Genomic DNA, 115,343 nt, shown 5'->3' on the forward strand with positions numbered 1-115,343 from the left:
TGGCGGTGGCATGACGGTGGAAGAGTCCGCAACCGCCGACGATGGACGCCTGGATTTCTATAGCCTTGAGGTCAGGCATTGGTGGGAACTGATCGCATTGCTGCCCAGCCTGCGCAAGGGCACCCATGGCAAGGCAGATAAGGTCAGGGCGTTTCAGACAACCGCTATCCGGCTGAATACCCACAAACCCATGCCCATCAATACTGATGGTGAGCTGACCACCTACACGCCCGCTCTTTTTTCTATCAAACCCAAAGCGCTCAGGATTTATCGTCCATAGAGCGCACCTATCGAACCATGGGTGAAAGAATCGGAAACACTCGCACCTGCCTTATTCAGCTTCAGTTAAGCCCAACCCCCGTAGGCTATACGCCCAGAATTTTGAACCTGACCTAACATGCAGAACGCTCTCTCCTCCAAAACGATGGCAACGGCCTTGGCCTGCTTGCTAGTGGCAGCCGCGATAACCGCAGGTGCCCACCAGCGCCTGTTTGAGCAGGTCTGGTTCCGTCTGGAACAGCGCTTCAGCTCCAAGGAGGCCCAAGGGCAAGCCCTGTGGTTGCCTGACTACCATGTCACAATCGATGCCAAGCCGCTGGGTAATGACGAAGACATGTCAGCGCTGACCTTCGACGCCAGCCGCCAGACGCTTTTTACAGTAACCAACAAAGACTCGCACCTTATCGAGCTTTCGCTCTCCGGTGATGTGCTGCGTCGTATTCCGCTGCGGGGTTTCGGTGATCCGGAAGCGATCGAATACATTCGTCCCGGCGTCCTCCTGATTACAGAGGAACGTAACCATCGTCTGATCGAAGTGCATGTCAATGATCAGACCCAGGTGATCGATATTGCCGACCCAGCTAATGCCAAACAGTTTTCGCTCAGCGCAGCGGATAACAGCAACAAAGGCTTCGAGGGCCTGGCCTACGACCCCAAGGAGCAGCGCCTTTTTGTTGCCAAGGAAAAGGACCCGGTCCGCATCTTCGAGATCAACGGCTTTTTGACCGCCTCGCCCGACCAGCCGATCGACATCGACGTGCATGTCAACGCACAGCGCGACCGGGATTTGTTTGTGACCGACCTGTCCAGCCTTCACTATGATACGAGTACAGGCCATCTGCTGGCCTTGTCTGATGAATCCAAGATGATCGTGGAAATGAACGCCAACGGTAAGCCGGTCAGCTCCTTCAGCTTGAGGGGTGGTAATCAGGGGCTTGCCAAGGATGTTCCCCAGGCTGAGGGCATGACAATGGATGATCAGGGCAACCTGTATGTGATCAGTGAGCCTAACCTGTTCTACGCCTTCAAGAAGAAGTCATAGACCTTGTCGAGCTCTTTATCCGCAAGGCTCTGGTGAGCCTTGCGCTGCCGGGTTACGCTGTATGGCGTTTCCATCCTGCCCGTGCCCTGAATGAAAGTTACCCTCGTTACGTATCTGGTTCGCTACCCGTCTGCAAGCCTGTTACTTATCCAGTTACTGGGCATCGTGCTCTATCCCTTCATGGAGAACATGCCGGGTGGGCGAGCCGTCTTTGGCGCGTTTGGCGTCATCGTGCTGGTCGCTGCCCTGCGTATGGTTCGCCGCAGTCCAATGCTCCACTCGATTGCCTTCATTCTGGCCGCGCTCATCCTGTGCTTGGCTATCGTCAGCGAGATCTGGCCCAACCAGGCCGTCACGGTTGCCTCAGCCCTGCTGGAGGGTGCCTTTTACTTTTACGCAGCCGCCAGCCTGATTGCCTACATGATGGAAGATCAGCGCGCATCGACCGATGAACTGTTTGCCGTAGGCGCAACCTTTACTCTGCTGGCGTGGGCGTTTGCCTATACCTTTACCGTCTGCCAGCTGCTCCTGCCGGGCAGCTTTACCGCCATGCAGAACCCTGAGGCACCACGGACCTGGATGGAACTGCTGTTCCTGAGCTTTACCACGCTTTCCGGCGTAGGGCTGGGTGATGTTCTGCCTATTTCACCGCTTGCCCGCGGGCTGGTAATGCTCGAGGAGTTTGCAGGCGTCATGTACATCACATTGGTAGTGGCTCGCCTGATCAGCCTGACAGTCATCAAACGCTAGAACTAACCGGTCGGTCCTTGTAAACGACAGTCCGGCTTTTAGCACCTGACACACCGATAGCCCATCGATATCATCCCGCCTACATACCTGTTACCCAGACAGGCCGACGGTTGGGCAGCCGGCGTGATAGACAGTCTCTCAAGTGCTGGATAGACTGGGTCATTCACCAATCCCCTTCCTTTCCAACGTCATCCATTCGTGACCTGATCGTGAGCGAAGCTGTGCCTGTGTGCTGCTACTCATGCAAGGCATTGGCCCCTACCGCCAGGTACCTGGCGTACCGCACCCTTCTTTTTATACCGGCATGACTACCATCGAAAACGAACATCTGCGTCTGCGTATCGCCGAACTCGAAGCCGAAAATACGGCGCTCAAGGCCGTTGCCGAAACGACTCACCAACAGAACCAGCGCCATCAGGATATTCTGAACAGTGCTGTCGATTTTGCGATCATCACAACCGACCAGTGCGGTCGCATTACTCACTGGAACTCTGGTGCAGAGCAGGTCTTTGGCTGGACAGCCGAAAGTATACTAGGGACCTCTATCAATCGCCTCTTCACCGTAGAGGACCAACTCCAGCAGCGCGCCGAATGCGAGATGCAACGCGCCCTGGAAAAAGGTCGCGCCAGTGATGAGCGTTGGCACCAGAAAAAGGACGGCGCCCTGTTCTGGGCTAATGGCGAGATGATGCCGCTCCGGACAGCTGATGGAACCCACCTGGGTTTTCTGAAGATCCTGCGCGATCAGACCCGGCAGCAAAAAGTGATTGAAGCTCAGCAGGCCGACGCCGAGTTCCTGCGCAGCGTGTTGGCCTCCTCTGACGACTGCATCAAGGTGCTCGACCTTGACGGCAAACTGCTTTACATGAGCCCAAACGGCCAGGACGCTATGGAAGTCAGCGACTTCAATGCCATTGCGGGTTGCCCCTGGCCGACCTTCTGGCAAGACAAGGGGAGCCAGGAAGCCAAAGAGGCCATGACGCTGGCCCGCGCGGGTCAGGTTGGCCGGTTTATCGGGCAGGCCAATACCCTGGCAGGAACCCCTAAGTGGTGGGATGTACAGGTCACGCCTATCCTCGGCTCTCATGGGAGGCCTGAAAAGCTGCTCTCCATTTCGCGGGACATTACTGCGAATCACTCTATCGAGAATGCGCTACGCATCTCTCGCCAGATGAACAGCCTGATTCTCAACTCGAGTCAGGATTGCATCGTGATCATGGATCTCGAAGGACATACTCAGTTTGTGAGCCCCGGCGGTATAGAGTCCATGGAGATTACGGACCTCTCTTCCGTACTGGGCAAGCCGTGGCTCCGGGTATGGAAAGGCGCGGATCTGGAGGCGGCACGCAACGCCATCGCAAGTGCTCGTGCCGGAGGGACAGGACGTTTCCAGGGCTACTGCCCTACCCACACAGGCAAACCCAAGTGGTGGGATATTGCCATTTCCTGCATACCAGGCGCAGACGGCACGCCTGAAAAACTGCTCTCCATTGGCCGCGACATCACCGAACGCACCCGTGCTGAGCTGGCGTTGAAGGAAAGCGAAACCCGCCTGGCTTCCATTTTCGACGAAGCCTCGGTAGGCCTGTCCGAGATCAGCCTCGACGGCCGCTTTCTACGGGTCAATGACGAGCTCTGCCGCCTGTTGGGTCGCTCTCGCACAGAGATACTAAGCACAACCGCAAAGACCGTTACCCTGGCTGAAGACCAGCCCAGGACGCTCGAGGCGCTTCAACATGTCCTGGCCACCCGACAGCCGACTCGCCTCGACAAGCGCTACCTCCGACCCGATGGCACTATCGTCTGGGCCAATAGCAATCTGACCTGTCTGAACGATGATGAAGGCAATCCCCGCTCTATTATTGCCGTAACCATTGATTTCTCGGCTCGCAAGGCAGCTGAAGACCGGCTCAAGGCCAGCAAGAGCCAGTTGAGGGAGCTGAACGAGACCCTTGAGCAACGTGTCGAGGAACGTACCCGCGAGCGCGATCAAATCTGGCGCACCACGCCAGATCTGGTCTGCACCGCCAGTCCGGAAGGCTACTTTCTCAACCTCAACCCTGCCTGGAGCGAAACCCTGGGCTGGTCGGAGCAAGAGCTGAAAGCACGCCCCTACAAGGATTTTCTCCACCCAGACGACCTGGAACATACCGTGCAAACCAAGCGGCTACTCGCCAACGGCCAGGTCTTGTCAAACTTCGAGAACCGCTACCGGCACAAGGATGGCAGCTATCGCTGGTTATCCTGGAACTCCCAGCGTCGTGATGGACTGTTCCACAGCATTGCACGCGATATCACTACGATAAAGGCGCAGGCCGAAGTCCTGCATCAGACGGAAGAACGGTTGCGCCATAGCCAGAAAATGGAAGCTGTGGGCCAGCTCACCGGCGGTCTGGCCCATGACTTCAACAACCTGCTCACCGGAATTTCCGGTAGCCTGGACCTGCTCAAGACGCGCCTGACCCAGGGGCGCCTGAGCGATGTAAACAAATACATCACCGCCGCTCAGGACTCTGCCAATCGAGCCGCGGCCCTGACCCACCGATTGCTGGCCTTTTCCCGTCGCCAAACGCTCGACCCCAAACCGACCCAGGCCAACCAGCTGATCGAAGGCATGCGTGAGTTGATCACACGTACCGTAGGACCAGCCGTGTGTATCACGACCGATCTCAGTGAAACACTCTGGCCCACGCTCTGTGACCCCCATCAGCTTGAAAACGCCCTGCTGAATCTGTGCATTAATGCGAGAGATGCCATGCCGGATGGTGGCCGATTGCTCATTCGAACCGAAAATCGCTACCTGGATGAGACCAGCGCCCATGAGCGCGACATGAATCCGGGTCAGTACATCGTGACGGAAGTATCCGACACGGGCACAGGCATGTCGCCGGAAATCATAGAGCGTATCTTCGACCCGTTCTTTACAACCAAGCCTATCGGCAGGGGTACCGGGCTGGGTCTTTCCATGATTTACGGATTTGCCAAGCAGTCCGGCGGTCAGGTACGTGTCCTCTCGGAGCCGGGCAAGGGCACCACCATGAAAATCTACCTGCCCCGCTATGCAGGCTCGGTCGAGGCCGGTGCGGAGCAGGTTAGATCAGGGGAGGCACCGCGCACGGAAAAGGGTGAAACCGTACTTATCGTTGATGATGAGCCCACCGTACGCATGCTGATCAAAGAGGTACTCGAGGAGCTGGGCTATAGGGCAATCGAAGCGGCTGACGGCGCGTCAGGGCTTGACATACTCTCCTCTTCCACCCATATCGATCTGCTGATTTCGGACGTAGGACTGCCAGGGAGCATGAACGGCCGCCAGATGGCCGATGCCGCCCGCCATCAACGCCCGGATCTGAAGGTTCTGTTTATTACCGGCTATGCGGAAAATGCGGTAGTAGGCAATGGCAACCTGGAGGACGGGATGTATCTCATGACCAAGCCTTTTTCCATGGAGTTGCTGGCAACCCGTCTGGACACTATCCTCAAGAAGCGGTGAAAGGTTGCGTCCAAAGGAACAATGCTGAGCGCGACCCCAAGAAAATGAGGCGCCAATCGCTATATGCCAATGCCCGACCATTTTGCAGTTGGATAGGGCGTTCTGTCACTTGTCAGGATTACGCTACGGCCTCAACCTGAACGAGTCGGGACCTTATCGCAATCGGTGTGTCCAACACGAGTGACTACGGATCATTTACGAGCGTGCCCTTACACGTCGTAACCTCCGTTCTATATCCTTAGCGTGGCAAGCCCAAGTCATAGACTTGAGCTTGAACAGGTACCGGAACCTTGCAGCAAAAGAAAGAAACGCTCTTTGATCGCCTGCAACAGTGGGTATTACGCCATGAATGGCCTACCCCCCTGCGCTATGCTGTTGCCGGGGCGGCTGTCATTGTCAGTGCAGGCGTTCGTCTGGCCCTGCCTGTCCTGGGCCTGCCATACCTGCTATTCATTCCGCTTCTAATGATTATCGGCTTCACGCTGGGCCTGGGGCCTGGTCTGTTCGCCACCGTTGTTGCTGCCCTTGCAGCGGCCTACCTGTTTGTCTCTACCCCCTTCACGTTCGATCTTGATCTGCTCCAGTGGGCAGCCAACGCCCTGTTCATCCTCGTCAACTTCGGCATCGTGGCAGTGTGCGCTGCACTCAGAAAGAACCTGATTCGCCTGAACGACCTGATGGACACACTGGAGCGTCGCGTAGAGGAACGTACCCGTGAGCGCGACCAGATCTGGCAAACAACCCCTGACCTGGTGTGTACAACTAACGCTGCAGGCTATTTTGTAAGCCTTAACCCGGCCTGGACCAAAACGCTTGGCTGGTCGGATCAGGAGATGCATTCCAAGCCCTTCAGTGAATTTGTCCACCCGGACGATGTAGAGCGCACCGCCCAGGCACTGCACATGCTGCAACGGGGCGACACGGTCTTTCGCTTTGAGAACCGCTACCGGCACAAGAATGGCACCTATCACTGGTTGTCCTGGAATGCCGTGGCTCGAGGGGATCAGATTTATGCCACCGTGCGCGATATTTCATCCGAAAAAGAGCAAAGCGAAGCACTCAACCGCGCCGAAGAATTATTGCGACACAGCCAGAAAATGGAGGCGGTGGGCCAGCTTACTGGCGGTATCGCTCATGACTTCAATAACTTGCTGACAGGCATCTCCGGCAGCCTCGAGATGATCCAGATGCGTGTGGCCCAGGGTCGCGCTACGGATATCGATCGGTATATTACCGCCGCCCAGACGGCCGCCAACCGCGCGGCCTCCCTGACCCACCGGCTGCTGGCCTTCTCCCGTCGCCAGACGCTCGATCCCAAACCGACCCAGGCCAACACACTGATCGAAAGCATGCAGGACCTGATCGACAGGACGGTAGGCCCGGAGATTACGGTAACCACTAGCCTTTCCTCTGATCTCTGGTCAACGCTGTGCGATCCGAACCAACTGGAAAGTGCCCTGCTCAATCTATGTATCAATGCACGGGATGCCATGCCGGACGGCGGCCAGCTGACAATCCGTACCGCCAATATCTGGGTCGATGAGCGTGATGCCCATGAACAGGACATGCTCTCTGGGCAATACGTTGCCATAGCAGTCATGGACACTGGCATTGGCATGACCCCAGAAATCGTAGCGCGGGCATTCGACCCGTTCTTTACGACCAAGCCCATCGGCATGGGGACCGGCTTGGGCCTGTCCATGATTTACGGATTTGCCAAGCAGTCAGGCGGGCAAGCACGCATCTATTCCGAAGCTGGTAAAGGCACCACGGTCTGGATCTATCTGCCGCGCCATCTGGAAGAGAGCAAACCAGAGCCTCAGCAGACTGAACTGATGCGCGCCCCACGTGCCAGCACCGGCGAGACCGTTCTGGTTGTTGACGACGAACCGATGGTGCGCCTGCTCATCACTGAAGTGCTCGAAGAGTTGGGCTATGCCGCCATCGAAGCGGCCGATGGTGCTTCGGGGCTGAAGATACTGCTCTCCGATACGCACCTGGACCTGCTGATTTCGGACGTGGGCCTGCCCGGCGGCATGAACGGGCGGCAGATGGCCGATGCGGCCCGCCAGGCACGCCCTGATCTCAAGATACTGTTCATCACCGGCTATGCGGAAAATGCAGCCGTGGGAAATGGCAACCTTGAGGCAGGCATGCACGTCATGACCAAACCATTCCCAATGGAATTGCTGGCCAGCCGGATCAAGGAAATTATTCTGGAAGACTGATTGTGGCTTGCGCACTGCCAGCGGAGGCGCTAATGTTTCTTAATCATTTGCCAGCTGTTGGCTGACGCTACCATGAATCATCTGCATACAGGCCAGTTCTCCTCCTCGTCCGCACCGGACGTGGCATGCCTGCATGCGCGTTTCTCCCTCGCACCACCTGTCGTATCCCCTCCGGTTGTCGTGGCAGTAGTCGCTGCCTGATGACGCTCGGCTGATTACAGCCGTTTTCTTTCTCCAGTCTTGATCGGAACTGCCTACCACAGGCCGTTGGCTGGAGCCTGCTTTTCGTACTGACAGGTGAAATGACAATGTTAGGTTCATTAAGAACCCTGCTTGTGGCCAATAGCGCCACAGGGTTGTTCGTGCTGCTCTGGAGCAGCGGCGCGTTATTCGCTCACGTGGGCGTTACCCACGCTCCTGCATTCGCGTTCCTGCTGTTACGCTTCCTCATTGCGTTTACAGTGCTCTTGCTAATGGGGCTCTGGCGGCGACGCTGGTTGCCATCGCCGGGCTCTCGCAGCCGGGTAGCCCTCACCGGAGCACTGCTTATCGGCGGCTATAGCATTTGTTATCTGTTGGCTCTGGATAAAGGCGTTACGCCGGGAGTCCTGGCTACCCTTCTGGGTGTACAACCCATTCTTACCCTGGTGTTGGTTGAAAGACGATTATCACCCCGTCGGCTGGCGGGCCTGCTGTTGGCCCTGGGTGGACTGTCTCTGCTCGTCTACCGCAGCCTGGCGATGGCGCATCTGTCCTTGAGTGGAATTCTGTATGCGCTGGCAGCGCTCTTGTGCATGTCGATTGGTGCCATTCTGCAGAAAGGCCTGAGTCAGCCCCCAGCGGACGTCTTGCCGTTGCAGGTCGGTATCAGCCTGGTACTCTGCCTGCTTTTCGTCCCCTTCCAGCCCATCAGGTTTGAGTTGTCCTCGGAGCTTGTGACATCCGTTCTCTGGATGGCCGTCGTCATCTCCGTTCTTGCACAGCTCCTGTTTTATCGACTCGTACAAGCCGGCAATCTGGTAAACGTAACCAGTCTGTTTTATCTGGTGCCACTTGTGACAACGCTGTTGGATTACCTGATTCTTGGTCACCGGGTCGACGCACAAGGTGGTATGGGAATGATGGCCATCCTTATAGGGCTGGTATTGGTATTCCGTCAAAATAAACCTACCAATAATTGACGCAGCCGTGCCAGAAGGACGGTTTCTACCGCCCTTCTGGCACGGGCTTATTTATTGAGGTTTCGTAATAAACAGGTCTGATACGTGTTTTCCATCTCTCTTTATAGGCTATGGATGCGACGCATCAGACTCAGTAACGGCAGGACGGCCTGGCATTAGTTGGGCATTGCGATCGTGACAACCAACAAGATACCGAACAAGGTGGAAAGTGTGGCAAACCAAGCCGTAGAGCTGGGTCTTTTACGAGGATATCCGCGGTTTGTTTTTGAAACAGCTGGATATGCAGATTCTGAGTTCATGTCTCTCAAACTGAATAATAGAGTTGCCCGTCAACGACTTCACGGGTAGATGAAGCCAAACGGCGAGCCATAGCGTTCATGCAAGGATGGCTCTACAAGCAAGCGCCACGGTTCAGGACGCCTGTCTCCTTGCACGGCGCATAGATATATCAAACTTTTCAGAGCAGAGAGAGCGAGAGATGTTTGCAAGTTTTTGCATGAAGCGAGGGTTTGAAAGAGCCGGCCCTGGCAGGCAGGACCGAAACAGGAGGGTATACAAGCGGCGCATGCTCCTTTGTTTCCCCCCCTTCTCTCACTGAGACATCTATTTCCAGACGTGTTCAGGTCAATAGCCCAACAGCCCCTGCGCAGCATCCAGACTGCTTATCTCCACGCCGGTAGACAGCGCTGCGAAGAGCACTACCATGTAGCGCGCCATTTCCAAAGCGTCCGCCTCCTCGCAATCCAAGGTAAGGTCCTCTACGTCCCACAGGGGACAACTGACGCGCATGGTTTTCTCGTGGGGGTTGTAGGACAGGTGAATCCCCAGGCGTATCTGAAGTCGACGTGACTCACCGTCGTCGATATGGGGAAGCCACTGGAAGCTCTCGCCGTTTTCATCCCTGACGATGGGTATGTCCTGCGCCCAATCGACTACCTTCCAACCTAGGGCTTCGGCCGCCAGAGTCAACTGCTGGCGTTGATCAAACGGATCGCTGTCGGTTTCTAAAGCCATACTGTTACTCCATCAGGGCAATGCTGTACTACTTAAAGCATAGCTGGCTGCTTCAAACAGGCCGAACCTGACAGATAAGCTGTCGGCTCCGCCTGCGACACAGACATCTGGCAACGTCGAATCCTCAAGCAGATCCAGCGCTCTCGTGAGCCAAAAAGACGAGCAAGTCGCCATATCCAGCCCGCACTGCCGGCAGTGCCCTGCCATGTCCGCGCCTCTCTGTACAACCGATCATCGGCCATTGATACCTGGACGAGCATAGCGCTCCAGATTTATCAAGCCGGGCCGATAGCCTCCTATCAGTCCGCGGCAGTTGGTTGCCGTGTCGTATTTGTCTCTGTCGGTTTGATGTCTTTATGAAATGGTCTTTGCGTAAAAAGATTGCTCTATCCTCCAGCACTGCGGTACTGCTGGTGGGCGCCAGCCTGACCGGTATGAACTTCTGGAACAGTCAGAAAAGCCTGGAAATCCACATTGCAGAACAGGTCAGCAATGCCAGCAGGACGTTCAGCGCCAACGTGCGTTACTGGCTGCAAAGCAAGGAGGTGGTGCTCCAGGCTGTGAAGGCCACTGACGACCCGTCTGCCATGCTGTCGATTCTTAATCAGGCCAAGATTTCCGGCGGTTTCGACAACGTCTTTTTTGCTCGGGCCGATGGCAGCCAGGTGAACGCCAACGGTGTAACCCTGCCGCCAGACAATAATGACCCTCGCAAATGGAAGTGGTACCAGCAGGCGCTGGTCGCGCCAAACAAGGTCTACATCTCGACGCCGACTATTGCGGCGGCTACTGGCAGCCACGTGCTGTCCTTAGGCCGCTCCCTGCAGCAGAGCGGAAACACGCTTGGGGTGGTAGGCGCTGACGTCAGCATGACCGAGATCCTTGAGCAGCTGAAACAGATCAAGCTTCCTGGCAATGGCTCGGCCTTCTTTGTAGACAAGGACGGCACCATTCTGGGCCACACGGACACGGCCCTGCTCGACAAGAAGGTCAGCGACCTGATGACGGAGCTCACCCCTGCCACCCTGGCGTCATTGGCTGCCAGCAAGGGTACGCAGCACTTGCTGGACCATAACGGTGAGCGTTTGTACGCTGTCCCGATCGATCATGATGGAGAGATTCTCATCATGACGCTGGACGACGCTGTTCTGACCGCCCCGCTCTATCAGCAACTGTGGGTGAGTCTGGGCGCATTCGGCGCTATCCTGGTTCTGTCGCTGATCGCCATCAACATGCTGTGCGCCTGGCTGCTACGCCCGCTGGGTGTGGTCTCCCAGGGACTTCAGGTAATCGCCCATGGCAATGGCGACCTGACCAAGCGCATCCCTCAACAGAGCCAGGACGAGGTGGGCCATCTGGCCCTGCACTTCAACCAGTTCGTGGCCAGTCTGCATGAACTGGTTACGCATATTCGCCATCAGGCGGTGGAAATCGGCCAGGAATCCACGACGGTGCTAAACAACAGCACATTGTCGGTCGCTGATCTGGGGCGTCTCCAGCAGGAGCTGACACTGGTCGCAACAGCAGTCACCGAAATGGCTTCGGCTACCCAGGAAATTGCGGGTAATGCCGAACGTACGGCGCAATCGGCGCAGCAGTCTACCGAAAGCAGTCAGCAAGGTCTGGAGCTGGTTCGCAAGACCCAGACCTCCATTACAGATCTTGCCCAGGAAGTGGCGCAAACAACCCAGGTCATCACTGAACTCAGCCAGCATTCCCAGTCCATTTCCAATGTCTTGACCAGCATCCAGAGTATCGCTGAGCAGACCAACCTTCTGGCCTTGAACGCAGCGATTGAGGCGGCGCGGGCGGGCGAGCAGGGTCGCGGCTTTGCGGTGGTGGCTGACGAGGTGCGGACCCTGTCGCAACGTACCCAGGCGTCTACCCAGGAAATCCAGACGACTATCAGCAATCTGTTGCGTGTAACACAGGATGCAGTCAGCCGGATGGACAACAGCCGTCATCTCGCTGAACGCAGCGTGGCGGATGCCGATCAGGCGTACGTGGCGCTGGAGCAGATCACCCAGTCGGCCTCGCTGATCTCGGACATGTCGATGCAGATTGCAGCGGCAGCTGAGGAGCAGACCTCCGTGACGGAAGAAATTACCCGTAACGTGGTAACCATTAAATCCTTGGGTGATACCCTGGCTGAAAGCTCGGTGCAGGCGGAGCATCAATCCCGCTCACTGCAAAGCCACGCCGGTGATTTGAACGAACGCGTCTCCCGCTTCATTCTGTAACCCTGCCTTGCTGTCCACTCCCTTACCCAGGGAGTGGACCCTCTTCTCAACCCATCCGTCTAACACGGTCGTGAATGACCTTCAGGGCTTCCCGAAAGACCCAGTGCCACTGGGACGATGCGGCTCGACCAAGCGGGTACCAGAAAAAGCGAAACTCCAATCCGCCTCCATCTGTGGTGCGATGGACCCAGCCCTCAGGTAACTCGTACGCGCTTTCGCACAGGTGCATCGACCATACCTGTTCCTGATAGCCAGAGACCCATGTTCCTAGATCCACAGGCCATTCGGGCACTTGGATACCTGATTCTTCCCATAGCTCCCGCAACGCAGCCTCAGCAGGTAGTTCATCCGGCTCGATAGACCCTTTGATCAACCGAAGCCCTGCCAGAGGATGCTCGAACGCCAGTATCTGCAGTTCGCTTTTATGACGCAGTACGACCGGACATGCCTTAACCAGACTTGCTGAGGCATCGCTATTTGCCAAGGGCAGCCTTGTCATCGCACGTCGACCTGGTTCAGCTGACGCCTCAGCCGATCGTTTTCCCTCTGTAACGCTGTGATGTGATAGCGCAAATCCTTGATGACACTCAGGTGATAGCGGTGCTCAAGCTCCAGCGCTCGGTAGCGCTGCATCAGTGTGCCTGAGTCTGCCATAGCCAGGGATTGGGAAAGATCGTCTGCTGGAGACATCGGTACGCCCTCCTCTTATTTACTGTTTATTTATACAGTAGTCAGCGGAGCGCAAAATGACAACCTTTTCTGACACCAAAAGACTGGTCGTACAGGAAATTTCATTGATGTGTCATAAAAAAGGGCGGAACCCGTCCGCCCTTTTCAAGATATCGACTGTTTTTAGACGCGCTTGCGGATCAACCCTTCCTGGGCAACCGAGGCGACAAGCTGACCCGCTCGGTTGTATATGCTGCCACGGCACAATCCACGCGCCCCCCCGGCCCACGGGCTATCCATGGAATACAGCAGCCACTCGTCCACCCGTAGCGGCTGATGGAACCAGATCGCGTGATCAAGGCTGGCAACCTGCATCTCCTTGTTCCAGTAGCTGATGCCATGAGGCAACAAGGACGTCGGGAGCAGGTTGAAGTCCGAGGCATAGGCCAGCAGGTATCGATGCAGCGCAGGGTTGTCCGGCAGCTGCCCGTTGGCCCTGAACCAGACATGGCGTGCGGGCGCTGTTGGCTCTGGATCAAACGGATGGGTCACCTTGACCGGACGAATCTCGATGGGCTTAGGCGCCAGCAGCTTTTCCCGCGTAGGCTCCGGGATGAACTGGGCAAACTGTTGGATGTAGTCCAGCTCGGACGCCAGCGAGTCTGGATCGGGCACGTCCGGCATTTCGCTCTGGTGTTCAAAACCGGGTTCCAGACCCTGGAACGAGGCACTGCAAAAGAAAATCGGTTTGCCTTTCTGGATGGCCGTGACGCGACGGGTCGTAAAGCTGCCGCCATCCCGGACGCGATCCACCTCATACACCACCGGAATCGTCACGTCGCCAGGCCGCAAGAAGTAGCCATGCAGCGAGTGCACCTGACGCGACGCATCTACCGTTTGGCTCGCCGCTGACAGGGCCTGACCGAGCACATGCCCACCGAATAATTGTGGAAAGCCCAGGTCCTGACTACGACCGCGGTAGAGGTTTTCCTCGATGGACTCAAGGCTTAACAAGGCAACAAGATCATCCAGCACTGTGCTCATCACGTTTTCCGTGGTCGTTTTGATAATGGCCAAATCATACGCAAGTCAGTCGTGAAGCCGTAGCCCCATGATGAGGAAACGGCAGCGGTAGGACGTCCCTTCAGGACTCCGCCACCCATCAGGCAAAGTCGTTCTCAGGCGCGGGATAAGCGGGCAGCGAGGTCAGGCGCATGTCCACGGTCGCGCGTCCCATGGTGAAGTGATAAAGGCTTTGCCAGGTTGTATCCGCAAGCCCTATCAAGTCATGCACCAGCGGGTCGAAATAGCAACCGATACCGGTGCCTGAAAGCCCTGCCGCTTCTGCCTCCAGGTAAAGCACCTGTCCAATCTGTCCGGTCTCCCAGAATAGCTGCGGATAGCACCAGGCCCCCTGGGCAAGGGCATCATCGAAACGAGCCATCATTGCGATACTGATACAACCGTCAGACGCAATGTCCTGGCCGCAGGAAAGCAAGCCAGCCAGCTCACTGGCATCCCCTTTGAGCAACCGGAACAACCTGAGCCCCTCTGCCTCCTCTACCCGCTCCCAGAGTAAGTCCGCTCGGGCGGTGATATTGAGCTCTCCCTCACTGCGCGCCAGCCAGTACAACCCCGGTTCCAGTCCCACAACGCGATTTACAAAGATCAGAAGATTGACCTGAGCAGGCTTGCCCAACGTCAGGAAAGGCACCGGTGCCTGCTCCGGCAATGTACGCCTTAGCCAGGCAAAGAAAAGATCAGACAGAATGCCCGTCCGACCATCCATGGACTGCGCGCTACGCCGTTGATGCAGCAATGGCCGCAGCAGTAGCTGGTCGTTTTCCTGGGTAACTACGCCCCGGGAAATGGGCATGTCATAGGGCAAGCGCTTGGGCGCACGGCATGCGGCAGCGATCCGCCCAACCTCGGGCCACTCTACGTACTCTCGCGAAAGTCGATTAGGCGTGCCGGCGAGCTGCAACTGACTCAGCAGCTTGAACAGACTATCGGGCAAGGAAGGCTCGGCCGATTGCGGCGGACCGATCCAGAGCAGCGCCTCCATTTGCTCCTGCTCACCAAAGCCGTCTCGATCAACTCCAAACGCCGCATCGAGCGTTTCATCCGCCACGTCGTGAATCAGTCGTGTTTCCCAACCTTGCGCGGCGGCAGCAATGGCAATGGCGGCCAAGGCGTGGCCTATATCATGCTGACAGTAGCGCCAGGCTCGCTCGCCATATTTCCAGGCCTCACGCCAATAGATACTGGACAGTGCGACCAAAAAGCTCCCCGGCGGCAAGGCGCCAATGATGTCTTCATCCAGCACTTCGGGGAGCTCGGCGCGTACTTCCAGGGCATGCAGATCGGCCGTGTAATGTGTCATCAAGGCACGATCGTTCAGTACACCCGGTGGCAGCAAGGCATAGGCTTCGGTGGGATGCAGATTGCCGGAGGAGGGATTCACTCGCAGCGCCCAGCGGCTGCTGCCCGACTCTTTCCAGGCAGAAATGGCCAAACTGTCATAAAACAGCCGAGAGATATTGGCAGGATCCAACGGGGCCGGCTCGCCTACAGGACCTGCAAAAACCTCATCGTACAGAGGCGAATCCTCCAGCATGCGGCGCAGTAACGGAATGACTTCGCATCCCCGATAACGGCGGAATGGCGCAGGTTGGTTAGCCCAATCGAGCGCATCGGGTCCGCGGGCATAGCCCTCACGACGGTGCATGCTGAGCGAATGATAGGCTCTGACGATGTCTTCTGGGGTCATGCAGTCCTCTTTGTCATTAACAGGCATTCATGCTGTCGCCGGTTTCCAGTCTACTGATCCATTGATGGCGGCTGAGTCGATACAGAACATGGTGGCGCAAGGGGTGACCTTCCGGCAGGCTCGGGTGTTCAAAGTCGTCCGCTGGATCGTACTGCATACCCAATCGTGCCATCAGGCCGCGGGAGCGTTCGTTTTCAGGCACGGTAAACGCCACGATCTCTTCCAGGCCTACCTGCTCGAAGCCAAAGGCAAGCGCGGCTTCGGCAGCTTCATGGGCATAGCCTTCGTCCCAATATTCGGCACCCAGCCGCCAGCCGATCTCGACCGCCGGCGTAAAAGGTGCGTCGAAATTGGAATGCTCAAGCCCTACATACCCAATGAAAGGCGGGCCATTTCTGACCTCTACGGCCCACCAGCCATAGCCATGATCATGGAAGTGTGCCTGGATACGCTCGGTCAGCGCCTGCGTTTCAGCCTCACTCAGGCATTTGGGGAAAAATTCCATTACCCGAGGATCAGCGCTTTGTGCAGCGAAAGGCGTATAGTCTTCATTGCGCCAGGGGCGCAAAATCAAACGTTCGGTACGTAACACCTTGGGATAGGCCTGGCTCATCTCCACCCTCTTTTAAGGTCCTTTGATGTTGGGACTGTTGTGAAGCCAGAGTATTCCGTAAAGCCGGTTCGGTTTTTTGATAATGGCTACCGCTTGGCGAGATCGGCAGGAATCGTCATCATGAGCGCCCGTCGGCAGCATCGCCTGTATCTGCCGAAACTTGGCATTTAGCCGAATCCTAACAACTACATCTCTAAATTCGACCAATGTATTGACCTTCACTGAGCAATATGGCCGGCGAATGGTCCTACATCATTAATGCGTTCTTTTCAGGCTGCTGCACACACATGACTTCCAAGAATTCGGACAATCTCAATTCTGCCGACCGCAATAAAGTGGTAAAGGGTATGCCAGAAGAAGTCCGTAGCCAGCAAGGCGATATCTTTTTCGCTGCGGTTAGAATGACCCGCATGCCCATGATCGTGACCGACCCACGGCAGGACGATAATCCCATTATTTTTGCCAACGACGCCTTCCTGAAAACGACGGGCTATGAAGAGCATGAAGTACTGGGACGCAACTGCCGTTTTCTTCAAGGCCCGGAAACGGACCGGGAGACCATCCGGCAGATCCGCGAAAGCGTCGAGTCCCGTCATGAATGCAATACCGAGTTATTGAATTACCGCAAAGATGGCTCGACCTTCTGGAATGCCTTGTATATTTCTCCGGTCTACAACCAAGCAGGCGAGCTGGTGTATTTCTTCGCCTCGCAACTGGATGTCAGCCGTCGCCATGACGCCGAAGAGGCCTTGCGGCAATCCCAGAAAATGGAGGCGTTGGGTCAGCTCACCGGCGGCATTGCCCATGATTTCAACAATCTGTTGCAAGTCATGGTGGGTTATCTGGACATTCTCCGGATCAACCTGGATCGCCCGGAAATGGACAGGGAAAAGGCCAAGCGCCATGTCGACAACACCCGAGAAGCGGTCAATCGCGCGGCTACACTGACGCAACAACTTCTGGCGTTTGCCCGCAAGCAGCGCCTGACCGGTCGAACGTTGAACATCAACGAGCTGATTGAAGAGCGACTCGACCTGCTGTATCGAACGCTGGGAGAGCCCTATCAGCTAACGACTCGGCTGGCGCCTGACCTCTGGAATTGCAAGATAGACCCGACCCAGGCCGAAATGGCGCTCATCAATATCCTAACGAACGCACGTGACGCCATGGAATCGCGGGGTGAAGGTCGTGTCACGATCGAAACCCGCAACATTGAAGTAACGCCAGAGGATATGGCCTACGGAGGCCTGACTCCTGGCCGCTATGCCTGCATCGCGATTACCGATACCGGAGAGGGCATTCCAACAGAAGTGCTTGGACGGGTCCTCGATCCGTTCTTCACAACCAAGGAGGAAGGCAAAGGGACCGGTCTTGGTCTATCCATGGTGTATGGCTTCATGAAGCAGTCCGGCGGCGCGGTTCGTGTGTACTCCGAGGCCGGTATGGGTACGACGGTCCGCCTGTATTTCCCGACGACACAAAGTGAAATCATCCAGCAGCCTGCCGAATCCAATGGCACCAGCGAGGAGCCCGGTAACGAGACTATCCTGGTTGTGGATGATCGAGAAGAAGTGGCAGCGCTGGCGCAGGCCATTCTTGAGGAGTTCGGCTATTCGGTTCGGGTCGCCTACAATGGCAAGGAAGCGCTGGCTACCCTGGAGCAGCATGGCGATATCCAGATGCTCTTTAGCGACCTGATCATGCCCGGCGGCATGAATGGCGTAATGCTCGCCCAGGAAGCCCGCCGACGCTGGCCTCATATCCGCGTCCTGCTCACGACCGGCTATGCCGATACCACGCTGGAACGTGGGCAGACGGATACCTCTGAATTCGAAGTGCTGAGCAAGCCCTACGGTCGCCTGGAACTCGCGCGTCGAGTCAGGAAGATACTGGACGGAGCAGGATGAATGACAATGAGGGTGTGATGGAGGAAGACGACCGCTACGAGTGCAGCGCCGAAAGTGACTCACCAGCCAGTCTGGAAGCCTTTCTCAGTTGCCTCGAAGAGGTCGGGCGCAGCCCGGAAAAGGTTTCCGTGGGCCACTTGATCGATGCCATCGGGAGTCGCTCCTACGGTCCACTTCTTCTGCTTGCAGGCATCATTGCCCTGTCTCCCCTGACGGGCATTCCTGGCGTTGCCACCGTCATCTCGATCTATGTCGTTCTGGTGAGCGTACAACTGCTCATCGGCCGCAAGCATTTCTGGCTGCCGCGCTGGGCACTGAAACGTCAGGTTCCGCGTGGCAAGCTACGAAAATCACTGCGCATGCTGCACCCTACCGCACGTGTCGTAGATCGCTTTTTGAAACCACGTCTGACTTTCCTGACCAAGGGTATCTTCCAGCACATCACGGCGCTGCTCTGCATTGGGGTCGCGGTATGCATGCCGGTTCTGGATCTGGTGCCCTTCGCCAATACCACGGCCGGAGCCGCCATGACGGCGTTCGCTATCTCGTTGATTGCCCGTGATGGACTTATATTCCTGCTGGCCAGCGGATTCTGTTGCGGTATCGTCTGGCTGCTCATCAGTCTCCTGCTCTAGCCATCAGCCTTTTCATGACAGCACTTCCTCTGGTTTACCACGACGATTACAGCCCACCCTTCCCACCCGAGCATCGGTTTCCGATGGAGAAGTTTCGCCTGCTCTATGAGCACTTGAGCGAAAGCGGACTGGTGACGGCTGACAACCTGTACCGCCCGGAATTACCTGTGCCAGAAGTGCTGGCCCTGGCTCACGATCCGGTCTATGTCGAGCGCTACATGGGCGGCGAGCTGTCCCATGCCGAGCAGCGCCAGCTGGGTCTGCCCTGGAGCGAGGCGCTGGCACGACGAACCATTCGCGCTGTGGGCGGCTCGCTATTGACGCTGGAGCTGGCGTTGCAACACGGGCTAGCCTGCCATATGGCTGGGGGCACGCACCATGCACATCATGATTACCCAGCTGGGTTTTGTATCTTCAACGACTTGGCCATCATGGCGCTGTATCTCTTGGAAAGCGGCAAGGCGGGACGCGTTCTGATCTTTGACTGCGATGTTCACCAGGGGGACGGCACTGCCCGAATTCTTGAACATGTTCCCGATGTCGTCACGGTGTCGCTGCATTGCCAGACCAACTACCCGGCGCGTAAGGCACAGAGCGATTGGGACATTCCATTACCCAAGGGCATGGGTGATGCGGGGTATTTGCATACCGTTGAGGAAGCACTGAATTACCTGTTACCTCTCTACCAGCCTGACGTTGTGCTCTATGATGCCGGTGTCGATGTGCACGCCAGCGATGCCCTGGGCTATCTCATGCTGACGGATGAAGGCATCGCTGCACGGGACGAATACGTCATCCGCCATTGCCTGAGCCGGGATATCCCGGTCGTCGGCGTGATTGGCGGCGGCTACGACCGGGACCGAGCTCTGCTGGCCAGACGGCACGGCATCCTGCATCACAGCGCCGCCAAAGTCTGGGCCAGTGGGCTTGCGCCGGGCTAGAGCTTCATGGGTCTGGGCTTGGAGCCATCGGAAAAGCGGGTAAACCGGAACTCATAAGGATCAACGATCGGCCTGGCGCCTGTTACCAGGTCTGCTGCCAGCTGCCCAACCGCAGGCCCCACGCCAAACCCATGACCGGAAAGCCCTGTCGCCACAACCAATCCAGGCACTGCATCAATCTCGGAGATAACAGGAACGGCATCCGGGGTTACGTCGATCAGCCCCGCCCACTGCTGGGCGATCTGTGCCTTGGCAAACACTGGAAACTGACGAACCAGTTGATTCATGGCGTTCAGGTTCTGCTGAGGGTCCGGGTAAGGATCCAGCACGCGCATGTATTCGTAGGGAGACGGGCGATCCAGCGGGACAGGTTTGCCTTCATGCCATTCCTGGCGGAAGCGCTCGTCAAACCGGATCCGCAGGCTCGACCATTCCGATTTCAGGGTCGGTAAAAAGTCCAGAAAGAAGCGGAAGCTGTCGGGTACCAGCGAAGCGATATTCACGCTGCCATTGGCAATGGTATAGCCACCGTCCAGGCGTTTGCGAAATGCCACGTCGCGCGTCCAGAGCGTACAGTCAGGTCCCTCCTCCAGCGGCGCCGTTCGCAGTACGCTGTTGCGTACCTTGAGTTGTGGCAGTCGTACGCCAAGGTCCTTCAGAAAACGGCTCGACCAGGCCCCACCTGCCAGAATTACGGACTCGCAGGCAATTCGGCCTCGCTCGGTAATGGCTGCACTGACCCGCCCGGCCGACAGCTCCAGGCCCCGCACGGCGCAGTCGGTCAGAATGACAGCCCCGAACCGCTGGGCCGCCGTTGCGATCGCAGGTGCTGCTTTCTGGGGCTCGGCGCGCCCATCGGTGGGGCAATAGATACCGCTTTTCCAGCTGACTTCGCCGGCTGGCAGCAACTGCTTGAGCTCGCTGCCAGACACCATGCGCACGTCTATATCATGCTGACGCGCCACACTGATCCATTTTTCATAGTCGGCCTCCTCCTGTTCGGATTCGGACGAAAACAGAATGCCGGAGCGGCGAAAACCGGTTTCACCCTGTACAACCTCATTGAGACCCTCCCAGAGCCTCAGGCTTTCAACTGCCAGCGGAATCTCGCGGGGGTCACGGTACAGCTTGCGCACCCACCCCCAGTTGCGGCTGGACTGTTCTCCAGCGATATAACCCTTCTCGCAGAGCACCACGGAAATGCCTTCCCGCGCCAGCGCCAATGCCGCGCTGGTCCCGGCAATGCCTCCGCCGATCACAACGACCTGAACCTTGGCTGGTAGCGCCTTATCCGCCTTGACTAGATCAACCTCGGGTCCCATCCACCACGCTCCGTTCATCGATAATCGGTTAGTCACGCAAGAGCCATGCCCTGTTCAATCGTACACCAACGGGATTCTGCTGGTACTTCGCGGTAAACTGGCGGGCTTTCTCTACCTGCGATGGCTGTCATGTCCCCACACGTGCCTACTCATTCCCGTACCGCCGCCATTATCGGCGGTGGGCCTGCCGGCCTTATGGCTGCCGAAGTTCTAGCCGGTACTGGTGTAACAGTAGACGTATATGACGGTATGCCCTCAGTCGGACGCAAGTTTCTTCTGGCCGGGGTAGGCGGCATGAACATTACCCACGCCGAAGACCAACCCGCCTTTCGCTCCCGTTACCGCGAGCGTGAAACCGCCCTTTCCCGCTGCCTCGACGGATTCGACAGTCATAGCTTGCGAGATTGGATTCATGGGCTGGGCATCGAGACGTTTGTCGGCAGCTCAGGCCGCGTCTTTCCCACAGACATGAAGGCCGCCCCTCTGCTCCGAGCCTGGCTGCATCGCCTCCGGGAAGCAGGCGTTCGCATTCATACGCGGCACCGCTGGCTGGGCTGGGACGAGCATGGCGCCCTGCGTTTTTCCACTCCGGCTGGGGAAACCTGCCTGCACGCCGAAGCGACAGTCTTGGCCCTGGGTGGAGCCACCTGGCCGCGACTGGGCTCCGATGGAGTGTGGACAGGATATCTTGAGGAACAGAGTATTGCCCTTGCCCCGCTGCAACCAGCCAACTGCGGTTTTGAGGTCGCTCAGTGGAGCGATCATTTACGCAGCAAGTTTGCCGGCTCGCCTATCAAGCCTGTAGCCATGATGCTTAAAGACGGTACTCGCCGCCAAGGCGAATTCGTGCTGACTGAGACAGGCATTGAGGGCAGTCTGGTCTATGCCCTGTCGGCTGAAATTCGCACCGAACTGCTTCGTACCGGCTCCGCCACCCTATATCTGGACCTTGCGCCTACCAAGGAACAGAGCGCGCTTGCCGCGGCGCTAAGCAAGCCGCGCAAAGGCAAGTCCATGGCCAATCACCTGCGTGCCCATGCCGGGCTGGAAGGCGCTCGCTCTGCCCTGCTGCGGGAGCTGGCTCCCGCCAAGGCGTTTGATGACATGCAGCATCTGGCAGCCGCGATCAAATCGTTACCCCTGACTGTAATCCGCCCCCGTCCTATCGAGGAAGCCATCAGTTCGGCCGGCGGCGTACCGTTTGAAGCGCTGAGCGAGCAGCTCATGCTCAACGCCCTGCCGGGCGTGTTCTGTGCCGGTGAAATGCTGGATTGGGAAGCGCCTACGGGAGGCTATCTGCTGACAGCCTGCTTTGCTACTGGCCGTACCGCCGGCCTGGGTGCTGCAGCCTGGCTGCAGCAGTAAACCGCTTATTGTGCGGCCTTGATCACAGCCCTCCTGTCGGATGCCCCGAACCGCCTCGTCATGCCCATGGTCAGCTCTCATAGAGCCCGTGACGAGGCTTACTACCGTGCTTATCCTTATGATGAGAGAGCCTGACCATGAATGCTATCGACCTCCTGAAAAACGATCATAAAACCATTCTCGATATTCTTGAGCAGCTGAGCAGCACCTCCGAGCGCGCTGTTAAAAAGCGTCAGGATCTGGTGCAAAAGCTTGAACACGAGCTGACATTGCATACGCATATCGAGGAAGAGATTTTCTATCCGGCGTTCAAGGCGGCGGGCAAGAAAGAAGAAGCAAAGATGTATTACGAAGCGATTGAAGAGCATCGGGCAGTCGACTCGCTGGTGTTGCCGCACATCAAGGCTACAGCGCCTGATAGCCTGGAGTTTTCCGGTCGTGTGAAAGTGGTCAAGGAACTGCTTGAGCATCACATCGAAGAGGAAGAAGAAGAGATGTTCAAGGATGCTCAGGAATTGCTGGCGTCCCAGCTGGACGAGCTAGGCACACAAATGCAGGAGCGCAAAAAGTCGCTCAAGCAAGAGCTCAACGCACGCAAAGCGGCTTGAGCCCTGACAGTCTCTGTAACGCCGGACGGTGTTACAGAGACTGCACGATCATCTACTTCTTCTTGCCGAACCCAGGCATCTTGCGAACCGGCTTCACCGACGGCTTGTCGTTCTCGATCCAGCGCCCTAGAGGCTTCCCGCTTTTAGCGTCGCTTACTGAGCCTACCTTGGGTTTCTTCGGCTTCTTCGGTTTTTTCATCACAACGCCACCAGGGCCGGTTTGCGGCACCTTGTGATCAGGGATGAAATCCGGCTCGTCCCGTCGCGCAATGGTTTGTCCAATCAGCGTCTCAATGGCTGCCAAGTGGTCGACTTCATCGGCAGCTACCAGAGAAACGGCCGCCCCGGTCGCACCGGCACGCCCTGTACGTCCAATACGGTGGACATAATCTTCCGCCACGATGGGTAGATCCAGATTGACCACGAGCGGCAAGTCCTGAATATCCAGACCTCGTGCGGCCACGTCAGTCGCCACCAGAACATCCGCTTCACCCGCCTTGAACCGAGCCAGCGCACGCAGACGAGCCGGTTGAGGCTTGTCGCCATGAATCGACTCGGCACGAATACCTTCCTGCGTCAGCGTTTCCACCAGCTGGTCGACACCCTTACGGGTTTTGGCAAATACCAGCACCTGCCCCCAGCGCTTTTGCGCATAGAGGTGGCAGAACAGTTCCGCCTTACGCTTTTTGTCCACGGGAATCAGCCACTGCTTGACGCTCTTGGTGGTCGTGTTGCGCGGACTGATATCGATGGTCAACGGATCGCGCAGCAGTGGCTTGGCCAGATCACGAATGGCTTCAGAGAACGTGGCGGAAAAAAGAAGTGTCTGCCGACGCTGGGGCACCATGACAAAAATCTCGCCCAGCTCGCGGGAAAAGCCCAGATCCAGCATTCGATCCGCTTCGTCGAGAATCAGCGTCTGTACCTGATCAAAGCGCACAGCGTTCTGGTTGAACAAATCCAGCAAACGACCTGGCGTGGCGACCAGCACATCCACCCCTTTACGCAACTTCATCATCTGCGGATTGATGCTGACGCCGCCATACACCACCGCCGTACGCAGCGGCAAATGCTGCGCGTAATCACGTACGCTGGTGTGAACCTGCTCAGCGAGTTCGCGGGTTGGCACAAGAATCAATGCACGGACTCGATTCGCCGTGACTGCCGGGCCCTCCTGAACGAGGCGCTGCAGTGTCGGCAAAGCAAAGCCAGCTGTCTTGCCTGTACCCGTCTGGGCCGCGGCAAGCAGATCGCGGCCTTTGAGTACCGCAGGAATGGCCTGAGCCTGGATCGGAGTCGGAGTGGTGTGTTCCAGCGCGTCGAGCACACGCAACAAAGGCTCGATCAGGCCGAGTTCGGCAAAAGTCATGACGCTAACCGCAATGAAGAAAAGGACGAAATTGTAGGCGCCAAGCAACGTAGCGTCGAGCGCGGCCATCGGAGCGGTAGACAAACGCCGACTCCTGCCCTGCCGAATGAACGCTTTTGCACCCCGTTTTGAGGGTTACGCCGCTTTAATGGATCTTTTCTTGAACGCTCAGCTATTCGTGCAGACCAACTCTTAAAGGATGCCCTGGACGTCTCAGGCGGTAACCCTCATGTATGGCCTTACCGATCAAGGATCTGATGAATTCGACTGGCACAGCCAGATATCGAACAATCCAGCAAGGAGACTCCATGAAAGCTGTCGTTTATAACGGCCCTCGTGATGTCAGCATCAAGAATGTCACCGATGCCAAGATCGAAAAACCTACAGATGCTCTGGTGCGTATCACTACTACCAACATCTGCGGCTCTGACCTTCACATGTATGAAGGCCGTACCAGTTTTGAGCAAGGCCGCATCCTGGGCCACGAAAATCTGGGTCAGGTAGTCGAAATCGGCTCGGGTGTTGATCGCGTCAAGGTCGGTGATTATGTATGCCTGCCCTTCAACATCGGCTGCGGCTTTTGCGAGAACTGCGAAAAAGGGCTGACCGGATTCTGTCTGACCGCCAACCCCGGTAGTGCGGGTGCTGCATATGGCTTTGCGGAAATGGGCCCTTATGAAGGCGGCCAGGCTGAGCTGCTGCGCGTTCCCTACGCCGACTTCAACTGCCTGGTACTGCCCGAAGATGCCCAGGAGAAAGAGGACGATTACGTCATGCTCTCCGACATCTTTCCCACCGGCTGGCATGCGACCGAACTGGCAGGCCTTTTACCGGGCGAATCAGTCGCCATCTACGGGGCCGGTCCTGTAGGGCTGATGGCCGCTCACTCGGCCATGATCAAAGGGGCTTCGCAGGTCTTCGTGGTCGACACGCACCCTGACCGGCTCGCATTGGCCGAGCGTCTGGGGGCAATTGCCATCAACGGCGCAGAAGGCGAGGCGGTCGAACAGATTCTCAACAAAACCAATGGCCGAGGTACGGACCGCGGCTGCGAGTGTGTGGGCTATCAATGCTGCGACCGCCATGGTCATGAAGCCAATCACCTCACCATGAATAATCTGGTTGCCTCGACCAAGGCAACTGGAGGCATCGGCGTAGTGGGTGTTTTCATACCGCAGGACCCAGGCGCACAGAATGAACTGGCAAAGGAAGGCAAAATGGCCTTTGACTTCGGTCAGTTCTGGTTCAAGGGTCAGCAGATTCGGACAGGTCAGGCCAACGTAAAGGCCTACAACCGTCGCCTGAGCGCCCTGATTCATGCTGGACGCGCCACCCCCTCGAAGATCATCTCCCATAGCCTCAAGCTGGACCAGGCCCCGGACGCCTATAAGCATTTCGATGCCCGGGACGATGGCTGGACCAAAGTGGTGCTCAAGCCTGCGGCTTGATTTCCGCGTCGGTAAGGCTCGCTTTGCGAGCCTTACCTCTCGCCCGCCACTGTGGAAGCCCAACCAGTATCACGGCCGCCACGATTACTATCATGGCCATCCATTCCGCCTGACCTATCCTTTCCCCGGCAAACACAATCCCCAGCAGCACCGCCACGACCGGATTGACATAGGCGTAACTGGTCGCTGCGGCCGGTCGTACATGTTTTAGCAGATACATGTAAGAGCTGAACGCGATGATCGAGCCAAACACGATGAGATACCCCAACGCCAACCAGCCGTCCATGGTCGACGGTGTGGTCAACGGCTCACCGCTGAGACGGCTGCCAATGAATAGAATGCCTCCGCCCACAATCATCTCGACGGCACTGGCCATCGGCCCTGCCGGCAGTGGCAGATGACGGCTCCACACTGAACCGAAAGCCCAGCTGGCAGCTGCAAATAGGGTAATCACCGCCCCCAGGGGGGTCGTCTGCATATTCTCGCCCAAGTTCAGCAGCAGAATGCCAATGAATCCCAAGCCAATCCCAGCCCATTCGAGCCGGGTATTGTGCTGTCCCCAGAACAGGCCGAAGCACAAGGTGAAGAGCGGTACCGTAGCCACGGCCAGCGCGGCCACTCCAGAGGCAACCCCCGAGTGTTCGGCCAGGGTCACACCGCCATTTCCGCAACTGAGCAGCAGAAACCCAACCAAGCCGCCACCTACCCACTCACGCCGTGTCGGCATGGGGGCTCCTCGGGAAAGTTGCCAGACAAACAACAGGCTGCCAGCAATCAGAAAACGTAAACCGGCCATCAACAAGGGCGGCCACGACTCAACACCGATGCGAATGACCAGATAGGTCGAGCCCCAAATAACGTAGAGCGCGAAAAAAGCACACAACAAAAGCAACAGCGAACGGCTATCCCGGGCAGGCATGGTGGCAACTCTTATGATTGAAATCCTGGTAGCTGAGTCGTACAGGTGATCAAGAACCGGAAAACGTATTCAAGCAGCAGGCTCCTTGCTATAGGAAGCGGCCCTCTCGGCCAGGCGCAGCGTGCAATCCTGAATACGGTCAGAGTCAATCAGCGGCTTACGAACCAGATCATTAGTTTAGAAAGAGCAAGCGAGCGCGTTAATGCGATAAGCTTGTTTTTTCTGCGCCCCCGCCTTCGTTTCAAAGGTCTTTTGATAAAACAGGCGAGGTTTCCAAACCGTCACAGGAGGACGTATGGATCACTATGACCGACAGATCATCAATGCCTTACTGGAAAATGGCAGAGCCTCGTTTGCCGACCTGGCGCGGCGAGTTAATCTGTCGGCTCCTGCGGTAGCAGAACGTGTCGCGAAACTGGAAGCCAGCGGTGTCATTACCGGCTATCACGCGTCGGTCAACCTCAAAGCCCTTGGCCAACCAATCGAATGTCTGATTTCAGTAACACTGACCAAAACCAGCAGCGACAAACTGTTCGATGAGCTGGCCGCGATTCCGCAGCTTATCGCCTGCCATCGCGTAACGGGTGAGTCCTGTATCGTGCTGCGGGCAGCCGTGGCAGACATGGCTGAACTGGAGGCGCTCATCGATCGGCTGATGCGATACGGCATGAGCAAGACGTCGATCATTCTATCGACGCCTTTCGAAAGACAGACTCCAGCCAAACTGTATCCGGCAGTCGAGGACGCTCGATCCATCCGCCGCGCCTGATGTTCAGCGCAACAGCAAACCGTCCTCGATGACGACGTATTCGTCCGCTGCCCGGATCAAGGCATGCGCCGTGAGACCAGGAGCCCCATAGACACGGGTATGAACGCCGTAACACTCACGGACCTTCTCCAGCAGGAGGTCAAAGTCACCGTCTCCTGAAGCCAGGACGATTTCATCGACCTTGGGCGCAGCATCGAGCACATCGATTGTGATACCTACGTCCCAATCGCCTTTGGCGGAACCGTCACTGCGCTGAATATAGGGTTTGAGCTTTACCGTAAAACCCAGATTACGCAGGATCTGCTGGAACTGTTGTTGCCGGCTGTCTCCTCGCTCGATGGCATAGGCTGACGCAAACACCAGTTCGCCCCGTTGCGAGATTTCCTTTAGGAAGTTCGCGTAATTGAAGTGGCAGCCATGCGTATGGCGAACCGTGTAATAGATATTCTGAACATCGACGAACACAGCAATCTTCTTCACAACACTCCCATCGACTAACGTCGCGTACATCAAGGTCATTTCTGTCCGGGTCACTCCGCCCCGATACGCTCCTCTACCACCGGCCTGAAGCCGTTTTTACAGAATAGGTCACTTGAAACGACAAAGGCAGCCAATTGGGCTGCCTTTGCTTTCGAACGGTCGATTAGATGAACTGATCGTCATCCCCACCATCGTCAAAAAAGCCACTGTCGTCGCTTCCGTAGTCGGCTTGCTGGAAGCCGCCGTCACCGTAGCCATCATCATAGCCGCCAGCGTCGCTGGCTGGCGTCAAACCACTGTCCTGGCTCCCAGTATCGCTGGCCAAGTCTGCCGCAGGTTCTTCATTGATGATGTTGACGATTTCCTGCGGCTGGGAATCGTGAAACATGCTGGAAATAGTTTCCGCCAGCAATACACCGCCGGCCACCCCCACAGCAGTCTGCATTGCTCCCCCTAAAAAGCTGCCCGCTCTGGAGGGCGCAGCCGGTGCGGCATTGTAGCCATACCCTGGATTAGGCTGACCATACCCAGGCGCCTGGCCATAGGAAGGCGCCTGGCGCGGGCCCGGGTCGGTCCAGCCACCACGAGGTGCCTGAGCTTGTGCCTGACTCTGCGATCGCGACTGCTCCTGCTGGGAGCCGCCACCAAACAGGTTGGACAGAAAGCCACCGCTGCTCGGCTTGTTCTGCTGCATCTGCGCCACCTGCGCTTCCAGATCGCGCACCCGCTGATCCAGACGTTTGAGTGCCGCTTCCTGGATCAGGATGACCTGAGCCATATAGTACGGTGCGGCGGGCTGTTGATGCAGGCGTTCCTGAATATAAGCTTCAGCCTGAGCGTCGCGGCTGGCGGTTTGAGCCTCCGCATCCTTGAGGCGCGTAAACAGGCCTTCGATCAGTTGTTTCTCTTCAGATTGCATGTGACCTCCCGAAGACGGCCAAGAAACGAAAACCCAGGCGCCGTAGACCTGCACAGGTGTTCGTGAATATCGAGTCATGGTCCGCTGGCAGATCGGTTTCTACCAGCGGACCGGCCCTTTATAAATGCCGGTCAGCCCCGGATATTTCAATCCTGTCCCCGCAGCCATTCAGAATCGATTCAGCTCGACGCCTCCTTGCTAGGCGGCGTGCCACGGAAGGCATCTTTCTGCTTGACCTCATCCAGCTTTACAGGCCGACCGGTTCGCGCCGATTCATACAAGGCCTCCATGATGCGCTGATCCTGTAGCCCCTCTTCACCGGGGGTGTAAGGCTTCTTGCCGGTTACAACGCATTCGGCGAAATGGTCCATTTCGATAGCGAACTGGTTCTTGTCGGGGGCATTGATCTGTTCCACCACCGGCGCGACGAACTCCGTCGTGTTCTGCGACTCCTGACTGCGCTTGAGCTGAAGGTTCCGGTAGGAAAACGCAGGGTCCATTTCTACCCATCCCTTGTCCCCTACGACCCGATAGCGTTTGGAATTGAATGTGGAGTAGCTGGTCATGCACTGCACGTGTACACCACTGGGGAATCGCATCTGCCAGAGCATGGCCTCCTCGACTTCCTTGAAGCGCGGGTCATCCGGCGTGCTGTACTGCGTGGCGAACACCTCGACCGGCTCTTCGCCCAACAGAAAGCGCGCGGTGTTCAGGCAATACAGGCCTATATCCGGCAAGGCCCCACCACCGGCCAAGGCTTTCTTGTGCCGCCATTGGTCCACATTTTCCTTGGACTGATTCTGACAGTTCGCCATCTCCAGCAGCTTCACAGTGCCAAGCCCAGTTCCGTTGCGCAGCCACTCCATTACCTGGCGGTTACGCGGCTCATACTGAATGCGATAAGCCACCATCAATAACCGATTGGCCTGAGCGCAGGCCTCGATCATTTCCTGGCACTCTTTTACGGAATTGGCCATGGGCTTCTCGCACAGGACATGCTTGCCCGCCTTGGCGGCTCGCAGCGTGAACTCATGGTGCATGCTGTTGGGCAATACGATATAGACGACATGCACGTCCGGGTTATCACGGATCTGATCAAAGCTCTGGTAGTTGTAGAGACTGCTTTCGGGCACGTTGTACATCTGGGCGACACGCATTGCCTTTTCGCGATCTCCGCTGACCAGCGCGGTCACCTTGCATCGCTTAGAGGATGCAAAGGCTGGCAGGATCTCCTCAAGCGACAGCCTTCCCAGGCCCACAACTGCAACCCCGACACGCTGGTCACGTCCCAGTTGAACCGGCATGTCCGTCTTGTCGCTTTTGCCTTCCTGCATATGCGGCAGTGTAATGGGCTTGGGCAACTGCTCTGCTGGCTGGCCCGCCCCGCCCGTCGGCACCGCCTGGGCAGCGCCCGACGTGTTCTGGGCCCAGGCACTGTTGCTGGCCAGGCCAAGCATACCGGCTGCTACCGCACCCTGTCCGGCATACATGAGAAATTTACGACGTCCGCCCAGACCATCTGACGCATTGCTCATAAGGCTCTCCTGAAAGTAGGCTTTGTGTTCAGAAGGCCTGCGAAACGCGCAAGTTCCTCGCGTTTGTTACAAGACATGGACAACCGACCAAGGGCGTGTACAGTTTCCAGCTCCCCACCTTAGAGCGCTTTCATGACCACAGAGCCCGCCGCCCTACTGATCATTGACCAGCAACAAGGTATCCAGTCACCCGCGCTGGGACCACGCAACCACCCCGAAGCTGAGCAGCGAATCGCGGCCCTGCTCACGGTCTGGCGTGAACAACACTGGCCAATTGTTCATGTGCGTCATATCTCACGTGATCCACAATCTGTTTTCGCTCCAGGCCAGCCAGGCGCAGCGTTTCAGCCGCGCCTGTGCCCGTTGCCCCAGGAAATGGTCTTTGAGAAGAACGTCACCGATGCCTTTATCCATAGCGGCCTTGAGCGCTGGCTATATACCCGCGGCATCAAGCAGGTTGTGATTACCGGCGTAGCCAGCGAGAATTCGGTGGAAGCAACTGCCCGGACGGCCAGCAACCTGGGGTTTGCCACGCGTGTAGTGGAGGATGCCTGCTACACCTTTGCCAAGACGGACTTTTATGGCACTCCCCGAAGCGCCGAAGAGGTTCACGCCATGGCCATGTCCAACCTGCAACAAGAATATGCCGACGTCATGACGACAGCCCAGCTGCTGTCAGGCCTCGGTTTTACCCTGTCAGAAAACGGCTGATAAAAGCCGTTCCGTTCTTATCGGACAAGCGAGTCATGACGCCTTTCAATATCCTGCGCGATGCACTGTATTTCTTCTCCCGCCACCTGGTTTCGCTGCTGATCCTTTGCCTGCCCTGGCTGATCATAGAAAGCGTGGCACGCTGGCAGGTTGTTCAGCACTTCGGGACCGAAGGAGGCCTTTGGGAGCTGCTGGTTGGTGTAATGTTCTATCCGATCTACACCGGCTCACTTATCCTGTTTCTGAATGCCCGTAGCCACGGCCATATGCCTCCGATTACCGAGCTGTGGGGTCATGCCCTTCGTCTATGGCCCCGCTTCGCCATCATGGCGGGCCTGGTTGCCTCGCTGGTCGTGCTCGGCTTTTCGCTGATGATCGTGCCGGGTTTTCTGGTCATGGTGAAGTTTGCCTTTGCCGAGCCCATGCTGGTCCTGCGTGGCATGGCCCCGCTGGAGGCCATGAGCGCCAGCTTCCAGAAGACGCGCGGACATTTCCTGACCCTGCTGCCGCTGATCCTAATCACGCTTCTACCCGCCTGGCTGCTGGATGCCTGGATCAGCAGTCAATTTGGCGATACGCCAGCCCTGCAAATCATTTTGCAGAGCCTGTCTGGTCTGCTCCAGCTCATCTCTTCGATCGCCATATTTCGCCTGTTCATGATGGCTGACCGTTCGTCTTGAAGCCATCAAGTCTCAAGCCAGGCGGCCGCTACCCTTAAGGCGGGTCCTCCCATACAGGCGGGGCTGGATCCCGCCATAACAATAAATACGCCTGATCAGCCTTGCGGAGTATGTCGCGATGAGCGAGCTCCTGACTGTCCCTGTATCATCGCCTACCGTGCTGCTCGTTGATGAAGACCCCAGCACCCTCTCTCACCTTGAAGCTGTACTAGCCAGCCTGAGTTGTACGGTTTATGCCGTCCATAATGGGCCAGAAGCGCTAGCACTACTGGATCAGCACCCTATTGATTTGGTTATTTCCGACGCGCTTATCGCAGGTGTGGATGGCGCCTCCTTTATGGCTGCCGTACAAGCGCGCAACCCCGGCTGTTTGCGTATTCTACTGACCAGCCAGCCAGACCTTGCCACATTGATCGATGCCATAAATGCAGGTGAGATCTATCACTATTTCAGCAAGCCATGGCATCCTGAGGAATTACGGCTGAATGTGCAGAAAGCACTTGCCTATCAGCAGGCACGACATGAGCGGCATCGGCTCGAAGCGCTTACTCGAGACCAGAACGCTCAGCTTCGCCAACTTAACGAGACCCTGGAAAAACGGGTCGAGGCACGTACTGCCGAGCTTCAGCAAACGGCAGACATGCTCGATCTCTCTTTCGCCGAGCTGCATCGCAGTTATGTCACCAGTACGGAAGTCTTTTCCCTACTTATCAACCAGCGACTGCCCAAGGACAAGCAAGCGAATGCGCAAGTTATCGCCTTGATACGTGCCTACTGCGAGCAATATACGTTCGATGAGAGCACCACGCGTGTCTTGTCAATGGCGGCTGCGCTATACAACATTGGAAAACTGCCGTGGAGCGATGCGCTGATTACCACGCCCTACGAACACCTGCATCCCAACGAGCGAGAAACCTACCGTCATTATCCGGCCAAGAGCGAATCCCTATTGATGGCGCTTGAGCCTTTGCAGGATAGCGCTCACCTGATTCGTCATCATCAGGAGCGCTGGGACGGTAACGGTTTTCCAGATCACCTCAAGGGTGAAGCAATTCCGTTAGGCGCTCGGTTACTCAAGCTTGCCATCGACTTCGTCGAGCTACAGCTGGGCTTGGTTATGGATAGACGCCTGAGTCACGATGAGGCGTTGCTATTCATACGCAAATACGCAGGCAAACTGTACGATCCTGAACTGGTAGAACCCTTCATCAAGACCTGCATACACTGTCTGCCCCACGTACGAATTGGTGATCCTAATATCCATGCGCTGAGCACATACCAGCTCAGGGCCGGCATGATCCTGGCCAGCAACCTTCATGCTGATAACGGCATGCTGTTATTGAATGAAGGTAAGGTGCTGACCTTGCCCCTGATTGACAAATTGATCGCATTCGAAGAAATCGAAGGCGGACATTACACAGTGCTTGCCAGGCTTCCTGCCCAAAGAGACTCGGCCGCATAAGCGGCCGGATCCTGGCTTACCACATCAGATCGTCAGGAATCTGATACGCCGCATATGGATCGTCCGCATCTGGCGCTTCATTCTGCACATTGAGCAGCACGACTCGGCGTGGGTCACGCTCCTGGATGCGCTCAGCCGTTGCGCGGGGTACTACATCATAACGGCCTTCGTGTCGCACGATCCCCAGGCTACCCTTGCTCAGCTTCTCACGCATCAAGGCATTGACCGGGACGCGCTTGACCTTCTTCTCATCAACGAAATTATAGTAATCGTCGCTTTCAAGCTTTGGCAGGCGACTCCCTTCGATCAACTGCTTGATCTGAGCCTGCTCAGCCTTGCGCCGCTTCTTTTCTTCCTGTTGACGATTAAGCTCCTGATCCCGGGCAAGCTTTTCAGCCTGGGCCTGTTGGGCAGCCAGTCTCTGGGACTCATCCTTCTCAGCCTGCCCGCGGTGCTCCATACGGGTTTGCTTCTGCTTTTGCTTGGTAGCCTGCTTGGCTTGTTTCTCGTTGACCAAACCCGCCTTCAGGAGCTGGTCGCGCAAAGACATACTCATGGGTGCAACTCGTTCTAAAGCCCGTCGGGCGGGCATGTTACGTTAAAAGACGCATAGTACCCGGACGGTCGGCCCCTAGGCCAGCCGACAATCGGAATCGTCAATGTTCGCCAACCATCCTGTGCATTGATTTTGCGCAGTGCAAGCATGGGTATAGAGTGAAATAATCACCACCATACAGTCAGCGCGTTAATATTGGCACACTACGCCACTGAAATGCTTAGCCTGCTAACCAGCTCAACCTGAAAAGCCGAGCCCCATGATTACCTTTATTATTCTTGCCCTGTTCGTTGCCAGCGTACTGTTCGTACATCTGCGCGGCCGCTCACGCCTGCCATTCCTGCGTCAGCTGGTCAATCACTCTGCGGTCTTCGCGCCCTACAATTCCCTGATGTATCTGTTCTCTAGCGTACCCTCCAAGCCTTACCTTGATCGTGAGCGTTTCCCGGAACTGGATGTGCTCAAGGACAACTGGGAGGTCATTCGTGAAGAGGCCATGCACCTGTTCGACGAAGGCTATATTCGCGCCGCCGAAAAAAACAACGATGCGGGCTTTGGCTCTTTCTTCAAGAAGGGTTGGAAGCGTTTTTACCTGACCTGGTATGGCGAGCCGCTGCCTTCAGCCCAGACGCTCTGCCCCAAGACCGTCGAACTGGTCAGTCGCATCCCTAATGTAAAAGGTGCCATGTTTGCGCTGCTGCCCGGCGGCAGCCATCTGAACCCGCACCGCGATCCCTTCGCCGGCTCCCTGCGCTACCATCTGGGACTTTCGACTCCCAATTCGGATGCCTGCCGGATCTACGTAGATGGCGAGCCTTACGCCTGGCGGGATGGTGAGGACGTCATGTTCGACGAGACCTTCGTGCACTGGGTCAAGAACGAAACGGAGCAGACACGGGTCATCCTGTTCTGCGATATCGAACGTCCGCTCCGCTCGCGTCTGCTGACTTCCATCAACCGTCGCGTCAGCCATTTTCTGGGCAGCGCCACTGCGCCTCAGAACGTTGATGGAGAACGTGTAGGCGGTATCAACCAGGCCTATGCCTTCAGCAAGCGCTTCGGTGATGCCTTTGGTGGCATGGTTCGCAGCTTCAAGCGTCGCCACCCCAAGGCATACAAGGTGCTCAAGCCTGTACTGGCCATCCTGGTCTTTGTCCTGCTGTTGAAGTGGATATTCGGCTGATCCATCTGTGCCAAAGCGCTTAACGGGGCGCTTTGGCCGCTCGTTCCTTCGCCTTGGCAGCATCCCATAACGCATCCAGCTCTTCCAGCTCACATGCTTCCGGACGCTTACCCTGCTCGCGCAACGCCTGCTCGATAAAGCGGAAGCGCCGCTCGAACTTGCTGTTGGCACCGCGCAAGGCATTTTCCGGATCGACCTTGAGATGGCGGGCCAGGTTGGTCACCACAAAGAGCAGATCACCAACCTCCTCAGTAATGTGCTCATGATCCTGCTCGGCCATGGCTTCGATAACTTCGTTCAGCTCTTCGTGCAGCTTGTCGATGATGGGCTCTGCGGCCGGCCAGTCAAAACCTACTCCAGCTGCACGCTTCTGTAGCTTGGCCGCACGAGACAGCGCTGGCAGCACAGCAGGAACGTCATCCAGCAGAGAGAGCTGCTCTGGCGTCTCGGCCTTTTCGGCACGCTCTTGCGCCTTGATTTCTTCCCAGCGCTGCTTGATGGCTTCCTCACTCAGACGGGGCTGATCCAGAGGGCCATAGAGATCGCCGTCGGGGAATATATGCGGGTGGCGCCGCACGAGCTTGCGGGTAATGCTGTCTACGACGTCTGCAAACAGGAACCGGTGTTCTTCCTTGGCTAGCTGACTGTAGTAGACGATCTGAAACAGCAGATCCCCCAACTCATCACGCAGCTGCGCATAGTCGCCCTGCTCTATGGCATCGGCCACCTCGTAAGCCTCCTCGAGCGTGTGCGGGATGATGCTGGCGTAGGTCTGTTTGAGATCCCAAGGACACCCATGCTGCGGATCACGCAGTCGGGCCATGAGATGAAGCAGATCGTCGAGGCTATACATAGGTCGTCCTTACAATCGAAATACGGTCAATAAAAAGGGCGAGCTTACGCTCACCCTTTCATGGTCATACACGGCTCCGGCGGGGCTCAGGTGGCACGATTACGGCGGGCCTCTATGATGTTGGGCAGCTGGGAGACACGCCCCAGGAGCCTTCCCAACGCGTCCAATCCAGGAATCTCGATGGTAAGCAGCATGTTGGCCGTGTTCTCTTCCTTGTTGGAACGCGTGTTGACTGCCAAGACGTTGATGCGCTCGTTGAGCAGCACTTGCGAGACGTCACGCAGAAGCCCCGGGCGGTCGTAGGCCTTGACCAGGATATCCACCGGATAGGTTAGGACAGGCACCGGCCCCCAGCTGACCTGAATGATACGCTCGGGCTCACGGCTGGAAAGCTGCAGCGCATTCTGGCAATCCTGACGGTGAATGGTGACGCCACGGCCCAGCGTGATGTAGCCGACAATGGGATCACCCGGCACCGGTTGGCAGCAGCCGGCAATCTGAGTCAGCAGATTGCCCACACCGTTGATCTGTACATCGCCCCGCTTGCCCGACTTGTGCGGAGACGGCTTGCGCTGCAGGAGATCAAGTGGATCGGTCTCTTTTTCTGGCTCGACCAGCTGCTGAGCCGCATGCATGACATGGGCAAGACGCAGGTCACCTGCGCCCAGGGCAGCCTGCATGTCCTCGGCATTCTTGTAATTGACCTTTTCGGCGAGCGTGTTGTAGTCCACCGGCGGTAGCGCCAGACGAAGCAACTCTCGATCGATCATGGCCTTCCCGGCAGCCACATTCTGATCACGGGCCTGGAACTTGAACCAGTGAACGATCTTGGCCCGAGCACGCGAGGTCATTACATAGCCCAGGTTCGGGTTGAGCCAGTCACGACTGGGTGAACCCTGCTTGCCGGTAATGATTTCTACCTGCTCACCTGTCTGCAGCGTGTAATTGAGCGGCACGATGCGGCCATTAATCTTGGCGCCCCGACAGTTATGCCCGATCTCAGTGTGCACACGATAGGCGAAATCGAGTGGAGTAGCGCCCTTGGGCAAATCGATGGCATGCCCATCCGGTGTAAACACATAGACCCGGTCAGGTTCGATATCTACCCGCAGCTGCTCGGCCAGGCCACCGATATCACCCAGCTCCTCGTGCCATTCCAGCACCTGCCGGAGCCAGGAGATTTTCTCTTCGTAATGGCTGGAGGCCGATTTGACATCCGTCCCCTTGTAACGCCAATGAGCGCACACCCCCAGCTCCGCCTCTTCATGCATGGCATGAGTACGGATCTGCACCTCAAGCACCTTGCCTTCAGGGCCGATCACCGCCGTATGCAGCGAGCGGTAGCCGTTTTCCTTGGGGTTGGCAATATAGTCGTCAAATTCCTTGGGAATATGGCGCCACAAGGTGTGGACGATTCCTAGGGCGGTATAACAGTCGCGGATTTCAGGAACAAGCACACGAACCGCACGAACGTCGTAGATCTGGCTGAACTCCAGACCTTTTTTCTGCATTTTTCGCCAGATCGAATAGATATGCTTCGCTCGACCGCTGATATCCGCCTTGACACCCGTCGCAGCCAACTCCTGCTTGAGCTGCTGCATGACATCGGCAATGTACTGCTCGCGATCGAGCCGGCGCTCGTGCAGCAACGTGGCGATCTGCTTGTACTGAATCGGCTCCAGGTAGCGGAAGGACAAATCCTCCAGCTCCCATTTGATGTGGCCAATTCCGAGGCGATGCGCCAACGGTGCATAAATATCGAACACTTCACGCGCGACGCGGTTGCGGCGTTCATCCGTGGCGTTCTTGACCGCCCGGATCGCACAGGTACGCTCGGAAAGCTTGATCAAAGCCACGCGGACATCGTCCACCATGGCTACCAGCATGCGGCGCAGGTTATCCACCTGGGCCTGGGTGCCCAGCACCATTGATTGCCGCGGATTGAGACTGGCACTGATCGCCGCCATGCGCAGCACGCCTTCAATCAGCTTGGCCACAACCGGGCCGAAACGCTTGCCAGCCTCTTCCAGGCTTGCCTTGCCTTCACGTACGGCGCGGTAGATCAGCGCGGCGACAAGGGAGTCCTGATCCAGTTTGAGATCTGCCAGGATCTCCGCCATCTCCAGCCCCGTCTGAAAACTGGAGGTACCCGGAGCCCACAAGTGTTCGGAGGGTGCGGCCTCTGCTTCGGCCGCACGAGCGAATTCGCATGCTTCCAGCAAGGCCTGACGCTCGAAATTCGGGTCCATGCTCTGGACGTGATCGAGCCATGCCTCGATGTTGATGCTGCCATCATTATTGACGGGTTGATGCGCTCTGACCTGTACCATCTTACGTTCCTCGGCGCTATTTATTGCGCCGTTTAAGTCCAGCCATCAACTGGCCGATTACGCGAGGTTCAGGCTAAACGAAAAAACACGTATTCAGGTGATCTGCGAGTGATCGGAATGTAAAAGGCCATTACAGTCCCGAATACAGTCACACCGGACTCACCCTCATTCATTACTTTTCGCTAGACCTGCCCCTACCTCGCTACAAACAAAACCATCGCCTCGACATGCGCCGTCTGCGGGAACATGTCCAGGATTCCAGCCCGCACAGGAACATACCCCTGACGAACCAGTTCGCCTGCATCCCGTGCCAATGTAGCGGGATTACAGGACACATAGAGCACACGCTGTGCACCCAGTTGCTTCATCTGCTGCACTACGGCCAACGCGCCATCACGTGGCGGGTCCAGCAATACGGATGAAAAGGTCTGGCCAAACCATGGCGCATCGATAAGCGGCTTCGACAGGTCTGCCTGGAAAAAGTGCGCGTTACCCAGGCCATTGGCCCGGGCATTTTCACTCGCGCGCTCCGCCATGACGGAAACGCCTTCTACGCCAACCACGGCATGCACATGCTGCGCCAATGGCAGGGCGAAATTGCCAAGTCCGCAAAACAGATCGAGCACCCGCTCATTCGGCTCCGGCGCAAGCCAGTCGAGCGCCTGTGCAATCATCGCTTCGTTAACTGATGCATTGACCTGTACGAAATCACCCGGACGGTAAGCAATCGTCAGGCTCCATGGCTCCAGTTGGTAGCTAAGTGCTGCCTCGGGCTCGTCGGGGTACGGCTCACCTTCGGCCTGCCACCAGAGCTGAACCGAGTGCTCCATGCAGAAATGGCGCAGATGATCGCTGTCACGCGGCGAGAGCGGACGCGTGACACGCACCAGCATGGCGCAGGCCGTCCCTTGAAACAGCTCGACGTGACCAATGGCTTGCGGCTGCTCCAACCCGACAAGTAAAGCCGGTAGCGCCCTGGCAATAGGCTGCAATGGCTCGACCAGCACACCACAGGCCTCCAGCGGAACGATATCCTGGCTGGCAAGCGCCCGAAATCCAACATCCAGGCGGCGAGCCTTGGCATCCCAGCGCACCGCGATGCGTGCACGACGCCGATAGCCCAACTCTGGGCCATGCAGTGGCGCAGCCCATTCATTGGGCGTCACGCCGGCAAATCGCTGTAGTTGCTCGGCCAGCGTACGCTGCTTGAGGGCCAGTTGAGCCTCATGCGGAATATGCTGCAAGGTGCAGCCACCGCAACGACCGGCCATGGCACACGAAGGCAGGCGTCGTTCGCCACTAGGCTCAAGCACCCGCTCCACACGCGCCTCAACCACCTGGCTTTTGGCAGACAACACACGTGCCTCAACCGTTTCCGATGACAAGGCACCCGAAACGAACCAGGTCCGACCTTCGAGATAGGCGATACCCCGGCCATCATTGGCCATCTTCTCAATGGTCAGGCGCTGTTTCTTGCCGACCGGAACCGACGAGGCCCGGCTACCGCCGCTCGGCTGAAAACGCAGCCCTTTTGCACGCATACTGTTCTCTTGAATCAAACCCGCGTTTAACGCGGATCATAAACACCAGTAGAAAGATAACGGTCACCACGATCACAAATGATCGCCACGATGACTGCATTCTCAACTTCTTTGGAAATACGCAGCGCAGCCGCTACGGAACCACCCGACGATACGCCGCAGAAAATACCCTCTTCTCGGGCCAGACGGCGCATCACGTCTTCCGCCTCTTCCTGGCTCATGTCGACGATACGATCCACACGCGTGGCATCGAAAATCTTTGGCAGGTACTCCTGCGGCCACCGGCGAATACCGGGAATGGCGGCACCTTCGCTCGGCTGCAGTCCGACGATCTGCACCTTAGGATTCTGCTCCTTCAGGTAGCGCGACACGCCCATGATGGTACCGGTCGTACCCATGGAACTGACGAAGTGCGTGATGCTACCGCCGGTCTGCTGCCAGATTTCAGGGCCGGTCGAGCTGTAGTGGGCAGAAGGGTTGTCCCCATTGCCGAACTGATCCAGCACCTTGCCCTTGCCCTCGGCCTGCATACGGGTCGCCAGATCACGCGCACCCTCCATGCCTTCTTCGCGACTGACCAGGATCAACTCGGCGCCATAAGCCGTCATGGCCGCCTTGCGCTCGGCGCTGGAGTTATCCGGCATGATCAGAACCATGCGATAACCCTTGATGGCTGCGGCCATCGCCAGGGCAATGCCCGTATTGCCCGAGGTCGCCTCGATCAGTGTATCGCCCGGCTGGATGTCACCGCGCAACTCGGCACGCGTGATCATCGAAAGGGCTGGCCGATCCTTTACCGATCCTGCCGGATTGTTGCCTTCCAGCTTGACCAGCAGGGTATTGGATGTATCACCGGGCAGGCGCTGCAAACGCACCAGCGGTGTATTGCCGACGCAGTCGGCAATGGTCGGATACTGCACGCTCATGGAATTCGCTCGGTTCCGATGCCTTTGAATAGGCCTCTATGATACCGGCAAATGAGGGGCGTTCCCTAATCCCATGATGCGCGGGATGAATAAAGGCGATATCAGGTCGTCTTTTCCGCAGCCTCTGGCCGTGAGCTGACACCACGACTCCAGCATTTTCGGCCTGTTTACTCCCGCGGAGAACCGTTTAGCGACCATCCGCCACAAAATCGTCCCGGCAATCGAAACAAGTGTTTTACACTTTCCCCATTGTTGCTCTGGAGACGGGTAAGTGCTGAACGAGTTGGGAATCAAGGGCCGCATCCTGCTGCTGAGCCTGCTACCGACGTGCGTCATGGCGATGGTGCTGGGCGGTTACTTCAGCTGGGTTCAGCTATCCGACATGCGGACGGTGCTAGAAGAGCGCGGCCAACTGATCGCCGAACAGCTTGGACCGCTGGCCGCGCCTGCCCTGCTTCGGGATGACCGGGTCCTGCTCCAGCGCATTGCCCAGGATGTACTTGATCAGGCCGATGTACGGGCTGTCGAGTTCATCAGTGCCGACCAAAAAATCCTGGCCCATGCCGGCCCTCGTATGACAATCGCCATTCGTAACGACGATGGCGAGACCGCCAGCCTGCGCAGCGGTCTGGATGTCACACACTTCCATCTACCCGTTCAGGCCCGGCATCTCAAGCTCATTACCGGTGAGGTCAACATGCCCAGCTCGCACCTGCTGGGCTGGATCGATATCGAGCTGTCTCACCATGCCACCCTCCTGCGCGGCTACCGCAATCTGGTGATCAGCCTCCTTTTGATCATCTTCGGTCTCTGCCTGACAGCCGTGGTAGCTGTCCGTATCGGTCGCAGCATCAATCATCCCCTGCGCATCATCAGCGATGGCGTGGGTCATCTCAAGGACGGTCAGCTGGAAACCCGCCTGCCCAAAGACCTTGGCAGTTACGAGCTGGATACCTTGGCGGACGGGATCAACCGTATGGCCGAAGCCATGCAGAACGCCCAGGAGGAAATGCAGAACAACATCGACCAGGCCACGGAAGATGTGCGGCAAAACCTGGAAACCATCGAAATCCAGAACATCGAGCTGGATCTCGCCCGCAAGGAAGCCCTGGAAGCCAGCCGGATCAAGTCCGAATTCCTGGCCAATATGAGTCATGAGATCAGAACGCCCCTCAATGGCATCATCGGCTTTACCAATCTGCTGCAAAAAAGCGAGCTGACGCCCCGGCAGCAAGATTATCTCGGCACTATTCAGAACTCTGCTGAGAGCCTGCTGGGCATCATCAATGAGATCCTGGACTTCTCCAAGATCGAAGCCGGCAAGCTGGTTCTGGAAAGTATTCCCTTCAATCTGCGCGACATGATTCAGGACACCATGACCATTCTGGCGCCAGCTGCACATGAAAAGCAGCTGGAACTGGTCAGCCTGATCTACCGTGACACTCCGGTCCATCTGGTAGGTGACCCCCAGCGCCTGCGCCAAGTGTTGACCAACCTAGTCAGCAACGCCATCAAGTTCACTCACGAAGGCACTATTGCTGTCCGCGCCATGGTGGAAGATGAAGACGATGACCATGCCCAGCTACGGATCAGTGTTCAGGACTCAGGCATTGGTCTCTCCGAGCAAGATCGGGACATGCTTTTCCAGGCCTTTACCCAGGCAGACAACTCACTCTCCCGACAGGCAGGGGGCACCGGCCTGGGTCTGGTCATCTCCAAACGTCTCGTCGAGCAAATGGGCGGCGAAATTGGACTGGAGAGCGAGCCCGAGGAAGGATCCGAATTCTGGATCACCATCAACCTGCCCAAATCGCGCAATCCGCTGGAAACCCATCGCCGACTGGCCTTTGCCGGCCGCCGCGTAGGCCTTGTGGAACCACACGAGCTGACACGCCAATCGCTACGCCATCAGCTGGAGGATTGCGGTTTAGAGGTGGTCGAGTTCGAGACGCTTGAGCAGCTGACGGAAGCCGTTTCCAGGCAGCGGAAAAGCGAGGCCGCCATCACGCTGGCCGTGCTAGGGGTAAGCTCCAGCATCCTGCCACCTGATCTACTGACTGAGCGCGTCTGGCAGCTGGAGCGGCTGGACTGTAATTCGTTGATCTTCTGCCCCACGACCGATCAGTCCGTGTTCCATGCAGCCTTGCCAGATGTGCATTGCCAATTGCAGGCCAAGCCTGCCTGCAGCCGTAAACTGGAACGCGCCGTGGGTGAGCTGCTCAATCAGCGGCCGACTCGTCCTGAAAATACTGCCCATACCCGAATTGACCGCGCACCTCGCCTGCTCTGTGTTGACGATAACCCCGCCAACCTGCTGCTGGTCGAAACGCTTCTTACCGACCTTGGCGCTGAGGTCACGGGTGTCGACAGTGGTTATGCCGCTGTCGAGGCAGCACAGAGGGAACGCTACGACCTTATCTTCATGGACGTACAGATGCCTGGCATGAATGGCCGACAGGCCACTGAAGCGATTCGCGCCTGGGAGGTGGAAAGCGAACATCCGCCGGTACCTATCGTGGCATTGACTGCCCACGCTATGTCCAACGAGAAGCGGGCCCTGCTTCAGGCAGGCATGGATGATTACTTAACCAAGCCCATCAGTGATCGGCAGCTCGCCCAGGTGGTGCTCAAATGGACTGGTCTGCGCCTTCAGCAAAACGATACTCAGGAGATGAGCCCGCTGTCCTCTTCCGGAGCGGACATTGCCAATCTGGCCATATTGGATGAAGACGAAGGGCTGCGGCTGGCCGCAGGCAAGGCCGATCTGGCCAGTGACCTGTTGACCATGCTGCTCGCCTCGCTGGCAGCTGACCGGCAAGCCATCCGCTCGGCCCGAGAGAATGGTGACCGCATCGGCCTAATCGAGCGGATCCACCGCCTGCATGGCGCAACCCGCTACTGTGGAGTTCCTCAGTTACGAGCCGCGTGCTACCAGAGCGAGACACTGCTCAAACAAGGCGCCCCTACTTCATCGCCCATTTTGGACGAACTTGATGCCGCTATCGTGCAGCTTTCGACCATGTCCAAAACACCTATTTAACGGAGTGGTGCCAATAGGCCAACTCAGTGTTCAAGGTTTCACTCCTTTGTAAACACTATATAGTAGGCAGCTATCTTTTCGATAAACGGCGTCCATTCCGTGGCGCCATTATCGTGACACCTTAAATCCGGTATGCGATATTCGCCGCCGCTTAACTGTCAGACAGGCTATCTATAGTGATTCATCGGCTCCGACGTTTTTTATTGTTGGATGAATCCAGACAAACCCCAACACCTGACTTTATCTGGAAAACCAGCACGCTGCGTGTACTGGCGCTCAGCAGTATCGTGCTGGTTGCCCTTATTTTCATTCACTGTACTTATCAGGCACTAGAGGCCGGTCGCCCTTACGTCCTGATAATGGAAGCCGTCTTTCTTGGCGCCTTCTTCAGCCTCTTCGCTTTCAGATCACGCTCCTATCGGCTTAGCGGTACGGTCTTGATCTTCGTCCTATACGCACTCGGTTTGTGTAGCCTGTTCTTCGTCGACTACAAGCAAGCCAAGGCTGGCATCCTCATCATTTATGCCACACCGCTGCTGGCGCTGATCTTTTTCAACTGGCGCGTTTATCTGGTGCTGTGCGTCGCCAATTTGCTGCCTCTTTACCTTTTGTTGAGCGACACCCCCATACCTCATCTGTTTGGCATCAACCTGTCATTGAACTACACGCGCAACTACCTGCATTTGCTTCTGTTCATGCTGTTCAACGTGTGTATTCCGCTTGCCATTGCTCGTCTCATAACCACCTTGGCCAATGCGCAGCGACGCCAGCATCAGCTCAATCAGGCGCTACAATACAGCCAGCAACTTTACAATGAGGTGTTTTCCCACCTGGGCGCCTTTCTGCTCTGCCGAAGCGATGGACTGATCCTCAAACTCAATGACGAAGCGGCTGCCTTGCTGGGGCTACCAGCGCGGGTAATCGAGAGTCAGGTTTATTTGGGCAATCTAGTACGCAATGAACAAGGTGAGCCGGTCAAACTGGTTCCGGACGACTCCCTGCAGGAATGGCAGGTCCAGAGTAGAACTAAACCTCGCTGGCTCAATCTTCGTATCAGTCAGCCGACATCCAATCAGAATGTACTGGTAAAACTGCGTGACATTACCCATCTGCATGCTTTGCAAAGCGAACTGCGTAACTCCGAGCGCCTGAGCATTCTGGACCCGCTGGTAGGCGTACTGAACCGCAGCGGCGCCATCAAGCGACTGGAGCAGGCAATTGGCCAGGCGGGCTCGAAGCCACTGGCCGCGCTGACCATTCGCCTTCCTCACCTGACCTACATCAATACCAAGTATGGCCTGGACGTCGGCGATCAGTACCTGCAGGCCTTTGCGCACCACCTGAGTCGCTTGCCACGAAAGAATCTGGTAGCTCGCCTCAAGGGCGCCACGTTTCTGGTGGTTCTCACCGAGCTGGACAGCATCGAAATCGGCCTTGATCGGCTACATGAACTCAAGAGCAGCCTACCTCCGCATTTGCAGATCGACCGACATCTTATTGATGTGGCGCCTGATCTTGGAACCGCGTTCTATCCTCAGGATGCGACCAATGCGCTGCAATTGATCGAGCGTAGCAGTCATGCGCTCAAGAATCCCCATGGCGATACGCTGCTACCCACCTATGACTCCACCCTGGCGCAGCGCACGTTCGAGCGAACCGAGCTGTTGCTGGAACTGAGAAAGGCCATCGAAACCCGCGCCCTTTTTCTTCACTATCAACCTCGGGTCGATGCTCAAGGCAACCTTCACAGTGTGGAAGCACTGGTACGCTGGACGGACCCCAACGGCCGTCCCGTTCCACCCGATCAGTTTGTCGCCATAGCCGAGGAAAGTGGACTGATCCATACGCTGGACGCCTATGTTCGTGATATGGCATGTGCCCAGATTGCACGCTGGAAACGCGACCTGGGTACCGCACCACTGGTGGCAGTCAATCTGTCCGCTCAGGAAGTCGCAACGGAAGGTCTGGCCGAAAAGTTTTCCGGCTGCCTGCAACGATACGGGCTGACCCCTCATGACCTGGAAATCGAAATCACTGAAAGCAGCCTGCTTCATGAAAACGAAACCACGCTGACCAACCTCAAGACCCTCGAAACCAGCGGCTATCGACTCACCATGGATGACTTTGGCACTGGCTATTCGTCACTCAGCCGCCTGACCCACTTGCCTATTTCGAGCCTGAAGATTGATCGATCCTTCCTGGCCGACGTTCCTGGCAGCGAGCGCCAGGAAACGCTGATCAAGACCTTGATCGCCCTGGCGCGCCTGATGGATCTGAAAGTCGTTGCCGAAGGGGTGGAAACCAATGAACAACTGGCGCTCCTGGATAGCCTGGGATGCGATCTCTACCAGGGTTACCTGTTCTCCCGTCCAGTCGATGCGTCCACGTTGACCGAGCGGTATCTGGCGCCCGGGTTACTCTTCAAAGAGTGACAATTGGCGGGCGCCCTCCCGCAAATCGATCAGTCTTACCCCTACGCCCAACAGGCGAACCGGCTTGCCTCCCCGCATGAAGGCCTGGGTCAGAAGCCGTCGATAACTATCGATATCCCGCCCAGCCCCGGCCTGCTCAAGGGTGGTTTGGGTAAAGTCGTGAAACTTGACCTTGACGAAAGGTTTTTCCGGCCGGTAATGGGTATCCAGTCGGCCAAGCCGCCCGGCCAGCTCTTCAAGCAAAGCGGGCAGCTGGGCCGTACAGGCGGCCAGATCAGGCAGGTCATGCTCGAAGGTGTTTTCAACACTGACCGACTGACGTCGGCTATCCACCTGGACTGATCGTTCGTCAATTCCCTGAGCCAGATTCCACAGCCGCTCGCCAAACAGACCAAACTCCTTGATCAATGCAAGGCGCCCCCACTCCAGCAACTGCTCGCACCGCTCGATCCCCAGGCGCGTCAGCTTTTCAGCCGTCACCTTGCCTACGCCATGCAATCGGGCAACAGGCAAAGTAGCCACAAACGCGGCCACTTCCGGTGGGGTAATAACAAACAGCCCGTTCGGCTTGCGCCAGTCGCTCGCAATCTTGGCCAGAAACTTGTTTGGCGCCACGCCAGCTGAAACAGTGATATGAAGTTCTTCCCACACACGTCGGCGAATCTCCTGCGCAATTCGGGTTGCACTGCCGGAAAAATGCGGACTGTCCGAAACGTCGAGATAGGCCTCATCCAGGGAAAGCGGTTCGATCAAATCGGTAAAATCACGAAATATCATATGGATCTGACGCGATACCGCCTTGTAGACATCAAAGCGCGGGCGCACAAAGATGATGTCGGGGCACAGCCGCTGGGCTTGATGGGAGGCCATTGCCGAACGCACCCCGTATGCACGCGCCTCATAATTGCAGGTTGCGACCACACCACGCCGATCGGGAGTACCACCGACGGCGATTGGCCGGCCTACCAGGCGAGGGTCGTCACGCATCTCGACGGCGGCATAAAAACAGTCGCAATCGATATGGATGATTTTTCTCTGCGTCATACCCTCATGCTCGACAGGCTCGCTAACACCGCTGCGCCTGTATTATGCGCTATACGCCCTTACCCACCCAGCGGTTCTCCGAAACTTTAGCGGCCTCGCGACACTCGGAATTCTAGAACATTACGATAACCAGGAGCCGCCATGACTGATCGTACGGATAAACTCGACAAGTCCCATGACCATGATCAGGTCGCTAAACGCGACGAAGCTCATGCACAGCGCAAGCTACCCGAAGAGGCGGTAAGCGATCTGGAAAGTCCTGAGCCTGGCACTCATACCATCGATAAGGTCATCACTCCGGTATCAAACAAGGAGCTGGACAGCCAGGTCGGTGAGTTGAACCGTAAGCTGGACGAAGTCGAGAAAAAGCTGGATAAATAAACCTTACAATAGGCTGATAGTGTGGGCCCTGACTACCACCGTCTCCTGACGAAACCGGGTCTCGAGCGAGGCCCGGTACTGCTGCCACCACACCTGCTCCAGCGCGTCGGCCATCACCTCATAAATGATCAATTCATCCCGTACCGTATGGCTTTCGTCTTCCTGCCATAGTCCTTTCGCCGGAGCCTGGCTGAATGCGGTCAATCCGCCAAACTTTTCCACGAGTTCATTGCGAACTTCACCAAACAGCGCTTTGGGGAGGTCGTGACCATCGTTGTCATAAAGGGGCAGCAGTAACTGGATCAGGTACATGGTCAGCTTCTCGAATAGATGAATGTATCGGCATAGAGCATCTTGAAAGCTAAGACCATGAACGGTTTGAATCGGCACATATAAACAGCAGCGCCCCGATAGCCGAGGCGCCGCGGTAACGATTAGAGACAGACGAGAAAACCTGCCCGCCTCCCTATCGTTAGATTCTGAAGCTTGAAACGAGCTGATCGAGGCGATTGGCCTGTTGCTCCAGGGCATGGCAAGCGTCCAGGGTTGCGTTCAGGTTTTCTACGCCCTGCTGGTTGAGCGAGTTGATCTCGGTAATGTCGACATTAAGCGACTCCACCACCGCGCTCTGCTCTTCCGTAGCGGCCGCCACCGACTGGGTCATGCCATCGATATCGGTAATGCGCTCGGCTACCGAGCCCAACCGCTCGTTGGCCTCTTGCGCGATGGTCATGCTGTCCTCGCTGAAGCGCTGACTTTCGGTCATGGTGGAAACCGCTTCGCTCGCCCCGGTTTGCAGCTCCTGAATCATGCTCTGGATCTCTCGGGCCGAACTCTGGGTACGATGTGCCAGACCACGCACCTCGTCCGCTACCACCGCAAAACCACGCCCGGCATCGCCTGCCCGTGCAGCTTCGATCGCAGCATTGAGCGCCAGCAGGTTGGTCTGCTCGGAAATGCCCTGGATCACTTCCAGGATATGTCCGATGCGGGTGGTCTTCTGGTTCAGCTCATCGATACGGCCGCAGGAGGCGCTGATGTTGGCGGACAGGGTTTCCATCGCCGTCAGGGTCTGGCCCAGTACGCGGCGACCCTCCTCGGCCTGCTGCCGGGCACTGGTAGCCTGTACGGACGCATCGGCAGCGTTGCGGGCGATCTCCTGTGTAGCGGCGCCCAGCTGGTTGATGGCTGCCGCCACGCTTCCGGTACGTCCGGCCTGGTTGTCCGAGTTGTGCAGCGAGGAGTTGGAGGCCGCCAACACCTGACGGGAGACCTCGTTGAGCTGGCGGGTACTGGCCGATACTTCGCTGATCGAGCCATGGATACGCTCGACAAAGCGGTTGAAGGCAGCGGCCAGCACACCAAACTCGTCCTGGCTATTAATGGCCAGACGCCGGGTCAGGTCGCCCTCTCCTTGTGCGATGTCCTGCATCGCCTGGCTCATGGTCGTGAGCGGACGCATCAGCACACGGATCAGCACACCCAGGAGCAGCATGATCAGCACAACGCCAATCACCATGGCCAGCACGGCCGAGGTTCTGAACTCCTTGAGCGGGGCATAGGCTTTCTCTTCATCAACCATCAGGCCCAGATACCAGTTGACCGATGGCAGACCGGTGACCGGCTTGAAGACCATAAGCTGAGGTTTGCCGTCCAGCTCGACCCGCTTGAGCGCGCCATCCAGTGCAGGCGCACCGGCGGGAAACAGCTCAGCGAGGTTTTTCATCACTTCCTCTTTTCTGGGACTGACCAGTACCTTGCCTTCGCTATTCACCAGAATCGCATGACCGATACCGCCCAGGTCGAGCGAATTGACGATACTCACCATCGTCTGCAGACTCAGATCGCCAGCCAGAACACCCGCCAAGGCGCCGTTCTTCATGACAGGCGTAGCCAGCGTCATCACCAGCTTTCCATTACCCACATCAACATAAGGCTCCGTCAACAAGGATCGGCCCTGCGACTGAGCGGCAACATACCAATCACGGGTACGGGGATCATAACCGGCAGGCATTTCATCGTAAGGACGGATGGAAAACTGACCATCGGCATGTCCCAGATAGGTGAACTCGAAGCTGGAGAGATAGGCCTTCTGCTCAAGGATGGAAAACACTCCTTCAGGAGAGGTATTGTTCTGGATAGACTGGGCCTCACCTTCAAGCAGAGTGATTCGGCCATTGAGCCAATTAACGATATTTGCTGATGCGCTGGAGCCCAACTCGTCCAGGCGTGACGACAAATCCTGTGTAATAGCCTTTCGCTGCAGGTAATCGTTATAGACCATGAATAATGAAAAGGCGACGATCAGCACAATAGAGGCCGTCGCTAAAATCTTATGGCTAAATTTCAAACGTTGGAGCATAGCGCAGCCTCTGGACAACATATTTGGCAAGCCGTTGAAATGGCATGAAGGTCCAGATCTTATCGACCGTTATCGTGATAACTTTAATGATAAAAAGGTTACCAGATGCGCCTATGCTTTAGAGCAGAGGTAAGCCCTGGCGGCCGACAGCGACGTTGAAACCGCCAGGGAGACACTGGAATAACCAGAGCCTATTCAAATGACCACCTCGGCAATGCAAAAAATCCTTTTTTGGTCGCCGTTCATCGCGCTCGTCCAGGTAACGGGATACAGGCCTCATTTCAGTTGTTCAGCGGCTGCTTGCGATCAAGCTCCATATCGCTGTCGATTTTTTGCCGTTCTCGAGCGAGCGGATCGCTTCGAGTAGCTCCTTGATTGACCCTGTTTTCCGGCAGCTCAACGCCCCGCTGGTTTTGCTCGACCTCCTGCGCATCTGGTGAAATAACTTCGACATGCTGTGGATCATGCTCGGTGTCCTGAGGGGTACGGCCTGATTCAGCCGTTTGGGCCATGGCTAGCGGTGACAGTAAAGCCAGTGCCATGGAGGTATTTATCAGCCATTGCGGTTTCATTTCGGCACTCCGATGAAGGGATACCCTCTTTAGGCAATGCGCTACCTATAAAGGTGCATTCATAAGTCCTCGTGATAAGGCTTTCAGCAAATCATTGTCAGCATTGAATTTTTTGTTGACATCATTTTTTAAACCCGTATACTGGCCACATCAGAAGCGGGGTGGAGCAGTCTGGTAGCTCGTCGGGCTCATAACCCGAAGGTCGTAGGTTCAAATCCTGCCCCCGCAACCAAATTTAAAAAGCCACTCAATCGAGTGGCTTTTTTGTTTGTGTCGAATTTTTATTCCTTTTAGCCTTCAATATTCAAAGAGTTTCCATTTTTTGATACATGGGGCTTGGCAAAAGTCTGTATGTGACTAATCTGACGCGCAGTTTCCCTGAGGGGCTTTCATGAGCGCCAACGATCCTGTAAACAAATCTGCTGTTTCTTCATCCGATTCTTCGTCTTCATCTTCACCTTCTTCTCCTCCGCAAGCATTGCCTTGGCGCCTGCTAGAGCGCATTACGGCCTATAAAGAACCTCTTGAGCTGGGCCTAACACTGTTCCTGTTTGGCGTCGCCCTGCTTGTGTGCTGGCATCTGGTCAGCAGTATTGATCTACCCTCTCTCCACACTGCACTGCTGGGTATCCCCTCGCACGCTATTATGGGTGCCGTCGCGGCAATGGCTGTGGGCTTCCTCATTCTGCTTGGCTACGAATGGTCTGCCAGTCGCTTCGCCGGCGTCCATCTACCAGGCAAGACCCTGGCGCTGGGTGGACTTACCGCCTTCGCCATTGGTAATGCAGTTGGGCTGTCCATGCTGTCTGGCGGCTCGGTTCGTTATCGTCTCTATGCCCGCCAAGGCCTGAGCGCCATTGAAGTGGCCCAGATGACTTTCTTTGCCAGCCTGTCGCTGGGAACGGCACTGCCCCCTCTGGCTGCGGTTGCAGCATTAAGTGATTTGCCTTCGGCTTCCACAGCACTGCGTCTTTCACCTACTCTGGTAGCTGGCATTGCGATTGCCATTCTCTCAATCTATGCCATAGGCATTGTATTCCTTCGCAAGCGAGCCCTGGACGAGCAGCCTTCGCCTGATAGTCGCCTGTTCCGCCTGGGCCGTAAGACCCTACGCTTACCCACCTTCAAGCTAAGCGCCCTACAGTTGGTGATTACAGCCCTGGACGTCATGGCTGCCGCCACAGTGCTGTATCTATTACTGCCCGAGGCACCACCGCTGGGTGCATTCATGCTGGTGTACCTACTGGCACTCGCAGCAGGCGTGCTTAGCCATGTTCCGGGTGGCGTTGGGGTATTTGAAGCCGTTTTGCTAGCCGCTTTTTCGGACAAGATCGGGACAGCTCCCCTGGCAGCGGCCCTGCTGCTGTACCGGATCATTTATGTATTGCTTCCCCTGGTCATCGCTTGCCTTGTCCTGCTGCTGACCGAGGGAAAGCGCTTTCTATCTGGCAGCTCGGCCATCCGCGTTGCCTCTGGCCTTGCAGCCCCCGTTCTGTCAGTCCTGGTATTTTTCTCAGGGGTCGTACTGCTCTTTTCAGGCGTTACGCCAGAGATCGATACGCGCCTGAAGGGTATCGGATTCCTGCTGCCACAGCGTCTTATTGAAGCCTCGCATCTGGGAGCCAGTCTAATCGGAGTTGTGTGCCTACTCTTGGCTCAAGGCCTGCGGCGGCGGCTCTCGGCCGCCTGGGTACTCACCCTGGTGCTGTTGCTGGTAGGCTCCCTGCTTTCTTTGCTAAAGGGCTTTGATTGGGAGGAGGCATCGATCCTGGCGATTACGGCTGCCCTCCTGGCTACGTTCCGCCGCTCCTTCTACCGCCGGAGCCGCTTACTGGAACTGCCCTTTTCACCCCTGTACGTCGTTGCAAGCCTGTGCGTCGTGGCGGCATCTATCTGGTTGCTCCTGTTTGTTTACCAGGATGCGTCCTACGACAACCAGCTCTGGTGGCAATTTACGCTGGAGGAAGGCGCCCCGCGAGGTGCACGAGCAGCCATGGGCAGCGTGGTGCTACTACTGGCCCTGTCACTCGGCTGGCTCTTGCGGGCTGCACCGCCAGAAATTACGCTGCCTACCACAGAAGATCTACAAAAGGCATTGGACGCCGTCAAAGCATCTGAGCAGCCTGATGGCGGCTTGGCCATGACAGGCGACAAGGCCTTGCTGTTTCATGAAACGGAAAATGCTTTCCTGATGTATGGCCGTCGTGGCCGTAGCATGATCGCCCTGTTTGATCCTATCGGCTCCGCTCAGACACGAGCCGAGTTGATCTGGAAATTCCGCGACCTGTGCGACATGCACCATGCACGACCTGTGTTCTATCAGGTTCGTGCCGAGAATCTGCCTTTCTACATGGACATCGGTCTCACCGCACTGAAGTTAGGTGAGGAAGCCCGCGTCAATCTCAAAACATTCGATCTGGACAGCAAGGGTAAGAAAGACCTGCGCTACACCTGGAACCGAGGCCAGCGGGATGGACTGCTCATCGAGTTCCATGAGCCGGGTCAGGCACCTCTCGAAGAGCTAAAAGTTATCTCCGATATCTGGCTGGAGAGTAAACATGTCCGCGAGAAGGGCTTTTCACTTGGTCGTTTCGACCCGGAGTATTTGCAGCACTTCCGCATTGCTGTCGTTCGGTTTCAGGGAAAAGCGGTAGCGTTTGCTAATCTTCTGGAAACCGATCGGCCAGAGCTGGCCAGTATCGACCTGATGCGAGTGGCAGCTGATGCGCCCAAACTAACCATGGAGTTCCTCATGCTCGGCCTTATCCTGCACTTCAAGGAGCGAGGCCTGGAACGCTTCAGCTTGGGGATGGTGCCATTGGCGGGACTGCATCCACGCCGTGGTGCTCCTCTGACCCAGCGTCTAGGGGCCATGGTGTTCCGACGTGGCGAGCAGTTCTATAACTTTCAGGGCTTGAGACGGTTCAAAGATAAGTTCGATCCGGAATGGGAGCCTCGCTATCTGGCCGTTCCAGCAGGACTTGATCCCTTGGTCGCCTTGGCTGACACCGCTGCGTTGATTGCAGGCGGTATTACAGGACTGGTAAAACGTTGATGACTAGACGTAAACGCGGGTTGCTTTTTCTTCTGTTGATAATTGTCATTGCCGCAGCGGCACTGTGGTGGTGGTTTCATCGCTGGCCCAGTACCGCCAGCCTTGAGGTACACGTACAGGATGATCAGAGCGTCGTAACCGTCGCAAGGCCTGCCGGCAAGCCACTGGCCCGAGTCGTTGTTGCAAACCCCGCTGAACAGCAGTTATCCGATGCTGACCTGCTAACCCTGGCCAAAAACACCAAGTCCATGCTGGTCCAGTATGAGCTGCCCGAGAGCAAGGCATGTGCCGCGCAACGCGCCAGCCTGGAAGACGCCATCAGCCATCTTGGCGGAGCGCCTACCATGGTGGCAGGCATCGATGCGGGTGGATCATTGGCCTGGCGCTGGCTGGCCGGGCAACAGGATGACAAGGTCAGCGCCCTGTCGGTCGGTACAAAGCTCGACGAGCCCGACTGCTCTGATCCGCTGCCGCAGAAAGCCGAACACGGTAAATGGCATCTCGCCTGGAACGATAACCCAGGCGATGAGACTGCTCGTTTTGTTCGCGGCCAGGATAATGCCGATACCACTATCAGTGATTACGGCACACCGCTGGTTACGCTTTTACGTACTCAGCTTCAACGTCAGTTGCTCGGCCAGGGTGGCGATGTCCCTGTTGTAGAAGTCCCGGCTGAAGAGCCGGCCGCGCACAAGGATACAGTGACGTTTTTTTATTCCGGCGATGGTGGCTGGCGTGATCTTGACCGTGATTCGGCACAGACCATGGCAGAAAACGGGTGGCCAGTTGTAGGTATCGATACCTTGCGCTATTTCTGGGAACACAAAAGCCCGGAACAGGTGGCGACAGACTTGTCCCATCTGATGCAGACATACCGTGAGCGTTGGGGCGCGAAACGCTTCGTCCTGGCCGGCTACTCATTTGGCGCGGATCTGCTTCCGGCGGTCTATAACCGTTTACCTGCAACAGATCAGGAACAGGTATCGGCCATGGTGCTGCTGGCCTTTGCCCGTAGCGGTGATTTTGAAATCCAGGTTGAGGGCTGGCTGGGCAAGGCTGGTGACGAGATGCAAACCGGACCGGAGATGGTCAAGGTGCCTGCCAGCAAGATCTACTGCATTTACGGTGCGGAAGAAAAGGACGAGAGCGGTTGCACGCAGCCTGGAGCCAATTTCGAAAAGCTTGAGTTACCCGGTGGTCACCATTTCGATAATGACTACGACAAGCTTGCACGCCACATGATAAACGCCATCGAGGCTCGTACACGCACACCGTAACCAGGACGCCCAGCCGATGGATCACCTCCGCGGCTGGAGACGAATGGTCGGAAAGAACGCGTGCGATCAATGGTCTACCGGCTCTCAACCTTTGAACGAGGACGCCCATGACCACTCCCCTTTCGCTGGATGCTGCTGAAAAACTGGTTGTAGATGCCTTCACTCCGCTGGGTTGTGTTATTTCAGCCAACCCCCAGGCTGACAGCTTTGGCTTCAGCGTAATCGGGCATGAAGGAGAAGAGGTCTTGGCGGTCCCTGAGGTGACCGCTGCACAGTACAGCGATCCGCTGCAGCTTAAAGGCTTTATCGAGAATGTTCGGCAAGAGCTTTCCCAGTTGGGTCAATCGCTGGACCCATGGGAGATGCCGTTCATTACCGACCCGGATGCCCTGCCTCCACCTGTATTCAACTGATCCCAATAAAAAAGCCGCCCCAAGGCGGCTTTTTTATATCTGCGACTTGGCTGCTAGATCTCGATCTGAGTACCCAGCTCGATTACCCGGTTAACTGGCAGGTTGAAGAAACGCAGGCTGCCGCTGGCATTCTTCATAAGGAAGGCAAACAGATTCTCTCGCCAGCGAGCCATTCCCAAACGATTATTCGACGCAATGACCGTTTCACGGCTAAGGAAGTACGTCGTCCGCATGGGCGTGAAATCGAGGTCTTCCAGGTGACACAATGCGAGCGCAGCCGGCACGTCGGGCTCGTCCATAAAGCCATAATGCAAGAGAACACGGTAGAACCCATCCCCGTAGCTGTCCACCTCGAAACGGCGGCTGACAGGAACCCGCGGCGTATCTTCATAGATAACGGTCAGCAACACCACTTGCTCATGCAATACCTGATTGTGCAGCATGTTATGAAGCAGGGCGTGTGGAACGGCGTCTTGCCGCGCTGTCAGAAAGACGGCTGTCCCCTTGGCACGGAAAGGCGGATTGGAGCGGATGCTGCCGATAAAGATCGGTAGCGGTAGTGCCCCTTCATCCAGCCGTTCAGCCAGAATCTGCCGGCCGCGCTTCCATGTGGTCATCAACGTGAACAGGATGATGCCCGCAATGACAGGAAATGCACCGCCTGCCACGATTTTTGGAACGTTGGCTGCAAAATACAGCGAGTCGACAATGAAGAATCCAATGAGCATCGGAATGGCGAACCAGCGAGGCCATTTCCATAGCAGCAGCGCTACCGAAGATACCAGGCAGGTTGTGATCAGCATCGTTCCCGTGACAGCGATGCCGTAGGCCTCGGCCAGGTTGCCAGAGGACTCGAATCCAATGATCAACAGGATAACGCCTGTCAGAAGCGCCCAGTTCATGGCAGGAATATAAATCTGGCCCTGTTCATGACTTGAGGTATGCAGGATTTGCATACGCGGTACATACCCCAGCTGGATTGCCTGACGGGTAATGGAGAACGCACCTGAGATGACTGCCTGTGAGGCAATGACCGTGGCAAAAGTCGCCAGGACGACCATTGGGATCAATGCCCATTCAGGTGCGAGCAGGTAGAAAGGATTGCGTACAGACTCTGGGTCGATCAGAACCAAGGCACCTTGCCCGTAGTAATTGAGTACCAATCCGGGCAGCACCAGGAAGAGCCAGGCGCGCGCGACAGGTTTGCGGCCGAAATGGCCCATGTCGGCATACAGCGCCTCAGCCCCTGTCAGCGCCAGCACAACAGCGCCCAGAATAGCGATGCCAAGTCCGGGGTGTACAATGAAAAAGTTGAATGCCCACCATGGGTTCAAAGCCTTGAGGACTTCAGGCGCCTGCAGAATGCCATAAATACCCAATGCGCCTAGCACGGTGAACCAGAGGACCATAACCGGACCGAACAGCTTGCCAATCTTGGCAGTACCGCCCCGCTGTAGCATGAAGAGTCCGACCAGGATAACGATTGCCGCTGGCACCACAATATGATCAAGCCCGGAAAAGGCTACTTCCAGGCCTTCTACAGCAGACAGTACCGAAATGGCCGGTGTAATCATGCTTTCGCCGTAAAACAGCGAGGCACCAAATAACCCCAACAGCACCAACACCATTTGCAATTTTGGAAACGGTGCGGACGCCCGCCTCGCCAGTGCAGTCAAGGCCATGATGCCGCCCTCGCCCTGGTTATCCGCCCTCAGAACGAAAAAGACATACTTGATCGTCACGACCCAGATCAACGACCAGAAGATCAGGGACAGGATACCCAGGACGCTATCGTGGGTAGGCACCAGGCCATACGTAGGAGAAAACACCTCCTTGAGGGTATACAGCGGGCTGGTACCAATATCGCCATAGACGATACCCGCGGCCGCGATGGCCATACCTATGGCCGAGGCTCCCTTTTCACCATGGGCCTGGGAAGCAGCTTGACTCATGCAAGACTCCGGGTTTATCGAAACGGGCGCATCCTGCTCCGATGTGGCGGCAGGATCAAGTACGGATTGCCAAGAATATGTGTGCACAACGCAACCAAGGCATGGTCATTACCCTACCCGGCGTATTGAATCCTGCTTAAAAGTGTCCAGCGATTACCTGACACTTTACTGGAAATATTCCGCGATGCGCTTGCGCATGGACTCATCGGGCAGCTCACCGGTTCCGGCCAGTGCGTTTTCTGCCATATGAGCCGGGTTTGAGGTCGCCGGAATGATGCAGGTAACTGCAGGATGCGAAATTGAGTACTTGATCATCAACTGCGCCCAGGAGGTACATCCGATATCGGACGCGAATCCCGGGAGCGCCTTGCCCGCAACCCGATCGAACAGCCGACCATCCAGAAACGGACGGTTGATCATGACCGCTACGCCCTTGTCCTGACACAGAGGCAACAGCTTTTCTTCGGCTTTGGTATCTTTGGGATTGAGATTGATCTGAATGAAGTCCATCGGCTCCGAAGCGACCAGGTCAATCATCTGGTCCTGAGCCATTTCTGAGTGATGGGTAATCCCTACATATCGAATCATTTTTTGCTGCTTCATCTCTCGTAGCAACGGGAGCAGCGTCTTGTAATTGATCATGCTATGCACTTGCAGCAGATCAATAGGAGCGCCCTTGAGGTCCGCCATTTCCTGCTGGATCTCTTCGATGCTGCTCTCCCGCCCTTCTACTTTGGTAGCCAGAAACGCCTTTTCAGCACGCCCCTGCTGCGCCAGCAGCGTACCAATGACACCCTGGGATTTCTCGTAACTCGGTGCCGTATCAATAACAGTGCCTCCCGCCTGAAATAGACGGTCAAGCACGTCAGCCAACGGCTTTAAGGCTTGTGGAGTGCTTTCGACATTAAATGAATCGGCGGTTCCCAGGCCAATGACAGGGAGTTGCTCGCCAGTAGAGGGAATCTGCCGCCTCAGCATGCCAGCCTGTGCAAGCACAAGACGAGGCAAAATGGCTTCCAAGAGCAGCGCCGACGAGGCGCACAGGGAATATTGCATGAAGCGGCGGCGAGTCGTCATTGTTTTCTCCGGATTCAAGCAAGAGCCGTCCTAAAAGGACGGTTCTTGTGATTCAGGAGTTCCATCTGCCACGCCTTGTTACGTGGCTGAATGAAAAGAAACCAGTCACTCTCCTTTCATGGCTGCAACCATCTTATCGACGTTGTAACGGAACATTTTCAGGTAGGTAGGCGCAGGCCCGTCCGCCTTGGACAGCGACTCGACATATAACTCGCCACCGGCACGAGCCCCGGTTGCCTGGGCAATCTGCTGCACCAGACGCGGATCGCTCGAGTTCTCAATGAAATAAGCCGTGATGTGCTCCTCCTTGATCTGACGGATCAGATTGGCCACTTTTTGGGCAGACGCTTCAGATTCGGTAGAAAGATCCAGGGGAGACAGGAATGTCACACCGTATTCATCACCGAAATAGCCAAACGCGTTATGGGAGGTAAGCACCTTACGCTGCGCCTTCGGCACGGCTTCGATCTGCTGCTTGGTATACGCATCCAGCGCCTTTAGCTGATCGATATAGCGCTGACCATTGGCTTCGTATTGATCAGCGCCTTCGGGGTCTATGCGCTTGAGGGCCTTGATGATGTTTTGAACATAAACAACACCACTGGCAGCGCTGTTCCAGCTGTGGGGATCCACTACGGTCTTGCCGTTCTTCTGCCGCATACGAGTCTTAATACCGTCCGACAGCTCGACAGGGGTACCGTTATACCCTGACGCCTGAATCAGGCGATCCATCCAGCCTTCTAGATGAAGTCCATTGATAAATACCACATCGGCGGTCTTGAGCGCTTTGGCATCGTCAGGCGTCGGCTCATACGTATGAGGATCGCCGTTGGGCCCGATCAATGAAATGACATGAACCCGCTCGCCTCCTACCTGGTGAACCATATCGGCCAGGATCGTGAATGACGCAACGGCTTCTACCGGCTTGGCTTGGGCAAAAGTGGAAAGCGCTGACAACAGCAAGGCAGCAGCCCCGCTCCACAACGTGAGACGCATGACATGACTCCTTTCAACGGGATAGGTGGGGTTTAGGGAAGAAACGGCGAACGACGCCCAGAGGGCTGAAGATCAACGAGAAGATGTAAAGCGTACTGGCCGTCAGAACAATGGACGGACCCGAGGCCACGCCCAGGTGGTACGAAACAACCAAGCCGATAAAGCCGGACAGTATGGCAACCAGACTCGCTACCAGCATCAGTCCAGGCAACGAGCGAGCCCAGAAGCGCGCTACGGTGGCAGGCAACATCATCAGGCCGACCGCCATAAGTGTTCCAAGCGCCTGAAAGCCTGCGACCAGGTTGAGCACGACCAGCAGCAGAAACAGGAAGTGATAAAGCGAGCCCTTGCCACCTACGGCCCGCAGGAATCCAGGATCGAAACACTCAAGCACCAGCGGACGATAGATAACGGCCAGCAGGAGAAGCGTCACAGAGGCAATGCCGCCCACGAGATAGAGCGCTGCATCATCAATTGCCAGGATCGTACCGAACAGGACGTGCAACAGGTCGATATTCGAGCCTCTTAGCGAGACGATCAAGACACCCGCGGCGAGAGAAGTCAGGTAGAAACTCGCAAAACTGGCATCTTCACGCTGCGAAGTAAAACGACTGACCACCCCAGACAACAGGGCTACGGCCAAGCCGGCTACCAACCCACCCAGGCCCATGGCTGGCAAGGAAAGCCCAGCGACCAGAAAACCGATGGCAGCCCCCGGCAGGACCGCATGACTCATGGCGTCCCCTACCAGACTCATGCGCCTGAGCATGAGCAATACACCGACCGGACCTGAGCCCAGCCCTAGCGCCATGCAGGCGACCAAGGCGCGACGCATGAATCCGAACTCGATAAACGGCTCGAACAAGGCGTGATACAACATCATGCGCGGCGCCTCTCATCACAGACGTCGGCCTGTTCATCCCAGTCCTCAGCCATATTCCGGGCACGCCGCAGATTCTCCTGGGTCAGCACCGTTCGGGTATCCCCCCAGGCAATGGTTTCGCGAGCCAACAGTAATGTACTGGGAAAATGCTGCTTTACCTGCTCAAGATCATGCAGAACAGCGATGACGGTGCGCCCCTCACCATGCCAGCGCCGAACCAGATCAAGCAGATCGCGGGTCGTGCGTGCATCGATGGCATTAAACGGCTCATCCAGAAGGATGACTGACGCATCCTGCAGCAGGAGCCGTGCGAACAGTACGCGCTGGAACTGGCCTGCCGACAGGGAACCGATCAGGCGGTGCCCAAAACCTTCCAGCCCGACGGCAATCAGCGCCTCATGGGCTTGCTGCAGCTGGCCCCGGCTCATTCCACCGAATATGCCGATGCGTCTCCAGGCGCCCATGGCAACCGTGTCGAGAACCGTCAGCGGAAAGGTTCGGTCAATTTCAGCCGCTTGGGGCAGATAGCCGATGGCCGAGGCAGACAAGGCCTTTCGGTCGACGCCGCCCCCTACTGGTCGCAGCATGCCGACCATGGCCTTGATCAGAGTCGACTTGCCTGCGCCGTTAGGGCCCACAATAGCGGTGAGGCTGCCCGCTTCAAAGCAACCCGACACATGATGTACGGCGGGATGACGCTCGTAGGCAACCGTTAAGTCATTTAATGAAATACAGGCACTCATGGGATGGATACCGCCCAGTGGATAGCAGCCCATAGCAGTAGAAGCAGCACGATCGACACCCCTAAACGGGCCCAGGCAGACTGGGTCAGAAAGGACGTCTTGAACGTAAGGGAAGAATTCGATGACATATAAACCACCTCGTTGTTGTTACTTTATAACATAATAAATACCCTATCACTAGTTATGCCTGTCTAGCGGTTCAGCCTCGGGCAAGCCAAACCCGATAACTGACGAAGCGCAGGTTAATCCGAGTAAAAGCGCCAAATGCCTCTTCTCAGTCCGGGCGCGCACCGCTAAAATCGCGCGTTTTTTGATCATCAGCGCGTTCTGCGCACCTCCTGAGGTTAGCCATGTCCACCCCCGCCACGCCCAAAGTCGGCTTTGTCAGCCTCGGCTGCCCTAAAGCTCTGGTCGACTCCGAACGCATCCTGACCCAGCTTCGCATGGAAGGTTACGAGGTTGTTCCCACGTACGAGGACGCCGACGTGGTGGTGGTCAATACCTGTGGTTTCATTGACAGCGCCAAGGCCGAATCTTTGGAGGTGATCGGTGAAGCCCTGGCTGAAAATGGCCGGGTCATCGTGACCGGCTGCATGGGGGTGGAAGAATCTGCGATTCGTGATGTACATCCGAGCGTACTGGCGGTAACGGGTCCGCAGCAGTATGAGCAAGTGGTGACCGCAGTCCATGAGGTAGTGCCGCCAAAGCGCGAGCATAATCCGTTGGTCGACCTGGTACCGCCGCAGGGCATCAAGCTCACCCCCCGCCACTACGCCTATCTCAAGATTTCCGAAGGCTGCAACCATCGCTGCAGCTTTTGCATCATCCCGTCCATGCGTGGCGATTTGGTCAGCCGCCCGATCGGCGATGTGCTCGATGAGGCTCAGCGTTTGGTCAAGGCCGGAGTCAAGGAGCTGTTGGTCATCTCCCAGGACACCAGTGCATATGGCGTCGACCTCAAGTACCGTACCGGCTTTTGGAATGGCCAGCCGGTCAAGACTCGCATGCTGGAACTATGCGAGGCGTTGAGCAGCATGGGCGTCTGGGTACGTATGCACTACGTCTACCCCTACCCGAACGTGGACGACATCATTCCGCTGATGGCCGAGGGCAAGATCCTGCCCTACCTGGATATCCCCTTCCAGCATGCCAGCCCCAAAGTTCTCAAGGCCATGAAGCGTCCTGCCTTCGAGGACCGCACCCTGGCCCGTATCAAGAAGTGGCGTGAGATCTGCCCGGAACTGACCATTCGCTCCACATTCATTGTGGGCTTCCCTGGTGAGACGGAGGAGGATTTCCAGTACCTGCTGAACTGGCTTACCGAAGCTCAGTTGGATCGTGTGGGCTGTTTCCAGTATTCCCCTGTGGAAGGCGCACCGGCCAATGAGTTGGAAGGTGCCGTACCGGATGACGTGAAGCAGGATCGCTGGGAACGCTTCATGGCGCATCAGCAGGCCATTTCTGCGGCTCGCCTGCAGTTGAAGGTTGGAAAGGATATTGAAGTGTTGATCGACGAAGTCGACGAACAAGGCGCCATTGGCCGCTCCTATGCCGATGCCCCAGAGATCGACGGCAATGTGTACGTCAACAGCGAACACGACCTGAAGCCAGGCGACAAGGTATGGGTACGCGTAACCGACGCAGACGAATACGACCTGTGGGCCGAGACGCTGTAACGCAGCCATAACCCCGAAAAGCCTTGCGATTGCAGGGCTTTTTTATGGGTGCCCTATGCCGACCGGCCTACCCTATCGTCTGTGCACTCCTGGCACATGGTCATGCCCCGCATGGCTACAGGCCTCCTCGATCGCTGAAGGTCCAGCGGGTTGTTGCAGCTCCCGAATGATGCCGCATATATCGCTGGATACCTTGCCTGAGCATTGCTGACGCAACGCCATGAGCTGTCTGCGCAGTTCGGTCAACTCTCGAATGCGCACCTCCACATGATGAATATGGTCCTCGATCAGATCATTGACCCGACAGCAGTCCGGCTCAGGCTGATCCCGCAATTGTAACAGGGAACGGATCTCGTCCTGTGTCATGTCCAAAGAGCGGCAATGCCGAACAAAGGTCAATCGCTCCAGATGGGCCTCGCTGTATTGACGGTAGTTTCCCGCGCTGCGAACAGGCGCTGGCAGCAGTCCCTCACGCTCGTAATACCGAATGGTTTCCACGGAACATCCCGTTCGGCTGGCCAATTCACCTATTTTCATAACGCCTCCTTGACCCTGTAGTAGCTACAGGGTGTGCAATGACAACCCTAACGTCAATGGAGGTTGTCATGGCGCATGATTCATCCTGTTGCGGACCCAAACCATCGTCCTGCTGTGAGCCTCAGGTAAAGACCTGCTGCGACAGCCACACAAAGATTTCGCTTGAGTCCAATCCTCTACCGGGCATTACCGAGCCCGAGGTGCTTGATCACTCCAAGTGGACAAGCCTGCGTATCGATGCCATGGATTGCCCGACTGAAGAGAAGCTGATCCGTGATGCATTCGCCAAGCTGAAGGCGGTCGAAGCACTGGAATTCAACCTGATTCAGCGCAGCCTACGCGTTCGCCATCGCTACCCCGATGCAGAACCGCTAAAGACCCAGATCAATCGGCTGGGCATGCAGGCTGTTGAACTGAAAGGTGATGAGCAAGCCTCTGCAGTACCAGCGGCAAAACCCTGGTGGCCGCTGGGCCTGGGCTTGGCTACCGCCCTGGCAGCCGAAGTCGGTGAGTGGTTGGGTACTGTGCCTGAGTTCGCTGTAGCATTCCTGGCATTGGCCGCCATTGCCCTGGCTGGTCTACCGGCGTATCGCAAAGGTTGGATCGCTATCAGGCAGCGCACTCTTAACATCAATGCATTGATGAGCATTGCGGTCACCGGCGCCCTGTTAATTGGCCACTGGCCTGAAGCGGCCATGGTCAGCGTACTGTTTGCCATCGCTGAAGTGATCGAGGCACGCTCACTGGACCGTGCCCGCAATGCCATCCAGGGATTACTGGCACTGACACCAGAAAACGCAACCGTACGACAGGCGGATGGTACTTGGGCAACACTGCCAGCCAAACAGGTCCAACCCGGCGCGCTCATTCGGGTAAGACCGGGTGAGCGAATCGCATTGGATGGAGAAGTAGAGTCCGGCCAGTCAGGTGTCAACCAGGCGCCTATTACAGGCGAAAGCCTGCCGGTCGACAAGGCTCCCGGCGATACCGTGTTTGCCGGCACCATCAATGGTGAGGGCAGCCTGGAGTATCGTGTTACCCATCGAGCCAACGAAAGTACCCTGGCTCGCATTATCCACGCCGTAGAGCAGGCTCAAAGCGCGCGCGCGCCTACTCAACGATTTGTAGATCGCTTTTCCCGCTTGTATACGCCAGCGGTTGTTCTCATTGCCGTTGCGGTTGCCCTGTTGCCTCCCCTGCTGGGTTGGGAAGGTTGGCTGGAGTGGCTCTATAAAGGGCTGGTATTGCTTGTTATTGCCTGCCCATGCGCCTTGGTCATCTCAACACCGATCACAATTGTCAGCGGGCTTTCGGCTGCCGCACGACGTGGCATCTTGGTGAAAGGTGGGACATTTCTTGAGCAAGGCCGCCAGCTTGAGTGGATTGCCCTCGACAAGACCGGCACGCTTACTGAGGGTAAGCCGCAGTTGGTCGACCGCATCGTACTCACCGGACAGAAGAATCAGGCGTTGGAATGGGCGGCCAGTTTGTCCTCGCGCTCAGACCATCCCGCTTCACAGGCTCTGAGCCATGATCTGTTACAAGAAGGTACTGCCTTAAAGGGCGTACAGGATTTCTCGGCTCGGGCAGGACAAGGCGTGCAAGGCCGTATAGAGGATCAGCTCTACTTTCTGGGTAATCGCCGCCTGCTGGAGCACGAAGGGCTGGCCTCCGAGAATCTACGGCACCGTATCGAATCGCTCGAGCAGACAGGTCAAAGTGTGGTGGCGCTTGCCAGCCAACAGGAGGTACTGGCGCTGTTCATCATTGCTGATCAAGTAAAGGAAACTAGCCAGAGCGCTGTCGCAGCACTTCATGGGTTAGGCATAAAAACCCTGGTGCTCAGTGGCGATAATCCTCACAGCGTAGACCGTATTGCCGGTCAGGTAGGCATCGATGAAGCGCATGGCTCGTTACTGCCCGAAGACAAGCTTGCGATTTTGGAGCAAAAGCAACGGAGCGGTGCTGTGATCGGTATGGTTGGCGATGGCATCAACGACGCCCCTGCTCTGGCTCGGGCTAACATCGGTTTTGCCATGGGCGCCGCCGGTACCGATACAGCTATCGAAACGGCAGACGTGGCGCTGATGGATGACGACCTGCGCAAATTGCCGGACTTCATTCGCCTCTCCCGTAGCACGCACCGCATTCTCATGCAGAATATTGCACTAGCCTTGGGAATCAAGGCGATATTCTTGGCGTTGACGATCATGGGCGAGGCCACGCTCTGGATGGCTGTCTTCGCCGACATGGGTACCAGCCTGCTTGTGGTTGCAAACGGCCTGCGACTGATTCGACATCATTGATGGATGACCGCCGACACGCTGTTGGAACTCACCTGCCGATAGAGCGCTCTGCATAAGGTCTGTCAGCAGGAATGTTTCATGGATTACATCGATTTATTGCAATGGCCAGCCATGGCCGTGACCTTGATCGCGGCGTGGCTGGTTGCTTCCCAACGTGAAAACCGCCGAAACCTTGGGTTCTGGTGCTTTCTTGCCAGCAATGGATTATGGATCACCTGGGGCCTGCATACACAGGCGTATGCCTTGATCGTTTTGCAACTGGGGCTGGCATTCATGAACATCCGTGGTGTTCGCCGTAACCAGCTGAATACTTCAAAGGCTATGCGTGAGAGTCATACTTGAGCCAGACAGGCTAAAATAGCCAGCCTGTCTCCCTTATGACGCTCCCCATGACTTATAGCGTTTCCCCTATCGGCCATATCCGCTCTTGTTTCAAGGAGAAGTTCGCCATCCCTCGCCAGCCCCATTTGGCTCCGGCTGCCCGAGGTGTATTGGAGTTTGTGCCGCCGTTCGACCACCCGGATGCTGTACAGGGACTGGAACACGTCAGTCATGTCTGGCTGCTGTTTCTCTTTCACCAGACATTGGAAGAGAAACCGCGTCTTAAAGTACGTCCTCCCCGCCTGGGCGGGAACCGTTCCCTAGGTGTCTTTGCGACGCGTGCCACTCACCGTCCCAATGGTATTGGGCAATCTGTGGTAACACTGGACGCTATCGAGCCGGGCCGGCTCAGGCTGTCAGGCATCGATCTGCTGGACGGTACCCCGGTGCTGGACATCAAGCCTTACGTGCCCTACGCCGATGCAATTCCAACTGCCTTTAATACCATAGCCAGTGCACCTCCCGATGGGATTCCGGTCCTCTGGACGCACGAAGCCCGCGTGCAGGCGGAGCAGCATGGAAAGCGTCTGAATGAGCCATTGGCCGCTCTGATTGAGCAATGCCTGACTCAGGACCCTCGCCCGGCTTATCAAATCCCGCCGCCTGACCGCCGTTATGGTGTTCGCCTATGGGATGTAGACGTCCATTGGCATTATCCGGAGCCCAATGTCATCCGTATTCTGGATATCGAGCGTGCAGATAATGACTGAGTCTGGGTCAAACAGCCTTTCTGCGCCTGATCAGCCCTTACCGTAGACACAAAAAACCCGCCTCCAGGGCGGGTTTCGATAACGCGGGTAACGCTTACTTCTCGACGAACGCGCGCTCGATCAGGTAGTCACCCGGATCACCCATACGTGGAGAGATGGTCAGACCAAACTCGTTCAGCACTTCGCTGGTTTCGTCCAGCATGCTAGGGCTGCCGCAAATCATCGCACGATCGTCCTGAGGATTGATCGGAGGCAGGCCGATATCTTCAAATAACTTGCCGCTGCGCATCAGATCGGTCTGACGACCCATGTTGCGGAATTCTTCACGCGTCACTAGCGGATAATAGATCAGCTTTTCGCGAACCATATCGCCAAAGTATTCATGCTCAGGCAGTACGTTGGTGATGAAGTCGGCATAGGCCAGTTCATTTACATAACGTACACCGTGAACCAGAATCACCTTCTCGAAACGCTCATAGGTTTCCGGATCCTGAATGGTGCTCAGGAACGGCGCCATGCCGGTGCCGGTGGATAGCAGATAAAGGTGCTTGCCAGGCTTCAGGTCGCTCAGAATCAGCGTACCGGTAGGCTTGCGGCTAACCATGAGGTTATCGCCTTCCTTCAGGTGCTGCAGGCGGGAGGTCAGCGGACCATCCGGAACCTTGATGCTGAAAAATTCCAGGTGCTCTTCATAGTTGGGGCTGGCGATACTGTAGGCGCGCATCAGCGGACGGCCGCCTTCGGTTTCCAGTCCGATCATGACGAACTGGCCGTTCTCGAAACGCAGCCCCGGATTACGGGTCGTCTTGAAGCTGAACAGTGTATCGTTCCAGTGGTGAACGCTCAGGACGCGCTCGGTGTACAGATTACTCATGAAAAACTCCTAATCACCTGCCCAAAGACGCTGATGCCCGGCTCTGTCTCGCGGAGGCGGGACTACCTGCACGTGTGACCGCTCTGGATCGGGTTTGACAAAAAGGACGCGACCAAGCGCATTTGCGCGGCATTTTATATAACGTAAGAATATCCGTAAAATGAATAATTCGGATATCGGTTATCCAGTGAGCAGATATGAGATTCACGTTGCGTCAACTCGAAGTCTTCGTCGGCGTCGCCCGCCTGGAAAGTGTTTCCCGCGCGGCAGAGACGCTTGCGCTCTCACAATCGGCAACCAGCACGGCCTTGGGAGAGCTAGAGCGTCAGTTCGACTGCAAACTCTTTGACCGTGCAGGCAAACGGCTGACCCTCAATGCCTTGGGCCGCCAGTTATTGCCCAAGGCAGTTGCCTTGCTCGACCGCAGCGACGAGATCGAGAACCTGCTACGGGGCAAGACCGGATTCGGCTCACTGGAGGTCGGCGCCACGCTCACTATTGGCAACTATCTGGCTACGCTCCTGCTGGGTGATTTCATGCAACGTCATCCCGATTGCCGGGTACGCCTGCATGTTCATAATACAGCGCATATCGTACAGCGCGTGGCTAACCATGACATTGATCTGGGACTGATTGAGGGGGATTGCCAGGACGCGGATATTGAAGTCCACCCTTGGATTGAAGATGAGCTGGTAATCTTCTGTGCTCCGCAACATCCTTTAGCCAACCATCCAACGGTAGGTCTGGAAGAGCTAATTGATCAGGCCTGGATTCTTCGGGAGCAAGGCTCCGGTACTCGCCTGACGTTCGATCAGGCCATGCGTCATCATGCAGCGCCCCTGAATATTCGCCTGGAGCTGGAGCATACAGAGGCCATTATTCGGGCAGTGGAATCAGGTCTGGGCATCGGTTGCATCTCGAGGCTTGCCCTGCGCGATGCCTTCGAGCGCGGCAGTCTTGTCCCAATCGAAACTCCCAGCCTGGATTTGCGTCGTCAGTTCTGTTTTATCTGGCACCGCCAGAAATACCAGACGGCAGCCATGACCGAATTCCTGGTACTGTGTCGCAAGCTTACCGAGGGTATTGCACGTAGCGACCAGATCTTGCTGGCCCCCTTCAAGGAGCGTGCTACCCCAGCAGAATGATCAACCAGACGGCTGCAATCATCCACATTGCTACGAACTGAGCCGCACTGCCCAGGTCCTTGGCATTCTTGGACAGCTCATGCCATCCCAGCGAGACGCGGTCCACCACGGCTTCGATAGCAGCATTGAACAGCTCGACAATCAGCGAAAGCAGGCAAACCCCCACCATGATCGCCCGCTCGCCTCGCGATACATCCAGCCAAAAGGCCAGCGGGATCAGGATGCAGCTCATCAGCACCAGCGAGCGGAAGGCAGCCTCCCCTTTGAAAGCCACCTTCAGACCGGCCAGGGAATAGCCCGTAGCCTTGACGACACGTTTAAGGCCGGTCTTGCCTTTATAGGGAGATATCACACCAGGCTCCATGCAGCGACTCAATAGAAGACTAGCCTGTAGCGTGTCGAAAAAGCGTGAAAACTCATCAGCCTGGAGTTGATTCGAGCTGTTGCAGCAACAGGGCGGCCTGCGTTCGGGTTCTCACACCCAATTTACGGAAGATCGCCGTTACATGCGCTTTCACTGTGGCTTCCGACACGCTGAGTTCATAGGCAATCTGCTTGTTCAAAAGACCATCGCATACCATGGTCAGCACCCTGAACTGCTGGGGCGTCAGGCTGGATAATCCGGCCTTCGCGGCCTTGGCTTCTTCGCTGAGGTTCGCAGCGCCCTCTCCTTGGGCCGGCCACCAGGTATCACCATCCAGCACAAGGCGTACGGCTTGCTGGATCGTTTCCAGATCGCTGGATTTAGGTATGAAACCACTGGCACCGAACTCCCGAGCGCGCTGCACTACAGCGGCGTCTTCCTGAGCAGAGACCATGACAACAGGAATCTGTGGGTATTGCCCGCGCAGCAGTACCAGTCCGGAAAAACCATAGGCGCCCGGCATGTTGAGGTCGAGCAGGACCAGATCCCAGTCAGTCTTGTGCGCCAGCTGAGCCTCGAGTTCGGCGATACTTGCCGCTTCCACCAGCTGTGCCTGCTGCCCCAAGCCAAGCGTCAAGGCTTGCTGCAGGGCGCTACGGAACAGCGGATGATCATCCGCGATGAGGATCTGATAGGCGGCCATCGGTAAATTGGTCCTTATTATGATTCTGTAATTTCAGCGGCTCAGAATGCCGAGCGTCCGACGACGGGTCAAGGCACTTTGCGACCATAATCACAGGGTTCCCAAAGTCACAGCCATCCGGCAGAGTGGCGGCTTTTGCCAAGCGAGCCTGTCATGCGTACCCAAGCCCTGCGTGCCGATGCTCTCATGCTGATCACAGCCATGATTTGGGGGAGCGCCTTTATTGCACAGCGCGCCGGCATGGACTCCATCGGTCCGTTCCTCTTTACGGGACTTCGCTTTGCATTGGGTGCACTGACACTGATTCCAGTCCTGCTGGTGCTGCATCGCCGCGCCAGAACACCGATTAGCCTCGACCGTCGCGTAGTGGTCGGCGGCTGCCTGATGGGTCTGCTGCTTTCCATTGGGATCAACTTCCAGCAAGTGGGCCTGCTATTCACATCCGTGACCAACTCCGGTTTCATCACCGGACTCTATGTGATTGTAGTCCCCATTCTGGGTTTGCTGTTTGGCGAACGCACCGGCAGAGGCACTTGGCTAGGTGCCTGCCTGGCGGTGGCAGGCATGTGTCTGCTTAGCATAGGCGAGAATTTTAAGGTAGCTTCCGGCGATTGGCTGCAATTGGCCGGCGCCTTTGCCTGGGGAGCGCATGTGCTGGTCGTAGGGCATTTTGCGAGCCGCCATGATCCGATGCTACTGTCCATCCTTCAGTTCGCATTCTGTGCAGCGGTCAGCCTGACGCTGGCATTGCTGTTTGAGCCGATTCAAGCTCAGAACATTATTCAGGCCGCTCCCGCGCTGCTGTATGGCGGTATCATTGCCGCCGGCATCGGTTATACGTTGCAGGTCGTTGCACAGCGCGACGCCATTGCTTCCCATGCGGCAATCATTTTTTCACTCGAAGCCGTCTTTGCGGCCTTTTTTGGCGCCTGGCTGCTAGACGAGTCGCTTACCGCCCGCGGTTATCTGGGCTGCGCGCTCATGTTTATCGGCATGCTGGTTGCGCAGCTCTGGCCCAGAAAGGCCGTGGTCGAGCCCAAGGTGACAAACTAATCAGGAGAATGCGGCAACGAAGGGCCGCAATCGCTGATGCGCCGGGCTGAACGGATCTGTCTGGCGATTCTGTTTGGCGTTGAGATAACGTTCACTGAACACGTCCAGATAGGAATCAAGCGCCACCGCCGCTCTTTCCTCCCTCGCCAGCTCCAGACAAAGTGCAGCCACTTCTGCCGTACAGAGGTGCTCGCCTCGTGTGGAGCGTCGCAGGCGATAGCGGGAAAGCTCTTCAGGGCTCAGACTTAGCACCGGCAGGCTATCCAGATAAGGGCTCTTACGAAACATCTTTCGTGCCTCCGTCCAGGTAGCATCCAGTAGGACGAATAAAGGTCGCTTGCCCTGGACTGGCTCTACCGTTTGCACGACTCGTTCAGGCGCTGAGTATTCGGCCGGAAATACAAGATAGGGTTGCCATTGAGGATCGCTCAGCACGGCCAGTAGTGCGTCATCTACATCCGTTCTCGACCAGCCAAAGGCAAAACTGTCACTGACCACATCGGCAATCAGCCATCCGGTATTGCTTGGCTTGAGCGGCTCTACATCGTGCATGATCAGGCACATGCCTGCCGCGCACTCGACCGCAGGTCGCCATTCACAGAAGCAGTGAGGCAGCGCAAGGCGACACCCCTCACAGCGTTGAATACGGGATCCACGGGCAACAAAAGGTTTGCTGCTACGCGCCAGACGATCATGACGCAGCCGGGCTACGGCATTTGGCGGACTGGAAGAAGAGTTGGCAGAGCGGATATAAGGCATGAGAAGTACTGCGTGATTTACGTGGACAAGTTTAACAAAGGCTGTCCAGAACACATCTGGCATTTTGAAAGCGCCGACCACAGGAGTACCCTTTGCGTACCGCAATTAGCCTTTGCTTGCGAACATCACGGCTGCCCTGCGGTCGAAGCGAGCCTGATCTACGTTGGAGAGTTCAATGCTGCGTTATACTGCCCTCGCCCTTTGCTTCATCCTTCCTGCAGCGGCCCAGGCGGCCTCGCTGAAAGAACAAGAACTGTCGCAGATGCTGCAAAAGGTCGCGAAAGAAAGCAGCGTGGGGACTCCGCGCGCTATCAATGAAGACATTCTTGACCGTGGTTATACCGTTGAAGGGCGCCAGCTCATCAATCATTTGAGTGTACGTGCCAGCCATGCGCATCAGATGGAAGCCAACCCGGCGACGGTACGCACCCAGCTGGCCGCCAGTGTCTGCCGCAACACCGGCTACCGCCAGTTGTTAGCCCGTGGCGCCATGTTGGTGTACAGCTTTACCGAATACCAGAGCAATCGCCCGGTTGCGAACGAGCGCTTCGAAGCAGCCGATTGCGGTCTGAGCAAGTAAGCTTCCTTTGCCATGCCGCGCCTGGCATGGCCATTCAAGACAGGCATTTGCCTTTCTTACTCCGCGCCCGACTATGCTAAAGGCAAGGTAATCGCTGCCTGGAATGGCAGCTTGATTATACAGCAGTGGCTACCAGGAGTATGCAGATGAACCCAGACGCACAAGACGACTATCTGTCTCGTCATGTACAGGTCAGTGCCGAAGACCTTTCCCAAAAGATTGATGAGCTGCTGGCTCATACTGTTCCGGCCAACAGTCCCAATCTGTCTCTGTATCGCGACATGCTGTTGACCGTGGTTCGCATGGCCCAGGCAGACCGCAACCGCTGGGATGCCAAGATCATGATGCAAACCATGCGAGAGATGGAAAATGCCTTTCGTCATCTTGAGCAATACAAGCGGCGGCGCAAGGTAACGGTTTTCGGATCAGCCCGTACGGCCGTGAATCATGAACTCTATGTGCTGGCCCGCACACTCGGCTCAGCCCTCGCTCAGCGGGACATGATGGTCATCACTGGAGCAGGTGGCGGCATCATGGCGGCAGCTCACGAAGGTGCCGGCTTGGACAATAGCCTGGGCTTCAACATTACCCTGCCTTTTGAACAACGGGCCAACCAAACCATGGACGGCACCGATCACCTGCTGTCCTTTCACTTCTTCTACGTACGTAAACTGTTTTTTCTCAAGGAAGCCGATGCACTTGTGCTCTGCCCTGGCGGATTTGGTACCCTGGACGAAACCTTTGAAGTCCTTACGCTGATACAAACCGGCAAAAGCCCTCTCGTACCCGTCGTGCTACTGGATACACCTGAGGGTACGTTCTGGAAGGATGCGGTCAGTTTTCTGAAAAAGAACCTGGCGGATGAGCGTTATATCCTGCCCAAAGACCTGAAACTGGCAACGCTGGTGCATACTGCGGAAGAGGCAGCAGAGATCATCAGCCGGTTCTACAGCAACTTTCATTCGACACGCTGGCTGAACGGTCAATTCGTGATGCGTCTGAACCATGCCCTAACATCCGAGGCGCTGGCGCATATCGATACGCACTTTGCGGACCTGTGCAAAAGCGGGCACTTCACTCAGCAAGCCTCGGGCAAAACCAACATCGACGAACCGGAATTTGCTCACCTGAGCCAGCTTTCCTTCAACTTCAATGGCCGCGATTATGGGCGCCTGCGCGAGTTGGTGGATTCACTGAACGATCCACAACATTGGCTACGCTAATCGAGAGGCGTTAGCCGGGCCCGACCTATCAGTCATCTGGCGCGCCACGCAGCAATCGGCTGACGCTGTCGATGGAGAAACCGCGGTAGCTCAAGAAACGGCCCTGCTGTGCGCGTTCCTTAGCGTCAGCGGGGCGCTTGCCTTTGAATTTGCGTTGCCAGACATCACGCAAATGGGCCGACCAGTCTTCCTCACACTCCGATAGCGCCTGTTCGATATCAGCACGGGCAAGACCGCGCTGGGCCAATTCCTCACGGATACGAACAGGTCCATAACCCGCCCGGGCACGACTTGCGATATAGCTACCCAGATAACGTGTCTCGCTCAGCAGCCCCTCTTCGGCCAGGCGATCCAGGGCTGCGTTGATCAGTTCATCCGGTGCCCCCCGCTTACGCAACTTGCGAACCAGCTCTTGTCGGCCATGCTCTCGGCGGGCCAGTAGATCCATGGCTGCCAGGCGAACAGCCGCTGGGGTATCGAGTTCAATAGGCATTCAAACGCCCCGTAAAATTATCAGGCTGAAATAAAAAAGCCCTCGCACAGCGAGGGCTTTTATCAGGCAGAACCTTAGAAGTCAGCGTCAGCGCCCGCTTCGGCTTCTTCAGTGGCCGCCCCTTTAACGGGGGCCTGGCTTAGAAGCTTTTCGCGAATGCTCTTGTCGAGCGCATTACGTACTTCAAGGTTCTCTTCCAGGAACTTGGCCGCGTTAGCCTTACCCTGGCCAATCTTGGTTCCTTGGTAGCTATACCAGGCACCTGACTTTTCAACCAGACCCAGCTGTACGCCCAGGTCAATAATCTCACCGTTACGGTAGATGCCCTTGCCGTACAGGATCTGGAATTCAGCCTGACGGAATGGTGGAGACACCTTGTTCTTGACGACTTTAACGCGGGTCTCGCTACCTACCACCTCGTCCCCTTCCTTCACCGCACCGGTACGGCGGATATCCAGACGGACCGAGGAGTAGAACTTCAACGCGTTACCGCCAGTTGTAGTTTCCGGGTTGCCAAACATCACCCCGATCTTCATACGGATCTGGTTGATGAAAATAACCAGGCAGTTGGCGGTCTTGATATTGCCGGTGATCTTGCGCAGCGCCTGAGACATCAGACGCGCCTGCAGACCTACGTGCATGTCACCCATTTCGCCTTCGATTTCCGCCTTGGGCACCAGGGCAGCTACGGAGTCGACGATGATCACGTCTACAGCATTGGAGCGCACCAGCATGTCGGTGATTTCCAGCGCCTGTTCACCGGTATCCGGCTGGGAAACCAGCAGGTCGTCAACATTGACGCCCAGCTTGCTGGCATAATCCGGATCCAGCGCATGCTCTGCGTCAACGAAGGCACAGGTTGCGCCCTGCTTTTGCGCCTCAGCAATGACGGACAGGGTCAGCGTAGTTTTACCCGACGATTCCGGACCGTAGATTTCTACGATACGGCCCTTGGGCAGACCGCCGATCCCCAGGGCGATATCGAGGCCGAGCGAACCGGTGGAAATGGCCGGAATTGCTTGACGCTCATGATCACCCATGCGCATGACTGCGCCTTTGCCAAACTGACGCTCAATTTGACCCAGGGCCGCGGCCAGGGCGCGCTTTTTGTTGTCGTCCATTAAAATCCTCTCGCAAGAAGGTAGGCCAGACGGCCGTGGAAAGCACTGTATATGTGAACAGTATTAAAGCATAAGAAGGGCTCGCTGGCTACCTTTCGATGCGATTTTCTCATGTCGAAATTCGCAATAATCCTTCCAATGCAGCCACAACGGTCTGAGCCCTGACAGCAGCTCTGTCGCCAGGAAAAAAATGTTTCTCGCTATAGATGTCAGAGCCGTTTCCCCACGCCAGCCAGACCGTCCCGACAGGCTTTTCTGGAGAGCCGCCACCCGGGCCTGCGATACCACTGACCGCAACAGCGAACCGGGCCCCGCTGCGTGCCTGCGCCCCACGTACCATGGCCTCGACAACCGCCTGACTGACAGCGCCTACCTCCATAAACAAGTGATCCGGCACATCCAGCTGGGCCGTTTTCTGGGCGTTGGAATACGTCACAAATCCCGCTTCGAACCAGGCAGAGCTGCCCGCTACGCGGGTAATGGCTTCGGCAATACCGCCGCCGGTGCAGGACTCGGCAGTTACGACCTGTGCCTTCAATGCCGATAACCGTTTGCCCAGCTCAGCTGATAACTCATCGATAGTCATTGTGTGGCCCTGAGAAGATGGCGAGGCGAAACCTTTATTGTACAAGGTTATGAGCTTTCTATATGAGGGCTGCCGCTCGTCGGTTCAAGCCAGGCGTACTCTTGCCAAGCCACAGAATAAAATGGTTTTCTGAAACCGGTTTCAAAGCCTGTCGTTCCATAGACAAGAACTCCACAATATTAGGGAGCAGGCCCATTGGATATGCCTCTTCAAAGCATGCGGCCGCCGCGTGCCACTATCAATCAGGTCGCTCAGGAAGCAGGCGTTTCCAAGGCGAGCGTTTCTCGCTACATCAGCGGGGATCGGCAGCTATTATCGGATGCGCTGGCCTTGCGCATCGAACGGGCGATCGAAAAGCTTGGCTTTCAGCCCAATCAAATGGCGCGAGGTCTCAAGCGCGGCCGCAGCCGGCTTATCGGCATGCTGGTAGCCGACATGCTCAATCCCTATTCCGTTGCCGTCATGCATGGCGTCGAGACGGCCTGCCGTCGGCATGGCTATTCTCTCATCGTATGTAACACTGATCGAGATGACCTCCAGGAAGAGCGCCACCTGAATGCGCTTCAGTCCTATAACGTGGAAGGCTTGATCGTTAACACGCTAGGTCACCATCCCCGAGAGCTTCAGCAACTGCATCGAGAATTGCCCATGGTATTGCTTGATCGCAAGCTGGATGGTCTGGATGCCGATCTCGTTGGGCTGGATAACACACAGGCCATTCGGTTGGGTCTTGAGCATTTGCTTGAGCGGGGCTACCGCGACCTGCTCATGGTGACCGAAGATCTGGACGGAACCAGTTCACGAGAAGAGCGCGCCCGAACCTTCATTCACTACCTGTCACCCCGCGCGGGTGTGCGAGGGCGCGTCAGCTCCTCCGCCGGTTTCAGCGCTACGCTACTTGAGCAGCTCGCGCATTTTCTCTCCGATACCGATCATGGCCCTAAAGCCATCATGGCGGCGAACGGCATTGCCGCGCTCGCTGTGACAAAAGGCCTCAGGGAATTAGGTTACAGAACGTTTGAATCGGTTGGACTAATCGCCCTGGACGATCTTGACTGGTATCCATTGGTAGGCGACGGCATTACCGCCATTGCTCAACCAACCCATGCGCTGGGCGTAGCCGCATTGGAGTATCTGCTGGAACGCCTGCGAGGCGATGTGTCGAGCTCACGGACGCTGGCATTACCGGCCGAACTGGTGGTACGCGGCTCTACCCCGGCGCGACGTTAAAACAACAATGTGGGGGCGGCACACTGTGCTCGACCTTCAATGAAACCGGTTTCAGGAGGCGTTATGAAACCTGATGTCGTAGTGACTACTTCTGCCTTTGGTGCTGATGCCGTACGCGCTCGCGGTCAGGAAAATTTCCTTCCGCTGATAGCAGGAGCCGGCGCCAGTACCGTCGAGATACGTGACGAACTGTTCGATGACATGCGACCTGAGCTATCCGCCCTGGGTAACAGCATAGCTGCACAGGGACTGGAATGCGTCTACTCGGTCCCCATCGAGCTATGGTCACAAGGCGAGCATCAACCCACCCGTGAGTTACAGCCTGCGATGGTACGCGCCGCCCGCCTTGGAGCGCATACGCTCAAGATCTCCCTTGGCCACTTCACACCTTACTGTGACATGGAAGCATTGGGTCACATGCTGGACGCCAGCTCAGTGCGTCTGCTGATTGAAAATGACCAGACTCCGCAAGGGGGTCGACTCAAGGCCTTACAAACGTTTTTTGATGTTGTGCAGCGAATGAAACTGCCTATCGGCATGACCTTCGATGTCGGCAACTGGCACTGGCAGAACGAGCAACCAGAAACGGCCGCACAATTACTAGGGTGCTACGTGGAGTACATCCATTGCAAGGCTGTTCGCGAGCGCAACGGCCGTCTTCATGCGATGCCCCCTGAAGCCGAGGATCTGAAACGCTGGGCGCGGCTATTTACTCATTTCAAGACAGGACTGCCACGCGCCATCGAATTTCCCCTGCAGGGCGACGTGGTTCGCGAGACCCAGCGTCATGTCGAGGCATTGGGCCGTCTTGGTACCACTCAGCAGGAGACGCACCATGCCTGATTACGACGTGCTGGCCTTTGGCGAGACGATGACAATGTTCGTGGCTGAAGAGCCCGGTGACCTGGCCGACGTCGAACATTTCGGCAAACGTATCGCGGGTGCCGACAGTAATGTTGCCATTGGCCTGACCCGTCTGGGTTTGAAAGTGAAATGGTTGTCACGGGTAGGCGATGACTCTCTGGGCCGCTTTATTCGTGCAACGCTCGAGCGCGAGGGGGTCGACTGCAGCCGGGTTGCCATCGACCCCAAGCACACTACGGGCTTTCAGTTCAAATCGAGGGAAATCGATGGCCGTGATCCCATCGTGGAGTACTTTCGCAAGGGGTCAGCCGCCAGCCATCTATCGATAGAGCATGACTTCGATGACGCCCTGCTGGATGTTCGTCACGTGCATGCGACGGGTATTCCACCCGCCCTTTCAGATTCGCTTCGCGAACTGACCTACCACTTGATGAACAGTGCACGCCAGCAGGGCCGTAGTGTGTCCTTTGATCCCAACCTGCGTCCCTCCCTCTGGCCTAGCGAAGCCCGCATGCGCGAGGAGATCAACCGCCTCGCCAGTCTGGCCCACTGGGTACTGCCGGGCTTGGCCGAAGGCAGGTTACTTACCGGTTATGACACTCCCGAAGACATTGCTACCTTCTATCTGAACCAGGGCGCCCAGGTGGTTGCTATCAAGTTGGGACCGGAGGGTTCCTACTACCGCACCCATGAAAGCGAGGGTCACGTTTCTGGCTATCCGGTGGAAAACGTCGTCGATACCGTCGGCGCTGGCGATGGCTTCGCAACCGGTTTTGTCAGTGCCTGCCTCGAAGGCCTGGATGTTTCCGCTGCCGTGGCCCGGGGTAACTGGATTGGCGCCAAGGCCGTACAGGTTATCGGAGATATGGAAGGTCTGCCCTACCGCCACGAGCTGCCGTAACACCTGGACACCCCATGGACAACAACAATAAGCCCACAGGTATATCGTCATGAATGCAACCTCCTCCATTGCCACCCGCCGCTGGTGGTACATCATGCCCATCGTGTTCATCACCTACAGCCTGGCCTATCTGGACCGGGCCAACTATGGATTCGCGGCCGCCTCCGGCATGGCTGATGACCTGGCCATTACTCCAGCCATGTCGTCGCTACTGGGTGCCCTGTTCTTTCTTGGCTATTTCTTCTTTCAGGTGCCTGGCGCGATATACGCTGAAAAGCGCAGCGTAAAAAAGCTGATCTTCTGGAGCCTGATCCTGTGGGGCGGCTGTGCCACATTGACCGGCGTGATTCCAAACGTACAAGCCCTGATTGCGATTCGCTTCCTCCTGGGCGTGGTTGAGGCAGCGGTCATGCCAGCCATGCTCGTTTATCTCTGTCACTGGTTTACCCGTGCGGAGCGCTCCCGGGCCAATACGTTTTTAATCCTAGGTAATCCCGCAACCATTCTCTGGATGTCGGTCGTTTCAGGCTACCTGGTTCATACCCTCAACTGGCGCTGGATGTTCATTATCGAGGGTTTTCCCGCCATTATCTGGGCCTTTATCTGGTGGCGCCTGGCCGATGACCGTCCCGCACAGGCCAAATGGTTGAGCACTCAGGAAAAGCAGGACCTCGAGAGCGCGCTTCAGGCTGAACAGGTGGGTATGAAACCCGTCAAGAATTACCGGGAGGCCTTTCGCTCGCCCAAAGTCATTCTGCTGTCTGCCCAGTACTTCTGCTGGAGCATTGGCGTATATGGGTTCGTGATCTGGTTGCCGTCTATTCTGAAGCAGGCCGCTCAGCTGGATATCGTCGAGGCTGGCTGGCTATCCGCCCTGCCCTATCTGATGGCGGTCCTTGCCATGCTGGCGGTCTCCTGGATGTCCGACAAAACCCTCAATCGCAAACGGTTTGTCTGGCCGCCGCTACTGATCGCCGCCCTCGCTTTCGCAGGGTCGTTCATGCTGGGCACTCAGCATTTCTGGTGGTCCTACACCTTGCTGGTTATCGCAGGTGCCTGCATGTACGCGCCTTACGGTCCGTTCTTCGCCATCGTGCCGGAGATCCTGCCCAGCAACGTGGCGGGTGGAGCCATGGCGCTTATCAACAGCATGGGAGCACTGGGTTCCTTTGTTGGCTCCTACATCGTGGGTTATCTGAACGGTGTTACCGGTACCCCTGCTGCATCCTATGTCTTCATGGGCAGTGCACTTCTCGTCTCTGCCGTGCTGACCATGCTCCTGCGTTCCGCTCCTACTACTGCCAGCCAGGAAACAGCCAAGAACGCACAGCCGATGCGTACGGTCACCTCTCACTGAACAGGACTGCTCATGAAAAAGCGTGTCATTGCCTACAAGAAACTCTCACCTGCGCTTACTGCCCGCCTACAGGAAGCAGCTGAGCTGATCTATGTCGATGTAACCGGTACGCATGGTCTGGCACCGCTGGAAGACGCCTTGCCAGACGCGCACGGCCTGATTGGTTCCAGCGTCAAACTCAACGCTGAACTGCTGGACAAGGCACCTCACCTGGAAGCCATTGCTAGCGTATCGGTAGGCTACGACAACTATGACCTCGATTACCTTACCCGCCGCGGCATTCTCTTGTGCAACACCCCGGATGTACTGACGGAAACTGTCGCTGACACAGCTTTCGCCTTGATCCTGTCGACCGCCAGACGTGTGGTTGAGCTTGCGAACTATGTCAAGGCGGGAGACTGGCAGGCCAGCCTGGGGGAACCCCTCTTCGGCAGTGATGTTCATGGCAAGACGCTGGGAATAGTGGGAATGGGCCGGATCGGATCGGCGATTGCCCGTCGCGGTCACTTCGGCTTTGGCATGCCTATCCTCTACAACAGCCATTCACCCAAGCCGGATATCGAACGGGAGTTCGCCGCACAGTACCGCTCTCTGGACCAACTGCTGAGCGAGGCGGACTTTATTTGTGTCACCGTACCGCTAAGCTCCGAAACAACGCGCCTCATCGGGGCGCAGGAGTTGGCGTTATTAAAACCGGAAAGCTTTTTCATCAACATCTCCCGTGGCAAGGTGGTTGATGAAAAGGCCCTGATCGACGCGCTTCAAAAGCAGCAGTTCAAAGGTGCCGGTCTGGATGTCTTCGAAAAGGAGCCGCTTCCGGCAGATTCCCCTCTGCTGAGCCTGCCCAATGTGGTCGCTACACCTCATATTGGTTCGGCAACCCATGGCACGCGCGAAGGCATGGCACGCTGTGCGGTCGATAATCTGCTGGCTGCCCTGTCAGGTAAGCGCCCGCCTGATCTGGTCAATCGGGAGGCGTGGGAACGACGTAGCCAGTAAAGGTGAATCCACCTCGCGAGCGGCTGTCCAATGTCTGTCGATTACATGAGGGAAACCACCATGGCAGCAAATAAAGGAGAAATTGCCGAACTGCTCCAGCAAGCCCGTATGCAGGCTGGCAAAGCGGCCGATCAAGATCAGCCTGCTTATTACCGTGATGCCTTTGAGGCACTTGCCAAGGCGGTTGAAAAGCTGGCAGAGGCTGCAGGCGAGTCCCACCATGACAAAGTGGTTCGCGCCGTTGAAGAGTTTCAAGGAGATGAAGGCATCTGAATACCTTGTCAGAGCTTTCAAACGCCCGGATCATCCGGGCGTTTCTACCTTCGAAACGCACCTTTCATCACGCAACCGTCATCCTACTTTCACAGCACGGCAACCTCTGCGACCTCTCGTCGCACCCATGAAACATAGCGAAGCCTCTCCCTGTCGGACCTTGAGTAGGCACCTTGAACGGGCCTAAGCGAGTTGCTTGAGGGCAACTCACCCTTTCACGTCCCAACAGGAGAATGAAATGGTTGATGTAAACAGCATTAAAGAGCACGCTGAAATTGTAGGGTCCGATGGCCAGCACGTTGGCACAGTCGATCACCTGGAAGGCACTGATCGTATCAAGCTGACCAAGCAGGATCAGGATGCCAATGGCCAGCACCACTATATTCCGCTGTCCTGGGTGAAGTCTGTCGAAGGCGGCAAGATTCAACTGGTCAAGACGCGTGACGAAGCAGAGCGCTCCTGGCAGGCAGCCTGACCGGGTCATTACCGGTATGAGCGATTGCCGCTCATACCGGCCCCTCGATATTTCTTCCCAAACATGATGATAGGCCGCCTCTAGAGCGGCGAATGGCATACACTTCGGACCGCCACCGACGGACGATCATCATGAATCACAACACTACCCTTGTTTTCATCATTCTGTTTTCAGCCATGCTTATCACAGGCTTCGCCAGAAATCAGCATCCTGTCGGCTTGGCCCTGCTGTGGGCAGGCACATTGGGCATGCTGGGCCTGATCATCGCCATCATTACCCGCGCCCTTTCCATTTGCAGCCCCCTTGAAGCTTTTTTCCGCCTCTGTTGAAACGCCCAGCTATCAGGCCACACGCTCAGGCGACTGATGAGGCTGCAACGGTGGCGTCAATGGAGGCAGCCCGTAGGCCGCACGCGCAGCATCGCACCGCTCGTTATGCTCACCATTGATCCATGAGGCTTCGAACTCACGGCAAGGGCTCGGTCGGCTTTCATACATAGTGCAACGCGTACCGCAGCCTACGTCGCCCAGTAGGCTGACGCAGCGTGCAGGTTTGGTATCAGTACCTACCATCGCAACGTGGTGAGGAGTAACTCCCACCGTCAACTCATCCGGCACCAGACCACCGGCGGACCGGCATTCACCCCAGTAGAACGACACACGAAAAAACGCGCAGCAGGCACCGCAGTTAAGGCAAGGATTATCGGTCGACATGTTTGGCAGAACACCAGAAAAAACCGGACGAATGCCGGCGAGAGAAGCGTCATTTTATTCGCGGCAAAGCCGTTGTGAAGGGGGGATTGAGAGAAAATTTAGTGTCTTCTGGACGATAGACTGATAGCGCCTTTACCCATCAATCATCCGCTTCCGGCTACCGCTTGGGTTTAGCGCCTCAACAGCCTCCTACCCGGTGCTTTTTATCCGACGATACCGACAAATCCGGTAGAATTACCGACCCTGTAAAACGACCCCGCGAGTGAATGACCTGTATGGAAAGCCTTTCCAACCATACGCCGATGATGCAGCAATACCTGAAGATCAAGCATCAGCACCCTGAGCAGCTGCTCTTCTATCGCATGGGTGATTTTTACGAGCTTTTTTATGATGATGCCAAAAAGGCGTCCAAGCTGCTCGACATCACACTGACTGCCCGTGGCGCGTCGGCAGGCAAGCCTATCCCCATGGCGGGCATCCCCTTTCACTCAGCCGAAGGGTATCTGGCCAAACTGGTCAAACTGGGTGAGTCCGTAGTCATCTGCGAGCAGATCGGCGATCCGGCTACCAGCAAAGGCCCCGTGGAACGTCAGGTCGTCAGGATTCTTACGCCTGGCACAGTCAGTGATGAAGCCCTGCTGGATGAGCGACGCGATAACCTGCTCGCCGCCATTCTAGGCGATCACAAACTGTTCGGTCTTGCGGTCCTGGACATCACCAGTGGACGCTTTGTTGTTCAGGAGCTATCCGGCTGGGAGCCGCTCATGGCCGAGATCGAGCGACTCAACCCGGCCGAGCTGCTTATTCCTGATGACTGGCCGCAGGGTCTACCTATCGAAAAGCGCCGCGGACTTCGCCGTAGAGCACCCTGGGACTTCGACTGCGACACGGCCGTCAAGAGTTTATGCCAGCAGTTCGGTACGCAGGACCTTAAAGGGTTTGGCTGTGACAAGCTCAAACTGGGCATCGGTGCGGCTGGTAGCCTGCTGGCCTATGCCAAAGAGACGCAGCGTACTGCGCTTCATCACCTGCGCAGCCTGCATCACGAGCGCCTGGACGACACGGTCATTCTAGATGGCGCCAGCCGCCGCAACCTGGAACTGGATACCAATCTCTCCGGCGGCCGTGAGAATACACTGCAATCGGTGGTAGATCGTTGCCAAACGGCCATGGGTAGCCGCCTTCTGACTCGCTGGCTCAACCGCCCCCTGCGCAACCGCAGCGTCATCCAGGCGCGCCAAGACGCCATTACCTGCCTGTTGGAGCAATACCGCTTCGAACAGCTGCAGCCTCAACTGAAAGAAATCGGCGACATAGAGCGTATTCTGGCCCGAATCGGACTGCGTACGGCTCGCCCGCGGGATTTGGCCCGTCTGCGCGACGCGCTCTCGGCGCTCCCCGAATTACAGCGCGGCATGCAGGATCTGGTAGCGCCTCATCTCAACGACCTGGCCAAAAGCATCCAGACCTATCCCGAACTGGCGGATACGCTTTCTCGCGCTGTTGTCGACACTCCGCCAGCAGTCATCCGCGATGGCGGCGTCATCAAGCGCGGCTACGATGCCGAGCTGGACGAGCTACAGACCTTGAGCGAGAACGCCGGGCAGTTTCTGATGGATCTCGAAGCACGGGAAAAGGCGCGTACCGGCCTTTCCGGCTTGAAAGTTGGCTACAACCGCGTCCATGGCTACTTTATCGAGCTACCCCGGATACAGGCTGAGCAGGCACCAGCTGACTACATTCGCCGACAGACGCTCAAAGGGGCCGAGCGCTTCATTACGCCGGAGTTGAAGGCGTTTGAAGACAAGGCCTTGTCAGCCCAGAGCCGTGCACTGGCCCGTGAAAAGGTCCTGTACGAAGCCTTGATCGATAGCCTCATCGAACAGCTTGCCCCCCTTCAGGACACCGCGGCGGCCTTGGCCGAGCTTGATGTACTGAGCAACTTGGCCGAACGTGCACTGAACCTCGACTTCAATCGACCGAGTTTTGTCGATGAGCCCTGCCTGGAAATATCACAGGGCCGTCACCCCGTTGTGGAGCAGGTGCTGGATACCCCGTTTGTAGCCAACGACCTGAACCTGAATAACGATACGCGGATGCTGATCATTACCGGCCCGAACATGGGCGGTAAATCCACCTATATGCGTCAGACCGCCCTGATCGTTCTCCTGGCACATATCGGTAGCTTCGTACCGGCAGCGGCGTGCCGCCTGTCCCTGGTAGACCGCATCTTTACCCGAATTGGCTCAAGTGATGACTTGGCAGGCGGGCGCTCGACCTTTATGGTCGAAATGAGTGAAACCGCCAACATCCTGCACAATGCCAGCGAGCATAGCTTGGTCCTCATGGATGAAGTCGGGCGAGGCACCAGTACCTTCGACGGCCTGTCATTGGCCTGGGCCGCTGCTGAACAGCTGGCCAAGCTGCGTGCCTACACTCTGTTTGCAACACACTACTTCGAGCTTACGGTTCTGCCAGACAACGAGCCAGTAGTAGCCAACGTGCATCTCAACGCCACTGAGCACAACGACCGGATTGTCTTCCTGCACCATGTTCTGCCCGGCCCGGCCAGCCAGAGCTACGGCCTTGCGGTCGCTCAACTGGCAGGCGTACCTAGTCAGGTCATCCAGCGGGCCCGTGAGCATCTGGCGCATTTGGAAAAGACCAGTCTGTCCCACGAAGCCCCGAAAACTATCAGCCAGGCATCTCAACCCATGCAGGCCGATCTGTTTGCAGCGGCTACGCATCCGCTGTTGGATGAGATGGAAAAACTGAATCCCGACGAGCTGACGCCACTTAAAGCGCTGCAGCTTATCTATGAATGGAAAAAGCGTATCTGACAACCCGATGACGGGGATTGGCCTAATACTGCTAAAATCCCGCGCCTAGCCGCCTGAGGAGTTCTAATAATGACTTTTGTTGTCACCGACAACTGCATCAAATGCAAATATACCGACTGTGTAGAAGTATGCCCGGTGGACTGCTTTTACGAAGGCCCCAACTTTCTGGTCATTCATCCAGATGAGTGCATCGACTGCGCTCTATGCGAGCCGGAATGCCCTGCACAGGCTATCTTCTCTGAAGATGAGGTACCGGAAAACCAGCAGGAATTCATAGAGTTGAACCGTGATCTCTGTGAAGTCTGGCCGAACATCACCGAGAAGAAAGAAGCGCTGGCCGATGCGGAAGAGTGGGACGGCAAGCCTAACAAGTTGCAGTACCTGGAGCGCTGATCAGGGCTTGAACCCAGCTGTTCAGGCGCTGCATTTGTTGCACGCATCTAAAAGGGCGAGTTAACTCGCCCTTTGTCTTTGTTTATTCATCTGCCGCACCACCTTGCAACCCGCTCTCTTTCTCCGCTGCCTAGAGCATTAGAGAACCTCCCGTGACTCACCTCTGCCACCTCGTTATCACGTTGCCGATGGCTTTCGCGCGCCTATAAAAAAGCCCAACTCAACGTCGGGCTTTAGTGCCAATTAGAAGGCTTATTGAAACAACGAGTCGCTCGACAAGCCGTTACGCTCAAAAATCTCGCGCAACCGCTTTAGGGCCTCGACCTGTATCTGCCGTACCCGCTCGCGGGTCAGGTTGATCTCCTGCCCTACTTCTTCAAGCGTACAGCTTTCATGCCCGCGCAAGCCAAAACGCCGGACAACCACCTCACGCTGCTTGTCCGTCAACTCCGACAGCCATTGGTCAATGCTCTGGCTGAGGTCGTCATCCTGCAATAGTTCGCACGGATCGCTTGGCCTATCGTCGGTAAGCGTATCGAGAAGCGTCTTGTCTGAATCAGGCCCCAAAGACACATCAACAGAGCTGATCCGTTCATTAAGTCCCATCATCCGCTTCACCTCCTCCACTGGCTTTTCCAGCAGACAGGCGATCTCTTCCGGCGACGGCTCATGATCAAGCTTTTGCGCCAGTTCACGGGCAGCCCGCAAATACAGATTAAGCTCCTTGACCACATGAATGGGCAGACGAATCGTCCTCGTCTGGTTCATGATGGCACGCTCGATGGTCTGTCGGATCCACCAGGTCGCGTAGGTTGAGAAGCGGAAGCCACGCTCAGGATCGAATTTTTCTACCGCGCGAATCAGCCCCAGGTTGCCTTCCTCGATCAGATCGAGCAGGGACAGCCCCCGATTCACATAACGGCGAGCAATCTTCACCACAAGACGAAGGTTGCTCTCGATCATACGGCAGCGGCCAGCGGGATCTCCCTTTTGCGCCAATCGCGCAAAATGAACCTCTTCCTCAGGAGAAAGCAGTGGAGAGAAACCGATTTCATTGAGATACAACTGAGTCGCATCGAGCGCCCGGTTGTAATCGATATGCTTGGTTTGCTTGGACGTACGTGATTGAAGTGCTTTAGGCGCATCACCCAGTAGCTGTGATGCATCAAATGACCCTTCTTCGAATGAGACGGAAGTTTCCAGCAGGAGCACTTCGTCACTCATGTCAAACTCGGGTTCTTTTTTATTAAGCGCCATGATCAATGTCCCTTGCTTGAGTTCGACAACAAGCCCGGGCGTGATCAATCCCCCTGATTACGCCTGAACCCGTCCCCCTAGCGCTGGAACGGGTCAGACAACGAGTCAACGATTTGGCAAATATTGCAGAGGATCTACGGGTTTACCCTGCCGGCGAATCTCAAAATGCAGCTTCACCCGGTCGGCTCCTGTAGAACCCATCTCGGCGATTGTTTGCCCGACCTTGACCTGTTGCCCCTCCCGAACCAGAAGCCTGCGATTATGACCGTACGCACTGACGTAGGTTTCGTTGTGCTTGATGATGATCAGCTCACCGTAACCCCTTAACCCATTGCCTGCATACACGACGGTTCCACCGGAAGCCGCCAGAACAGGCTGTCCCAAATCTCCGGCTATATCAATGCCTTTATTCAAACTGCCGTTCGAGGAGTACCGGGAAATCAGTGTGCCCTTAGTGGGCCAGGCCCAGCCTGCAGAAGTCTTGGCAACCTCGACAGTTGGTGTAGTCGCCGGGGGCGCCGTTACCGGCGGAGGCGCAGCTGGAACGCTCTGCGCTACGGGTGGAGAGGCGGGTGCAGGCGTAGCCACAGGCGTGTTCGTACTAGCCGGAGCGGTGGAAACAGGCGCAGACGACACGGTTTGTACGGGTCTTCGAGAGGTAGTTGCGACCGTACTGGAGCTGCTGCCGCCAAAGTTGATTTTTTGGCCAACATGGATGACATACGGTGGAGAAATACCGTTATGAGCAGCAAGGCTTCGCCAATCCCATCCATTACGGGAGGCTATAGCGTAAAGGGTATCCCCCCGCCGAACGGTATATTGTCCTTTTGTAACACGGTATGTATTTGCCGAACCACCGGAGCGATCAACGACCTGTACACCTCGGGATGAGGAGCTGGAGCATCCTGACAAGACGAGACTTAGCATCAGAGCCACTACCAAGCTGATCCCACTACCGTTGCGAATCCCTCGCAGCCGGGCCTTAAGAAGCCTCACTCCTTCCCCCTTAGAAAGCTTGTACGTCAACGCAAGCCGAATTGGCCGCTGTATTGACCATTGCCAATGCTATCGTTCCCTGACGAAGGGGTCAGGCCAACGGTCCATTCAGAAGTGGAACAAAGCGCACAGAATCGAGCACTTGACGTGAAAAACCTTCTTCCTGGCGTTCGATCAACAGTAATTGCTGCTCTTCGCCCTCGCCTACCGGAATCACGAGACGTCCACCCGGTGCCAGCTGATCCAGCAAGGCTTGAGGCACTTCACGAGCCGCCGCTGTTACGATGATGCCGTTATAGGGAGCCAGGGCTGGCCAGCCCTCCCACCCATCTCCCCAACGAAATACGACGTTGCGCACATTGAGTTCGACCAGGCGCTCTTTGGCTCGGTCCTGCAGCGACTGAATACGCTCAACAGAGAACACACGCTCAACCAGTTGGGCCAGCACCGCAGTCTGGTAGCCGGATCCCGTACCGATCTCCATGACCTTGTCCAGCGGACCGGTCGCCAGCAGCAGCTCGGTCATGCGAGCCACCATGTACGGTTGAGAAATGGTCTGGTTATGACCAATGGGCAGTGCCGTATCTTCATAGGCACGGTGCGCCAGGGCTTCGTCGACAAACAGATGACGGGGCGTGCGTCGAATTACTTCCAGCACCTGCGCATTGGACAGGCCTTCCTCATAAAGCCTTTGAATGAGCCGTTCGCGAGTCCGCTGCGAAGTCATGCCGATCCCATGACGCTGCATATGCTCTTGCCCCTGATTCATCGAAACATCTCCTCTAGAACAGCCAGTCCGGCAAACCCTTCATGGAAGGTCCGATCCAACTGTAGCGGCGTAATCGATACGTAACCTTGCATCACCGCATGAAAATCCGTGTCCGGGCCGCTGTCTTCAGCATCACCCGCGACTGCGATCCAGTACCCTTCCTTACCCCTGGGATTAACGTCCCTGACCGGAGGCTTGGCACGTGCACGATGGCCCAACCGGGTCAGCCGCACCCCTTTAATATGTTCAAGCGGCAGGTTGGGTATGTTGACATTCAGCACCGTACGCGGCGGTAGATCAAACTGCGTATGGGCCTCGACCAGCTGCCGGGCGATTTGCGCGGCCGCCGGAAGATTATCCGGAAGCCGTGACAAGAGCGAGAAGGCAAAAGCCGGACGATCAAGAAAGCGACCTTCCAGTGCCGCTGCCACCGTTCCCGAGTATAGAACGTCATCGCCCAGGTTGGCGCCCAGGTTGATACCTGATACGACCATATCGGGCGTATGCTCCAGCAGACCGTTGATGCCCAGATGCACACAATCGGTAGGCGTACCGTTTATACCGATATAACCATTAGGCAACCGTTGTGGATGCAAGGGACGATCCAGCGTCAAGGCGCTGCTGATTCCACTCATATCCGTCAATGGCGCTACCACGGTGCACTCGGCATAGTCGTCCAGCGCCGCATGCAAGGCAGCAATGCCGGGTGAAAGAACGCCGTCATCGTTGGCAATCAAAAGTCGCATGGAGTATCCGTCTGTCCTGCCGTGGCCAGCGAGACGAGCTCACGCACTACAACGGTAGCAAAGCAGCCAGCCGGCAAGACGAAATCAAGTTGCAGAATGTCAGGCTCGGGATAATGCCATGACAAACCGTTAATAGGGAGGCGAAGAATGCGCCGTTCATGCCGAAGCCCCGCATCAGCAAGCCAGGCGGGCAATCCGGCCGCATCGGCGGCTACACCCTGTTCTTCCTGTTGGACTGCGCCACCGGCAGGTGAGTCACCTTCTCCCCAGAGCGGGCCGGTAGGGTGAAGGTCAAGGGCCGCCAGCCGGGGGTCGGAGCACTCTGCCTCCCCCGCAGGGAAAAAGCTGCGGCTGTCAGTGAAGGCCAACAGATCGCCAACCCTGGCCACATTCCAGCTTCCGGCGGCAACACGTTGCGCCAATACCTGATTGAACAGGTAGCTACGCGCTGCGGACAGTATGCGGGAACGGCGATTACGCTGTTCGGGCAGCGTGCCCTGCTGTGCGAAATGTCGCGCCTCGTCCAGGTTGCCACCCTCGTACCCGAAGCGTTGCAGTCCGAAGTAGTTCGGTACACCTTCAGCTGCTATCTTGCTCAGCCGCTCCTCCAGCTTATCCCTGTCAGCCGCCAGCTCGGTCAGCCTGAGCGTGAATCCATTGGCTGCGTGAGCGCCGCGCTGAAGCTTACGGCGGTGCCTGGCCCGCTTCAGGATGCACAGGGCATCGCCTTCAGCAGCGCTGAGCTCAGGGTCGGTCTTTCCTGGAAGATGCAGGCTGAACCATTGACGCGTGAGCGCCTGTCGATCCTTGAGCCCTGCATAACTGATGGCCCGTAGCGGAACACCAGCCGCGCGCGCCAAACGACGTGCAGCCTCCTCTGTGTTGAGGCCTCGCTTCTCGACCCAGAGCCAGAGATGTTCACCCTCGCCTTCCAAGGGAATATCGAGCACCTCGTTCACCTGAAAGTCTTCGGCAGTCGCCTTCAATACAGCGGTACCACAGACCGGTCCATGAGCCGGCGGGCCTAGCAGTTCGATTTCAGTCATACCGGAAGCAACAACGCTACTGCATGCACGGCAATGCCTTCCTCACGCCCGACAAATCCCAAGCGTTCTGTGGTGGTTGCCTTTACATTGACCTGATCAAGCTCAACCTGCAGATCTTCTGCAATCACACGACGCATGGCATCGATGTGAGGGGCCATCTTGGGAGCCTGAGCGATAATCGTGGCGTCGACGTTACCAACCTTGAAGCCCTTTTGCTGGACCAGACCCAACACATGACGTAGCAATGCTCGGCTATCGGCACCCTTGAACTGCGGATCGGTATCTGGGAAGTGCTTACCGATATCGCCCAGTGCAACCGCTCCCAGCAGGGCATCTGCCAAGGCATGCAGAACGACGTCACCATCCGAGTGAGCAACCAGTCCAGAAGTGTGGGGAATCTGTACACCGCCCAGCGTGATGAAGTTACCTTCACCGAAACGATGGACATCATAGCCGTGGCCAATTCGCATAAATAAAAACGCCCTGAAGGATCAGGGCGTCAATTCTACCGGGGTAATCCGTAAACGTCGCCGTTACCGAACACGCAAGTTCGATCAATCGATCAGCGCGCGGGCATGATGACGCAAATGATCCTCGATAAAGGTGGCAACGAAATAGTAACTATGGTCATAACCAGGCTGCAGACGCAGGGTCAAGGGATGACCGACACGGGTAGCTACCTGCTCCAATGCCTCTGGTTTGAGCTGCTCGGAAAGAAAGCTATCCTGCTCCCCTTGATCCACAAGAACAGGTAGTCGTTCCTGCGCTTTTTCCATCAGTGCACAGGCATCCCACTCAGCCCAGGTGGAACGGTCTTCCCCCAGATAATTGGAAAACGCCTTTTGCCCCCAAGGACAATTCATCGGATTTACGATAGGTGAAAAAGCCGAAACCGAACGATAGAAACCAGGATTACGCAAGGCGCAGACCAAAGCACCATGGCCTCCCATCGAATGGCCGCTTACGCCACGCTTCTCTGACACCGGGAAGTTTGCCTCGATGACAGCAGGCAGCTCCCTCACAACGTAATCATGCATCCGATAGTGTTTGGCCCAGGGCTCGCGAGTGGCATTTAGATAAAAGCCCGCTCCCAGTCCAAAGTCCCAGGCACCTTCAGCATCATCGGGCACGTCCGGACCACGAGGGCTGGTATCCGGTGCTACGAGTAACAGTCCTAACTCAGCAGCTACTCGATGCGCGCCAGCCTTCTGCATGAAGTTCTCATCGGTACAGGTCAGCCCTGACAACCAGTACAGGGCTGGCAGCTGTGTTTTCTGCTCAGCTTGAGGAGGCAGATAGACAGCAAAAGTCATCTCACAGCCCAGAACCGTCGACCGATGCTTGTAGCGCTTGTGCCAGCCGCCAAAAGACTTCTGGCATGAGACCAATTCCAGCGTATTGCTCATGGATAGCTCCTTATGGGCAGAGACAGGCCCGACGTTGCAAGACGCCGGACCCATGCATGATCAATAGTGGATAACCGTACGAATGCTCTTACCTTCATGCATCAGATCAAAGGCATCGTTGATCTTGTCCAGCCCCATGGTGTGGGTAATAAAGGTATCCAGCGGAATTTCGCCCTTCTGGGCCTTATCGACGTAGCCCGGTAGCTCGGTGCGACCTTTGACGCCTCCGAACGCACTGCCCCGCCATACACGCCCCGTAACCAGCTGGAATGGACGTGTACTAATTTCCTGACCAGCGCCAGCGACACCAATAATGACCGACTCACCCCATCCCTTGTGGCAGCATTCCAGTGCAGCACGCATAAGCTTCACGTTACCCACACACTCGAACGAGTAATCCACGCCGCCATCCGTCAGCTCGACTATCACTTCCTGGATAGGCTTGTCGTAGTCGTTGGGGTTGACGAAATCCGTAGCCCCGAGCTGCTTGGCAATTTCAGCCTTAGTAGGGTTGATGTCGATGGCGATGATACGTCCCGCCTTGGCCATGGTCGCACCGATTACCGCTGACAGGCCAATACCACCCAAACCGAAGATGGCTACAGTAGCGCCCTCTTCCACCTTGGCAGTGTTCAGTACTGCACCGATCCCAGTAGTAACACCACAGCCGAGCAGGCAGACTTTCTCCAGAGGCGCTTCCTTGGGAATCTTGGCCAGCGAGATTTCCGGCAATACCGTGTACTCAGAGAACGTGGAAGTTCCCATATAGTGATAGATCGGCTGGCCTTTATAAGAGAAACGGGACGTGCCGTCCGGCATGAGCCCTTTGCCCTGGGTAGCGCGAATGGCTTGGCACAGGTTGGTCTTGCCGGACAGGCAAAACTTGCATTTGCCACATTCCGGGGTGTACAGCGGAATGACATGATCACCTACGGCAACGGACGTCACTCCCGGACCAACCGCTTCGACGATACCGCCGCCCTCATGCCCAAGGATCGCAGGAAAAATACCTTCCGGATCAGCACCGGACAGTGTGTAGGCATCGGTATGGCAGACACCTGTCGCCACGATACGAACCAGCACCTCGCCCTCTTTAGGCGGGGCAACATCTACTTCAACGATTTCAAGGGGCTTGTTAGCCTCAAAAGCAACAGCAGCGCGTGATTTAATCATGGAGGTCGTCATCCATCTGGTGATACGGTACGTCTAGTGTATGAGCTTTGATTCAGTTAATAATCCAACGTACTGCAAAATATTATTGCCATACAGGGATAATCATGAGCGCCTGGGAAGGCTTGGATGAGTTCGTTGCGGTTGCTGAAGCAGGTCATTTCAGCTTGGCCGCCGAACGGCTTGGTGTTTCCTCATCCCATGTCAGCCGACAAATCGCCCGACTGGAAGAACGTCTGCAGACACGCCTGTTCTATCGGAGCACGCGCAGTGTCGTGCTGACCGAGGCCGGACAGACCTTTCTTCAGCATTGCCAACGCCTGCAGGATGCCCGCGAGGAAGCACTTCGGGCCGTCAGTGATCTGTCCAGCGAGCCCAAGGGATTGCTACGCATGACATGTGCAGTGACCTACGGGGAGCGCTTTATCATCCCCCTGGTAAACAGCTTCATGGCACTGCACCCGCAATTACGTCTGGAAATAGAGCTTTCCAACCGCACGCTGGACCTGGTGCAGGAAGGCTTCGATCTGGCAATCCGCCTGGGCCGGCTAAACGATTCTCAACTCATAGCAACCAAGCTTGCGCCTCGCATCATGTACCTTTGCGCTGCGCCACGCTATCTCGAGCGCTTCGGCGCTCCCCATGCCCTGTCAGAACTGGCACGGCATAACTGTCTGATCGGTAATAGCGATGTTTGGACCTTTCAGGAAGATGGACGGGAAATCCCCATCAAGGTTGCAGGAAACTGGCGTTGCAACAGCGGCCAGGCCGTTCTGGATGCAGCACTAAGAGGCTTTGGTCTGTGCCAGCTGCCGGATTACTACGTGGCTCCTCACCTGACACGAGGGGAGCTGGTCTCCCTGCTGGAAAACCGGCAACCGCCCAACACAGGCGTATGGGCGCTGTATCCACAGCGGCGCCACTTGTCCCCGAAGGTCAGGCAACTGGTGGACTACCTCAAAAGCAATCTGGTCACCTATCTTCAGAGCTGACGCGAGAGTTGCCAGCGGAGACGCCATACGTCCAACGGTTGGAACCCGCCGTTGCCGGGCTCGTCGTACCTATATGGAACATGAAAGGGTCATGCTCCAAACAGTCGAATCCCAGAGGTCAGAACGGCACCGCATTCTTGAGCATTCTGCATCGATACTTTCAAAGCGATGTGAAGCCGAAAGCGGATACGTTCTGCCTTGCCGGATTCAGCGAGGAGCCGGCTCTGCCTGGTCTATACCAGGTGCCACGCTCATTCGTAGTTGACGAACCCTCCATAACCATAGCGAGGAAGCCGCCATGTACGGACCCATCACCAAAGCAACATTGGCTGAACTAATGGAAAAGCATGAGCCGCCATGCCTATCGATTTACATGCCTACCCATCGGAGCTTCCCAGAGCGCACGCAGGACCCGATCCGCTTCAAGAATCTGGTCCGCGACCTGAGAGCCTCTCTGGAACAGCAATTCCCCGACGCTCCCAGCGATACGCTACTCAAGCCATTCGATGAATTGGTTGATAACCGCGACTTCTGGAATCACACCCGTGATGGTGTCGCCGTCTTTGGTGGCAAAGACTATTTCATGGTTTATCCGTTGCAGCGCAAGGTGCCTGAGGTAGCCCTTGTTAACTCTCAGCATTATCTAAAGCCCATTCTTCGTATTGCTCAGTCAGCAGATCGTTACCAGATTCTGTGCTTGTCTCGTAATCAGGTACGCCTCTTTGAAGGCAACCGGGACGTATTGGATGAAGTTGAGCTGGCGCCTCAAGTACCCCGCAATCAAGATGAGGCATTAGGTTCAGAACTAACGCCCAAGGATCAGATTGGTAACACCAACGGCTTTGGTGGAGCGAGCGAGCGTGGCGACCCCATGATTCACGGCTCTGGTGGAAGTGGTAAGCAAGAGCAGATCGATATCGACTGTGAGCGCTTTTTTAGAGCTGTCGACCGAGCCATTACTGAACACCACTCCAAACCCTCCGGACTACCCCTTATTTTGGCTGCGCTCCCGGAAAATCAGACCGTTTTCCGTCATGTCAGTCACAACCAGCAGCTTTTGGAAAAAGGTATTTCTATCGGCCAGGGTGCCCTGGATACAGAAATGCTGCGCCAGGAAAGCTGGAAGCTCATGGAGCCTATGTACTTGAAACGCCTGAATGGCATTCTTGACCAATACGGCGAATCCCGTGGCCAAGGCTTGGCCTCCGATCAACTGGAAGAAATTGGAAAAGCCACTGCTGAAAGCCGTGTAGCCATGCTGCTGGTAGAGGCTGATCGCCAGATACCCGGGCTGCTTGATCGGGAAAGTGGCGAGCTGCACCCCTCCAAACCCGCTGGAGCTGAAACAGCCGATGTGCTGGATGAGCTGATCACCTACGTCATGGAACATGGCGGCGATGTGGTCGTTGTACCCCGTGAACGTATGCCGTCCAAGACGGGGGCAGCGGCAGTGTATCGCTTCTAAAGGGTCAGGTCGTGGGCGTCGGTTCGTGCCGGCGCTCATGCCAAAGTTGCGTCAGCCAGACCAGATCCTCGGGCCGCGTAATCTTGATGTTATCACTTCGCCCTTCTATCACGCGGGGTCTATAGCCCGCCCACTCCATAGCAGAGGCTTCGTCCGTGATCATGACGCCAGCAGTCAATGCATCACTGAGCGCTTGTCTCAGATGGCCCAATCGAAACATCTGGGGTGTATAGGCCTGCCAGATGACACTACGATCTACTGTCACCTCAACCCGGCCATAGGGGTCGACACGCTTTAACGTATCCTTGACTGGAATAGCCAGTAATCCCCCAACCTCATCATCAGCCAGCTCCTGCAATAGCCGATCAATGTCGCTCTGAGCCAGATTAGGTCTTGCTGCATCATGTACCAATACCCAGTCAAGATCAGATGCGCCGCAGGCTTCCAGCCGCATAAGGCCGTTCAATACAGAGTCGGCACGTTCCTTCCCACCAGTAGCCCGGGTAATCCGATTATCCGTAGCGCAGGCAAGACCAGGCCACCATCTGTCATCAACCGCCAGGCTAACGACTATGCCCTGCAGGGAAGCATGATCCAATAACGCAGAAAGCGTGTGCTCAATGACCGTTCGGCCCGCCAGATCCAGATATTGCTTGGGGCGATCCGCTCGCATGCGCGAACCGATACCCGCTGCCGGAATAACGGCCCAGAAAAGAGGTAATGAGGTGTTTATCATTTGGACTGCAGGTAAAGGGTCTCACCCTCTCTAACCATACCGAGCTCATGGCGAGCCCGCTCTTCAACCGTCTCCATGCCCTTTTTCAACTCGGCAACTTCCGCCTCGAGGATCCGGTTGCGTTCAAGCAGCTGCTTATTTTCCTCATCCTGACTGGAAATCTGCTCACGCAGCTCTTTTACCTGCGCCAAACTGCCATCACCTACCCACAGGCGATACTGCAGGCCGGCTAATGCAATGATCAGGACAGGAAACAACCAGTAAGGGCTACGCATTGGCTTTACGGTTCAAAGCAACAAGTTAAGTGAGCTAATGAGAACATACTTAAAACAAGAGCAGGAAGGAAATGATGCCTATATCGATAAGCGACACTTCAATCCTGCTCTTTTAACACATCATTTCGCAACAGCGGAGCGGCTTGCGCCGCTCACTGTGAACTCAGCTACGAAATTCGGCACGTCCACGGTACGGTGCTTTTGCACCAAGCTGCTCTTCGATACGAAGCAGCTGATTGTACTTGGAGACCCGGTCTGAACGGCACAGTGAGCCGGTCTTGATCTGCCCTGCCGCAGTACCCACGGCAAGATCAGCAATCGTTGCGTCTTCGGTCTCACCCGAGCGGTGAGAAATAACTGCTGTATAACCAGCAGCCTTGGCCATCTGGATGGCTTCCAGCGTCTCGGTCAGAGAACCGATCTGGTTGAACTTGATGAGGATGGAGTTACCGATACCTTTCTCGATCCCTTCCTTGAGAATCTTGGTATTGGTCACGAACAGATCGTCACCTACCAGCTGCACCTTGTTGCCGATCTTATCAGTCAACGCCTTCCAGCCAGCCCAGTCGGACTCATCCATACCATCTTCGATAGAGATGATCGGGAAACGCTCGCTCAGACCTGCAAGATAATCGGCAAAACCAGGAGCATCGAACGTCTTGCCTTCGCCAGACAAGCTGTACTGACCGTTTTCATAGAACTCGCTGGAGGCGCAGTCCAAGGCCAGAGTGACATCCGTGCCCAGCTTGTATCCGGCCTTTTCAACCGCTTCGGCAATAGCACCTAGGGCATCTTCGTTGGAGGACAGGTTCGGGGCAAAGCCACCTTCATCGCCCACGGCAGTATTCAGGCCACGCGCCTTGAGAACCGCCTTCAGGTGATGGAATATCTCAGCACCCATGCGCAGGGCATCAGCGAAGCTTTTTGCGCCAACCGGCTGGACCATGAACTCCTGGATGTCGACATTGTTATCGGCATGCTCGCCGCCGTTGATGATATTCATCATCGGAACCGGCATGGAGTACTGACCGGGCGTGCCGTTCAGCTCTGCGATATGGGCATACAAGGGCAGATCTTTATCCTCGGCGGCCGCCTTGGCAGCTGCCAGGGATACCGCCAAAATGGCGTTGGCGCCCAGCTTGGACTTGTTCTCAGTACCATCGAGCTCGATCATCGCCTTGTCGAGCGCTTTCTGATCCGATGGGTCCTTGCCAATAAGAAGATCACGGATCGGGCCGTTTACATTACCAACGGCTGTCAGAACACCCTTGCCCAGGTAACGGCTCTTGTCGCCATCACGCAGTTCCAATGCCTCGCGGGATCCTGTGGATGCACCAGAGGGCGCACAAGCCCTGCCGACGATACCGTTATCAAGAATCACCTCGGCTTCCACGGTAGGGTTACCGCGGGAATCCAGAATTTCCCGGCCTTTTATGTCGACGATCTTTGCCATTGTTATACGCTCTCCATGGTTCTGGTCAGGTGCAAACTGCACCTTCGGCTTCTTATTTGGAACTAAGTTCAGCGGAGCATCAGGCGGTTTCGATTGGAGTGAACGACTTCACCAGTTCATCCAGTGCCTTTAGCTGAGCCAGGAAGGGCTCCAGCTTGTTCAATCGAAGTGCGCAAGGGCCATCGCACTTGGCACTGTCAGGATCAGGATGTGCCTCCAGGAACAGACCTGCCAGTCCCTGACTCAAACCGGCCTTGGCCAGATCGGTAACCTGTGCACGACGACCACCTGCGGAATCGCTGCGACCGCCAGGCATCTGCAGGGCATGGGTCACGTCAAAAATGATCGGGTAGTCGAATTGCTTCATGATGCCGAAGCCCAGCATGTCGACTACCAGATTGTTATAACCAAAGGACGTGCCACGCTCGCACAGGATCAACTGATCATTACCCACTTCCTCACATTTCTTCAGGATATGCTTCATTTCCTGAGGCGCGAGGAACTGGGCTTTCTTGATATTTATAACGGCATTGGTCTTAGCCATGGCGACTACCAGATCCGTCTGCCGGGACAGGAAAGCCGGCAGCTGGATGATGTCGCATACTTCTGCAACCGGTGCCGCCTGATAGGGCTCATGGACGTCCGTGATAACCGGTACATTGAAGGTCTTCTTGATCTCTTCAAAGATCTTCATGCCCTCTTCCAGGCCTGGGCCACGGAAAGAGTTGACCGAAGAACGGTTGGCCTTGTCGAAGCTGGCCTTGAAGATATAAGGGATACCCAGCTTCTGCGTTACCTTCACGTACTCTTCGCAGATCTGCATCGCCAGATCGCGAGACTCAAGCACGTTCATTCCGCCAAACAGCACGAACGGCTTATCGTTAGCCACTTCGATAGTACCGACACGAATCGTTTTCTGAGCCATAGTCATCAAGCCTTATTAGCGTATTTCAGAGCCGCATTCACGAAACCGCTGAAGAGCGGATGACCATCACGCGGGGTAGAGGTGAATTCCGGATGGAACTGGCACGCCACAAACCAGGGATGATCCGGCGCCTCGACGACCTCCACCAATGCACCGTCGCCGGAACGGCCAGTGACCTTCAGGCCCGCCGCCATGATTTCGGGCAGCAGGTTGTTGTTCACTTCGTAACGGTGACGGTGACGCTCAACGATTACGTCTTGCTGGTAGCAATCATGTACCAGTGTACCTGAAGACAATTGGCACTCCTGAGCTCCCAGGCGCATGGTGCCCCCCAGATCCGAAGCTTCTGTACGGATTTCGGTAGCGCCGGACGCATCCTGCCACTCGGTAATCAAACCAACCACCGGGTGCTGACCAGACTTGTCAAATTCGGTGGAGTTGGCATCGGTCCAGCCTAATACGTTACGGGCGAACTCGATTACCGCTACCTGCATGCCCAGGCAGATACCCAGGTACGGAATCTTGTTCTCACGTGCATACTGAACCGTGCGAATCTTGCCTTCTACACCGCGCAGACCAAAACCACCCGGCACAAGGATCGCATCAACGCCCTTGAGCAGATGGGTACCCTGCTGCTCGATATCTTCCGAATCGATATAGCGCAGGTTGACCTTTGTACGGCTCTGGATACCGGCATGCGTCATCGCCTCGATAAGCGACTTGTATGCATCCAGAAGCTCCATGTACTTGCCAACCATGGCAATGGTTACTTCACGCTCAGGGTTGAGCTTGGCATCGACCACACGATCCCATTCGCTCAGGTCAGCCTGACCGCATTCGAGGCCAAAGCGCTCTACCACGAAATCGTCCAGACCCTGCGCATGCAGAACGGAAGGAATACGATAAATCGTATCCACGTCTTCCAGAGAGATGACGGCACGCTCTTCCACGTTAGTGAACAGCGCAATCTTGCGGCGGGAAGAACTGTCTACCGGATGATCGGAGCGGCAGATCAAAACATCAGGCTGCAGGCCGATGGAGCGCAATTCCTTTACCGAGTGCTGAGTCGGCTTGGTCTTGGTTTCACCCGCGGTTGCAATATAGGGCACCAACGTCAGATGCATCAACATGGCACGGCGAGCGCCGATTTCCACGCGCAACTGGCGTATGGCTTCCAGGAAGGGTTGGGACTCGATGTCACCTACGGTACCGCCGATTTCGACCAGCGCCACATCCGCATCACCTGCGCCCTTGATAATACGGCGCTTGATTTCATCGGTAATGTGAGGGATTACCTGAACGGTTGCGCCCAGGTAATCGCCGCGACGCTCCTTGCGCAGCACATCCATGTAGATGCGACCGGTCGTGAAGTTGTTGTCCTGAGTCACTGTAGTGCGAATAAAACGCTCGTAGTGACCCAGGTCGAGATCGGTCTCGGCACCGTCATGGGTGACAAACACTTCGCCGTGCTGGAATGGGCTCATGGTACCTGGATCGACGTTGATATAGGGATCCAGCTTGAGCATGGTGACCTTCAAGCCCCTCGCTTCCAGAATGGCGCCCAAGGAAGCCGAGGCAATGCCTTTCCCCAATGAAGAAACAACACCGCCCGTGACGAAGATGTAGCGCGTCATGAATTTTCCTAGAAATCTGTAGTTAGGCGGAAAGCCGCCGGGAAGCGAGGGAGGCCTAGAGGCCTCGGTTGAGCACGGTAATACTTCATGCCCAACGCACACCGGTTGTTACGTAAACAACAAGTGCGGTACAAGACGGGAGCGTAGTCTACAACAAAGTGCCTTTCAGCTCAAACGCTGGCCGCTCGTCGCAGGAACCCACTCGAACCGCCAGTGCTGATCGGCTGGACCACTGAGTCCAGACAGATTCGCAATGGCTATCAACTGCCCGTTACAAAACAGCAGCGGCAATCTGCCGCGCAAGAACGTCGGCACATGATGCTCATTCAGGAGCCGTTTGAGATCTCTGTGCCCGCGCCCAGGGACAGCCATGATTTCTCCTCCCTGACGATAGCGGACTTCAAGTGATCCCGAGGGCCGCTGACCAACGATATACACTTGTCCATTGCCACCCAACGCTACCTCCGACTCCTTTTCAGGCCACTGACAAGGCACACAGGCGGCGCCCAACCACTGATGCGGTAACCACCAGAGCCGTCCCGCCCCCCGATGTATCTCACCGCTTTCCAGCACCCAGACGGGACTGGCCGAGGGACTGGCATCCCGCAATGCAGCCCAGCCCACCCAATGATCAGTATCTGGCATACGGCTATATCGATCTAACCAGTGGCGAAGTGCGTTGCGCTGACGGTGCTCGCTCAGCTGCCTGATAATCTCAAGTTCGAGACTTGGAAGCGGCAACCAAGGAAATGCAGTAGCTGTCTGTGCGGCAGACAAGTCCATGGCAGCGCACTCTTCAAGAATAGCCAGCGCCTCGGCCATATGCCCTGCACTGCGGGCAACGCTGGCTGAAGCCTGCGGCCATCGTAAGCGCAGTCGAGTGAGAATCTCATGGCGCAGGAAGTTACGATCCTGAACAACCTGTATGTTACTAGGATCTTCCACCCACTCCAGCTTTTCCGCTAAGGCATAACGTGACAGTTCAGCTCGAGGAACAGACAAGAAGGGTCTTACCAGGCGCCCCTCAGCCATTGCACGCGAGGTCGCCATGGCAGACAAACCTTTTACCCCAGCTCCACGCAGCAGTCTTAGCAGCAGAGTCTCTGCCTGATCGTCCTGATGCTGAGCCACTAGCAGAACTTCATGCTCTCTAACGTGCCGCGCAAAGGCGGCATAGCGTGCATCCCGGGCCGCTCGCTCCAGGCTTGAATTCTGATCCACTTGTACATGCTCGACGCTCAAGGGAACCTGGAGCAGGTCACACATCTGCCGACAATGCTCCACCCACTCGTCAGCCTCTTTAAGAAGACCATGGTGCACATGAATCGCATGTAGCGACGGCACCTGTCTGCAGAAGGACAGCCGCGATAAAACATGCAGAAGAACCGAAGAATCCATGCCACCTGAAAATGCGATATGCCATCGCTTGGCATGCAGATAGGGCGTCAAGACCTTCAGGACGTTGTCAGCCAGGGGGGGAAGCGGGACATCAGAAAGGGACATGGCTGCCCATCAATGAATACACATTATTCATGTAAACAGCTTAGGCATATGTCCGGCATAGGCCGGACATACATGGAGACAGATCAGGAAATGCCATAGCTCATCAGACGCTCGTAACGACGCGTCAACAACTCTTCGCTGGAGAATTTCTTGAGCATATCAAGCTGATCTACCAGAGCTTCACGAATGGAAGCAGACATTACAGCGGGATCACGATGGGCACCGCCCAGTGGCTCATCGATAACGGTATCTACAATACCCAGCCCCTTTAAACGCTCCGCAGTAATGCCCATGGCTTCAGCCGCATCAGGCGCCTTCTCGGCAGTTTTCCAGAGAATCGAGGCGCAGCCTTCAGGCGAAATCACAGAGTAAGTCGAATGTTGAAGCATGTTCAGCTGGTCGCACACGCCAATTGCCAGGGCGCCACCAGAACCACCCTCGCCGATCACGGTTGCGATGATAGGCGTTTTCAAACGCGACATGACACGCAGATTCCAGGCAATCGCCTCGCTTTGTCCACGCTCTTCGGCATCGATCCCCGGATAAGCACCGGGAGTATCGATAAACGTCAGAATCGGCATCTTGAAACGCTCGGCCATTTCCATCAGACGGCAGGCTTTACGGTAACCTTCCGGGCGAGGCATACCAAAATTACGACGTACCTTTTCACGCACCTCACGCCCCTTCTGATGACCAATGACCATGACGGGTTGATCATCCAGCCGAGCGATACCGCCAACGATGGCTGGATCATCGGCGAAATGACGGTCGCCATGAAGCTCTTCGAAATCAACGAAAAGATGGCTGATATAGTCCAGCGTGTAGGGCCGCAAGGGGTGACGCGCCAGACGAGCCACTTGCCAGCTGCTCAGACTACCGAAAATACTTTTGGTCAGTGCCTGGCTCTTTTCCTGCAGCCGGGCAATCTCGTCACTGATGTTCAGCGAATTGTCATTACCAACCAAGCGAAGCTCTTCAATCTTGGCCTGGAGGTCAGCGATCGGCTGTTCGAAATCGAGATAGTTCGGGTTCATGAGTATCCGTCTTGCAATCTTGAGCCAGCGGCCGGGTCGCCTACCTTAAAAGATCAGGCGGATCAGGTCGAGGCCGGCAGATCAATTATCGAGATCGCCGCCTCAACCCTAGAGGCCATTGGCATGGTTTGGTCGAATGAGCGGCACTTGCGCCGCTCGGATCAACGGTAGTTCAGGAAGACGTTTTCTCTTCCAAACTGGTCACGTAGTGCCTGTATCAGGCCATCACCAGGATCGATTCTCCACTGCTCGCCAAATTGCAGCAGGGCCCTGGCATCCTGGCTTCGATAATCCAGCGTAACCGGGCAAGCGCCCCGATGCTTGGTACAGAGGTCGGCCAACCACCGAAGACGGTCGCCTTTCAATGCATCGCTTGCAACCGAGATGCGCAGACTTTCAGCCAATGCGGTGCGAGCCTCTTCCAGGCCCAGCACGCGCTTGGCGCGCAGTCTCAAGCCGCCCGAGAAATCATCCTGGCTGACTTCGCCCTCAACAATGACCAAGGCGTCAGTCTGCAACAAGGACTGAGCAGCATGAAATGCTTCGGCAAACAGCGAAGCCTCAATCCGGCCCGAGCGATCATCCAGTGTAACAAACCCCATCTTATCGCCGCGCTTGTTTTTCATCACACGCAGATTAACGATAAGGCCGGCAACCGTCTGGGTTTCACGAGAGGGCTTGAGGTCCACAATGCGCTGGCGAGCCAGTCGCCGTACTTCACCCTCATACTCATCGATCGGATGCCCCGTCAGGTACAGGCCGAGGGTTTCCTTTTCCCCCCGTAGACGCTCCTTGAGCGTCAGCGCTCGTGCCTTGTAATGATTAACGTAGACATCGGCTTCCGGCTCGGCAAACACACCCCCGAATAAATCCATATGCCCGCTGTTATTGCTCCGTGCCGTTTGCTCGGCTGCCGCAATCGCCTCTTCCATTGCGGCCAACAGCACTGAGCGATTCTGATCGATAGTCGCCTGGTAGGCCTTGAGCTCGTCATGATAATGCGGCCCCAGGCGATCCAGCGCTCCCGAGCGAATAAGCGCTTCAAGGGTACGTTTGTTGATGCGCTTGAGATCGACACGGTCGCAGAAATCGAACAGATCCTTGAAAGGCCCCTCCTGGCGCGCTTCTACAATCGCCTCTACCGGACCCTCACCAACCCCCTTGATAGCACCAAGACCGTAAACGATGCGTCCACCTTCATTTACAGTGAACTTGAAGTCAGAGATGTTCACATCCGGCGCATCGATCCGCAGTTTCATATGGCGGCATTCCTCAATGAGGATTACCACCTTATCGGTGTTGTGCATATCCGCTGACAACACCGCAGCCATGAACGGCGCAGGGAAATGCGCCTTCAGCCAGGCAGTTTGATAGGACACCAGACCATAGGCAGCCGAGTGGGACTTGTTGAAGCCATAACCCGCAAATTTTTCTACCAGATCAAAGATGTTACCGGCAAGCTCAGCATCGATGCCATTATTGGCACAACCTTCAATAAAGCCGCCCCGCTGCTTGGCCATTTCCTCCGGCTTTTTCTTACCCATGGCGCGACGCAGCATGTCGGCCTGACCCAGGGTATAGCCCCCCATGACCTGGGCAATCTGCATAACCTGCTCTTGATACAGAATGATGCCATAGGTGGGAGCCAGGACAGGCTTGAGCCCTTCATACTGATAATCGGGGTGGGGATAGGCCAGCTCGGCACGGCCGTGCTTTCGGTTGATGAAGTCATCTACCATGCCTGACTGCAGCGGCCCCGGACGGAACAAGGCCACCAATGCAATCAGGTCTTCCAGACAGTCGGGCTTGAGCTTTTTGATCAGCTCTTTCATGCCGCGGGATTCCAGCTGGAACACGGCCGTCGTCTCCGCCTTCTGCAAGAGATCGTAGGTCTTTTTGTCATCCAGCGGGATAAAGTCGATGTTAACCGGATCGAGCCCTTTTACAGCGTGCTCCCGATTGATTGTTTCCATTGCCCATTTGATGATGGTCAATGTTCGCAAACCCAGGAAGTCGAACTTCACCAGGCCCGCCTGCTCTACATCGTCCTTATCGAACTGGGTAACCAGTCCGTTACCGTCCTCATCGCAAGAAACGGGAGAGAAGTCTGTCAGTTTGGTAGGTGCGATTACCACACCACCCGCGTGCTTACCGGTTCCCCGAGTAATCCCCTCCAGTTTGAGCGCCATGTCCCAGATTTCCTGGGCCTCTTCGTCGACCTTGAGGAAGTCACGAAGCATCTCCTCCTGCTCATAGGCTTTCTGAAGCGTCATGCCTACTTCGAAGGGGATCATCTTGGACAATCTGTCGGCCAGACCATAAGACTTACCCTGCACACGAGCAACGTCACGAACCACCGCCTTTGCGGCCATGGTGCCAAAAGTAATGATCTGACTGACCGCGTTACGCCCATAGGCGCCCGCAACATAATCAATTACGCGGTCACGACCGTCCATGCAGAAATCGACATCGAAGTCAGGCATGGAAATACGTTCAGGGTTGAGGAAGCGCTCGAACAGCAGGTCATAGGCCAGCGGATCCAGATCCGTAATTTTCAGCACATACGCTACCAGCGAGCCAGCACCCGATCCACGGCCCGGCCCCACCGGGACGCCATTGTTCTTCGCCCATTGAATGAAGTCCATTACGATGAGGAAGTAGCCGGGAAACCCCATCTGAATAATGATATTCAGCTCGAAGTTCAAGCGATCCACATAGACCTGCCGCTTGGCCTCGTAATCTGGCGTTTCCTTGGGCAGGAGTACCGCCAGACGCTCTTCCAATCCGTCAAACGATACCTTTCGCAGGTAATCGTCAATGGTCATGCCTTCGGGAATGGGGAAATTAGGCAAGAAATATTTGCCAAGCTGCACTTCAATGTTGCAGCGCTTGGCGATTTCGACCGTATTTTCCAAGGCCTCTGGCAGATCACTAAAAAGCTCCCACATCTCCTCAGGAGACTTGAGGTACTGTTGATCGCTATAGGTACGAGGACGCAACGGATCATCGAGTACACGTCCCTCACCAATACAGACCCGCGTTTCATGGGCCTCGAAGTCTTCCTGCTTGATAAAACGAACATCATTGGTTGCTACAAGCGGTACGTTGCAACGATCCGCCAAGGCAACCGCGGCGTGAAGATGCTCTTCATCATTGACGCGCTGGGTACGCTGCACCTCCAGGTAAAAACGATCACCAAAGACGTCCAGCCATTCACCTAACAACCGCTCGGCGCGTAGATTGTCACCGGCCAGCAAGGCCAGCCCTACCTCACCCTCTTTAGAGCCGGAAAGCGCAATCAAGCCGTCAGCAGCCGCCTTGACCCACTCACGTTGGACAATGATTTGGCCTTCGTGCTGTCCTTCCTGATAACCGCGCGAAACCAGCTCAGTCAGATTTCTATAGCCTTGCTTGTTCATAACCAGCAAGGTCAGGCGGGTAAGCGGCCCTTCCTCGTCAGGATTGGCAAGCCACAGGTCGGCGCCACAGATGGGCTTGATACCGGCCCCCATAGCAGCCTTGTAAAACTTTACCAGCGAGCACAAATTATTCTGGTCTGTCACCGCTACAGCAGGCATGCCTGCCCCCGCTACCGACTTGACCAAGGGCTTTACCCTGACCAGACCATCAACCAGCGAATATTCAGTATGCAAACGCAAGTGAACAAAGGATACGGTCATGGAAACCCCGACAATCATGCAAAAACGAACCGGAATTGTACTAACCGGGAGGACAAGCTAGAAGCTTGATAGGAATGAGCAGATATGCATGCTCAGGCAAATGAATGCGCCAACACTGTTCAGCCTAGAAAATACAGGCGTCGCCGTCCGTCGGTTCGTTTTTTCTTAATCTTCGATTAGAGCGCCATAGCCCCTGAAACTTGCCTCACGCTGACTTCCAACGCAGCAAAAGCATCCCGCACGGGCGCGAATGAGCGTCGATGCATAGGCGTAGGGCCAAGCCGTTTAAGTGCATCAAGATGCTCAGCTGTGGGATACCCCTTGTGACCTGCCAAACCATATCCTGGATAAAGCAGATCCATTTCTGCCATTTCCCGATCTCGAGAGACCTTAGCCAATATAGACGCTGCTGCGATAGCAGGCACCTGACTGTCACCCTTGATCACCGCAGCACTTGGAACCGACAGTACCGGGCAGCGATTACCATCGATCAAGGCCAGCTTGGGTAAAACAGCCAGTCCTTCAACCGCTCGCTTCATTGCCAGCATGGTTGCATGAAGGATATTGATCGCATCAATTTCATGAACATCGGCGCGAGCGATACAGCATGCCAATGCCTTTTCATGAATTTCTTCAAACAACGCCTCGCGGCGCGCCTTGGTAAGCTTTTTAGAGTCGTTGAGCCCATGGATAGGACGTGCTGGGTCCAGGATCACAGCAGCGGTAACGACAGGCCCACATAAGGGACCTCGTCCTACTTCATCGACACCTGCGACCAATTCCTGCACCAATGTGAAATCCAAACCCAATTGCATCAATCAGCCCCAATAAGCGTCAGTACTGCATCTGCGGCTTGTCGTGACGCGTCCTGACGTAATGCGTGATGAATAGCTTCAAATCCTTCTGTTTGCATAGAGGGATCATCCAAAAGAGGCAATATCGCGTTTACCAATCTTTCTGCCGTGGCATCGTCCTGAATCAACTCGGGAACAAGAGGCTTGCCTGCCAGCAAGTTCGGTAAAGAGATATAAGGACTCCTTACCATCCGTTTCAAGATGCAGTACGTCAATGGAGCCACCTTATAGGCGACCACCATTGGACGTTTAAAAAGCATTGCTTCCAATGTGGCCGTTCCTGAAGCAATAAGCACAGCATTACAGCTGGCCAGCACTTCATGTGACTGCCCCTGAGTCAACATCACACGAACAGAGCGGCCTTCAAGTAAAGACTCTATCTGCTTACGCCGATGCTCATTGGCACAAGGCAATACAAATTGAATATCAGGCCTTAACGCACTCAACCGTTCTGCGGCATCGAAAAAAAGAGCACCCAGCCGTGAAACTTCACCACCACGACTTCCTGGGAGCAAAGCAACGACTGGCCCATCTGGCGGCAAGCCCAAAGCTTTGCGGGCAAGCGTGCGATCAGGATCAAGCGGAATGGTATCGGCCAGCGGGTGCCCAACGAAACGCACGGGAACCTGCTTTTCCTCATAGAAGCGGGCTTCAAAAGGAAACAACGTCAACATGAGATCGCAGGCCTCACGAATCTTAAGAACACGCTTTTGCCGCCATGCCCAGACAGAGGGACTGACATAATGAACAGTCGGTATCCCTGCGGCACGAAGCTGCTGCTCCATTTCAAGTACGAAATCTGGCGCATCAATGCCAATAAAGACATCGGGGCGGGCCTGTATGAGTGTCTGGATAAGCTCTTTTCGACGCCGCAAAAGCTCTCGAAGCCGGCCTAGCACCTCTACCAGCCCCATGACGGAGAGTCGCTCCATGGGAAAGGCCGAGCTCATGCCCTCTGCCTCCATGCGCGGACCGCCAACACCGATGAACTCGACAGCCGAATGCCGTGCTTTAAGCGCTCTCATAAGGCCTGAGCCCAAAATATCCCCAGAAGCCTCACCGGCAACGAGAGCGATTCGCAAGGGTCGATTCAAGGCAGACATACCCAGCTCTTTAATAGCGCCAATATATAAACTGAAGGCCGCATCTGCGGCCTTGAAAGGATTAACGTGTTATGCCGCGTGTGGAGCTGACTATAGAGTCCCTGAAGACTGCAACTTCGGGAAACTCAAGAGCAACCTGCTCCAATTCCTTCAATGCTTCGTCAACCGTCAAACCTTGGCGGTAGACAACCTTGTAAGCACGACGGAGGGCATGAATCGCTTCACTGGAAAAACCACGGCGGCGCAAGCCTTCAAAATTCATGCTGCGCGCTTCGGCCGGGTTGCCAAAGACCGTTACATAGGCAGGCACATCCTTACCGATGGCAGTGCCCATACCTGAAAAGCTGTGTGCACCGATACGGCAGAACTGATGTACCAGTGTGTAACCGGACAAAATTGCCCAATCATCCACATGGACATGCCCTGCCAACGCCGTGTTATTGACCAGAATGCAGTTATTGCCTATCACACTGTCATGCCCAATGTGGACATATGCCATCAGCAGGTTATGGTCACCAATAGTGGTTTCGCTACGGTCCTGAACGGTCCCCCGATGGATCGTGACACCCTCGCGAATGACATTATGGTCACCAATAACAAGGCGCGTAGGCTCACCCTTGTACTTGAGGTCTGGGGTGTCCTCTCCAATCGTAGAAAACTGGTAGATGCGGTTGTGCTTACCGATGACCGTTGGTCCATGCAGTATAACGTGCGGGCCTATGACCGTGCCCTCACCCACTTCAACATCGGCGCCTACGATGGACCAAGGCCCAACCTTGACGTCGTCAGCCAGTTTGGCGCCTGGCTCAATGATCGCCCTAGGGTCGATCAAACTCATAGTTTGCGTTCCGCACAGATAATTTCAGCAGAGCATACCGCTTTCTCGTCAACTGTTGCCTGGCATTCGAACTTCCAAATGCCGCGCTTGCAACTAATGAAACGAGCTTCCAGCTGCAACTGATCGCCCGGCAAAACAGGCTGACGAAAGCGCATGTTATCCGAGCCGACGAAGTAATACAGGGTTCCCTCTGCCGGAGAAGAATTCATCATCTTGAAACCAAGAATCCCTGCCGCTTGCGCCATTGCTTCGATAATCAAAACACCCGGCATAATGGGATGCTGAGGGAAATGACCATTAAAAAAGGGTTCGTTGATGCTGACATTTTTGTAGGCACGAATACGCTTGCCTTCAATGTCCAGCTCCACTACCCGGTCCACCAACAGGAACGGGTAGCGGTGAGGCAAGTATTCGCGAATCTCGTTAATGTCCATCATATCTGGAGAGGCCTGTTCAAAAAAAAGGAAACGCCCGATGCGTTACTCTGCATCAGAAGCAGCGTCATCCTGTAAGGTCACGGCAGCTACTGTTTTTTCGAGAAGCTGCAGACGCCGAGCCATATCATCCAGGTGACGGATACGAGCCGCACTTTTTCTCCATTCGGCAGCAGGCTGCATTGCCGTGCCGGAAGAATAAGCGCCTGGCTCGGTAATCGAGCGGGTAACCATGGTCATGCCAGTAACGAAAACGTTATCGCAGACCTCAATATGTCCAACCATGCCGACACCGCCGGCAATCGTGCAATGGCGTCCGATCTTGGTACTGCCTGAGATCCCTACGCAAGCCGCCATCGCTGTGTGCTCACCAATTTGTACGTTGTGAGCAATCATTATCTGGTTGTCGAGCTTAACGCCATTACTGATGATCGTGTCGGCCAGCGCGCCTCGATCGATAGTAGTATTGGCGCCAATCTCGACATCATCGCCAATACTGACACCACCCAGCTGAGCAATTTTTTTCCATTGCCCCTGATGGTTCGCAAAACCAAATCCCTCGCCGCCGATAACGGCGCCAGACTGGATAACCACTCGCTTCCCAACTCGAACGTCGTGATACAGCGTAACTCGCGGTGCAAGCCATCCGTTTTCGCCGATCTGACTACGAGCACCGACGAAGCAATGCGCTCCAATGACAACACCTGCACCTATCGATACACCTGACTCGATAACTGCATACGCACCGACACTTGCCGTAGGGTCTACAAAAGCATCCTCAGCGACCAGGGCGGAAGGATGAATACCAGCTTTCGGCAGAGGTTTTCGATCAAACAGATGGGAAAGCTGCGCATAGGCAAGGTAAGGATTGGCGATTACCAGGCAATTGCCTGAAAATCCCTCCACCTCAGTCGGATGCAGGATCACAGCACCCGCTTTGGTGTCAGCCAAATATTTCTTGTACTGGGCATTGGCGAGGAAACTCAACTGCTCGGGCTGGGCATCCTGCAATGTCGCAAGACCAGAAATGAGAAGCTCCGGGTTTCCCCGGAGCTCAGCTCCAAGGCGCTCTGCCAGCTGCCTTAGAGTGTAAGTGGTAGAGGTCATCATTAGCGGTTCTGGTTCATCCGCTCGATAACATCACGTGTAATATCATATTGAGGCTTGGCATCAACCACAGCGCCACGCTCGATGACGATGTCGTAGTTGCCCTTCTTCAATACTTCTTCCACCGCTTTATCCAGCTTCGGTTTGAGCTGCTTCAACATATCGCGATCAGCTGCGGCCTTGGCTTCGTTCAGCTCTTTTGACTGAAACTGGAAGTCACGCGCTTTCTGCTTGAAGTCCGACTCAAGACGGTCACGCTCAGAATCCTTCATTTTATCGCCCCCGGCAGCAAGGCGACTTTGAATATTCTTCGCATCACCTTCCAGTGCCTTCAGCTTATTAAGCTGTGGGCCGAACTTTTTCTCAGCGTCTACAGCGTATTTTTTTGCCGCATCCGACTCCAGGAGTGCCATTTGATAATTGAGCACCGCAATCTTCATCTCGGCAAAAGCCGGGGTGGCAACAACAGCGGCGGCGATCAAGGCGAAACGGAAGAACTTACGCACAATGCACTCCTGCGTTTAAACGCGATATAGAGTTAGATCAATTAGAACGTCTGGCCCAGCGAGAACTGGAATACCTGCGTATCGGCATTATCAGGCTTCTTGACGGGCATACCCAGACTGAAGCTTAACGGACCCAACGCAGTTACCCAAGTCAAGCCAACACCCACGGAGCTTGCCATATTGGAAAAGCTGACCTTGTTACAGCTGGCGCTATCCTTGTCGACCAAGCGGCACTTAGTGTCGAAGACACTACCCACATCCCAGAACAGCACTGTTCGCAGCTGACGCTGATCTTTCACGAAAGGCAAGGGGAACAGATATTCGGCCCCGCCTGTGATCAACACATTACCGCCAAATGGTTCAGGATCTTGATCGGTATCTGTTTCTTGACCTTGAGCCTTATATCTTCCAGAAGCAGGAGTACTCCTCGGACCAAGGCTGCTATCTTCAAAACCACGAACTGAATTAAAACCACCAGCATAGTAATTTTCATAAAATGGCAAGCCGCTGGTTGAACCATAACCATCGCCATATCCCAGCTCGGTATGGAAGCGAAGTGCAGTATTCTGCGTTAACCCAGCAAAAATCTGACCACGATAGTCAACTTTGTAATAGCTCAGATCGCTTCCCGGAATTGTTGTTTCCAGAGAAAGACTTTGCGAGTGCCCTCGAGTAGCCAGCACGCCTTTATTTAGGGTTGACTCTGACCAGCCGATCGAAGCTTTAAAGTTAGTGAAACTATCCCCTTCCTGTTCAATGAATTTATAAACTTCGTCGACAGTATAGTTATTGGGGTCAAGCTCATCACGCTGAACGCCAAGCCCAAAGTTCAGTCGAGACGTTTCACTGATCGGATAGCCAAAATTTACCCCAAAGCCGAGGCTATTGATGGAGTAACTGGAAATATCAACATCCAGATCATCATAGTTGGTTGAGCGATAGAAGGCGTTATAGCCAAGGCTCACACCGTCATCGGTCCAGTATGGATCAGTAAAGCTGAAATTGTAGCGAGTCTGATACTGACTTCTCGTCAAGCCTACGCTTACTCTATTACCAGTACCCAAGAAGTTGCTCTGGCTGATAGATCCACCAAGGATCAAACCCGCACTTTGAGCAAAGCCAACACTTGCGGTAATAGAGCCAGACGGTTGTTCTTCCACAGAGTAATTCACGTCGACCTGATCGTCAGTGCCAGGAACCTGCGGCGTCTCGACATTGACTTCCTTGAAATAGCCCAGACGTTCCAAACGGGTTTTGGACTGATCAATCAGGTAAGTAGAGGCCCAGCCACCTTCCATCTGGCGCATTTCGCGGCGGAGGACTTCATCTTCCGTCTTGGTATTGCCACGGAAATTGATACGATTTACATAGGCACGCTTGCCGGGATCGACTACAAAGGTCAACGAAACCGTATGGTCATCATCATGTGGTTCCGGTACACCGTTCACATTAGCGAACGTATAGCCTTCATTCCCGAGGCGGCGGGTGATCAAATCTGAGGTGCCAGTCATCACCTTTCGAGAGAACACCTGTCCGGGCTGTACCAACATCAGCCTGCGAATTTCTTCTTCCGGCACTTTCAGGTCACCTGAAAGTTTTACATCCCGAACGGTGTATTTTTCACCTTCGTTGACGTTGACCGTAATATAGACGTGTTTCTTATCAGGCGTAATCGATACCTGAGTCGAGGTGATATCCATATTGATATAACCACGATCAAGGTAATAGGAGCGCAAGCGCTCAAGATCGCCAGAAAGTTTTTCACGGGAATATTTGTCGTCGTTTTTGAAGAAAGAAAGCAGATGGCTTTTCTTCAATTCGAACAGATCAATTAGATCCTGCTCTGGAAACACATGATTTCCGACAATATTGACCTGAGAGATCGTTGCTACTTCACCTTCGTTGATTTTGATTTTCAACTGAACGCGGTTACGTGGCTGCGGAATGACCTCGGTTTCGATATTGGCAGAATAGCGACCTTGAGCAACATACTGACGAAGCAGCTCATTGCGCACACCTTCCAGCGTTGCCTGCTGGAAAATTTCACCTTCAGCCAAACCCGATTGTTGAAGACCTTTTTTAAGGTCGTCTTCTGAGATCGCCTTGTTGCCCTCAATAGTGATGCTTGAAATCGAGGGGCGCTCAACTACGCTCACAACCAGGACGTTACCGTCACGCCCTAATTGAATATCTTGGAAAAAACCCGTACGGAACAGGGAGCGAGTCGCATCGGAAAGGCGACGATCATCTACAGCATCGCCTACGTTAAGAGGTAATGCACCGAAAACGCTTCCGGCAGAAACCCTCTGCAAACCGTTTACACGAATATCGGAGATGGTGAAGGACTCGGCGTGAACCTCGCCGATCATCAGCGCGGCTATTACCGCAGGTAGCAGCAAGCGTTTCATGAGTCCCTTTTTTATTCCAACTGACAAATAAATAGCCTACCGCTTATACGGCAGACTAAGCGTTCAGCGGCGAGTTACAGACGCCCAAGGTCATTGACCAGAGCCAGTAACATGACACCAACAATTAGGCTTATACCAATCTGCATACCCCACGCCTGAATGCGCTCGGATACAGGCTTCCCTCTTGCCCACTCGACGAAGTAGAACAACAAATGTCCACCGTCCAGTACCGGCACAGGAAGCAGGTTTAAAACCCCAAGACTTATGCTCAGGTAGGCCAGGAAGTTTAAGAAGTCACTGACACCTGACTGGGCAGAAGCGCCCGCCACTTTAGCAATGGTTATCGGCCCACTCAAGTTTTTTACCGAGAGTTCCCCAAGCAACATTTTCTTAAGCGAGTCGAGCGTCAGCAAACTCATGGTCCAAGTGCGCAAAAGTCCCTGACCTATGGCCTCCAGCGGGCCATAGCTGACTTCCCGAAGCATTTCAGAGGGCCATTCCACGCCCTTGACACCAGCGCCCAAGTAGCCAGAGGCACTTTTTGCATCACCTTTACTAGAAAGCATAACTGGGACAGAGCGCTCAATTCCGGAACGATTAAGCACTAGGTTTACTGTTTGATTCGGGTGGGCACGAACATAATCGACCACCTCTTGCCAGTCATTAACCGATGAACCCTCGACCGAAACAATACGATCACCAGACTGAATACCTGCTCTGGAGGCAGGCCCTTCAGGATCTAGTTCAGCCACAACAGGTGGCAGTGCCGGACGCCATGGATGTATGCCGAGAGATCCAATAGGGTCCGGGCTATCAGAGTCCTTGAGCCAACCATCAAGCCGAATGGAATGTACTTCTTGCTGACTGTTACCAGACTCGCGAGTTTCCACGACCAACGTACCCGTTTCACCGAGACGGCGAACCAGCTTGAGATTGACCTCACCCCATCCGGAAACGGCCTTCCCATCAACCGAGACAATTTCATCGTTTGCCTGCAAGCCTGCTTGCGCAGCAAGACTACCTTCATCGATTTTTCCGACGACAGGCTTCACCTGCTGAGTTCCAAGCATGGCCAGAGCCCAAAAGAACACGATAGCCAATAAGAAATTGGCCACCGGACCCGCCGCTACGATAGCGATACGCTGATATACAGACTTACGATTGAACGTTTGGTCGAGCTGGTCAGCAGAAACTTCCCCTTCTCGCTCGTCCAGCATTTTTACATAACCGCCAAGCGGTATTGCTGCTACTACGAACTCAGTTCCCTGCCTGTCATGCCAATGAAATAGCGCCTTACCAAATCCAACAGAGAAACGCAGGACCTTGACACCACATCGACGAGCAACCCAAAAGTGCCCAAACTCATGGAAAGTAACCAACACCCCTAATGCAATCAGGGTTCCAAGAATCATATACAGTGCACTCATGGCGTTCCTCCGCGCTTAGCGCCTGTGGCGCTCAAGCCAGGCATTGGCTAAGTCTCTG

Annotated in this window: 105 protein-coding genes, 1 tRNA gene and 2 pseudogenes (2 of these 108 running past the window's edge); 46 read left to right on the forward strand and 62 right to left on the reverse strand. The window is 56.0% G+C overall.

Annotated elements, in window-relative coordinates:
- From JQR86_RS13645 to JQR86_RS13670, 6 genes are all read left to right on the forward strand, one after another.
- On the forward strand, window positions 1-280 hold the final stretch of the coding sequence (locus JQR86_RS13645; RefSeq protein WP_122043198.1) for a lipid kinase. It extends 599 nt beyond the left edge of the window; 280 of the gene's 879 nt are visible here — the last part of the coding sequence; its start codon lies beyond the left edge, outside the window; its stop codon occupies window positions 278-280.
- 117 nt (window positions 281-397) lie between these two features.
- On the forward strand, window positions 398-1,321 hold the full coding sequence (locus tag JQR86_RS13650; RefSeq protein WP_434153733.1) for an SdiA-regulated domain-containing protein: 924 nt from the start codon (window positions 398-400) through the stop codon (window positions 1,319-1,321).
- A 90-nt stretch (window positions 1,322-1,411) separates the two neighbouring features.
- A complete protein-coding gene (locus JQR86_RS13655) occupies window positions 1,412-2,071 on the forward strand; it encodes an ion channel (protein ID WP_239382922.1) in 660 nt (219 codons plus the stop codon).
- A gap of 229 nt (window positions 2,072-2,300) precedes the next feature.
- Window positions 2,301-5,564, forward strand: coding sequence for a PAS domain S-box protein (locus tag JQR86_RS13660; RefSeq protein ID WP_434153734.1), 3,264 nt, complete (start codon window positions 2,301-2,303; stop codon window positions 5,562-5,564).
- Window positions 5,565-5,854: 290 nt separating this feature from the next.
- Window positions 5,855-7,792: an ATP-binding protein gene (locus JQR86_RS13665; RefSeq protein WP_434153735.1), complete on the forward strand. Its 1,938-nt coding sequence runs from the start codon at window positions 5,855-5,857 to the stop codon at window positions 7,790-7,792.
- A gap of 308 nt (window positions 7,793-8,100) precedes the next feature.
- Window positions 8,101-8,973, forward strand: coding sequence for a DMT family transporter (locus JQR86_RS13670; RefSeq protein WP_434153736.1), 873 nt, complete (start codon window positions 8,101-8,103; stop codon window positions 8,971-8,973).
- Between the two features lie 624 nt (window positions 8,974-9,597).
- On the opposite strand, the gene JQR86_RS13675 is transcribed toward JQR86_RS13670, so the two are convergent.
- Window positions 9,598-9,987 carry a hypothetical protein gene (locus JQR86_RS13675; protein WP_434153737.1) on the reverse strand — a complete coding sequence of 130 codons (390 nt, stop codon included), beginning with the start codon at window positions 9,985-9,987 and terminating at the stop codon, window positions 9,598-9,600.
- 434 nt (window positions 9,988-10,421) lie between these two features.
- Here JQR86_RS13675 and JQR86_RS13680 point away from each other — a divergent pair.
- Together JQR86_RS13680 and JQR86_RS13685 are read left to right on the forward strand one after the other, a co-directional pair.
- A pseudogene (locus tag JQR86_RS13680) lies at window positions 10,422-11,324 on the forward strand (cache domain-containing protein); the annotation flags it as partial.
- A 198-nt stretch (window positions 11,325-11,522) separates the two neighbouring features.
- On the forward strand, window positions 11,523-12,227 hold the full coding sequence (locus JQR86_RS13685) for a methyl-accepting chemotaxis protein (RefSeq protein ID WP_434154918.1): 705 nt from the start codon (window positions 11,523-11,525) through the stop codon (window positions 12,225-12,227).
- Between the two features lie 46 nt (window positions 12,228-12,273).
- On the opposite strand, the gene JQR86_RS13690 is transcribed toward JQR86_RS13685, so the two are convergent.
- The 5 genes from JQR86_RS13690 to JQR86_RS13710 all read right to left on the reverse strand — a co-directional run bounded on the left by JQR86_RS13690 (window position 12,274) and on the right by JQR86_RS13710 (window position 16,279).
- On the reverse strand, window positions 12,274-12,726 hold the full coding sequence (locus tag JQR86_RS13690) for an NUDIX hydrolase (protein ID WP_434153738.1): 453 nt from the start codon (window positions 12,724-12,726) through the stop codon (window positions 12,274-12,276).
- Entirely contained in the window at window positions 12,723-12,917 is a 195-nt protein-coding gene (locus tag JQR86_RS13695) for a hypothetical protein (RefSeq protein WP_010797482.1), read from the reverse strand. The genes JQR86_RS13690 and JQR86_RS13695 overlap by 4 nt, the downstream gene beginning before the upstream one ends.
- Before the next feature lie 162 nt (window positions 12,918-13,079).
- Window positions 13,080-13,940 (reverse strand): acyl-CoA thioesterase II, encoded by an 861-nt coding sequence (gene tesB, locus JQR86_RS13700; RefSeq protein ID WP_074827763.1) that lies wholly within the window; start codon window positions 13,938-13,940, stop codon window positions 13,080-13,082.
- A 118-nt stretch (window positions 13,941-14,058) separates the two neighbouring features.
- Window positions 14,059-15,666, reverse strand: coding sequence for a nitroreductase family protein (locus JQR86_RS13705; RefSeq protein WP_434153739.1), 1,608 nt, complete (start codon window positions 15,664-15,666; stop codon window positions 14,059-14,061).
- Between the two features lie 16 nt (window positions 15,667-15,682).
- Complete coding sequence (locus JQR86_RS13710) at window positions 15,683-16,279, reverse strand: GNAT family N-acetyltransferase (RefSeq protein ID WP_407363004.1); 597 nt, start codon at window positions 16,277-16,279, stop codon at window positions 15,683-15,685.
- Window positions 16,280-16,566: 287 nt separating this feature from the next.
- Here JQR86_RS13710 and JQR86_RS13715 point away from each other — a divergent pair, with 287 nt between their 5' ends.
- Genes JQR86_RS13715 through JQR86_RS13725 form a run of 3 tightly spaced genes read left to right on the forward strand, consistent with a single transcriptional unit; the run spans window position 16,567 to window position 19,762 of the window.
- Entirely contained in the window at window positions 16,567-18,186 is a 1,620-nt protein-coding gene (locus JQR86_RS13715) for a histidine kinase famiy protein (protein WP_434153740.1), read from the forward strand.
- On the forward strand, window positions 18,183-18,821 hold the full coding sequence (locus tag JQR86_RS13720; protein ID WP_434153741.1) for an exopolysaccharide biosynthesis protein: 639 nt from the start codon (window positions 18,183-18,185) through the stop codon (window positions 18,819-18,821). Before JQR86_RS13715 ends, JQR86_RS13720 begins: the two co-directional genes overlap by 4 nt.
- Window positions 18,822-18,835: 14 nt before the next feature.
- Window positions 18,836-19,762 (forward strand): histone deacetylase family protein, encoded by a 927-nt coding sequence (locus JQR86_RS13725; RefSeq protein ID WP_434153742.1) that lies wholly within the window; start codon window positions 18,836-18,838, stop codon window positions 19,760-19,762.
- Here the strand turns inward: JQR86_RS13725 and JQR86_RS13730 are convergent.
- Window positions 19,759-21,120 carry an NAD(P)/FAD-dependent oxidoreductase gene (locus JQR86_RS13730; RefSeq protein ID WP_434153743.1) on the reverse strand — a complete coding sequence of 454 codons (1,362 nt, stop codon included), beginning with the start codon at window positions 21,118-21,120 and terminating at the stop codon, window positions 19,759-19,761. The two genes, JQR86_RS13725 and JQR86_RS13730, sit on opposite strands and share 4 nt — an antisense overlap.
- A gap of 93 nt (window positions 21,121-21,213) precedes the next feature.
- Here JQR86_RS13730 and JQR86_RS13735 point away from each other — a divergent pair, with 93 nt between their 5' ends.
- The gene (locus tag JQR86_RS13735) at window positions 21,214-22,449 is read left to right on the forward strand and encodes a TIGR03862 family flavoprotein (protein WP_434153744.1); all 1,236 of its coding nucleotides are present in this window, start codon (window positions 21,214-21,216) and stop codon (window positions 22,447-22,449) included.
- Between the two features lie 137 nt (window positions 22,450-22,586).
- Window positions 22,587-23,057: a hemerythrin domain-containing protein gene (locus JQR86_RS13740; RefSeq protein WP_010797473.1), complete on the forward strand. Its 471-nt coding sequence runs from the start codon at window positions 22,587-22,589 to the stop codon at window positions 23,055-23,057.
- Window positions 23,058-23,109: 52 nt separating this feature from the next.
- Here the strand turns inward: JQR86_RS13740 and JQR86_RS13745 are convergent, their stop codons facing one another.
- Window positions 23,110-24,426, reverse strand: coding sequence for a DEAD/DEAH box helicase (locus tag JQR86_RS13745; RefSeq protein ID WP_122044829.1), 1,317 nt, complete (start codon window positions 24,424-24,426; stop codon window positions 23,110-23,112).
- A 308-nt stretch (window positions 24,427-24,734) separates the two neighbouring features.
- Here JQR86_RS13745 and JQR86_RS13750 point away from each other — a divergent pair, with 308 nt between their 5' ends.
- The gene (locus tag JQR86_RS13750) at window positions 24,735-25,874 is read left to right on the forward strand and encodes a glutathione-independent formaldehyde dehydrogenase (protein WP_074827779.1); all 1,140 of its coding nucleotides are present in this window, start codon (window positions 24,735-24,737) and stop codon (window positions 25,872-25,874) included.
- Here JQR86_RS13750 and yedA read toward each other — a convergent pair.
- On the reverse strand, window positions 25,858-26,793 hold the full coding sequence (gene yedA / locus JQR86_RS13755) for a drug/metabolite exporter YedA (protein WP_312270190.1): 936 nt from the start codon (window positions 26,791-26,793) through the stop codon (window positions 25,858-25,860). The genes JQR86_RS13750 and yedA overlap by 17 nt on opposite strands.
- Window positions 26,794-27,088: 295 nt before the next feature.
- Between yedA and JQR86_RS13760 the strand changes: the two genes are divergently transcribed.
- Window positions 27,089-27,562 carry an Lrp/AsnC family transcriptional regulator gene (locus JQR86_RS13760; RefSeq protein WP_074827783.1) on the forward strand — a complete coding sequence of 158 codons (474 nt, stop codon included), beginning with the start codon at window positions 27,089-27,091 and terminating at the stop codon, window positions 27,560-27,562.
- A gap of 3 nt (window positions 27,563-27,565) precedes the next feature.
- On the opposite strand, the gene JQR86_RS13765 is transcribed toward JQR86_RS13760, so the two are convergent.
- The 3 genes from JQR86_RS13765 to JQR86_RS13775 all read right to left on the reverse strand — a co-directional run bounded on the left by JQR86_RS13765 (window position 27,566) and on the right by JQR86_RS13775 (window position 30,496).
- Window positions 27,566-28,072, reverse strand: coding sequence for an NYN domain-containing protein (locus JQR86_RS13765; RefSeq protein WP_112297893.1), 507 nt, complete (start codon window positions 28,070-28,072; stop codon window positions 27,566-27,568).
- 133 nt (window positions 28,073-28,205) lie between these two features.
- Entirely contained in the window at window positions 28,206-28,961 is a 756-nt protein-coding gene (locus tag JQR86_RS13770; protein WP_434153745.1) for a DUF2076 domain-containing protein, read from the reverse strand.
- A gap of 179 nt (window positions 28,962-29,140) precedes the next feature.
- Entirely contained in the window at window positions 29,141-30,496 is a 1,356-nt protein-coding gene (locus JQR86_RS13775) for a Gfo/Idh/MocA family protein (protein WP_434153746.1), read from the reverse strand.
- A 132-nt stretch (window positions 30,497-30,628) separates the two neighbouring features.
- Between JQR86_RS13775 and JQR86_RS13780 the strand changes: the two genes are divergently transcribed.
- The 3 genes from JQR86_RS13780 (at window position 30,629) to JQR86_RS13790 (ending at window position 33,349) form a co-directional block, all read left to right on the forward strand.
- Window positions 30,629-31,207 carry a cysteine hydrolase family protein gene (locus JQR86_RS13780; RefSeq protein WP_288659422.1) on the forward strand — a complete coding sequence of 193 codons (579 nt, stop codon included), beginning with the start codon at window positions 30,629-30,631 and terminating at the stop codon, window positions 31,205-31,207.
- Window positions 31,208-31,242: 35 nt separating this feature from the next.
- On the forward strand, window positions 31,243-31,887 hold the full coding sequence (locus tag JQR86_RS13785) for a YciC family protein (RefSeq protein ID WP_219652852.1): 645 nt from the start codon (window positions 31,243-31,245) through the stop codon (window positions 31,885-31,887).
- A 118-nt stretch (window positions 31,888-32,005) separates the two neighbouring features.
- The gene (locus tag JQR86_RS13790; protein ID WP_434153747.1) at window positions 32,006-33,349 is read left to right on the forward strand and encodes an HD domain-containing phosphohydrolase; all 1,344 of its coding nucleotides are present in this window, start codon (window positions 32,006-32,008) and stop codon (window positions 33,347-33,349) included.
- Between the two features lie 16 nt (window positions 33,350-33,365).
- Here JQR86_RS13790 and JQR86_RS13795 read toward each other — a convergent pair whose 3' ends face one another.
- Window positions 33,366-33,905, reverse strand: coding sequence for a DUF2058 domain-containing protein (locus tag JQR86_RS13795; RefSeq protein ID WP_010797461.1), 540 nt, complete (start codon window positions 33,903-33,905; stop codon window positions 33,366-33,368).
- Between the two features lie 259 nt (window positions 33,906-34,164).
- Here JQR86_RS13795 and JQR86_RS13800 point away from each other — a divergent pair, with 259 nt between their 5' ends.
- Window positions 34,165-35,088 (forward strand): aspartyl/asparaginyl beta-hydroxylase domain-containing protein, encoded by a 924-nt coding sequence (locus JQR86_RS13800; protein ID WP_019365625.1) that lies wholly within the window; start codon window positions 34,165-34,167, stop codon window positions 35,086-35,088.
- A gap of 19 nt (window positions 35,089-35,107) precedes the next feature.
- On the opposite strand, the gene mazG is transcribed toward JQR86_RS13800, so the two are convergent.
- From mazG to cysM, 4 genes are all read right to left on the reverse strand, one after another.
- Entirely contained in the window at window positions 35,108-35,941 is an 834-nt protein-coding gene (gene mazG / locus JQR86_RS13805; protein WP_010797459.1) for a nucleoside triphosphate pyrophosphohydrolase, read from the reverse strand.
- 86 nt (window positions 35,942-36,027) lie between these two features.
- Window positions 36,028-38,271, reverse strand: coding sequence for a GTP diphosphokinase (relA, locus tag JQR86_RS13810; RefSeq protein ID WP_434153748.1), 2,244 nt, complete (start codon window positions 38,269-38,271; stop codon window positions 36,028-36,030).
- A gap of 194 nt (window positions 38,272-38,465) precedes the next feature.
- Complete coding sequence (gene rlmD / locus JQR86_RS13815) at window positions 38,466-39,812, reverse strand: 23S rRNA (uracil(1939)-C(5))-methyltransferase RlmD (RefSeq protein ID WP_434153749.1); 1,347 nt, start codon at window positions 39,810-39,812, stop codon at window positions 38,466-38,468.
- 26 nt (window positions 39,813-39,838) lie between these two features.
- Window positions 39,839-40,738 carry a cysteine synthase CysM gene (gene cysM, locus JQR86_RS13820; RefSeq protein ID WP_434153750.1) on the reverse strand — a complete coding sequence of 300 codons (900 nt, stop codon included), beginning with the start codon at window positions 40,736-40,738 and terminating at the stop codon, window positions 39,839-39,841.
- Window positions 40,739-41,009: 271 nt separating this feature from the next.
- Between cysM and JQR86_RS13825 the strand changes: the two genes are divergently transcribed.
- Window positions 41,010-43,778: an ATP-binding protein gene (locus JQR86_RS13825; RefSeq protein ID WP_286786977.1), complete on the forward strand. Its 2,769-nt coding sequence runs from the start codon at window positions 41,010-41,012 to the stop codon at window positions 43,776-43,778.
- A gap of 176 nt (window positions 43,779-43,954) precedes the next feature.
- A complete protein-coding gene (locus JQR86_RS13830) occupies window positions 43,955-46,210 on the forward strand; it encodes a putative bifunctional diguanylate cyclase/phosphodiesterase (protein ID WP_312508348.1) in 2,256 nt (751 codons plus the stop codon).
- On the opposite strand, the gene dinB is transcribed toward JQR86_RS13830, so the two are convergent.
- Window positions 46,193-47,254, reverse strand: a complete 1,062-nt coding sequence (gene dinB, locus JQR86_RS13835; protein WP_286786975.1) for a DNA polymerase IV — start codon at window positions 47,252-47,254, stop codon at window positions 46,193-46,195. The genes JQR86_RS13830 and dinB overlap by 18 nt on opposite strands.
- Before the next feature lie 141 nt (window positions 47,255-47,395).
- On the opposite strand from dinB, the gene JQR86_RS13840 reads away from it, so the two are divergent.
- Window positions 47,396-47,635, forward strand: coding sequence for a hypothetical protein (locus JQR86_RS13840; RefSeq protein ID WP_010797452.1), 240 nt, complete (start codon window positions 47,396-47,398; stop codon window positions 47,633-47,635).
- Window positions 47,636-47,638: 3 nt separating this feature from the next.
- On the opposite strand, the gene JQR86_RS13845 is transcribed toward JQR86_RS13840, so the two are convergent.
- The 4 genes and pseudogenes from JQR86_RS13845 to JQR86_RS13860 form a co-directional block, all read right to left on the reverse strand.
- Window positions 47,639-47,947 (reverse strand): hypothetical protein, encoded by a 309-nt coding sequence (locus JQR86_RS13845; RefSeq protein WP_019365631.1) that lies wholly within the window; start codon window positions 47,945-47,947, stop codon window positions 47,639-47,641.
- Window positions 47,948-48,107: 160 nt separating this feature from the next.
- Window positions 48,108-48,995, reverse strand: a complete 888-nt coding sequence (locus tag JQR86_RS13850) for a methyl-accepting chemotaxis protein (RefSeq protein ID WP_434154920.1) — start codon at window positions 48,993-48,995, stop codon at window positions 48,108-48,110.
- Between the two features lie 18 nt (window positions 48,996-49,013).
- Window positions 49,014-50,018, reverse strand: a pseudogene (locus JQR86_RS13855) (cache domain-containing protein); the annotation flags it as partial.
- A gap of 260 nt (window positions 50,019-50,278) precedes the next feature.
- Window positions 50,279-50,569, reverse strand: coding sequence for a hypothetical protein (locus JQR86_RS13860; protein ID WP_074828181.1), 291 nt, complete (start codon window positions 50,567-50,569; stop codon window positions 50,279-50,281).
- A gap of 155 nt (window positions 50,570-50,724) precedes the next feature.
- On the opposite strand from JQR86_RS13860, the gene JQR86_RS13865 reads away from it, so the two are divergent.
- The 4 genes from JQR86_RS13865 to JQR86_RS13880 all read left to right on the forward strand — a co-directional run bounded on the left by JQR86_RS13865 (window position 50,725) and on the right by JQR86_RS13880 (window position 55,314).
- A tRNA-Met gene (locus JQR86_RS13865) sits at window positions 50,725-50,801 on the forward strand.
- A gap of 159 nt (window positions 50,802-50,960) precedes the next feature.
- Entirely contained in the window at window positions 50,961-53,624 is a 2,664-nt protein-coding gene (gene mprF, locus JQR86_RS13870) for a bifunctional lysylphosphatidylglycerol flippase/synthetase MprF (RefSeq protein WP_434153751.1), read from the forward strand.
- Window positions 53,624-54,901 carry a virulence factor family protein gene (locus JQR86_RS13875; RefSeq protein ID WP_434153752.1) on the forward strand — a complete coding sequence of 426 codons (1,278 nt, stop codon included), beginning with the start codon at window positions 53,624-53,626 and terminating at the stop codon, window positions 54,899-54,901. The genes mprF and JQR86_RS13875 overlap by 1 nt, the downstream gene beginning before the upstream one ends.
- 107 nt (window positions 54,902-55,008) lie before the next feature.
- The gene (locus tag JQR86_RS13880) at window positions 55,009-55,314 is read left to right on the forward strand and encodes a hypothetical protein (protein ID WP_010797446.1); all 306 of its coding nucleotides are present in this window, start codon (window positions 55,009-55,011) and stop codon (window positions 55,312-55,314) included.
- A gap of 53 nt (window positions 55,315-55,367) precedes the next feature.
- On the opposite strand, the gene JQR86_RS13885 is transcribed toward JQR86_RS13880, so the two are convergent.
- The 6 genes from JQR86_RS13885 to JQR86_RS13910 form a co-directional block, all read right to left on the reverse strand.
- Entirely contained in the window at window positions 55,368-57,266 is a 1,899-nt protein-coding gene (locus JQR86_RS13885) for a potassium transporter Kup (RefSeq protein ID WP_122043222.1), read from the reverse strand.
- A gap of 165 nt (window positions 57,267-57,431) precedes the next feature.
- The gene (locus JQR86_RS13890; protein WP_150347857.1) at window positions 57,432-58,343 is read right to left on the reverse strand and encodes an aldo/keto reductase; all 912 of its coding nucleotides are present in this window, start codon (window positions 58,341-58,343) and stop codon (window positions 57,432-57,434) included.
- A 105-nt stretch (window positions 58,344-58,448) separates the two neighbouring features.
- Entirely contained in the window at window positions 58,449-59,339 is an 891-nt protein-coding gene (locus JQR86_RS13895; protein WP_434153754.1) for a metal ABC transporter substrate-binding protein, read from the reverse strand.
- Between the two features lie 13 nt (window positions 59,340-59,352).
- Complete coding sequence (locus JQR86_RS13900; protein WP_434153755.1) at window positions 59,353-60,222, reverse strand: metal ABC transporter permease; 870 nt, start codon at window positions 60,220-60,222, stop codon at window positions 59,353-59,355.
- On the reverse strand, window positions 60,219-60,965 hold the full coding sequence (locus tag JQR86_RS13905; protein ID WP_010797441.1) for a metal ABC transporter ATP-binding protein: 747 nt from the start codon (window positions 60,963-60,965) through the stop codon (window positions 60,219-60,221). Before JQR86_RS13905 ends, JQR86_RS13900 begins: the two co-directional genes overlap by 4 nt.
- Window positions 60,962-61,093: a hypothetical protein gene (locus JQR86_RS13910; protein WP_010797440.1), complete on the reverse strand. Its 132-nt coding sequence runs from the start codon at window positions 61,091-61,093 to the stop codon at window positions 60,962-60,964. The genes JQR86_RS13905 and JQR86_RS13910 overlap by 4 nt, the downstream gene beginning before the upstream one ends.
- Before the next feature lie 222 nt (window positions 61,094-61,315).
- Between JQR86_RS13910 and rimO the strand changes: the two genes are divergently transcribed.
- Complete coding sequence (rimO, locus tag JQR86_RS13915) at window positions 61,316-62,641, forward strand: 30S ribosomal protein S12 methylthiotransferase RimO (RefSeq protein ID WP_010797439.1); 1,326 nt, start codon at window positions 61,316-61,318, stop codon at window positions 62,639-62,641.
- Between the two features lie 72 nt (window positions 62,642-62,713).
- Here the strand turns inward: rimO and cadR are convergent, their stop codons facing one another.
- The gene (cadR, locus tag JQR86_RS13920) at window positions 62,714-63,178 is read right to left on the reverse strand and encodes a Cd(II)/Pb(II)-responsive transcriptional regulator (protein WP_010797438.1); all 465 of its coding nucleotides are present in this window, start codon (window positions 63,176-63,178) and stop codon (window positions 62,714-62,716) included.
- A 68-nt stretch (window positions 63,179-63,246) separates the two neighbouring features.
- On the opposite strand from cadR, the gene JQR86_RS13925 reads away from it, so the two are divergent.
- From JQR86_RS13925 to tsaA, 3 genes are all read left to right on the forward strand, one after another.
- Window positions 63,247-65,484 (forward strand): heavy metal translocating P-type ATPase, encoded by a 2,238-nt coding sequence (locus JQR86_RS13925; protein ID WP_434153756.1) that lies wholly within the window; start codon window positions 63,247-63,249, stop codon window positions 65,482-65,484.
- A gap of 78 nt (window positions 65,485-65,562) precedes the next feature.
- Entirely contained in the window at window positions 65,563-65,826 is a 264-nt protein-coding gene (locus tag JQR86_RS13930; RefSeq protein WP_010797436.1) for a hypothetical protein, read from the forward strand.
- 47 nt (window positions 65,827-65,873) lie between these two features.
- The gene (tsaA, locus tag JQR86_RS13935; protein ID WP_125889458.1) at window positions 65,874-66,575 is read left to right on the forward strand and encodes a tRNA (N6-threonylcarbamoyladenosine(37)-N6)-methyltransferase TrmO; all 702 of its coding nucleotides are present in this window, start codon (window positions 65,874-65,876) and stop codon (window positions 66,573-66,575) included.
- Between the two features lie 94 nt (window positions 66,576-66,669).
- Here tsaA and fpr read toward each other — a convergent pair whose 3' ends face one another.
- The gene (fpr, locus tag JQR86_RS13940; RefSeq protein ID WP_019364473.1) at window positions 66,670-67,449 is read right to left on the reverse strand and encodes a ferredoxin-NADP reductase; all 780 of its coding nucleotides are present in this window, start codon (window positions 67,447-67,449) and stop codon (window positions 66,670-66,672) included.
- 197 nt (window positions 67,450-67,646) lie between these two features.
- Between fpr and JQR86_RS13945 the strand changes: the two genes are divergently transcribed.
- Window positions 67,647-68,594 (forward strand): LysR family transcriptional regulator, encoded by a 948-nt coding sequence (locus JQR86_RS13945; RefSeq protein ID WP_434153758.1) that lies wholly within the window; start codon window positions 67,647-67,649, stop codon window positions 68,592-68,594.
- Here JQR86_RS13945 and JQR86_RS13950 read toward each other — a convergent pair.
- Both JQR86_RS13950 and erdR read right to left on the reverse strand, forming a co-directional pair.
- Window positions 68,578-68,958 carry a diacylglycerol kinase gene (locus tag JQR86_RS13950; protein ID WP_434153759.1) on the reverse strand — a complete coding sequence of 127 codons (381 nt, stop codon included), beginning with the start codon at window positions 68,956-68,958 and terminating at the stop codon, window positions 68,578-68,580. The genes JQR86_RS13945 and JQR86_RS13950 overlap by 17 nt on opposite strands.
- A gap of 55 nt (window positions 68,959-69,013) precedes the next feature.
- The gene (gene erdR / locus JQR86_RS13955; RefSeq protein WP_010797431.1) at window positions 69,014-69,661 is read right to left on the reverse strand and encodes a response regulator transcription factor ErdR; all 648 of its coding nucleotides are present in this window, start codon (window positions 69,659-69,661) and stop codon (window positions 69,014-69,016) included.
- Window positions 69,662-69,814: 153 nt separating this feature from the next.
- Between erdR and JQR86_RS13960 the strand changes: the two genes are divergently transcribed.
- A complete protein-coding gene (locus tag JQR86_RS13960) occupies window positions 69,815-70,714 on the forward strand; it encodes a DMT family transporter (protein ID WP_434153760.1) in 900 nt (299 codons plus the stop codon).
- Here JQR86_RS13960 and JQR86_RS13965 read toward each other — a convergent pair whose 3' ends face one another.
- Complete coding sequence (locus JQR86_RS13965) at window positions 70,715-71,473, reverse strand: tRNA-uridine aminocarboxypropyltransferase (RefSeq protein ID WP_434153762.1); 759 nt, start codon at window positions 71,471-71,473, stop codon at window positions 70,715-70,717.
- A 175-nt stretch (window positions 71,474-71,648) separates the two neighbouring features.
- Here JQR86_RS13965 and JQR86_RS13970 point away from each other — a divergent pair, with 175 nt between their 5' ends.
- Together JQR86_RS13970 and JQR86_RS13975 are read left to right on the forward strand one after the other, a co-directional pair.
- Entirely contained in the window at window positions 71,649-72,053 is a 405-nt protein-coding gene (locus JQR86_RS13970) for a quorum-sensing-regulated virulence factor family protein (protein ID WP_010797428.1), read from the forward strand.
- A 146-nt stretch (window positions 72,054-72,199) separates the two neighbouring features.
- A complete protein-coding gene (locus JQR86_RS13975; protein ID WP_434153763.1) occupies window positions 72,200-73,276 on the forward strand; it encodes a TIGR00730 family Rossman fold protein in 1,077 nt (358 codons plus the stop codon).
- Between the two features lie 28 nt (window positions 73,277-73,304).
- Here JQR86_RS13975 and recX read toward each other — a convergent pair whose 3' ends face one another.
- The 3 genes from recX to JQR86_RS13990 all read right to left on the reverse strand — a co-directional run bounded on the left by recX (window position 73,305) and on the right by JQR86_RS13990 (window position 75,476).
- Entirely contained in the window at window positions 73,305-73,769 is a 465-nt protein-coding gene (gene recX / locus JQR86_RS13980; protein ID WP_010797426.1) for a recombination regulator RecX, read from the reverse strand.
- Between the two features lie 74 nt (window positions 73,770-73,843).
- Window positions 73,844-74,890, reverse strand: a complete 1,047-nt coding sequence (recA, locus tag JQR86_RS13985) for a recombinase RecA (protein ID WP_010797425.1) — start codon at window positions 74,888-74,890, stop codon at window positions 73,844-73,846.
- A 109-nt stretch (window positions 74,891-74,999) separates the two neighbouring features.
- The gene (locus JQR86_RS13990; RefSeq protein ID WP_010797424.1) at window positions 75,000-75,476 is read right to left on the reverse strand and encodes a CinA family protein; all 477 of its coding nucleotides are present in this window, start codon (window positions 75,474-75,476) and stop codon (window positions 75,000-75,002) included.
- Between the two features lie 201 nt (window positions 75,477-75,677).
- On the opposite strand from JQR86_RS13990, the gene JQR86_RS13995 reads away from it, so the two are divergent.
- From JQR86_RS13995 to JQR86_RS14030, 8 genes are all read left to right on the forward strand, one after another.
- Window positions 75,678-76,706, forward strand: coding sequence for a LacI family DNA-binding transcriptional regulator (locus tag JQR86_RS13995; protein ID WP_074828148.1), 1,029 nt, complete (start codon window positions 75,678-75,680; stop codon window positions 76,704-76,706).
- 63 nt (window positions 76,707-76,769) lie between these two features.
- Window positions 76,770-77,549 (forward strand): sugar phosphate isomerase/epimerase family protein, encoded by a 780-nt coding sequence (locus tag JQR86_RS14000; protein WP_404625673.1) that lies wholly within the window; start codon window positions 76,770-76,772, stop codon window positions 77,547-77,549.
- Entirely contained in the window at window positions 77,542-78,471 is a 930-nt protein-coding gene (locus JQR86_RS14005) for a sugar kinase (RefSeq protein WP_434153764.1), read from the forward strand. The genes JQR86_RS14000 and JQR86_RS14005 overlap by 8 nt, the downstream gene beginning before the upstream one ends.
- Window positions 78,472-78,520: 49 nt before the next feature.
- Window positions 78,521-79,828 (forward strand): MFS transporter, encoded by a 1,308-nt coding sequence (locus JQR86_RS14010; RefSeq protein ID WP_434153765.1) that lies wholly within the window; start codon window positions 78,521-78,523, stop codon window positions 79,826-79,828.
- A gap of 12 nt (window positions 79,829-79,840) precedes the next feature.
- Window positions 79,841-80,827 carry a 2-hydroxyacid dehydrogenase gene (locus JQR86_RS14015; RefSeq protein ID WP_434153766.1) on the forward strand — a complete coding sequence of 329 codons (987 nt, stop codon included), beginning with the start codon at window positions 79,841-79,843 and terminating at the stop codon, window positions 80,825-80,827.
- Window positions 80,828-80,887: 60 nt separating this feature from the next.
- A complete protein-coding gene (locus JQR86_RS14020) occupies window positions 80,888-81,100 on the forward strand; it encodes a hypothetical protein (RefSeq protein WP_434153767.1) in 213 nt (70 codons plus the stop codon).
- Between the two features lie 238 nt (window positions 81,101-81,338).
- Window positions 81,339-81,575 carry a DUF2171 domain-containing protein gene (locus JQR86_RS14025; protein WP_010797416.1) on the forward strand — a complete coding sequence of 79 codons (237 nt, stop codon included), beginning with the start codon at window positions 81,339-81,341 and terminating at the stop codon, window positions 81,573-81,575.
- Window positions 81,576-81,706: 131 nt separating this feature from the next.
- Window positions 81,707-81,904, forward strand: coding sequence for a hypothetical protein (locus JQR86_RS14030; RefSeq protein WP_010797415.1), 198 nt, complete (start codon window positions 81,707-81,709; stop codon window positions 81,902-81,904).
- Window positions 81,905-81,916: 12 nt separating this feature from the next.
- Here JQR86_RS14030 and JQR86_RS14035 read toward each other — a convergent pair whose 3' ends face one another.
- Window positions 81,917-82,288 carry a YkgJ family cysteine cluster protein gene (locus JQR86_RS14035; RefSeq protein WP_010797414.1) on the reverse strand — a complete coding sequence of 124 codons (372 nt, stop codon included), beginning with the start codon at window positions 82,286-82,288 and terminating at the stop codon, window positions 81,917-81,919.
- Window positions 82,289-82,563: 275 nt separating this feature from the next.
- Here JQR86_RS14035 and mutS point away from each other — a divergent pair, with 275 nt between their 5' ends.
- Both mutS and fdxA read left to right on the forward strand, forming a co-directional pair.
- Complete coding sequence (gene mutS / locus JQR86_RS14040) at window positions 82,564-85,128, forward strand: DNA mismatch repair protein MutS (RefSeq protein ID WP_434153768.1); 2,565 nt, start codon at window positions 82,564-82,566, stop codon at window positions 85,126-85,128.
- 69 nt (window positions 85,129-85,197) lie between these two features.
- Window positions 85,198-85,521 carry a ferredoxin FdxA gene (gene fdxA / locus JQR86_RS14045; RefSeq protein WP_010797412.1) on the forward strand — a complete coding sequence of 108 codons (324 nt, stop codon included), beginning with the start codon at window positions 85,198-85,200 and terminating at the stop codon, window positions 85,519-85,521.
- A gap of 252 nt (window positions 85,522-85,773) precedes the next feature.
- Here fdxA and rpoS read toward each other — a convergent pair whose 3' ends face one another.
- The 8 genes from rpoS to JQR86_RS14085 all read right to left on the reverse strand — a co-directional run bounded on the left by rpoS (window position 85,774) and on the right by JQR86_RS14085 (window position 92,914).
- Window positions 85,774-86,778: an RNA polymerase sigma factor RpoS gene (rpoS, locus tag JQR86_RS14050; RefSeq protein ID WP_010797411.1), complete on the reverse strand. Its 1,005-nt coding sequence runs from the start codon at window positions 86,776-86,778 to the stop codon at window positions 85,774-85,776.
- A 105-nt stretch (window positions 86,779-86,883) separates the two neighbouring features.
- Entirely contained in the window at window positions 86,884-87,705 is an 822-nt protein-coding gene (locus JQR86_RS14055) for a peptidoglycan DD-metalloendopeptidase family protein (RefSeq protein ID WP_434140771.1), read from the reverse strand.
- Between the two features lie 160 nt (window positions 87,706-87,865).
- Window positions 87,866-88,501, reverse strand: coding sequence for a protein-L-isoaspartate(D-aspartate) O-methyltransferase (locus tag JQR86_RS14060; RefSeq protein ID WP_434154921.1), 636 nt, complete (start codon window positions 88,499-88,501; stop codon window positions 87,866-87,868).
- A gap of 38 nt (window positions 88,502-88,539) precedes the next feature.
- Window positions 88,540-89,289: a 5'/3'-nucleotidase SurE gene (surE, locus tag JQR86_RS14065; protein ID WP_010797406.1), complete on the reverse strand. Its 750-nt coding sequence runs from the start codon at window positions 89,287-89,289 to the stop codon at window positions 88,540-88,542.
- Window positions 89,277-90,335, reverse strand: coding sequence for a tRNA pseudouridine(13) synthase TruD (truD, locus tag JQR86_RS14070; protein WP_407362986.1), 1,059 nt, complete (start codon window positions 90,333-90,335; stop codon window positions 89,277-89,279). The genes surE and truD overlap by 13 nt, the downstream gene beginning before the upstream one ends.
- On the reverse strand, window positions 90,332-90,805 hold the full coding sequence (gene ispF / locus JQR86_RS14075; protein WP_010797404.1) for a 2-C-methyl-D-erythritol 2,4-cyclodiphosphate synthase: 474 nt from the start codon (window positions 90,803-90,805) through the stop codon (window positions 90,332-90,334). The genes truD and ispF overlap by 4 nt, the downstream gene beginning before the upstream one ends.
- A gap of 84 nt (window positions 90,806-90,889) precedes the next feature.
- Window positions 90,890-91,741: an S-formylglutathione hydrolase gene (gene fghA / locus JQR86_RS14080; protein ID WP_150347877.1), complete on the reverse strand. Its 852-nt coding sequence runs from the start codon at window positions 91,739-91,741 to the stop codon at window positions 90,890-90,892.
- Window positions 91,742-91,801: 60 nt separating this feature from the next.
- Complete coding sequence (locus JQR86_RS14085; RefSeq protein WP_019364454.1) at window positions 91,802-92,914, reverse strand: S-(hydroxymethyl)glutathione dehydrogenase/class III alcohol dehydrogenase; 1,113 nt, start codon at window positions 92,912-92,914, stop codon at window positions 91,802-91,804.
- A gap of 104 nt (window positions 92,915-93,018) precedes the next feature.
- On the opposite strand from JQR86_RS14085, the gene JQR86_RS14090 reads away from it, so the two are divergent.
- Window positions 93,019-93,903, forward strand: a complete 885-nt coding sequence (locus JQR86_RS14090; protein ID WP_083397954.1) for a LysR substrate-binding domain-containing protein — start codon at window positions 93,019-93,021, stop codon at window positions 93,901-93,903.
- A 298-nt stretch (window positions 93,904-94,201) separates the two neighbouring features.
- A complete protein-coding gene (locus tag JQR86_RS14095; RefSeq protein ID WP_434153769.1) occupies window positions 94,202-95,368 on the forward strand; it encodes a hypothetical protein in 1,167 nt (388 codons plus the stop codon).
- Between the two features lie 4 nt (window positions 95,369-95,372).
- On the opposite strand, the gene ispD is transcribed toward JQR86_RS14095, so the two are convergent.
- The 17 genes from ispD to ispC all read right to left on the reverse strand — a co-directional run.
- The gene (gene ispD, locus JQR86_RS14100; RefSeq protein WP_434153770.1) at window positions 95,373-96,104 is read right to left on the reverse strand and encodes a 2-C-methyl-D-erythritol 4-phosphate cytidylyltransferase; all 732 of its coding nucleotides are present in this window, start codon (window positions 96,102-96,104) and stop codon (window positions 95,373-95,375) included.
- Window positions 96,101-96,379 carry a septum formation initiator family protein gene (locus tag JQR86_RS14105; RefSeq protein WP_010797398.1) on the reverse strand — a complete coding sequence of 93 codons (279 nt, stop codon included), beginning with the start codon at window positions 96,377-96,379 and terminating at the stop codon, window positions 96,101-96,103. Before JQR86_RS14105 ends, ispD begins: the two co-directional genes overlap by 4 nt.
- Window positions 96,380-96,542: 163 nt before the next feature.
- Window positions 96,543-97,832 carry a phosphopyruvate hydratase gene (gene eno / locus JQR86_RS14110; protein ID WP_010797397.1) on the reverse strand — a complete coding sequence of 430 codons (1,290 nt, stop codon included), beginning with the start codon at window positions 97,830-97,832 and terminating at the stop codon, window positions 96,543-96,545.
- 79 nt (window positions 97,833-97,911) lie between these two features.
- The gene (kdsA, locus tag JQR86_RS14115; RefSeq protein ID WP_019364450.1) at window positions 97,912-98,757 is read right to left on the reverse strand and encodes a 3-deoxy-8-phosphooctulonate synthase; all 846 of its coding nucleotides are present in this window, start codon (window positions 98,755-98,757) and stop codon (window positions 97,912-97,914) included.
- A gap of 5 nt (window positions 98,758-98,762) precedes the next feature.
- A complete protein-coding gene (locus JQR86_RS14120) occupies window positions 98,763-100,391 on the reverse strand; it encodes a CTP synthase (RefSeq protein ID WP_019364449.1) in 1,629 nt (542 codons plus the stop codon).
- Between the two features lie 165 nt (window positions 100,392-100,556).
- Window positions 100,557-101,894: a tRNA lysidine(34) synthetase TilS gene (gene tilS, locus JQR86_RS14125; RefSeq protein WP_150347881.1), complete on the reverse strand. Its 1,338-nt coding sequence runs from the start codon at window positions 101,892-101,894 to the stop codon at window positions 100,557-100,559.
- Between the two features lie 83 nt (window positions 101,895-101,977).
- A complete protein-coding gene (locus JQR86_RS14130) occupies window positions 101,978-102,928 on the reverse strand; it encodes an acetyl-CoA carboxylase carboxyltransferase subunit alpha (RefSeq protein ID WP_019364447.1) in 951 nt (316 codons plus the stop codon).
- Window positions 102,929-103,089: 161 nt separating this feature from the next.
- Window positions 103,090-106,608 (reverse strand): DNA polymerase III subunit alpha, encoded by a 3,519-nt coding sequence (gene dnaE / locus JQR86_RS14135; protein WP_407362982.1) that lies wholly within the window; start codon window positions 106,606-106,608, stop codon window positions 103,090-103,092.
- 176 nt (window positions 106,609-106,784) lie between these two features.
- On the reverse strand, window positions 106,785-107,423 hold the full coding sequence (rnhB, locus tag JQR86_RS14140) for a ribonuclease HII (RefSeq protein WP_074828094.1): 639 nt from the start codon (window positions 107,421-107,423) through the stop codon (window positions 106,785-106,787).
- A complete protein-coding gene (lpxB, locus tag JQR86_RS14145; protein WP_407362981.1) occupies window positions 107,423-108,565 on the reverse strand; it encodes a lipid-A-disaccharide synthase in 1,143 nt (380 codons plus the stop codon). Before lpxB ends, rnhB begins: the two co-directional genes overlap by 1 nt.
- A gap of 61 nt (window positions 108,566-108,626) precedes the next feature.
- On the reverse strand, window positions 108,627-109,403 hold the full coding sequence (gene lpxA, locus JQR86_RS14150; RefSeq protein WP_010797389.1) for an acyl-ACP--UDP-N-acetylglucosamine O-acyltransferase: 777 nt from the start codon (window positions 109,401-109,403) through the stop codon (window positions 108,627-108,629).
- On the reverse strand, window positions 109,400-109,840 hold the full coding sequence (gene fabZ, locus JQR86_RS14155; protein ID WP_010797388.1) for a 3-hydroxyacyl-ACP dehydratase FabZ: 441 nt from the start codon (window positions 109,838-109,840) through the stop codon (window positions 109,400-109,402). Before fabZ ends, lpxA begins: the two co-directional genes overlap by 4 nt.
- A gap of 42 nt (window positions 109,841-109,882) precedes the next feature.
- Complete coding sequence (gene lpxD, locus JQR86_RS14160) at window positions 109,883-110,947, reverse strand: UDP-3-O-(3-hydroxymyristoyl)glucosamine N-acyltransferase (protein ID WP_010797387.1); 1,065 nt, start codon at window positions 110,945-110,947, stop codon at window positions 109,883-109,885.
- Window positions 110,947-111,450 (reverse strand): OmpH family outer membrane protein, encoded by a 504-nt coding sequence (locus JQR86_RS14165; protein WP_074828089.1) that lies wholly within the window; start codon window positions 111,448-111,450, stop codon window positions 110,947-110,949. Before JQR86_RS14165 ends, lpxD begins: the two co-directional genes overlap by 1 nt.
- A 41-nt stretch (window positions 111,451-111,491) precedes the next feature.
- On the reverse strand, window positions 111,492-113,858 hold the full coding sequence (bamA, locus tag JQR86_RS14170; protein ID WP_404625650.1) for an outer membrane protein assembly factor BamA: 2,367 nt from the start codon (window positions 113,856-113,858) through the stop codon (window positions 111,492-111,494).
- Between the two features lie 74 nt (window positions 113,859-113,932).
- Entirely contained in the window at window positions 113,933-115,285 is a 1,353-nt protein-coding gene (gene rseP, locus JQR86_RS14175) for a sigma E protease regulator RseP (protein WP_407362980.1), read from the reverse strand.
- A gap of 15 nt (window positions 115,286-115,300) precedes the next feature.
- Window positions 115,301-115,343, reverse strand: partial view of a 1-deoxy-D-xylulose-5-phosphate reductoisomerase gene (ispC, locus tag JQR86_RS14180; RefSeq protein ID WP_407362979.1) — the 3' end only. It continues 1,148 nt past the right edge of the window; 43 of the gene's 1,191 nt are visible here — the last part of the coding sequence; the start codon falls outside the window, past its right edge; its stop codon occupies window positions 115,301-115,303.

The sequence above is a fragment of the Pseudomonas sp. JZ134 genome, assembly GCF_051027695.1.
Classification (GTDB): Bacteria; Pseudomonadota; Gammaproteobacteria; order Pseudomonadales; family Pseudomonadaceae; genus Chryseomonas; species Chryseomonas luteola.

Excerpts from the sequence above, each read along its gene's own strand:
- JQR86_RS13845 (WP_019365631.1), bottom strand. The coding sequence starts at position 47,947 with ATGTACCTGATCCAGTTACTGCTGCCCCTTTATGACAACGATGGTCAC.
- JQR86_RS13670 (WP_434153736.1), top strand. The coding sequence starts at position 8,101 with ATGTTAGGTTCATTAAGAACCCTGCTTGTGGCCAATAGCGCCACAGGG.
- JQR86_RS13780 (WP_288659422.1), top strand. The coding sequence starts at position 30,629 with ATGACCACAGAGCCCGCCGCCCTACTGATCATTGACCAGCAACAAGGT.
- JQR86_RS13715 (WP_434153740.1), top strand. The coding sequence starts at position 16,567 with ATGACTTCCAAGAATTCGGACAATCTCAATTCTGCCGACCGCAATAAA.
- dnaE (WP_407362982.1), bottom strand. The coding sequence starts at position 106,608 with ATGACCGTATCCTTTGTTCACTTGCGTTTGCATACTGAATATTCGCTG.
- JQR86_RS14060 (WP_434154921.1), bottom strand. The coding sequence starts at position 88,501 with ATGACTTCGCAGCGGACTCGCGAACGGCTCATTCAAAGGCTTTATGAG.
- JQR86_RS13840 (WP_010797452.1), top strand. The coding sequence starts at position 47,396 with ATGACTGATCGTACGGATAAACTCGACAAGTCCCATGACCATGATCAG.
- kdsA (WP_019364450.1), bottom strand. The coding sequence starts at position 98,757 with ATGGCTCAGAAAACGATTCGTGTCGGTACTATCGAAGTGGCTAACGAT.
- JQR86_RS13675 (WP_434153737.1), bottom strand. The coding sequence starts at position 9,987 with ATGGCTTTAGAAACCGACAGCGATCCGTTTGATCAACGCCAGCAGTTG.
- rimO (WP_010797439.1), top strand. The coding sequence starts at position 61,316 with ATGTCCACCCCCGCCACGCCCAAAGTCGGCTTTGTCAGCCTCGGCTGC.
- JQR86_RS13970 (WP_010797428.1), top strand. The coding sequence starts at position 71,649 with ATGCTGCGTTATACTGCCCTCGCCCTTTGCTTCATCCTTCCTGCAGCG.
- JQR86_RS13750 (WP_074827779.1), top strand. The coding sequence starts at position 24,735 with ATGAAAGCTGTCGTTTATAACGGCCCTCGTGATGTCAGCATCAAGAAT.
- JQR86_RS14020 (WP_434153767.1), top strand. The coding sequence starts at position 80,888 with ATGGCAGCAAATAAAGGAGAAATTGCCGAACTGCTCCAGCAAGCCCGT.
- relA (WP_434153748.1), bottom strand. The coding sequence starts at position 38,271 with ATGGTACAGGTCAGAGCGCATCAACCCGTCAATAATGATGGCAGCATC.
- JQR86_RS13965 (WP_434153762.1), bottom strand. The coding sequence starts at position 71,473 with ATGCCTTATATCCGCTCTGCCAACTCTTCTTCCAGTCCGCCAAATGCC.
- JQR86_RS13765 (WP_112297893.1), bottom strand. The coding sequence starts at position 28,072 with ATGTACGCGACGTTAGTCGATGGGAGTGTTGTGAAGAAGATTGCTGTG.
- JQR86_RS13655 (WP_239382922.1), top strand. The coding sequence starts at position 1,412 with ATGAAAGTTACCCTCGTTACGTATCTGGTTCGCTACCCGTCTGCAAGC.
- yedA (WP_312270190.1), bottom strand. The coding sequence starts at position 26,793 with ATGCCTGCCCGGGATAGCCGTTCGCTGTTGCTTTTGTTGTGTGCTTTT.
- rseP (WP_407362980.1), bottom strand. The coding sequence starts at position 115,285 with ATGAGTGCACTGTATATGATTCTTGGAACCCTGATTGCATTAGGGGTG.
- mprF (WP_434153751.1), top strand. The coding sequence starts at position 50,961 with ATGAGCGCCAACGATCCTGTAAACAAATCTGCTGTTTCTTCATCCGAT.
- surE (WP_010797406.1), bottom strand. The coding sequence starts at position 89,289 with ATGCGACTTTTGATTGCCAACGATGACGGCGTTCTTTCACCCGGCATT.
- JQR86_RS13990 (WP_010797424.1), bottom strand. The coding sequence starts at position 75,476 with ATGACTATCGATGAGTTATCAGCTGAGCTGGGCAAACGGTTATCGGCA.
- JQR86_RS13925 (WP_434153756.1), top strand. The coding sequence starts at position 63,247 with ATGGCGCATGATTCATCCTGTTGCGGACCCAAACCATCGTCCTGCTGT.
- JQR86_RS13735 (WP_434153744.1), top strand. The coding sequence starts at position 21,214 with ATGTCCCCACACGTGCCTACTCATTCCCGTACCGCCGCCATTATCGGC.
- eno (WP_010797397.1), bottom strand. The coding sequence starts at position 97,832 with ATGGCAAAGATCGTCGACATAAAAGGCCGGGAAATTCTGGATTCCCGC.
- JQR86_RS13930 (WP_010797436.1), top strand. The coding sequence starts at position 65,563 with ATGGATTACATCGATTTATTGCAATGGCCAGCCATGGCCGTGACCTTG.
- JQR86_RS14035 (WP_010797414.1), bottom strand. The coding sequence starts at position 82,288 with ATGTCGACCGATAATCCTTGCCTTAACTGCGGTGCCTGCTGCGCGTTT.
- JQR86_RS13995 (WP_074828148.1), top strand. The coding sequence starts at position 75,678 with ATGCCTCTTCAAAGCATGCGGCCGCCGCGTGCCACTATCAATCAGGTC.
- ispD (WP_434153770.1), bottom strand. The coding sequence starts at position 96,104 with ATGATAAACACCTCATTACCTCTTTTCTGGGCCGTTATTCCGGCAGCG.
- JQR86_RS13945 (WP_434153758.1), top strand. The coding sequence starts at position 67,647 with ATGAGATTCACGTTGCGTCAACTCGAAGTCTTCGTCGGCGTCGCCCGC.
- rlmD (WP_434153749.1), bottom strand. The coding sequence starts at position 39,812 with ATGCGTGCAAAAGGGCTGCGTTTTCAGCCGAGCGGCGGTAGCCGGGCC.
- tilS (WP_150347881.1), bottom strand. The coding sequence starts at position 101,894 with ATGTCCCTTTCTGATGTCCCGCTTCCCCCCCTGGCTGACAACGTCCTG.
- JQR86_RS13690 (WP_434153738.1), bottom strand. The coding sequence starts at position 12,726 with ATGACAAGGCTGCCCTTGGCAAATAGCGATGCCTCAGCAAGTCTGGTT.
- rpoS (WP_010797411.1), bottom strand. The coding sequence starts at position 86,778 with ATGGCGCTTAATAAAAAAGAACCCGAGTTTGACATGAGTGACGAAGTG.
- JQR86_RS14055 (WP_434140771.1), bottom strand. The coding sequence starts at position 87,705 with ATGCTAAGTCTCGTCTTGTCAGGATGCTCCAGCTCCTCATCCCGAGGT.
- JQR86_RS14025 (WP_010797416.1), top strand. The coding sequence starts at position 81,339 with ATGGTTGATGTAAACAGCATTAAAGAGCACGCTGAAATTGTAGGGTCC.
- JQR86_RS13795 (WP_010797461.1), bottom strand. The coding sequence starts at position 33,905 with ATGAGTATGTCTTTGCGCGACCAGCTCCTGAAGGCGGGTTTGGTCAAC.
- JQR86_RS13710 (WP_407363004.1), bottom strand. The coding sequence starts at position 16,279 with ATGAGCCAGGCCTATCCCAAGGTGTTACGTACCGAACGTTTGATTTTG.
- JQR86_RS13745 (WP_122044829.1), bottom strand. The coding sequence starts at position 24,426 with ATGACTTTTGCCGAACTCGGCCTGATCGAGCCTTTGTTGCGTGTGCTC.
- JQR86_RS14120 (WP_019364449.1), bottom strand. The coding sequence starts at position 100,391 with ATGACGCGCTACATCTTCGTCACGGGCGGTGTTGTTTCTTCATTGGGG.
- JQR86_RS14095 (WP_434153769.1), top strand. The coding sequence starts at position 94,202 with ATGTACGGACCCATCACCAAAGCAACATTGGCTGAACTAATGGAAAAG.
- JQR86_RS13720 (WP_434153741.1), top strand. The coding sequence starts at position 18,183 with ATGAATGACAATGAGGGTGTGATGGAGGAAGACGACCGCTACGAGTGC.
- JQR86_RS13775 (WP_434153746.1), bottom strand. The coding sequence starts at position 30,496 with ATGAGCAATGCGTCAGATGGTCTGGGCGGACGTCGTAAATTTCTCATG.
- JQR86_RS14015 (WP_434153766.1), top strand. The coding sequence starts at position 79,841 with ATGAAAAAGCGTGTCATTGCCTACAAGAAACTCTCACCTGCGCTTACT.
- JQR86_RS13950 (WP_434153759.1), bottom strand. The coding sequence starts at position 68,958 with ATGGAGCCTGGTGTGATATCTCCCTATAAAGGCAAGACCGGCCTTAAA.
- JQR86_RS13760 (WP_074827783.1), top strand. The coding sequence starts at position 27,089 with ATGGATCACTATGACCGACAGATCATCAATGCCTTACTGGAAAATGGC.
- JQR86_RS14090 (WP_083397954.1), top strand. The coding sequence starts at position 93,019 with ATGAGCGCCTGGGAAGGCTTGGATGAGTTCGTTGCGGTTGCTGAAGCA.
- JQR86_RS14005 (WP_434153764.1), top strand. The coding sequence starts at position 77,542 with ATGCCTGATTACGACGTGCTGGCCTTTGGCGAGACGATGACAATGTTC.
- JQR86_RS14105 (WP_010797398.1), bottom strand. The coding sequence starts at position 96,379 with ATGCGTAGCCCTTACTGGTTGTTTCCTGTCCTGATCATTGCATTAGCC.
- JQR86_RS14085 (WP_019364454.1), bottom strand. The coding sequence starts at position 92,914 with ATGATTAAATCACGCGCTGCTGTTGCTTTTGAGGCTAACAAGCCCCTT.
- JQR86_RS13960 (WP_434153760.1), top strand. The coding sequence starts at position 69,815 with ATGCGTACCCAAGCCCTGCGTGCCGATGCTCTCATGCTGATCACAGCC.
- JQR86_RS13705 (WP_434153739.1), bottom strand. The coding sequence starts at position 15,666 with ATGACCCCAGAAGACATCGTCAGAGCCTATCATTCGCTCAGCATGCAC.
- JQR86_RS13975 (WP_434153763.1), top strand. The coding sequence starts at position 72,200 with ATGAACCCAGACGCACAAGACGACTATCTGTCTCGTCATGTACAGGTC.
- tesB (WP_074827763.1), bottom strand. The coding sequence starts at position 13,940 with ATGAGCACAGTGCTGGATGATCTTGTTGCCTTGTTAAGCCTTGAGTCC.
- truD (WP_407362986.1), bottom strand. The coding sequence starts at position 90,335 with ATGACTGAAATCGAACTGCTAGGCCCGCCGGCTCATGGACCGGTCTGT.
- JQR86_RS13770 (WP_434153745.1), bottom strand. The coding sequence starts at position 28,961 with ATGCAATCTGAAGAGAAACAACTGATCGAAGGCCTGTTTACGCGCCTC.
- JQR86_RS14130 (WP_019364447.1), bottom strand. The coding sequence starts at position 102,928 with ATGAACCCGAACTATCTCGATTTCGAACAGCCGATCGCTGACCTCCAG.
- fghA (WP_150347877.1), bottom strand. The coding sequence starts at position 91,741 with ATGAGCAATACGCTGGAATTGGTCTCATGCCAGAAGTCTTTTGGCGGC.
- JQR86_RS13885 (WP_122043222.1), bottom strand. The coding sequence starts at position 57,266 with ATGAGTCAAGCTGCTTCCCAGGCCCATGGTGAAAAGGGAGCCTCGGCC.
- JQR86_RS13650 (WP_434153733.1), top strand. The coding sequence starts at position 398 with ATGCAGAACGCTCTCTCCTCCAAAACGATGGCAACGGCCTTGGCCTGC.
- JQR86_RS13900 (WP_434153755.1), bottom strand. The coding sequence starts at position 60,222 with ATGATGTTGTATCACGCCTTGTTCGAGCCGTTTATCGAGTTCGGATTC.
- lpxA (WP_010797389.1), bottom strand. The coding sequence starts at position 109,403 with ATGAGTTTGATCGACCCTAGGGCGATCATTGAGCCAGGCGCCAAACTG.
- fpr (WP_019364473.1), bottom strand. The coding sequence starts at position 67,449 with ATGAGTAATCTGTACACCGAGCGCGTCCTGAGCGTTCACCACTGGAAC.
- JQR86_RS14010 (WP_434153765.1), top strand. The coding sequence starts at position 78,521 with ATGAATGCAACCTCCTCCATTGCCACCCGCCGCTGGTGGTACATCATG.
- erdR (WP_010797431.1), bottom strand. The coding sequence starts at position 69,661 with ATGGCCGCCTATCAGATCCTCATCGCGGATGATCATCCGCTGTTCCGT.
- cysM (WP_434153750.1), bottom strand. The coding sequence starts at position 40,738 with ATGAGCGTGCAGTATCCGACCATTGCCGACTGCGTCGGCAATACACCG.
- mazG (WP_010797459.1), bottom strand. The coding sequence starts at position 35,941 with ATGTATAGCCTCGACGATCTGCTTCATCTCATGGCCCGACTGCGTGAT.
- JQR86_RS13695 (WP_010797482.1), bottom strand. The coding sequence starts at position 12,917 with ATGTCTCCAGCAGACGATCTTTCCCAATCCCTGGCTATGGCAGACTCA.
- lpxD (WP_010797387.1), bottom strand. The coding sequence starts at position 110,947 with ATGATGACCTCTACCACTTACACTCTAAGGCAGCTGGCAGAGCGCCTT.
- JQR86_RS13740 (WP_010797473.1), top strand. The coding sequence starts at position 22,587 with ATGAATGCTATCGACCTCCTGAAAAACGATCATAAAACCATTCTCGAT.
- JQR86_RS14000 (WP_404625673.1), top strand. The coding sequence starts at position 76,770 with ATGAAACCTGATGTCGTAGTGACTACTTCTGCCTTTGGTGCTGATGCC.
- JQR86_RS13890 (WP_150347857.1), bottom strand. The coding sequence starts at position 58,343 with ATGACGACTCGCCGCCGCTTCATGCAATATTCCCTGTGCGCCTCGTCG.
- JQR86_RS13880 (WP_010797446.1), top strand. The coding sequence starts at position 55,009 with ATGACCACTCCCCTTTCGCTGGATGCTGCTGAAAAACTGGTTGTAGAT.
- bamA (WP_404625650.1), bottom strand. The coding sequence starts at position 113,858 with ATGAAACGCTTGCTGCTACCTGCGGTAATAGCCGCGCTGATGATCGGC.
- JQR86_RS13685 (WP_434154918.1), top strand. The coding sequence starts at position 11,523 with ATGGCTTCGGCTACCCAGGAAATTGCGGGTAATGCCGAACGTACGGCG.
- recX (WP_010797426.1), bottom strand. The coding sequence starts at position 73,769 with ATGCCTATTGAACTCGATACCCCAGCGGCTGTTCGCCTGGCAGCCATG.
- ispF (WP_010797404.1), bottom strand. The coding sequence starts at position 90,805 with ATGCGAATTGGCCACGGCTATGATGTCCATCGTTTCGGTGAAGGTAAC.
- JQR86_RS13725 (WP_434153742.1), top strand. The coding sequence starts at position 18,836 with ATGACAGCACTTCCTCTGGTTTACCACGACGATTACAGCCCACCCTTC.
- fabZ (WP_010797388.1), bottom strand. The coding sequence starts at position 109,840 with ATGATGGACATTAACGAGATTCGCGAATACTTGCCTCACCGCTACCCG.
- mutS (WP_434153768.1), top strand. The coding sequence starts at position 82,564 with ATGGAAAGCCTTTCCAACCATACGCCGATGATGCAGCAATACCTGAAG.
- JQR86_RS13860 (WP_074828181.1), bottom strand. The coding sequence starts at position 50,569 with ATGAAACCGCAATGGCTGATAAATACCTCCATGGCACTGGCTTTACTG.
- fdxA (WP_010797412.1), top strand. The coding sequence starts at position 85,198 with ATGACTTTTGTTGTCACCGACAACTGCATCAAATGCAAATATACCGAC.
- JQR86_RS13905 (WP_010797441.1), bottom strand. The coding sequence starts at position 60,965 with ATGAGTGCCTGTATTTCATTAAATGACTTAACGGTTGCCTACGAGCGT.
- JQR86_RS13895 (WP_434153754.1), bottom strand. The coding sequence starts at position 59,339 with ATGCGTCTCACGTTGTGGAGCGGGGCTGCTGCCTTGCTGTTGTCAGCG.
- rnhB (WP_074828094.1), bottom strand. The coding sequence starts at position 107,423 with ATGCAATTGGGTTTGGATTTCACATTGGTGCAGGAATTGGTCGCAGGT.
- JQR86_RS13910 (WP_010797440.1), bottom strand. The coding sequence starts at position 61,093 with ATGTCATCGAATTCTTCCCTTACGTTCAAGACGTCCTTTCTGACCCAG.
- dinB (WP_286786975.1), bottom strand. The coding sequence starts at position 47,254 with ATGACGCAGAGAAAAATCATCCATATCGATTGCGACTGTTTTTATGCC.
- lpxB (WP_407362981.1), bottom strand. The coding sequence starts at position 108,565 with ATGTCTGCCTTGAATCGACCCTTGCGAATCGCTCTCGTTGCCGGTGAG.
- cadR (WP_010797438.1), bottom strand. The coding sequence starts at position 63,178 with ATGAAAATAGGTGAATTGGCCAGCCGAACGGGATGTTCCGTGGAAACC.
- tsaA (WP_125889458.1), top strand. The coding sequence starts at position 65,874 with ATGACTTATAGCGTTTCCCCTATCGGCCATATCCGCTCTTGTTTCAAG.
- recA (WP_010797425.1), bottom strand. The coding sequence starts at position 74,890 with ATGGACGACAACAAAAAGCGCGCCCTGGCCGCGGCCCTGGGTCAAATT.
- JQR86_RS13790 (WP_434153747.1), top strand. The coding sequence starts at position 32,006 with ATGAGCGAGCTCCTGACTGTCCCTGTATCATCGCCTACCGTGCTGCTC.
- JQR86_RS13785 (WP_219652852.1), top strand. The coding sequence starts at position 31,243 with ATGACGCCTTTCAATATCCTGCGCGATGCACTGTATTTCTTCTCCCGC.
- JQR86_RS14030 (WP_010797415.1), top strand. The coding sequence starts at position 81,707 with ATGAATCACAACACTACCCTTGTTTTCATCATTCTGTTTTCAGCCATG.
- JQR86_RS13875 (WP_434153752.1), top strand. The coding sequence starts at position 53,624 with ATGACTAGACGTAAACGCGGGTTGCTTTTTCTTCTGTTGATAATTGTC.
- JQR86_RS13800 (WP_019365625.1), top strand. The coding sequence starts at position 34,165 with ATGATTACCTTTATTATTCTTGCCCTGTTCGTTGCCAGCGTACTGTTC.